The organism is Devosia sp. 919, from assembly GCF_013185965.1.
In the GTDB taxonomy this organism is placed as follows: Bacteria; Pseudomonadota; Alphaproteobacteria; order Rhizobiales; family Devosiaceae; genus Devosia.
Genome location: NZ_JABAOL010000001.1, coordinates 2245308 through 2360650, shown reverse-complemented (window position 1 = coordinate 2360650; position 115343 = coordinate 2245308). Strand labels below are relative to the sequence as shown.

102 protein-coding genes (2 of these 102 cut by a window edge) are annotated in these 115343 nt (G+C 62.6%); 49 read left to right on the top strand and 53 right to left on the bottom strand.

From position 1 onward, the window contains the following. The 13 genes from aspS to HRQ64_RS11495 all read left to right on the top strand — a co-directional run. Nucleotides 1-77, top strand: partial view of an aspartate--tRNA ligase gene (aspS, locus tag HRQ64_RS11555; protein WP_172123383.1) — the end only. Its footprint begins 1702 nt before the window's first position; 77 of the gene's 1779 nt are visible here — the last part of the coding sequence; its start codon lies beyond the left edge, outside the window; it ends in the stop codon at nt 75-77. 136 nt (nt 78-213) lie between these two features. Beyond that, a complete protein-coding gene (locus tag HRQ64_RS11550; protein ID WP_172123382.1) occupies nt 214-1788 on the top strand; it encodes an EAL domain-containing protein in 1575 nt (524 codons plus the stop codon). 109 nt (nt 1789-1897) lie between these two features. Beyond that, nucleotides 1898-4192, top strand: coding sequence for an NADP-dependent malic enzyme (locus HRQ64_RS11545; protein WP_210258543.1), 2295 nt, complete (start codon nt 1898-1900; stop codon nt 4190-4192). Nucleotides 4193-4355: 163 nt separating this feature from the next. Next, nucleotides 4356-4754: a septum formation initiator family protein gene (locus tag HRQ64_RS11540; RefSeq protein ID WP_172123381.1), complete on the top strand. Its 399-nt coding sequence runs from the start codon at nt 4356-4358 to the stop codon at nt 4752-4754. Nucleotides 4755-4892: 138 nt separating this feature from the next. Then, on the top strand, nt 4893-5888 hold the full coding sequence (pdhA, locus tag HRQ64_RS11535; RefSeq protein ID WP_248305332.1) for a pyruvate dehydrogenase (acetyl-transferring) E1 component subunit alpha: 996 nt from the start codon (nt 4893-4895) through the stop codon (nt 5886-5888). A gap of 7 nt (nt 5889-5895) precedes the next feature. After that, nucleotides 5896-6249, top strand: a complete 354-nt coding sequence (locus HRQ64_RS11530) for a hypothetical protein (protein ID WP_172123380.1) — start codon at nt 5896-5898, stop codon at nt 6247-6249. Next, entirely contained in the window at nt 6250-7647 is a 1398-nt protein-coding gene (locus HRQ64_RS11525) for a pyruvate dehydrogenase complex E1 component subunit beta (protein ID WP_127753149.1), read from the top strand. An 11-nt stretch (nt 7648-7658) separates the two neighbouring features. Beyond that, entirely contained in the window at nt 7659-9050 is a 1392-nt protein-coding gene (locus tag HRQ64_RS11520; RefSeq protein ID WP_172123379.1) for a pyruvate dehydrogenase complex dihydrolipoamide acetyltransferase, read from the top strand. Between the two features lie 5 nt (nt 9051-9055). Next, nucleotides 9056-9706 carry an SGNH/GDSL hydrolase family protein gene (locus HRQ64_RS11515; protein ID WP_172124990.1) on the top strand — a complete coding sequence of 217 codons (651 nt, stop codon included), beginning with the start codon at nt 9056-9058 and terminating at the stop codon, nt 9704-9706. 30 nt (nt 9707-9736) lie between these two features. Next, nucleotides 9737-11176: a dihydrolipoyl dehydrogenase gene (lpdA, locus tag HRQ64_RS11510; RefSeq protein WP_172123378.1), complete on the top strand. Its 1440-nt coding sequence runs from the start codon at nt 9737-9739 to the stop codon at nt 11174-11176. A gap of 48 nt (nt 11177-11224) precedes the next feature. Beyond that, nucleotides 11225-12271: a Gfo/Idh/MocA family oxidoreductase gene (locus HRQ64_RS11505; RefSeq protein WP_172123377.1), complete on the top strand. Its 1047-nt coding sequence runs from the start codon at nt 11225-11227 to the stop codon at nt 12269-12271. Nucleotides 12272-12360: 89 nt separating this feature from the next. After that, nucleotides 12361-13314: a lipoyl synthase gene (gene lipA / locus HRQ64_RS11500; protein WP_172123376.1), complete on the top strand. Its 954-nt coding sequence runs from the start codon at nt 12361-12363 to the stop codon at nt 13312-13314. Next, on the top strand, nt 13314-13754 hold the full coding sequence (locus HRQ64_RS11495; protein ID WP_172123375.1) for an SRPBCC family protein: 441 nt from the start codon (nt 13314-13316) through the stop codon (nt 13752-13754). The genes lipA and HRQ64_RS11495 overlap by 1 nt, the downstream gene beginning before the upstream one ends. Here the strand turns inward: HRQ64_RS11495 and HRQ64_RS11490 are convergent. Together HRQ64_RS11490 and HRQ64_RS11485 are read right to left on the bottom strand one after the other, a co-directional pair. Next, nucleotides 13742-14245 (bottom strand): CinA family protein, encoded by a 504-nt coding sequence (locus HRQ64_RS11490; protein ID WP_172123374.1) that lies wholly within the window; start codon nt 14243-14245, stop codon nt 13742-13744. The genes HRQ64_RS11495 and HRQ64_RS11490 overlap by 13 nt on opposite strands. Further along, nucleotides 14245-15438, bottom strand: a complete 1194-nt coding sequence (locus tag HRQ64_RS11485) for a bifunctional 2-C-methyl-D-erythritol 4-phosphate cytidylyltransferase/2-C-methyl-D-erythritol 2,4-cyclodiphosphate synthase (protein WP_172123373.1) — start codon at nt 15436-15438, stop codon at nt 14245-14247. The genes HRQ64_RS11490 and HRQ64_RS11485 overlap by 1 nt, the downstream gene beginning before the upstream one ends. A gap of 174 nt (nt 15439-15612) precedes the next feature. Between HRQ64_RS11485 and dusB the strand changes: the two genes are divergently transcribed. From dusB to hflX, 7 genes are all read left to right on the top strand, one after another. Then, complete coding sequence (gene dusB, locus HRQ64_RS11480; RefSeq protein ID WP_349236697.1) at nt 15613-16617, top strand: tRNA dihydrouridine synthase DusB; 1005 nt, start codon at nt 15613-15615, stop codon at nt 16615-16617. Next, nucleotides 16614-17735: an ATP-binding protein gene (locus HRQ64_RS11475; protein WP_127753140.1), complete on the top strand. Its 1122-nt coding sequence runs from the start codon at nt 16614-16616 to the stop codon at nt 17733-17735. The genes dusB and HRQ64_RS11475 overlap by 4 nt, the downstream gene beginning before the upstream one ends. Next, nucleotides 17732-19180, top strand: coding sequence for a nitrogen regulation protein NR(I) (gene ntrC, locus HRQ64_RS11470; protein WP_127753139.1), 1449 nt, complete (start codon nt 17732-17734; stop codon nt 19178-19180). The genes HRQ64_RS11475 and ntrC overlap by 4 nt, the downstream gene beginning before the upstream one ends. A gap of 155 nt (nt 19181-19335) precedes the next feature. Further along, on the top strand, nt 19336-21669 hold the full coding sequence (locus HRQ64_RS11465) for a PAS domain-containing sensor histidine kinase (protein ID WP_127753138.1): 2334 nt from the start codon (nt 19336-19338) through the stop codon (nt 21667-21669). Next, nucleotides 21669-23048, top strand: a complete 1380-nt coding sequence (locus HRQ64_RS11460; RefSeq protein ID WP_127753137.1) for a sigma-54 dependent transcriptional regulator — start codon at nt 21669-21671, stop codon at nt 23046-23048. The genes HRQ64_RS11465 and HRQ64_RS11460 overlap by 1 nt, the downstream gene beginning before the upstream one ends. A 181-nt stretch (nt 23049-23229) precedes the next feature. After that, complete coding sequence (gene hfq, locus HRQ64_RS11455; protein ID WP_046138466.1) at nt 23230-23481, top strand: RNA chaperone Hfq; 252 nt, start codon at nt 23230-23232, stop codon at nt 23479-23481. A 3-nt stretch (nt 23482-23484) separates the two neighbouring features. Then, entirely contained in the window at nt 23485-24864 is a 1380-nt protein-coding gene (gene hflX, locus HRQ64_RS11450; RefSeq protein WP_172123371.1) for a GTPase HflX, read from the top strand. On the opposite strand, the gene mazG is transcribed toward hflX, so the two are convergent. The 13 genes from mazG to HRQ64_RS11385 all read right to left on the bottom strand — a co-directional run bounded on the left by mazG (nt 24861) and on the right by HRQ64_RS11385 (nt 36830). Continuing rightward, nucleotides 24861-25670 (bottom strand): nucleoside triphosphate pyrophosphohydrolase, encoded by an 810-nt coding sequence (gene mazG, locus HRQ64_RS11445; RefSeq protein WP_172123370.1) that lies wholly within the window; start codon nt 25668-25670, stop codon nt 24861-24863. The two genes, hflX and mazG, sit on opposite strands and share 4 nt — an antisense overlap. A gap of 237 nt (nt 25671-25907) precedes the next feature. Then, a complete protein-coding gene (locus tag HRQ64_RS11440; RefSeq protein WP_127753134.1) occupies nt 25908-26804 on the bottom strand; it encodes an rRNA adenine N-6-methyltransferase family protein in 897 nt (298 codons plus the stop codon). A 268-nt stretch (nt 26805-27072) separates the two neighbouring features. Then, complete coding sequence (locus HRQ64_RS11435; RefSeq protein ID WP_172123369.1) at nt 27073-27900, bottom strand: MipA/OmpV family protein; 828 nt, start codon at nt 27898-27900, stop codon at nt 27073-27075. A gap of 138 nt (nt 27901-28038) precedes the next feature. Then, nucleotides 28039-29439 carry an amidase gene (locus HRQ64_RS11430; RefSeq protein WP_172123368.1) on the bottom strand — a complete coding sequence of 467 codons (1401 nt, stop codon included), beginning with the start codon at nt 29437-29439 and terminating at the stop codon, nt 28039-28041. Further along, nucleotides 29439-30014, bottom strand: coding sequence for a nucleoside 2-deoxyribosyltransferase (locus HRQ64_RS11425; protein WP_172123367.1), 576 nt, complete (start codon nt 30012-30014; stop codon nt 29439-29441). The genes HRQ64_RS11430 and HRQ64_RS11425 overlap by 1 nt, the downstream gene beginning before the upstream one ends. 9 nt (nt 30015-30023) lie before the next feature. After that, nucleotides 30024-30605, bottom strand: a complete 582-nt coding sequence (locus HRQ64_RS11420) for an AAA family ATPase (protein ID WP_172123366.1) — start codon at nt 30603-30605, stop codon at nt 30024-30026. Between the two features lie 11 nt (nt 30606-30616). Continuing rightward, nucleotides 30617-30919 (bottom strand): cupin domain-containing protein, encoded by a 303-nt coding sequence (locus tag HRQ64_RS11415; protein WP_127753129.1) that lies wholly within the window; start codon nt 30917-30919, stop codon nt 30617-30619. Between the two features lie 5 nt (nt 30920-30924). Continuing rightward, on the bottom strand, nt 30925-31698 hold the full coding sequence (locus tag HRQ64_RS11410) for an ABC transporter permease subunit (RefSeq protein ID WP_172123365.1): 774 nt from the start codon (nt 31696-31698) through the stop codon (nt 30925-30927). Continuing rightward, nucleotides 31695-32453, bottom strand: a complete 759-nt coding sequence (locus HRQ64_RS11405; RefSeq protein WP_172123364.1) for an ABC transporter permease subunit — start codon at nt 32451-32453, stop codon at nt 31695-31697. Before HRQ64_RS11405 ends, HRQ64_RS11410 begins: the two co-directional genes overlap by 4 nt. Further along, nucleotides 32453-33244: an ABC transporter ATP-binding protein gene (locus tag HRQ64_RS11400; protein ID WP_172123363.1), complete on the bottom strand. Its 792-nt coding sequence runs from the start codon at nt 33242-33244 to the stop codon at nt 32453-32455. The genes HRQ64_RS11405 and HRQ64_RS11400 overlap by 1 nt, the downstream gene beginning before the upstream one ends. Next, nucleotides 33244-34653, bottom strand: a complete 1410-nt coding sequence (locus HRQ64_RS11395) for an amidohydrolase family protein (RefSeq protein WP_172123362.1) — start codon at nt 34651-34653, stop codon at nt 33244-33246. The genes HRQ64_RS11400 and HRQ64_RS11395 overlap by 1 nt, the downstream gene beginning before the upstream one ends. Nucleotides 34654-34679: 26 nt before the next feature. Next, entirely contained in the window at nt 34680-35699 is a 1020-nt protein-coding gene (locus tag HRQ64_RS11390; protein WP_172123361.1) for an ABC transporter substrate-binding protein, read from the bottom strand. Nucleotides 35700-35795: 96 nt separating this feature from the next. After that, nucleotides 35796-36830: an ABC transporter substrate-binding protein gene (locus tag HRQ64_RS11385; protein WP_172123360.1), complete on the bottom strand. Its 1035-nt coding sequence runs from the start codon at nt 36828-36830 to the stop codon at nt 35796-35798. Nucleotides 36831-36963: 133 nt separating this feature from the next. On the opposite strand from HRQ64_RS11385, the gene HRQ64_RS11380 reads away from it, so the two are divergent. Then, nucleotides 36964-37869 (top strand): MurR/RpiR family transcriptional regulator, encoded by a 906-nt coding sequence (locus HRQ64_RS11380; protein ID WP_248306966.1) that lies wholly within the window; start codon nt 36964-36966, stop codon nt 37867-37869. On the opposite strand, the gene HRQ64_RS11375 is transcribed toward HRQ64_RS11380, so the two are convergent. Then, entirely contained in the window at nt 37866-38822 is a 957-nt protein-coding gene (locus tag HRQ64_RS11375; protein ID WP_172123358.1) for a nucleoside hydrolase, read from the bottom strand. The two genes, HRQ64_RS11380 and HRQ64_RS11375, sit on opposite strands and share 4 nt — an antisense overlap. A 267-nt stretch (nt 38823-39089) precedes the next feature. Here HRQ64_RS11375 and HRQ64_RS11370 point away from each other — a divergent pair, with 267 nt between their 5' ends. The 5 genes from HRQ64_RS11370 to HRQ64_RS11350 all read left to right on the top strand — a co-directional run bounded on the left by HRQ64_RS11370 (nt 39090) and on the right by HRQ64_RS11350 (nt 44564). Next, nucleotides 39090-41075: a N,N-dimethylformamidase beta subunit family domain-containing protein gene (locus HRQ64_RS11370; protein WP_172123357.1), complete on the top strand. Its 1986-nt coding sequence runs from the start codon at nt 39090-39092 to the stop codon at nt 41073-41075. Nucleotides 41076-41135: 60 nt separating this feature from the next. After that, complete coding sequence (locus tag HRQ64_RS11365) at nt 41136-42101, top strand: ABC transporter substrate-binding protein (protein ID WP_172123356.1); 966 nt, start codon at nt 41136-41138, stop codon at nt 42099-42101. Between the two features lie 54 nt (nt 42102-42155). After that, nucleotides 42156-43013, top strand: coding sequence for an ABC transporter permease (locus HRQ64_RS11360; protein ID WP_172123355.1), 858 nt, complete (start codon nt 42156-42158; stop codon nt 43011-43013). Then, nucleotides 43010-43810, top strand: coding sequence for an ABC transporter ATP-binding protein (locus tag HRQ64_RS11355; protein WP_172123354.1), 801 nt, complete (start codon nt 43010-43012; stop codon nt 43808-43810). Before HRQ64_RS11360 ends, HRQ64_RS11355 begins: the two co-directional genes overlap by 4 nt. 76 nt (nt 43811-43886) lie before the next feature. Next, nucleotides 43887-44564 (top strand): HAD-IA family hydrolase, encoded by a 678-nt coding sequence (locus tag HRQ64_RS11350; RefSeq protein ID WP_172123353.1) that lies wholly within the window; start codon nt 43887-43889, stop codon nt 44562-44564. Here the strand turns inward: HRQ64_RS11350 and HRQ64_RS11345 are convergent. From HRQ64_RS11345 to HRQ64_RS11325, 5 genes are all read right to left on the bottom strand, one after another. Next, on the bottom strand, nt 44561-45610 hold the full coding sequence (locus tag HRQ64_RS11345) for an L-idonate 5-dehydrogenase (RefSeq protein WP_172123352.1): 1050 nt from the start codon (nt 45608-45610) through the stop codon (nt 44561-44563). The two genes, HRQ64_RS11350 and HRQ64_RS11345, sit on opposite strands and share 4 nt — an antisense overlap. Continuing rightward, nucleotides 45607-47013, bottom strand: coding sequence for a TRAP transporter large permease (locus HRQ64_RS11340; protein ID WP_127753114.1), 1407 nt, complete (start codon nt 47011-47013; stop codon nt 45607-45609). The genes HRQ64_RS11345 and HRQ64_RS11340 overlap by 4 nt, the downstream gene beginning before the upstream one ends. A 3-nt stretch (nt 47014-47016) precedes the next feature. Then, on the bottom strand, nt 47017-47589 hold the full coding sequence (locus tag HRQ64_RS11335) for a TRAP transporter small permease (RefSeq protein ID WP_127753113.1): 573 nt from the start codon (nt 47587-47589) through the stop codon (nt 47017-47019). A gap of 75 nt (nt 47590-47664) precedes the next feature. Beyond that, nucleotides 47665-48639, bottom strand: coding sequence for a sialic acid TRAP transporter substrate-binding protein SiaP (locus tag HRQ64_RS11330; RefSeq protein WP_127753112.1), 975 nt, complete (start codon nt 48637-48639; stop codon nt 47665-47667). A 675-nt stretch (nt 48640-49314) separates the two neighbouring features. Continuing rightward, nucleotides 49315-51408, bottom strand: coding sequence for a TonB-dependent siderophore receptor (locus HRQ64_RS11325; protein WP_248307036.1), 2094 nt, complete (start codon nt 51406-51408; stop codon nt 49315-49317). A 289-nt stretch (nt 51409-51697) separates the two neighbouring features. On the opposite strand from HRQ64_RS11325, the gene HRQ64_RS11320 reads away from it, so the two are divergent. From HRQ64_RS11320 to HRQ64_RS11300, 5 genes are read left to right on the top strand one after another with little or no spacing between them, the layout of a single operon-like run. Beyond that, nucleotides 51698-52693: an iron-siderophore ABC transporter substrate-binding protein gene (locus HRQ64_RS11320; protein WP_172124988.1), complete on the top strand. Its 996-nt coding sequence runs from the start codon at nt 51698-51700 to the stop codon at nt 52691-52693. Further along, nucleotides 52690-53733: an iron ABC transporter permease gene (locus tag HRQ64_RS11315; protein WP_172123350.1), complete on the top strand. Its 1044-nt coding sequence runs from the start codon at nt 52690-52692 to the stop codon at nt 53731-53733. The genes HRQ64_RS11320 and HRQ64_RS11315 overlap by 4 nt, the downstream gene beginning before the upstream one ends. A gap of 50 nt (nt 53734-53783) precedes the next feature. Beyond that, complete coding sequence (locus HRQ64_RS11310; RefSeq protein ID WP_172124986.1) at nt 53784-54770, top strand: iron ABC transporter permease; 987 nt, start codon at nt 53784-53786, stop codon at nt 54768-54770. Beyond that, complete coding sequence (locus tag HRQ64_RS11305; RefSeq protein ID WP_172123349.1) at nt 54767-55615, top strand: ABC transporter ATP-binding protein; 849 nt, start codon at nt 54767-54769, stop codon at nt 55613-55615. The genes HRQ64_RS11310 and HRQ64_RS11305 overlap by 4 nt, the downstream gene beginning before the upstream one ends. Beyond that, the gene (locus HRQ64_RS11300; RefSeq protein WP_172123348.1) at nt 55612-56694 is read left to right on the top strand and encodes a siderophore-interacting protein; all 1083 of its coding nucleotides are present in this window, start codon (nt 55612-55614) and stop codon (nt 56692-56694) included. Before HRQ64_RS11305 ends, HRQ64_RS11300 begins: the two co-directional genes overlap by 4 nt. On the opposite strand, the gene HRQ64_RS11295 is transcribed toward HRQ64_RS11300, so the two are convergent. From HRQ64_RS11295 to HRQ64_RS11265, 7 genes are read right to left on the bottom strand one after another with little or no spacing between them, the layout of a single operon-like run. Beyond that, on the bottom strand, nt 56684-57520 hold the full coding sequence (locus tag HRQ64_RS11295; protein WP_172123347.1) for an MBL fold metallo-hydrolase: 837 nt from the start codon (nt 57518-57520) through the stop codon (nt 56684-56686). The two genes, HRQ64_RS11300 and HRQ64_RS11295, sit on opposite strands and share 11 nt — an antisense overlap. 3 nt (nt 57521-57523) lie before the next feature. Next, nucleotides 57524-58303 (bottom strand): TatD family hydrolase, encoded by a 780-nt coding sequence (locus HRQ64_RS11290; RefSeq protein ID WP_172123346.1) that lies wholly within the window; start codon nt 58301-58303, stop codon nt 57524-57526. A gap of 1 nt (nt 58304) precedes the next feature. Continuing rightward, a complete protein-coding gene (metG, locus tag HRQ64_RS11285) occupies nt 58305-59852 on the bottom strand; it encodes a methionine--tRNA ligase (RefSeq protein ID WP_172123345.1) in 1548 nt (515 codons plus the stop codon). Further along, entirely contained in the window at nt 59849-60877 is a 1029-nt protein-coding gene (locus tag HRQ64_RS11280) for an AAA family ATPase (protein ID WP_172123344.1), read from the bottom strand. The genes metG and HRQ64_RS11280 overlap by 4 nt, the downstream gene beginning before the upstream one ends. Beyond that, entirely contained in the window at nt 60874-61560 is a 687-nt protein-coding gene (gene tmk, locus HRQ64_RS11275) for a dTMP kinase (RefSeq protein WP_172123343.1), read from the bottom strand. The genes HRQ64_RS11280 and tmk overlap by 4 nt, the downstream gene beginning before the upstream one ends. A gap of 21 nt (nt 61561-61581) precedes the next feature. Next, entirely contained in the window at nt 61582-62742 is a 1161-nt protein-coding gene (locus tag HRQ64_RS11270) for a D-alanyl-D-alanine carboxypeptidase family protein (RefSeq protein WP_172123342.1), read from the bottom strand. Nucleotides 62743-62789: 47 nt separating this feature from the next. Then, complete coding sequence (locus HRQ64_RS11265) at nt 62790-63827, bottom strand: septal ring lytic transglycosylase RlpA family protein (protein WP_172123341.1); 1038 nt, start codon at nt 63825-63827, stop codon at nt 62790-62792. Nucleotides 63828-64061: 234 nt separating this feature from the next. On the opposite strand from HRQ64_RS11265, the gene metH reads away from it, so the two are divergent. Together metH and HRQ64_RS11255 are read left to right on the top strand one after the other, a co-directional pair. Further along, complete coding sequence (gene metH / locus HRQ64_RS11260) at nt 64062-67832, top strand: methionine synthase (RefSeq protein ID WP_172123340.1); 3771 nt, start codon at nt 64062-64064, stop codon at nt 67830-67832. 89 nt (nt 67833-67921) lie between these two features. Then, nucleotides 67922-68269, top strand: coding sequence for a hypothetical protein (locus HRQ64_RS11255; protein WP_172123339.1), 348 nt, complete (start codon nt 67922-67924; stop codon nt 68267-68269). A gap of 77 nt (nt 68270-68346) precedes the next feature. Here the strand turns inward: HRQ64_RS11255 and HRQ64_RS11250 are convergent, their stop codons facing one another. Together HRQ64_RS11250 and folD are read right to left on the bottom strand one after the other, a co-directional pair. Next, nucleotides 68347-68889 carry a DUF1643 domain-containing protein gene (locus tag HRQ64_RS11250; RefSeq protein WP_172123338.1) on the bottom strand — a complete coding sequence of 181 codons (543 nt, stop codon included), beginning with the start codon at nt 68887-68889 and terminating at the stop codon, nt 68347-68349. Continuing rightward, complete coding sequence (gene folD / locus HRQ64_RS11245) at nt 68886-69788, bottom strand: bifunctional methylenetetrahydrofolate dehydrogenase/methenyltetrahydrofolate cyclohydrolase FolD (protein WP_172123337.1); 903 nt, start codon at nt 69786-69788, stop codon at nt 68886-68888. Before folD ends, HRQ64_RS11250 begins: the two co-directional genes overlap by 4 nt. 379 nt (nt 69789-70167) lie before the next feature. Here folD and HRQ64_RS11240 point away from each other — a divergent pair, with 379 nt between their 5' ends. Continuing rightward, nucleotides 70168-71643 (top strand): AMP nucleosidase, encoded by a 1476-nt coding sequence (locus HRQ64_RS11240; RefSeq protein WP_172123336.1) that lies wholly within the window; start codon nt 70168-70170, stop codon nt 71641-71643. Nucleotides 71644-71956: 313 nt separating this feature from the next. On the opposite strand, the gene HRQ64_RS11235 is transcribed toward HRQ64_RS11240, so the two are convergent. The 3 genes from HRQ64_RS11235 to HRQ64_RS11225 all read right to left on the bottom strand — a co-directional run bounded on the left by HRQ64_RS11235 (nt 71957) and on the right by HRQ64_RS11225 (nt 75298). Then, the gene (locus HRQ64_RS11235; RefSeq protein WP_172123335.1) at nt 71957-72748 is read right to left on the bottom strand and encodes an SDR family NAD(P)-dependent oxidoreductase; all 792 of its coding nucleotides are present in this window, start codon (nt 72746-72748) and stop codon (nt 71957-71959) included. A gap of 107 nt (nt 72749-72855) precedes the next feature. Next, nucleotides 72856-74133, bottom strand: a complete 1278-nt coding sequence (eno, locus tag HRQ64_RS11230) for a phosphopyruvate hydratase (RefSeq protein WP_127753093.1) — start codon at nt 74131-74133, stop codon at nt 72856-72858. 103 nt (nt 74134-74236) lie between these two features. After that, the gene (locus HRQ64_RS11225) at nt 74237-75298 is read right to left on the bottom strand and encodes a Gfo/Idh/MocA family oxidoreductase (protein WP_172123334.1); all 1062 of its coding nucleotides are present in this window, start codon (nt 75296-75298) and stop codon (nt 74237-74239) included. A 201-nt stretch (nt 75299-75499) separates the two neighbouring features. On the opposite strand from HRQ64_RS11225, the gene HRQ64_RS11220 reads away from it, so the two are divergent. Next, nucleotides 75500-76504 (top strand): serine hydrolase, encoded by a 1005-nt coding sequence (locus HRQ64_RS11220; protein WP_172123333.1) that lies wholly within the window; start codon nt 75500-75502, stop codon nt 76502-76504. Here the strand turns inward: HRQ64_RS11220 and HRQ64_RS11215 are convergent. The 4 genes from HRQ64_RS11215 to tpiA all read right to left on the bottom strand — a co-directional run bounded on the left by HRQ64_RS11215 (nt 76501) and on the right by tpiA (nt 79797). Continuing rightward, a complete protein-coding gene (locus tag HRQ64_RS11215) occupies nt 76501-76677 on the bottom strand; it encodes a DUF4169 family protein (RefSeq protein ID WP_127753090.1) in 177 nt (58 codons plus the stop codon). The genes HRQ64_RS11220 and HRQ64_RS11215 overlap by 4 nt on opposite strands. Nucleotides 76678-76688: 11 nt before the next feature. After that, the gene (locus HRQ64_RS11210) at nt 76689-78317 is read right to left on the bottom strand and encodes a CTP synthase (protein WP_172123332.1); all 1629 of its coding nucleotides are present in this window, start codon (nt 78315-78317) and stop codon (nt 76689-76691) included. Between the two features lie 107 nt (nt 78318-78424). Further along, the gene (secG, locus tag HRQ64_RS11205; RefSeq protein WP_172123331.1) at nt 78425-78940 is read right to left on the bottom strand and encodes a preprotein translocase subunit SecG; all 516 of its coding nucleotides are present in this window, start codon (nt 78938-78940) and stop codon (nt 78425-78427) included. 101 nt (nt 78941-79041) lie between these two features. Beyond that, a complete protein-coding gene (gene tpiA / locus HRQ64_RS11200) occupies nt 79042-79797 on the bottom strand; it encodes a triose-phosphate isomerase (protein WP_349236696.1) in 756 nt (251 codons plus the stop codon). Nucleotides 79798-79921: 124 nt separating this feature from the next. Between tpiA and HRQ64_RS11195 the strand changes: the two genes are divergently transcribed. The 9 genes from HRQ64_RS11195 (at nt 79922) to HRQ64_RS11155 (ending at nt 88771) form a co-directional block, all read left to right on the top strand. Then, nucleotides 79922-81796 (top strand): peptidylprolyl isomerase, encoded by a 1875-nt coding sequence (locus HRQ64_RS11195; RefSeq protein ID WP_172123330.1) that lies wholly within the window; start codon nt 79922-79924, stop codon nt 81794-81796. Nucleotides 81797-81817: 21 nt separating this feature from the next. Further along, entirely contained in the window at nt 81818-83326 is a 1509-nt protein-coding gene (trpE, locus tag HRQ64_RS11190) for an anthranilate synthase component I (RefSeq protein WP_349236695.1), read from the top strand. A gap of 110 nt (nt 83327-83436) precedes the next feature. Next, a complete protein-coding gene (locus HRQ64_RS11185; RefSeq protein WP_127753084.1) occupies nt 83437-84033 on the top strand; it encodes an aminodeoxychorismate/anthranilate synthase component II in 597 nt (198 codons plus the stop codon). Next, nucleotides 84030-85052 carry an anthranilate phosphoribosyltransferase gene (gene trpD / locus HRQ64_RS11180; protein ID WP_172124980.1) on the top strand — a complete coding sequence of 341 codons (1023 nt, stop codon included), beginning with the start codon at nt 84030-84032 and terminating at the stop codon, nt 85050-85052. The genes HRQ64_RS11185 and trpD overlap by 4 nt, the downstream gene beginning before the upstream one ends. After that, entirely contained in the window at nt 85049-85864 is an 816-nt protein-coding gene (trpC, locus tag HRQ64_RS11175) for an indole-3-glycerol phosphate synthase TrpC (RefSeq protein WP_172123329.1), read from the top strand. Before trpD ends, trpC begins: the two co-directional genes overlap by 4 nt. Next, nucleotides 85861-86343: a cyclic pyranopterin monophosphate synthase MoaC gene (gene moaC / locus HRQ64_RS11170; protein ID WP_172123328.1), complete on the top strand. Its 483-nt coding sequence runs from the start codon at nt 85861-85863 to the stop codon at nt 86341-86343. Before trpC ends, moaC begins: the two co-directional genes overlap by 4 nt. Then, nucleotides 86340-87542: a gephyrin-like molybdotransferase Glp gene (glp, locus tag HRQ64_RS11165; RefSeq protein ID WP_172123327.1), complete on the top strand. Its 1203-nt coding sequence runs from the start codon at nt 86340-86342 to the stop codon at nt 87540-87542. Before moaC ends, glp begins: the two co-directional genes overlap by 4 nt. Before the next feature lie 108 nt (nt 87543-87650). Next, nucleotides 87651-88364 (top strand): transcriptional repressor LexA, encoded by a 714-nt coding sequence (gene lexA, locus HRQ64_RS11160; RefSeq protein ID WP_127753079.1) that lies wholly within the window; start codon nt 87651-87653, stop codon nt 88362-88364. Between the two features lie 41 nt (nt 88365-88405). Next, nucleotides 88406-88771: an NUDIX domain-containing protein gene (locus HRQ64_RS11155; protein WP_210258541.1), complete on the top strand. Its 366-nt coding sequence runs from the start codon at nt 88406-88408 to the stop codon at nt 88769-88771. A gap of 685 nt (nt 88772-89456) precedes the next feature. On the opposite strand, the gene HRQ64_RS11150 is transcribed toward HRQ64_RS11155, so the two are convergent. Beyond that, nucleotides 89457-91286: an IlvD/Edd family dehydratase gene (locus tag HRQ64_RS11150; RefSeq protein ID WP_172123325.1), complete on the bottom strand. Its 1830-nt coding sequence runs from the start codon at nt 91284-91286 to the stop codon at nt 89457-89459. A gap of 214 nt (nt 91287-91500) precedes the next feature. Here HRQ64_RS11150 and HRQ64_RS11145 point away from each other — a divergent pair, with 214 nt between their 5' ends. The 3 genes from HRQ64_RS11145 to HRQ64_RS11135 are packed head-to-tail and all read left to right on the top strand — an operon-like array spanning nt 91501 to nt 93916. Further along, complete coding sequence (locus tag HRQ64_RS11145; protein ID WP_172123324.1) at nt 91501-92421, top strand: 2-dehydro-3-deoxygalactonokinase; 921 nt, start codon at nt 91501-91503, stop codon at nt 92419-92421. Between the two features lie 11 nt (nt 92422-92432). Continuing rightward, nucleotides 92433-93044 carry a 2-dehydro-3-deoxy-6-phosphogalactonate aldolase gene (locus tag HRQ64_RS11140; protein WP_172123323.1) on the top strand — a complete coding sequence of 204 codons (612 nt, stop codon included), beginning with the start codon at nt 92433-92435 and terminating at the stop codon, nt 93042-93044. Further along, nucleotides 93041-93916: an SMP-30/gluconolactonase/LRE family protein gene (locus HRQ64_RS11135; protein WP_210258540.1), complete on the top strand. Its 876-nt coding sequence runs from the start codon at nt 93041-93043 to the stop codon at nt 93914-93916. Before HRQ64_RS11140 ends, HRQ64_RS11135 begins: the two co-directional genes overlap by 4 nt. An 8-nt stretch (nt 93917-93924) precedes the next feature. Here the strand turns inward: HRQ64_RS11135 and HRQ64_RS11130 are convergent, their stop codons facing one another. Next, nucleotides 93925-96072: a ComEC/Rec2 family competence protein gene (locus HRQ64_RS11130; RefSeq protein ID WP_172123322.1), complete on the bottom strand. Its 2148-nt coding sequence runs from the start codon at nt 96070-96072 to the stop codon at nt 93925-93927. A 79-nt stretch (nt 96073-96151) separates the two neighbouring features. Here HRQ64_RS11130 and gltX point away from each other — a divergent pair, with 79 nt between their 5' ends. Both gltX and gltA read left to right on the top strand, forming a co-directional pair. Further along, entirely contained in the window at nt 96152-97570 is a 1419-nt protein-coding gene (gltX, locus tag HRQ64_RS11125) for a glutamate--tRNA ligase (protein WP_172123321.1), read from the top strand. Nucleotides 97571-97714: 144 nt separating this feature from the next. Then, nucleotides 97715-99004, top strand: a complete 1290-nt coding sequence (gltA, locus tag HRQ64_RS11120; protein ID WP_127753071.1) for a citrate synthase — start codon at nt 97715-97717, stop codon at nt 99002-99004. Here the strand turns inward: gltA and HRQ64_RS11115 are convergent. The 14 genes from HRQ64_RS11115 to dnaE all read right to left on the bottom strand — a co-directional run. Beyond that, nucleotides 99001-100131 (bottom strand): lipid-A-disaccharide synthase, encoded by a 1131-nt coding sequence (locus HRQ64_RS11115; RefSeq protein ID WP_172123320.1) that lies wholly within the window; start codon nt 100129-100131, stop codon nt 99001-99003. The genes gltA and HRQ64_RS11115 overlap by 4 nt on opposite strands. Further along, a complete protein-coding gene (locus tag HRQ64_RS20485; RefSeq protein WP_172123319.1) occupies nt 100124-100924 on the bottom strand; it encodes an LpxI family protein in 801 nt (266 codons plus the stop codon). Before HRQ64_RS20485 ends, HRQ64_RS11115 begins: the two co-directional genes overlap by 8 nt. Before the next feature lie 50 nt (nt 100925-100974). After that, on the bottom strand, nt 100975-101784 hold the full coding sequence (lpxA, locus tag HRQ64_RS11105; protein WP_172123318.1) for an acyl-ACP--UDP-N-acetylglucosamine O-acyltransferase: 810 nt from the start codon (nt 101782-101784) through the stop codon (nt 100975-100977). After that, entirely contained in the window at nt 101781-102257 is a 477-nt protein-coding gene (gene fabZ / locus HRQ64_RS11100; protein WP_172123317.1) for a 3-hydroxyacyl-ACP dehydratase FabZ, read from the bottom strand. The genes lpxA and fabZ overlap by 4 nt, the downstream gene beginning before the upstream one ends. Further along, nucleotides 102250-103287, bottom strand: coding sequence for a UDP-3-O-(3-hydroxymyristoyl)glucosamine N-acyltransferase (gene lpxD, locus HRQ64_RS11095; protein WP_172123316.1), 1038 nt, complete (start codon nt 103285-103287; stop codon nt 102250-102252). Before lpxD ends, fabZ begins: the two co-directional genes overlap by 8 nt. 74 nt (nt 103288-103361) lie before the next feature. After that, the gene (gene bamA / locus HRQ64_RS11090) at nt 103362-105470 is read right to left on the bottom strand and encodes an outer membrane protein assembly factor BamA (RefSeq protein WP_172123315.1); all 2109 of its coding nucleotides are present in this window, start codon (nt 105468-105470) and stop codon (nt 103362-103364) included. 181 nt (nt 105471-105651) lie between these two features. Further along, nucleotides 105652-106788: an RIP metalloprotease RseP gene (rseP, locus tag HRQ64_RS11085; RefSeq protein WP_127753064.1), complete on the bottom strand. Its 1137-nt coding sequence runs from the start codon at nt 106786-106788 to the stop codon at nt 105652-105654. Between the two features lie 36 nt (nt 106789-106824). Then, entirely contained in the window at nt 106825-107685 is an 861-nt protein-coding gene (locus HRQ64_RS11080; protein WP_172123314.1) for a phosphatidate cytidylyltransferase, read from the bottom strand. Further along, the gene (locus tag HRQ64_RS11075) at nt 107682-108443 is read right to left on the bottom strand and encodes an isoprenyl transferase (protein ID WP_127753062.1); all 762 of its coding nucleotides are present in this window, start codon (nt 108441-108443) and stop codon (nt 107682-107684) included. Before HRQ64_RS11075 ends, HRQ64_RS11080 begins: the two co-directional genes overlap by 4 nt. 29 nt (nt 108444-108472) lie before the next feature. Beyond that, a complete protein-coding gene (frr, locus tag HRQ64_RS11070) occupies nt 108473-109030 on the bottom strand; it encodes a ribosome recycling factor (protein WP_127753061.1) in 558 nt (185 codons plus the stop codon). A gap of 18 nt (nt 109031-109048) precedes the next feature. Then, on the bottom strand, nt 109049-109765 hold the full coding sequence (gene pyrH, locus HRQ64_RS11065) for a UMP kinase (RefSeq protein WP_127753060.1): 717 nt from the start codon (nt 109763-109765) through the stop codon (nt 109049-109051). 160 nt (nt 109766-109925) lie between these two features. Beyond that, on the bottom strand, nt 109926-110870 hold the full coding sequence (tsf, locus tag HRQ64_RS11060; protein ID WP_127753059.1) for a translation elongation factor Ts: 945 nt from the start codon (nt 110868-110870) through the stop codon (nt 109926-109928). A 71-nt stretch (nt 110871-110941) separates the two neighbouring features. Continuing rightward, the gene (gene rpsB / locus HRQ64_RS11055; RefSeq protein WP_127753058.1) at nt 110942-111712 is read right to left on the bottom strand and encodes a 30S ribosomal protein S2; all 771 of its coding nucleotides are present in this window, start codon (nt 111710-111712) and stop codon (nt 110942-110944) included. 208 nt (nt 111713-111920) lie between these two features. Beyond that, nucleotides 111921-115343: the 3' portion of a DNA polymerase III subunit alpha gene (dnaE, locus tag HRQ64_RS11050; RefSeq protein WP_172123313.1), read on the bottom strand. It continues 33 nt past the right edge of the window; 3423 of the gene's 3456 nt are visible here — the last part of the coding sequence; its start codon lies off the right edge, out of view — the gene reads right to left on this strand; the stop codon is at nt 111921-111923.

Genomic DNA, 115343 nt, shown 5'->3' with positions numbered 1-115343 from the left:
TGATGAGCGCGCCAAGCCCAGCTTCGGCCAAGCAGCTGCGCGAGCTCGGCATCCGTATCAACGTGCAGGAAAAATAAAGACATTCCCCCGGGCAGTCGCAAGACTGCCCGGCTATCGGCGCTGGACTTAAGTAGCCATTAAGCGCGGCTTGATATTCAAGGCTCTCCAGTTTGGGCCGGGCGCGCCTTGAGAACGAAATACCCCCATATACTCATGTTGCTTGGTGCGATGCTGGCCTTTGTGCCCATCGCAGCGGTGGACCATCTGCTGGATGCCTATGTCCGGGTGAAAGAGACCGACATAGCGGGCCGTTCCGTTGCGGCGGTGACCCGCTCCATCGAGACCGGGGTAGCCGACGCACTCGCTAGTCTCGATCGCATTTCTGCGGAAAACCGCTCGACCTGCACCCCGACTTTCCTGGCCAGCATCGAGCGCGCCATTGAAGCAAGCTTCAGCCTTAAGCAGGTGCTGGTCGAGAACAGCGACGCGGTTCAGTACTGCGCGGCCTTCGGTCGAACCGTCCGCTATTCGCCCTTGTCCGCAGCGCTACCGACAGGCGAGGAGGGCGAAGCCATACGCGTGGTGAGCATGGGCGATATTGCCCTGCCAGCCCTCCAGATCAGCCGTTCTTCCGGGCCCGAGCGCATCGTCTCGGTCTTTGTGCCGTTGATCGGAGCCACGACTGAAGGGCTCGAACGGGCCATTCCTGCCGGCGGCATGATCCGGGTCCTGCTGGCTGATGGTAACCCCGTTGCGACCATCGGTGATCCCAAGCCGTTCGAGGGGCGCGCATCCGCTGACCAGTTCATCTTCAGCCAGGGGTTTGCCGGCCAATTGCCGATCAAGGTTGAGTCGGCGGTGCCGTTCGCGACGGTGCGGGCGGGTTATGCCGATCTGGATGTCAGCTTCACCGTCATTGCCTGCCTGATGAGCGCGGCCTTCTTGATCCTCGCCATCCACTCGGTGCGGCATTCGCGCGTATCGGGCTTCGAGCTTGAGCGGGCAATCGCGCGAGGCGAAATGCGGCCATGTTACCAGCCGGTGATCAATTTGCGGACCGGCGAGCTGGTCGGCTGCGAGGTGCTGTGCCGCTGGCAAAAGCGCAGCGGAGAGATCGTTTCCCCTGGCGCCTTCATCGATTATGCCGAATCATCGGGCTTGGCCATTCCCATGACCTTGTCGCTGATGCAGCAGGTCAAATACGACCTCGGGGAGCTTTGCACCCTCATGCCCGAGCTCAAGATCTCCATCAATCTGTTTGAAGGACATTTCCGCGACGGCTCCATCGTTGAAGATGTCCAAGCGATTTTTGGGGGATCAGCCGTCGATTTCCGGCAATTGGTGTTCGAAATCACTGAGCGCAAACCACTGGGCAATTCCCAGCAGGCCCATAGCGTTATTGCCGGGCTGCATGCCCTTGGCGCTCGCCTGGCCATGGACGACGCCGGCACCGGACACTCCAATCTGGCTTATCTGCAGACGCTGGGTGTCGACGTCATCAAGATCGACCGCGTCTTCATCGACATGATCAAACCCGGAACCACCAATGTGCCCGTGCTGGACGGCTTGATCGCCATGGCTCGCGACCTTGAGTGCGAGATTGTGGCCGAGGGCGTCGAGACGGAGGCCCAGGCACTCTACCTTCGTGCCCACGGCGTGCTGCAGGCGCAGGGTTTCATCTTTTCGCCAGCCCTGCGCGCCGAAGCATTCAAGGAACTCGCCCTTGCCCTGCACCAGGCGACCATCTCGCGAAGCCGGACTCCCGGCCTCGTTGCCGACGCCGCATAGGGGGCTTAAGCGCAATCGGGGTCATTCGCCCTTTTCAACTGCGCTGAATGGTGGCACGAACGCGCCAGCCGGCCCCGATGGCCGGGAATCCACCTCGGAGGAGACGGGATTGTCGACGGACATCAACGAGCAGCGTCGCGCTTTGCGCGAAGCGGCACTTCACTTCCACGAATATCCCAAGCCGGGCAAGCTTGAGATTCAGCCCACCAAGCCCCTGGGCAACCAACGCGATCTGGCACTCGCTTATTCTCCTGGCGTTGCGGCGCCTTGCGAGGAAATCGCGCAGAACCCCGACGCGGTCTCGCGCTATACCTCCCGGCAGAACCTCGTGGCGGTGATTTCCAACGGCACAGCAGTGCTGGGCCTGGGCAATATCGGCGCACTCGCTTCCAAGCCGGTGATGGAAGGCAAGGCGGTCCTGTTCAAAAAGTTCGCCGGCATCGACGTCTTCGACCTCGAGATCGACGAGATCAATCCGGGCAAGTTCATCGAGGCCGTGGCGCCGCTGTGGCCGACCTTTGGCGGCATCAACCTCGAAGATATCCGCGCACCCGATTGCTTTGAGATCGAGGAGGCGCTCCGCGAGCGCATGCCGATACCGGTGTTCCACGACGACCAGCACGGCACTGCCATCATTGTGGGTGCTGCGGTGCTCAACGGCCTTGAACTGGCTGGCAAGCGCATCGAGGACGTCAAGATTTGCACGTCGGGGGCAGGGGCCGCGGCCATTGCCTGCCTCAATGTGCTGGTGGCGCTCGGCGCCAAGCACGAGAACATCTGGGTTGCGGACAAGGACGGCCTCGTCACCCACAAGCGCAACGACGTTAACGACAAGTGGCGCGGTCAATTCCGGCGCGTCAGCGACGCCACAAGCCTGGCTGAAGTCATCGACGGCGCCGACGTGTTCCTGGGGCTCTCCGCCGCTGGGGCGCTTCGGCCAGAGATGCTCGAGAAGATGGCGCCCAAGCCCTTGATTCTGGCGCTGGCGAATCCCAATCCCGAGATCATGCCCGAGGTGGCAAAAGCTACGCGTCCCGATGCCATGGTCTGCACCGGCCGGTCGGACTACCCCAACCAAGTCAACAACGTGCTGTGCTTCCCGTTCATCTTCCGCGGCGCGCTGGACGTGGGCGCAACAACCATCAACGAGGAAATGAAGCTTGCGGCGGTGCGTGCCATTGCCAAGCTCGCCCATGAGCCGGGGCTCGAAGTATCGCCTTCGGGTGCGCCGGCCGTGTATGGTCCCGAGCACATCATCCCCAACCCATTCGATCAGCGCCTGATCCTGCGCATTGCCCCGGCTGTCGCGCGCGCCGCAATGGATTCGGGCGTGGCCAAGCGGCCTATCGAAGACTTTGGAGCCTATCGCGACAGCCTAAATCGCTTTGTGTTCCGCTCCGGCCTCGTAATGAAGCCGATCATTGATCGGGCGCAGGGCCAGAACAAACGCATTGCTTTTGCCGACGGCGAGGACGAACGCGTTTTGCGGGCTACCCAGGTGCTGCTGGAAGACCGGATCGCGCGCCCCATCCTGATCGGGCGCCCGGCCGTCATCGAAGCACGCATCGAGCGCTTCGGCCTCAATCTTCGTCCCGGCGACGACTTCGAGGTGATCAACCCCGAAGACGATCCGCGCTATCGCGACTATGTCTCACTCTTCCATTCGCTGGTGGGCCGCGATGGCGTGACGCCGGACACCGCCCGTCAGGTGGTGCGCACCAACACCACGGTGATCGGGGCACTGGCAGTCCAGCGGGGCGAGGCGGACGCACTGATCTGCGGTTTGCAGGGTCGGTTCATCAAGCATGTCCGCGATATCCGTTCGGTAATTGGCCTGCAGGACGGGGTGAGCGATGTTTCGGCTCTCTCCATGCTGATCATGCCACGCGGCGCATTCTTCCTGGCTGACACCTATGTCAACATGGATCCGACACCTGACGAGATCGTGGGGATTGCTCTCCAGGCCCGCAATCACCTCAAGCGCTTCAATATCGAAGCGCGTGTCGCCCTGCTCAGCTATTCCAATTTCGGCTCACGGGACGGCGACAGCGCCTTCAAAATGCGGGCGGCTTACCAGAAGCTCAAGGCGGTCGCGCCTGAGATGATCGTTGAAGGCGAAATGCAGGGCGATCTGGCGCTCAATGAGGAGCTGCGCGAGCGCTATATCCCCGACACGATCCTGCATGGGGAAGCCAACCTCTTGATCTTCCCCAATCTCGACGCCGCCAATCTGTCGATGACGCTGCTCAAGGAAATGAACAACGCGCTTTCCGTTGGACCCATCCTGATGGGGCCCAAGGCACCGGCCCATATTCTGGCGCCTTCGACCACCAGCCGCGGTATCGTGAACATGGCCGCGATCGCGGCCACCGAGGCGATTGGGATGACGGAAACGGATCAGTAGTCCGCCATGAAACAAGTCAGCGGCCGAGATTGTTGGCTGACGCTTAGCGAGGGGGCGAGTGCTCCCTCGCTAACCAATCGCACCTTGGAATTGCACCGGCATCGCAACCTGTCATTAAGCCCTGCTGGCGCATGATCGCGCCGTTCAACAGCAGCTGGCCCTCATGCCGACTCGTCTCAAGCGACCCCCATTCTGGCGCCCACTTGGCCTAACCGCAGCTTTGCTCGCGTTCCAGGGCTATCTGGGCTTTTCTGCCATTGGCGGGCAGTTCGGCATCGAAAGCCGCGCGCAGATCTTGGCCGACATCGACGTCCTGAAGAACACATCCTCCGCTTTGCAGGCTGAAATCGACGCCTATAAGCACCGCGCGACCCTCATGGACACGCGCCGCCTCGACCCAGACCTGGTGACCGAGCGCGCTCGTGCAATGCTGAACATGGCGAACGAAGCGGATATCATCGTGATGGTCGATCCGCGCACAGGTAAACCACTATCTGGTTCATTTGACGAAATAACCGCGGATAGGTTAAACGGAATTTTAAACGCAGAAACAACCCTATAGTCTGTGCTGAGGGCGACCCGGCGGGCTTGCCGTAGCGTGGCGGCTTGCGTTAACTTGCGGTTCTGTGGCCAACTTGGCCAAGCGTGTTTTTCCCCTCATAGCGGAGCGCTTGATATGGCGCGTAAGGGTGTAGCCGGCATGGCAACGACGCAATCCAATGTTCCCCAGTTCAGCGCAGAACAGGAGCTCGAGGCCTTCCGCGAGATGCTGTTGATCCGGCGTTTCGAGGAAAAGGCCGGCCAGATGTATGGCATGGGCCTGATCGGCGGCTTCTGCCACCTTTATATCGGCCAGGAGGCGGTCGTCACTGGCGTAACCATGGCCAGCGAAAAGGGCAAGGACGCGCAGATCACCGGCTATCGTGATCACGGCCACATGCTGGTCATGGGGCTGGACCCCAAGGGTGTCATGGCCGAGCTCACCGGGCGCCGCGGCGGCTTGTCAAAGGGCAAGGGCGGCTCGATGCACATGTTCTCCAACGAGCACCGCTTTTACGGTGGCAACGGGATCGTGGGCGCCCAGGTGTCGCTGGGGGCTGGCCTGGCATTTGCTGCCAAGTACCGGGGCGATAATTCGGTGAGCCTTGCCTATTTCGGCGACGGCGCCGCCAATCAGGGTCAGGTTTATGAGAGCTTCAATATGGCCAAGCTCTGGAACCTGCCGGTGGTGTTCATCATCGAGAACAACAAATACGCAATGGGCACCTCACTCGAACGGGCTGCCGCCACCACGAACCTTTCCAAGCGCGGCCTGAGCTTCGACATCCCCGGCGAGCAGGTGGATGGCATGGATGTGCGGCTGGTTTACGATGCAGCCAAGCGCGCCATCGAGCATGCCCGCTCGGGGAAGGGGCCCTACATCCTCGAAATGCTGACCTACCGCTATCGCGGCCACTCGATGTCGGATCCCGCGAAGTACCGCAGCAAGGACGAGGTCACCAAGTATCGCCAGGAGCGTGATCCCATCGAGCAGGTCCGTGCTCGCCTGCTGGAAGGCGGCTTGGCAACGGAAGAAACGCTCAAGACACTGGAAAGCGAAATTCGCGCCATCGTCAGCGAGGCCGCCGATTTTGCGACCAATGATCCCGAGCCGGATGCCGCCGAGCTCTGGACCGACGTCACCGTTTCGGCCTGAGGCTCGAATGAGCATCCTTCTGGGCGTTGTTGCCTTGTTTGCGCTGCTGACACTGATCGTTGCAGTGGTGCAGGCAATGGCAATGGTGCGGCTCGCCGCCCAGCCCGGGCTGGCGTCACTGTTCCCCTTCGGATGGTGGAAGTTCAGTGCGCTGGAAGTGCGTGGCGGGGCCCGAGCCCTGCCGCATCTGCGGGTGTATAAGCGTGCCGTGATTGCCTTTTTGGTCTTTGTTGTTCTGGGCTTGATGCTGAGTAGTTGGGCGGCGAACACACGCGCTGTCCCCACCGGAATAGCTGCCCTGTCTTTTTCCCTTGCCAGCCTGCCGGCCATTGGGCCCGCTGCGCTTTCGCTGGAGAGCTAAATGCCTCAAATTCTCATGCCTGCACTTTCTCCGACCATGGAAGAAGGCAAGCTTTCCAAGTGGCTCGTCAAGGTCGGCGACAAAGTCTCGCCCGGCGACGTTCTGGCCGAAATCGAGACCGACAAGGCGACCATGGAAGTGGAAGCTGTTGATAGCGGCACCGTTCAGTCGCTGATGATCGAGGAAGGCACTGAAGGCGTTAAGGTCAACACGCCCATTGCCCTGGTGCTGGGCGAAGACGAAGAACTTGGCGAAGCCAAGGAAAACGCTGCCCAGGCTTCATCGTCCGATCCTCAGGGCCAGTCACCCGTTGCCGAGACCACCTCGGTTCCGGCTGAAGCCAAAGCACCAGGCGCTGCCGAAGCACCCAAGTTTGCCGCTCAGAGCGATCCCGACCTGCCTGAAGGCGTTGAGATGGTTGAGATGACGGTCCGCCAGGCACTCAACGAGGCCATGGCCGAGGAGCTGCGCCGCGACAAGGACGTCTTCATCATTGGCGAGGAAGTCGCCCAGTACCAGGGTGCCTACAAAATCACCCAGAACCTGCTCGAAGAGTTCGGTCCCGAGCGCGTCGTTGACACGCCGATCACCGAGCACGGGTTTGCTGGGCTGGCAGTCGGCGCCGCTTTCGCCGGCCTCAAGCCGATTGTCGAGTTCATGACCTTCAACTTCGCCATGCAGGCGATTGACCAGATCATCAACTCCGCCGCCAAGCAGCTTTATATGTCGGGCGGCCAGGTTAATGCGCCCATGGTGTTCCGCGGCCCCAATGGTCCGGCAGCGCGCGTGGGCGCCCAGCACAGCCAGGACTTTTCGGCATGGTACAGCCATGTTCCGGGCCTGACCGTCGTGGCGCCCTATAGTGCCGCCGATGCCAAAGGTCTGCTCAAGTCCGCGATCCGCTCGCCCAATCCCGTGATCTTCCTCGAGAACGAGATTCTCTACGGCTCGAGCGGCCTTGTGCCTAAGATGGACGATTTCCTGCTGCCCATCGGCAAGGCCCGCATCGCCCGCAAGGGTGCTGATGTGACCATCGTGTCCTTCTCCATGGGCATGCGCTACGCCACGCAGGCAACTGAGAAGCTGGTCGCCGCTGGCGTTGATGTGGAACTGATCGACCTGCGTACGCTGCGCCCGATGGATAGCGATACAGTTATTGAATCGGTCAAGAAGACCGGTCGCCTCGTGACTGTGGAAGAAGGCTGGCCGCAGGGCGGCATTGGTGCCGAGTTGTCGGCGCGGGTGATGGAACAGGCATTCGACTACCTTGATGCGCCGGTGGTGCGCGTGACGGGCAAGGACGTGCCGATGCCTTATGCCGCCAACCTTGAGAAGCTGGCGCTGCCCAATGTCGATGAAGTGATCGCGGCTGTTAATGCCGTGACCTACCGCTCCTAAGGAGAGTTCCGATGCCGATCGATATCACCATGCCGGCGCTCTCTCCCACGATGGAAGAGGGCAAGCTTGCCAAATGGCACGTCAAGGAAGGCGACACCGTTTCCTCCGGTGACGTGATCGCCGAAATCGAGACCGACAAGGCCACCATGGAAGTGGAGGCCGTGGACGAGGGCAAGATCGGCAAGATCCTTGTGGCCGAAGGCACCGACGGCGTGAAGGTCAATGCCGTTATCGCCGTGCTGCTGCAGGAAGGCGAAAGCGCCGATGCTACATCCGCTCCCGCTCCTGCTGCACCGCCGAAAGCGGAAGCACCACCTGCCGCCGAGGGGCCGGCCAAGGGCGATGCCGGCACGCTGATGTATGACAAGGGCACCTCGACGACTTCGACGGCACCGGTGGACGCTCAGCCGCAGGCGCCGGCGCCAGCAACAGCGGCACCCTCGGCCAACAACGGCAATGGTAAGGTGTTCGCGTCGCCGCTTGCCCGGCGCCTGGCGCGTGAAAGCGGCATTGATCTGGCGACCGTTGCGGGCTCCGGCCCCAAGGGCCGCGTGATCAAGGCCGATATCGAAGCGCTTCGCTCCGGCAAAACTCAGCCCAAGACGGCTCCGGCCGCCGCTGCAGCACCGGCATCGACCGCTGGCGCCGCCGCTCCCGCGGGCCTCAGCAAGAGCCAGGTCATGGCCATGTACGAGGAAGGCAGCTACGAGATCGTGCCGAACGACGGCATGCGCAAGGTGGTGGCCCAGCGCCTCACCGAGTCCAAGCAGACCATTCCGCACTTCTACCTGACGCTTGATTGCCGGATCGACGCGCTGATGGAAGCGCGCGAGCAGATCAATGCCGGTGCGCCAAAATCAAAGGACGGCAAGCCCGAGTTCAAGCTTTCTGTCAATGACTTCGTGATGAAGGCTTGGGCCTTGGCCCTGCAGCGCGTGCCAGCGGCAAACGCCACCTGGGCGGGCGACTCCATTCTCTATCACAAGCGCTCCGACGTTGCGGTCGCCGTGGCGGTGCCCGGCGGGCTGTTCACGCCAGTCGTTAAGTCAGCCGACACCAAGTCGCTCCGTCAGATCTCCGAGGAGGTCAAGGATCTCGCGACGCGAGCCCGCAACAAGAAGCTGGCCCCGCATGAGTATCAGGGCGGCGCCACTTCGGTGTCCAATATGGGCATGTACGGCATCAAGCACTTCGCGGCGGTGATCAACCCGCCCCATGGCACGATCCTGGCGGTTGGTGCCGGCGAAGAGCGCGTTTATGCCGAAAAGGGTCAGGTCAAGACCGGCCAGTTCATGACGGTAACGCTCTCCTGCGATCACCGGGCCGTCGACGGTGCCTTGGGCGCAGAACTCCTGGGCGTGTTCAAGGGCCTGATCGAAACTCCCGTGATGATGTTGGCGTGAGCGCGATGAAAACCATCCTGGCTTATGGCGATAGCCTGACCTATGGTGCCAACCCGCTCACGGGCGGCCCGCGCCATGCCTTTGAGCACCGCTGGCCCAGCGTCCTTGAGGCTGGCCTAGGCGGTCAAGTGCGGGTGATCGCCGAAGGCCTCGGTGGTCGCACCACGGCCTTTGACGACTGGACCGCTGACTCCGATCGCAATGGCGCCCGCATCCTGCCGACGCTGCTCGCGAGCCATGCTCCGCTTGATCTCGTGATCATCATGCTTGGCACCAATGATCTGAAGCCGGCAGTGTGCGGCAGCGCGCTGACCGCATCCTTTGGCATGCGTCGCCTGGTGCAGCTCACGCGTGGTCACTTCGCCATGCTCAATGAGCCGGTGCCTCAAATCCTTCTGGTGGCGCCCCCGCTCGCCTGCGCTACCGACAATGCCGACATGATCCGCAGCTTTGGCGGCATCGAGCATGCGGTGCGGGAATCCGGCGAGTTCGCGGCCGATTACCAGCGCCGCGCGCAGGAATTGAGCACTGGCTTTTTCGACGCCAGCACCGTCGCCACGCCTGATCCGCTGGACGGAATTCATTTGGACGCGGCCAATACCCGCGCAATCGGCGAGGGCCTTGTGCCTGTCGTCGCATCCATGCTGGCTCTTTGAGCCGCTTCTATCGACCATTCGGAGGCCAAAATGGCTGACCAATACGACTTACTCGTGATCGGCGCCGGCCCTGGTGGCTATGTGGCCGCCATTCGCGGGGCACAGCTGGGCATGAAAGTTGCCGTTGTAGAGCGCGAGCACATGGCCGGCATCTGTTCCAACTGGGGCTGCATCCCCACCAAGGCTCTGCTGCGTACGGCCGAGGTATACGGCCATATGGAGCATGCCAGCAATTACGGGCTCAAGGCCAATGACTACGGCTTTGACATGGATGCCATCGTCAAGCGTTCGCGCGCCATTGCCGCGCAGATGAACAATGGCGTGCAGTTTCTGATGAAGAAGAACAAGGTCGACATCATCTGGGGCGAAGCCGTCCTCACCAAACCGGGTGAAATCCGGGTTGCGCCGACCAAGAAGGCGATCGTGCAGCCGCAGGGCCCGGTGCCCAAGAATGCGCTGGGCGAGGGGACCTACAAGGCCAAGAACATCATCATCGCTACCGGTGCCCGTCCTCGCGTGCTGCCCGGCATCGAGCCAGATGGGGAACGCATCTGGACCTATTTTGAAGCCATGAAACCGGCGAGCATGCCCAAGTCGCTGGTGGTGATGGGCTCGGGCGCGATTGGCGTCGAGTTCGCATCCTTCTACCGCTCCATGGGGGCGGAAGTGACGATTATCGAGCTGCTGCCGCAGATCTTGCCGGTGGAGGATGCCGAGATATCGGGCCTTGCGCGCAAGCGTCTGGAAAAACGCGGCATCAAGATCCTGACCGAAGCCAAGGTGGCCAAGGTTGACAAGACAGCGGACGGCATTGTTGCTCATGTTGAGCTCAAGGGCGGCGAAAAGCAGGAGATCCGTGGCGAAAAGCTGATCTCGGCCATCGGTGTGCAGTGTAATATCGAGAATATCGGGCTTGAGACCGTTGGTGTGAAAACCGAGCGCGGCGCCATCGTGATCGATGGCTTCGGCAAGACCAATGTGGACGGTATCTGGGCCATTGGCGACGTCGCGGGTCCCCCGATGCTGGCGCACAAGGCCGAGCATGAAGCGGTGATCACGGTCGAAAAAATCGCGGGCATGCACGCCCATCCGCTCGAAAAGCTCAAGGTCCCCGGTTGCACCTATTGCGAGCCGCAGGTGGCAAGTGTCGGGCTCACCGAAGCGAAGGCCAAGGAAAGCGGGCGCGAGATCAAGGTCGGGCGGTTCCCGTTCGTGGGTAATGGCAAGGCCATTGCACTGGGTGAACCGGATGGCCTGGTCAAAACCATCTTCGACGCCAAGACCGGCGAGTTGCTCGGTGCCCACATGATCGGGGCTGAGGTGACCGAATTGATCCAGGGCTTTGTGATCGCCATGAACCTCGAAACTACCGAGGAAGAGCTGATCCACACCATCTTCCCACACCCTACGCTGAGCGAGACGATGAAGGAAAGCGTTCTGGATGCCTATGGGCGGGCGTTGAACGTCTAGGCGCGCCGGCAATGAGCGCACTGCGGACAAACACAGGGAACAAGCCAGATGGTCAAAGCCATTCAGGTCGGCCTCGGGTTCTGGGGCTTCGACTGGACCAAGGAAGTTATTCCCCAGGTCCGCACGGTCGAGATGGTGGCCTATGTAGATGCCAATCCTGAGGCGATTGCGCGCGTCCAGGCTGAACTGGGTGTCCCCCAGAACAAGTGCTTTCTCAGCCTCGAAGAGGCGGCGCGAAGCGTAGAGGCCGATCTGGTGATCGCCACCTTGCGCACCGAAGCGCATTATCCCGTCGTCAAGCAGGCTCTTGAGCTCGATTTCAACGTCATCGTCGAAAAGCCCTTTGCCTCAACTATCGCGCAGGCCAAGGAGTTGGTGGCGCTCGCCAAAGCGCGCAACCGTATCTTGATGGTCAGCCAGAACTACCGCTTCCAGCCAGCTCCGATCGCCGCCGCGGAAATGATCGGCGCGCAAAAGTTCGGGCCGATCAATCTGGTTTCCATTGATTTCCGCCGCCACGCGCCGTCCCAGGGCTACCGCTATTGGGACATGCCCGATCCGCTGCTCGCTGATATGTCGATCCACCATTTTGACCTGATGCGCATGGTGCTCAACGACAATCCCAAGCGCGTGTCCTGCCGCACCTGGAACCCGGCGGGCAGCCCCTTTGGGCATCACCCGACAGGCGTTGCGACAATAGAGTTCGAGAAGGGCGTGATTGTCTCTTATCGGGGCTCCTGGATGAGCAATGGTCCGGCCACGCCCTGGGCCGGGGAATGGACCATCGACTGCTCGGAAGGCGAAATCTGGTGGACCTCGCGGGATCACTTCATGGGCAAGGCGGGTCCGGATCGGCTGCAAACCCGCGAGCGTGATGCTCAGCCCAAGCAGGTTGAACTGGCGCCGGTGGAATACCCCGACCGCAGGGGAACCCTAGCTGCGGTCGCCAAGGTGATCGAGACCGGGTCGGTCCCGGCTCGCTTCAGTTCGGGCGAGGACAACCTTTATTCCCTCGCCCTGGTACAGGCGACGATCCTTTCGGCATTTCGCGATGGCGAGTGGGTCGAGATCGCCGAGGTGATGGATCGGGTTTGAACTTCTCGGTCATGCAACGAGAGGCTGGGTTGAACCGGCCCCGTAAGGGAGCGATATAGCAGGCACATCGTGCCAGTCAGGACCTCATCTTGGTTACGCTCATCGACAATTCGCTGCTTAAGCCCCGCCACCCGGAAAAGGAGCATCGGCCCGACAATGCCGTGCTGCGCAAGCCGGACTGGATTCGTGTGCGCGCGCCGGGCTCGCCGGTCTACAAGGAAACCCAGCAGATCGTGCGCGAGAATAATCTCGTCACGGTGTGCGAGGAAGCGGGCTGCCCCAATATCGGCGAGTGCTGGAGCAAGAAGCACGCGACCATGATGATCATGGGCGAGATCTGCACCCGCGCCTGCGCCTTTTGCAATGTGCGCACGGGCCTGCCGGGGCCGCTTGATCCCAATGAGCCGGAGAATGTCGCCAAGGCCGTGCAGAAGCTCGGGCTCGAACACGTCGTGATCACTTCGGTGGATCGCGATGACCTGGCTGACGGCGGTGCCCGGCACTTCGCCGAAGTTATCCTGGCGATCCGCGCCAGCAACCCAGGCACTACGATCGAGATTTTGACCCCTGATTTCCTGCGCAAGGATGGCGCATTGGAGATCGTCGTTGCGGCCAAACCCGATGTGTTCAACCACAATTTGGAAACGGTGCCGTCCAAATATCTGAAGGTGCGGCCAGGCGCCCGTTACTTCCACTCCATCCGCCTGCTGCAAAAGGTCAAGGAACTCGATCCCACCATGTTCACCAAGTCGGGGATCATGGTTGGGCTGGGCGAAGAGCGCAACGAAGTGCTCCAGCTGATGGACGATCTGCGCTCAGCCGATGTGGATTTCCTCACCATTGGCCAGTATCTGCAGCCCACTAAGAAGCACTATCCGCTGCAGCGGTTCGTGACGCCCGAGGAGTTCAAGTCTTACGCCACCGTGGCGACGGCTAAGGGCTTCTCCCTCGTGTCCTCTAGCCCGCTGACGCGCTCGTCCCACCATGCGGGCGAGGATTTCGCACGCCTTCGCACTGCACGGCTCCAGAAGCTTGGTTATTGATGAAACGTACTTTTGAGCGGCATGTGCCGCATCTGCCCCAACGCATGTTCGAAATCGTCGCCGATCTGGAAGACTATCCGCGTTTCGTGCCCAACTGCCGTAACATGGTGGTGCAGCCCGACCCGGCCGCGCCCGAGAGTACCCGGCTCGCCCGCATGACCCTGTCCTTTGGTCCCATCACGCAGGCCTATACGAGCCGAGTGAAGCTGGATTCTGAAGCACTGGTAATCGATGCCAAGGCGGTGGACGGTCCCTTTAGTTATCTCGACAGTCGCTGGCGCTTCGAGCCGGAAGGGGAGGGGACACGCGTGCGCTTCGAGATCGACTTCAAGATCTCCAATCCCTTCATTGCCGCCGTGGCCGAGCCCGCCTTTGCCGCCAAGCAGGAAGAGATCATGCGCGCCTTTGGCGAGGAAGCGGACCGGCGCTACGGGCTTTGAACATCCCCTAGCACCTGAAGCGCCAAATCGAGCGCTGCATCGACGCTGGCGCGGCGGATACCGTCGCGACCCAAATCGCCGAAGCGGTGCTCGATCACGACGGTCGCGAGTTCTGACGACATCGCTACATAAACCAGGCCCACCGGTTTTTTCTCGCTGCCTCCGTCCGGACCGGCAATACCAGTGACTGACAGGGCGTAGTCAGCCCGCGCCGTGTTGCGCGCGCCGTCCGCCATGGCGCGCGCAACCTGGTTGGACACGGCGCCATAATCCCGGATCAAGCGGGGCTGCACCTGGATCATGCGCGACTTGGCCGCGTTCGCGTAGGTGATATAGCCGCCGTAAAAGGCCGATGATGAGCCGGGAACATCGGTAATGGCCGCCCCGATCATCCCCCCGGTACAGCTTTCGGCGGTGACGATTGTCTTGCCAGCAGCAGCCAACAGCGCGATGACGCGCTCCGCCCGACCAGGCTCTGGTTTGAGGGTCATCAATCGAGCCTCGGCAGTTCAATGCTGGCGCTGGCCATGGCGACCATTCCTTCCTCCCGCCCGATAAAACCGAGCCGCTCGTTCGTCGTCGCCTTGATCGCGATTCTCGTAGTCGCAATTCCAAGCGCCTCGCCGATCACAGCTTGCATGGCGGGCACATGTTCGGCAATCCGCGGCCGCTCGCAAACTATCGTGACGTCGACATTAACGATCCGGCCCCCCGCTTTGTTCACGAGGTCACCGGCGTGCCGCAGGAACACGACGGAACCCACGCCTTTCCATCGGTCGTCGCTGGGCGGAAAATGAATGCCGATATCCCCTTCGCCTATGGCACCCAGCAGAGCGTCGGTGAGGGCATGCAGCGCCACGTCCGCGTCAGAGTGACCCTTGAGCTTGGCGGTGTGTGGAATACGCACGCCGCCCAGCCAGACAGCGTCGCCCGGCTCGAAGGGGTGCACGTCAAAGCCGGTGCCAACACGGGTTTCTGTGATCATCTCAGCTCCTGCCAGCAGGCGCTCGGCTAGCTGGAAATCATTTGGGTGGGTAATCTTGAGATTGCGATGCGTGCCCGGCACCAGCCCTACCCGTAGGCCGGCCCATTCGGCGATCTCGGCATCGTCGGTGAAGGTGCGCCGCACCGTCGAAGCGCGCATATGCGCCGAGAACAACTGGGGAAAGCGGAAACCCTGTGGGGTCTGCGCCGCAAACAAGGTCGAGCGATCCTCGGTCGCCGTGACCAGGGCGCCATCCGGCGAGCGCTTGATGGTGTCGGTTACTCCTACGGCGGGCAGGGCGCCTTCCAGTTCGGCAAGCGCATCGATCACCCCGGCGACCACGTCACCTTTCACCAGCGGGCGAGCAGCGTCCTGGATCAAGACGTAGTCCGGCCGCAGCTTGGCGAGGCTTTTTAGCCCCTCCAGCACCGAAGCCTGCCGGGTAGCGCCGCCAGACACCGGGGGCAATAGATTCTCATGCTGCAATTCTAGAGCCGCAAAGCGATCGGCATGCTCGGCATGGATAACCGGCAGCACATATTGAACTTCGGGCAGCCCCAGAAATGCCTTGAGGGTGCGCGACAGCACCGCCTCGCCCGCTAGCATGCGATACTGTTTGGGCTCGGAAACGCCGCCTGCAGCGGCCCTCTCGCCGCGCCCCGCAGCAACAACGATGACGGCAATGGATCGAGAACGCATAAGCAGGGAACCTGAAACAACAAACCGTCACATCGCGCTGGTCTAACCGCGCTGCAGCCATGCGGCAAGTGCAGGCAGGCCTCTCCCTCAGCGCAGCGTTTGACTGTTGCGTGCTCGGTGGAATTGATTATTGTGCAGGCAAATCCCACGAAGTGAATAAATCCGGGGCAGTTGGTGAGTAAGTTTGCCTGCGCGTTGAGCATCGGAAAGCATCAGCTTCCGAACAATGCCTTGCTGGCCCCAATGGCGGGCATAACCGACCGCCCGTTCCGCTCCCTGGCCGAGCGCTTCGGTGCCGGCATGGTAGTGTCGGAGATGATCGCCAGCGCCGCGCTCACCACCGGACACCAGGACATGGTGCGCAAGCTCGGCAAGCCCGCCGGCTCCCTGCCGCATATGGTACAGTTGGCCGGCTGCGAAGCAGAGTGGATGGCCGCTGGGGCGCGCGCGGCCTATGAGGCTGGCGCTGATATCATCGACATCAATTTCGGCTGTCCCGCCAAGCGGGTGACCAACGGGTATTCCGGTTCAGCCCTGATGCGGGTGCCCGATCAGGCCATTGCCCTGGTGGATGCTGTTGTGACCGCCACTCCGCTTCCTGTCACGGTGAAAATGCGTTTGGGCTGGGACGACGACACGCTCAACGCGCCCGAAATCGCCCGACGGGCGGTCGAGGCGGGAGCGCAGATGATCACGGTGCATGGGCGCACTCGCCAGCAATTCTACAAGGGCCAGGCCCGCTGGGACCGCGTGCGCGCCGTGGTTGAGGCTGTCTCAGTGCCCGTTGTGGTCAATGGCGACATCATCGATCTCGCCACGGCGCGCGAGGCGCTGGCCCTGTCGGGCGCTGCAGCGGTGATGCTGGGCCGGGGGGCCCAAGGCCGCCCCTGGGCGGTGGGTCAAATCGGCGCCGAGCTTGCTGGCGAAGCGCCCGCTCCGGCACCGATCGGCACTGCGCTGGCCGAACTCGTCGCCGAGCATTACGAAGCGATCCTGCTTGAATATGGCACCGCTGTTGGCCTTCGCGCCGCCCGCAAGCACCTCGACTGGTATGCGGAAGCGGCGGATCTTTCCTTCGACAAAGCCACTCGCACCGCGCTGCTTAACTGTGAGTCGCCGCCTGAGGTGCTCAGCATGATCTCTCGCCTTTATGCCGCCGACTGGAGGGTTGCCGCTTGAACGCGACGCTTGATGAGTTCCCGTCCACCGCCGTGCTGCAGGCGTTGCCACAGCCCATCATCGTCTGCGCGGAAGACCGCCAGATCACCTTCGTCAATTACGCCGCCGAGGCGTTTTTCGGCGCTTCGCTCAGCGTTCTCAGCCGCCAAAAGCTTGATGATCTCATTGCCTTCGGCTCGCCCATTATCGGGCTCGTTGATACCGTTGCTACCCGGCGGGCACCGATGACGGAATATCGCGTGCGGGTGGGTTCATCGCGCTTCGGTGACGAGCGCATTGCCGACGTGTTTGCCAGCCCGATTTCCGACACCGATGGCCGCATCGCGATCCTCATCCAGGAGCGCACCATGGCCGACAAGATCGACCGGCAGATGGTTTCGCGCGGTGCCGCCCGTTCGGTCACCGGCCTGGCCTCCATGCTCGCCCATGAGATCAAGAACCCGCTTTCAGGGATCCGAGGTGCCGCGCAGCTTCTGGAACAATCCGTTGCCAGCGAGGAAATTCCGCTCGCCCGACTCATCCGTGAGGAAACCGACCGCATCGTCAACCTGATCGACCGCGTCGAGGTCTTTGGCGACGAGCGGCCGATGGAACGAGACGCTATCAACATTCACGTCATCCTTGATCGGGTGAAGCTGCTCGCGCGCAATGGTGTTGCCCGCGGCATTGCCTTTTCTGAGGAATACGATCCGTCCCTGCCTCCAGTGCTCGGCAATCGCGACCAGCTGATCCAGGTGTTCATCAACCTGGTCAAGAATGCCTCCGAGGCACTGGAGCGCACGCAAAAACCCGAGATAAGGCTCACAACGGCGTTTCGCCCCGGCATTCGCATCAGCGTCACCGGCGTTTCCGAACGTATCTCGCTGCCACTCGAGATCGTGATCGAAGACAATGGCCCGGGAGTCCCTCCCGATATTCTGCCGTTCCTGTTTGATCCATTCGTGACCACCAAGACCAATGGCTCGGGCCTTGGCCTTGCCCTTGTTGCCAAGATCGTCGGTGATCATGGTGGTGTCATCGATTGCGAGAGCCGCCCCGGCCGCACGCGCTTCCGCATTCTCCTTCCGGTCGCCAGTGGCGTTTCTCAAGCGCCATCCGAAGAGGTTTCGGCTCCATGAGTCACGTTGTTCTGCTTGCCGATGATGATGCCGCCATTCGCATGGTGCTCAACCAGGCCTTGACCCGTGCGGGCTACGAGGTTCGTCCCACGGGCAATATATCCACCATGTGGAACTGGGTCAGCCGCGGGGAAGGGGACATCCTCATCACTGATGTGGCCATGCCCGACGGCAATGCCTTTGAGGTCATGCCCAAGATCAAGAAGATCCGGCCGGACCTGCCCATGATCGTGATGTCGGCCCAGAACACCTTCATGACGGCAATTCGCGCCTCCGAGGTTGGTGCCTACGAATACCTACCCAAGCCGTTCGACATCACCGAAGTCCTGTCGGTTGTCGCACGCGGACTGGCCGATGCCAAAAAGCCCACACCCGCCGAACGCAAGGCGGAAGATCCAGGCGAAACCATGCCGCTGGTGGGCCGCTCCACCGCGATGCAGGACATCTATCGCGCTCTTGCCCGGCTGATGCAGACTGACCTTACCGTCATGATCAACGGCGAAAGCGGCACCGGCAAGGAACTGGTGGCGCGCGCGCTCCACGACTTCGGCAAGCGCCGCAATGGCCCGTTTGTAGCCATCAACATGGCCGCCATTCCCCGCGACCTGATTGAGGCCGAATTGTTCGGCCATGAAAAAGGGGCGTTCACCGGTGCCAATGCGCGCTCTTCTGGCCGCTTCGAGCAGGCCGAAGGGGGCACGCTCTTTCTCGATGAAATCGGCGACATGCCGATGGACGCGCAAACCCGGCTTCTGCGCGTGCTGCAGGAGGGAGAGTACACGATGGTCGGTGGTCGCAGCGCCATCAAGACCAATGTGCGCATCGTCGCCGCCACTCACCGCGACCTCAGCCAGATGATCCGGCAAGGACTGTTCCGCGAGGATTTGTTTTATCGCCTCAATGTCGTGCCGCTTCGGCTGCCGCCGCTGCGCGAGCGGGTGGAGGATGTCGGTGACCTCGCAGCCCACTTCCTGCGCTCGGCCCAACGGGAAGGCGAGCCGCCCAAGACCATCACGCCCGAAGCCATTCGGCTCATGCAGAACTATGCCTGGCCCGGCAATGTGCGCGAGCTGGAAAACCTCGTTCGCCGGCTTTCTGCCCTTTATGTCGACGAGAACATTTCCGCCGAGATCGTCCAGAACGAACTGAACATCATTGATCGCTCCCCCTCGTCAGCCCCCAGCGGTCCTGTCGACGTCTCCATGGCGGTGGAAACCCATGTGGGGCAACTGCTGCGCGAGTACGAGCCCAATCTGCCCCCGGCCGGGCTCTATCAGCGGGTGATCGACAAGGTGGAAGCCCCGCTAATCGCCATGGCGCTCAACGCCTGCGGTGGCAATCAGATCAAGGCCGCGGACCTGCTGGGCCTGAACCGCAACACGCTACGCAAGAAGATCCGCACTCACAGCATCGAAATTGTAAAACACAGCCGACGCAACGGCTGATCCGGGTCGATTAGAGACCAAAACCGCTCCACGCAGCGGAAGCACGGCCGCGCCGCGGCCGCGGGTGTCACATTTCGGCAACAATTATCTTGAAGGAAGGAGCGAATTGGGTCAGGCTCCGCCTCCCCACGGCAGCAACGGGCCCGGACCACGATTTGACCGAAGCGACAAGCAGGATCATCCGATACAAGGCGGGGCGGCCAGCGAAGGCTGCAGCAAAGTCGCGCTCGCTGTTTGCCGCCGCTGGCAATGGACCGCTCCGCGTTCTGGGCTTTGTGGTCGTAGTGGCATCGGTGCTGATGTCCTCGCTGTCCTTCCTGATTCTGTCTGGCATCACGCGGATCGAGCCATCCCCGGAGGTGTGGACCGCAATCTGGATCGTCACTGGCATCCTCGTACTGCTGGTGATCGCGCTGGTGGTGACCGAGGCGACCTTGCTGGTGCAGGCGCGCCTGCGCCGTCAGGCAGGCGCCGGCATGCAGATCCAGATGGTCGGCATGTTCGCCTTTGTGGCGGCGGTTCCCGCAGTGATCGTTGCCGTCGTGGCTTCGCTGGCGCTCAACCAGGGGCTCGACCAGTGGTTCTCCGAGCGAACCCGAGCCATGGTAGAAAGCTCGCGCCTCGTCGCCCGCTCCTACATGCTCGAGCATGCCCAGGTGCTGCGCGACGACATCATCTGGGTGGCGGCTGAACTTGAGCAGGCCCATGGCACCTTCGAGGAGGACGAAGACCGCTTCCGACGCATCCTGACTGCCTTGGCCATTACCCGCTCGCTCCCTTTCACCTCGCTGATCACCGGCGACGGTGAAACGCTGATGCGTGCCCAGATTGCCGTCCAAGGCGCTTATCCCAAGCTACCCGAGGGAATCACCCAAGGCGTGGGGGAGGGGGCTCCGACTTCAATTGCCCCGGGCAAGACCAATCTGGTCGGCTCCATCGTCAAGCTGCGCGGCTATGACGACACTTTCCTGTTCGTCGCCCGGCCGGTTGACGCCGAGGTGCTCGAATATATGCGCCTCACCGACGAGAACATCACCGAGTACCGGGAATACGCCTCCAACCGGCTGGTGCTGCAGATCACCTTTACCATCATGTATATCGGTCTCGCGGTGGTGCTGCTCCTCGCCGCCCTCTGGACCGGCATTGCGCTCGCCAACCGGTTCGTCGACCCAATCCGTAACCTGATGATCGCCTCCTCCCGCGTCAGCCGCGGCGAGTTGGACGTTCAGGTGCCCGTGCAGGAGGGCAGGGGCGATCTGCGTGATCTCTCCACTGGCTTTAACCGCATGACCCAGCAGTTGCGCTCTCAGCGCGAAGCGCTGCTGACGGCCAACGAGATGAACGAGAAGCGTCGGCAGTTCACCGAAGCGGTGGTGGAGGGCGTCTCCGCCGGCATCATTGGCCTCGACTCATTTGGCGCGGTAACTCTCGTGAATGCCCGCGCCTGCGAGATGCTCGACACCGATGAAATCAGCCTGATGGGCAAGCGCATCGAGGATGTGATGAGCCAACTCGCACCCATCCTGGAGCGAGCCCGTTCGGCGCGTCGCGGCCAGGTTCGCGATCAGATCCAGCTCGGCAACGAAACGGACCGGCGCACCTATCAGGTCCAGCTCACCCGCGAAGGCTCCATCGCCGAATCCAAGGGCTATGTTCTGACCTTTGACGATATCACCGATCTCGAATCGGCTCAGCGCACCAGCGCCTGGGCCGACGTGGCGCGACGCGTGGCCCATGAGATCAAGAACCCCCTGACCCCCATCCAGCTTTCCGCCGAGCGCCTGCGCCGTCGCTATGGCGCCAAGCTCGAAGATGATCGCGATGTGTTCGACAAGTGCATCAACACCATCGTGCGGCAGGTTGGCGATATCGGTCGGATGGTCGACGAGTTCTCGGCGTTCGCGCGCATGCCAGAAGCGGCGCCCGAACCGGCCGATCTGTCAGATACCGTGCGCCAAGCCGTGTTCCTGGAAAGCGTCCGCTTGCCGGATCTCAACATCATCACGCATCTGCCCGAAAAGGCCATCATTGCCTTCTTTGACAGCCGCCTGATCTCCCAAACGCTGACCAACCTCATCAAGAACGCGGTGGAAGCTTTCGAGTCGGTGCCGACTGGTCCTGATTGGGAGCCCACCATCACGGTCGCGGCGCAACTTGAAGGCAATTTCGCCCGGGTCACCGTTTCTGACAACGGCAAGGGCTGGCCTAAGGACAACCGGCAGCGGCTGCTCGAGCCTTATATGACAACGCGCGAAAAGGGCACGGGGCTGGGCCTCGCCATCGTCGCCAAGATTGTCGAACAGCATGGCGGTATCGTCGAGCTGGTCGACGCCGAACCAGATCCCAGCGGCCGGGTAGGGGCTTGCGTGACCTTCACGCTGCCCCTCCGCTCGCCCCACAGCTTTTCGGATAACGCCGGTTCCTCGCGGCAGGAACAATGGCCATCCCAACAGGAGGAACCGCTCATGCAAGCGGCTGTTCACACCTAATGGCACTCGACATTCTGATCATCGACGACGAAGACGACATCCGCGAACTCATTGCGGGCATCCTTGAGGACGAAGGCTTTGAAGCTCGCCAGGCTCATGACGCCGATAGCGGTCTCAACGAGATCGCCCGCCGGCGGCCCAGCCTCGTTTTCCTCGACATCTGGATGCAGGGCTCGCGGCTCGACGGCTTGCAATTGCTCGATGTCTTCCAGTCCCAGCACCCCGAAATGCCGGTGGTAATGATTTCGGGCCACGGCAATGTTGAAACCGCCGTTTCCGCCATCCGCCGCGGCGCCTATGACTATATCGAAAAGCCGTTCAAGATTGACCGGCTGCTCCATATCACCCAGCGAGCGATGGAAGCGACGCGCCTGCGCAACGAGGTTGCCGAGCTCAAGGAGCGATCGGCCACCAAGAGCGAAATGGTGGGCAGCTCCCCCGCGCTCCAGCAGGTCCGCGGCCTGATCGAGAAATCCGCGCCCACCAATTCGCGCATCTTCATTTCCGGCCCTTCAGGCGTTGGCAAGGGGCTCGTCGCGCGCCTGCTGCATCAACGCAGCCCTCGCGCCGATTCGCCGTTTGTCGAGATCAACGCCTCCCTCTACGCCCCGGAAGAAGTGCCGGTGGTGCTGTTTGGGCGCGAAACCCGCGACAAGTCCGGCGTGCTCAAGGTTGAAGTCGGAGCGCTGGAAAAAGCTCATGGCGGCACACTTTACCTTTCCGAGGTTACTACGCTGCCGCAAGCCACCCAGGCAGCCTTGCTCCGTACGCTGGTCGAGAACCGCTTTAATCGTGTCGGCGGAACCCAGGCGGTGCCGATCGATGTTCGAATCATCGCCTCGAGTTCGCAGAACGTTGCCGCGCAGATCGAGTCGGGAGAATTCCGCAGCGACCTGTTCCATCGCCTTTCCATCGTGCCCTTGCCGATCACGCCCCTTAAGGAGCGGCGCGAAGACGTGCCGCCGCTGGTCAACGTGTTCATTGAGCAGGTCTGCCGCATGCACAATCTTCAGCGCCTGGCCGTCGGCGACGACGCCATGGCGGTGCTCCAGGCACAGGAATGGCCCGGTAATGCCCGCCAGTTGCGCAACTCGATCGAACGGCTCCTGATTCTGATGAAGGACCAGCAGCCCGAAGACGGCACAATCAGCGCAGCCATGCTGCCGTCTGATATCGGCGAGGTGCTGCCAACCGTAGGGGACACCGACTCGTCGGCCCATCTGATGAGCCTGCCGCTGCGCGACGCGCGCGAAGTGTTCGAGCGGCAGTATCTGCTGGCGCAAATCGAGCGTTTCGGCGGGAACATCTCCAAGACTGCGGAGTTCGTCGGTATGGAGCGCAGTGCTTTGCATCGCAAGATCAAGTCGCTGGGACTCTAAGACCGAGGAAAACGTAGCCGAGCCATGCAGCCGCCGCGGGTAGGCAGCAAAAAGCAGGCGTGCCATAGTGCCGGAACAAACGACGACCCCATAAACCGGAACAACGCGGTGCTTCCGGGGACCATACAGACGCTCAATCAGAGGCGTCGCGCAACAAGACTGCCGCATAAAAGAGGCCTGAATGCCCAGTGAAAAGCAGCAGAATCTGCAAGATTCCTTTCTCAATCACGTGCGCAAGCAGAAGGTACCGGTCACCATATTCCTGGTGAACGGCGTCAAACTCCAGGGAGTAATCACCTGGTTTGACAATTTCTGCCTGCTGCTGCGGCGCGATGCGCAGTCGCAGCTCGTTTACAAGCACGCGATATCGACGATTATGCCCGGAGCCCCAATCCAGCTTTTCGATCCGGAGCAGAACCAAGACAGCGACTAATCCATGACCGATCACGACGAGCTAGACGACGACCTGCCAGGCGGACCCCAAGCTTTTATCGACCGGCGCGAGGTACCCACGCGCGCCGGCCTGATTTGCCCCGATGTGCGCGGCAGTTCCTCCGCCCATACCATCGAATCGCGCAAGTCCGAGTTCGAGGGGCTCGCTGGAGCCATTCGGCTCGACATCGTATTCTCCGAGGTGCTCAAGGTTCGCGAGATCAAGCCGGCCACTTTTCTTGGCGGCGGCCACGTGGAAACCCTGGCGCAGCGCGTCAAGAACGAGGATATCGACTTGTTGCTGGTGGATGCGGCGCTGACGCCGATCCAGCAGCGCAATCTCGAAAAAGAAACCGGCGCTAAGGTGCTCGACCGCACCGCGCTGATCCTGGAGATTTTCGGCGAGCGCGCGGCAACCCGCGAAGGCGTGCTGCAGGTGGAACTGGCCCACCTCAACTACCAGAAGAGCCGTCTGGTGCGCTCCTGGACCCACCTTGAGCGGCAGCGCGGCAGCGGCGGCCTGGGCTTCATGGGCGGCCCGGGCGAAACCCAGATCGAAAGCGATCGGCGGCAGCTGACCGATCGGATTGTGCTGCTCGAGGATAGGCTGGAAAAGGTCAAGAAGACGCGCGCTCAGCAGCGGCGGCAGCGCGACGACACCCCGTTCCCCATTGTGGCGCTGGTGGGTTATACCAATGCCGGTAAGTCGAGCCTGTTCAATGCTCTGACCGGGGCAGGGGTGTTCGCCGAGAATCTCCTCTTTGCTACCCTAGACACCACCGTGCGCAAGCTGCAGCTGCCGCATGGGCGCGAGGTGATGATCAGCGACACTGTGGGCTTCGTTGCCGATCTACCCACCGACCTCGTTGCTGCTTTCCGCGCCACGCTTGAAGAAGTGGTGGATGCAGACGTTATTCTCCACGTCCGCGACATCGCCAATAATGACCATCTGGCGCAGGCGCTCGATGTGCTCAAGGTCCTGGGTGACTTGGGCGTTTCACCGGAAACCACGCCCGTCATCGAAGTGTGGAACAAGATCGATCTGCTGGCACCCGTCGCTGACGGCGATGATCCGCTGCTCGCCTCGGTCAGCCCGGCCGGCAAGGTCGCGGCAGTGGTACAGGTTTCCGCCAAAACCGGGCAGGGACTCGACGAGCTAAAGCTCGCGGTCGAGACCGCGCTCGCCGACAAGAGCCGCACCTATCATGTGCATGTGCCCCACAGCGCCGGCAGCGATATCGGCTGGCTGCATGCCCATTCCGAGATCATCTCGCGCGACGAACCCAATGAGCAGGGCTCGGGCTATGTGGTGCGCGTCGAACCGCGCCAGAAAGCGGCCTTCCTCGAGCGCTTCAATGGCCGGATCGAAAGCGTCGAAGCCTAGGCTTTGTCCGCGGCACGGATCTCGTTCCAATAGCTGTCAAGGCGCTCAAGCCCAGCGTCCTTGACAGCAACGCCGTCCTCGCGGCACCGCGCCTCCACATAGTGAAAGCGCCGGCTAAACTTGCTGTTGGCGTCCCGCAGCGCCGCTTCTGGATCAACGCCGGCTTGACGGGCCAGATTGGCGGCGGCGAACAGCAGGTCGCCGATTTCCTCCTGCACCGCGGCTTGATCCTGCATTTCACGCGCGCTGTCGACTTCAGCCAGCTCTTCCAGCAGCTTCTCCTTGACCGCTGCATAGTGGGGCCAGTCAAAGCCAACCTGAGCCGCACGCTTGGTCAGCTTCTCGGCCCGGGCAAGCGCTGGCAGCGTCGAGGGGACATCATCGAGCACTGAAGGCGTCTGCTCGCCCTTGCGAGCCGCCTTGGCGGCGCGTTCGTCGACCTTGATGGCTTCCCAGCGGCTTTGGGCCGCTTCCGCATCATTGGCATCGAGATCCCCAAACACATGCGGATGCCGGCGGATCAGCTTGCTGGTGATGGCATAGATCACATCGCCAATATCGAAGTGCCCAGCTTCCTTGGCCAGCTGCGCCTGGTAGATCGGCTGCAGCAGCAGATCACCCAGTTCTTCGCGCAGATCAGCGAAGTCCTCGCGCTCAACGGCGTCGGCGACCTCATAGGCTTCCTCGATCGTGTAGTGCCGGATGGTGGCAAAGGTCTGCTCCAGATCCCACGGGCAACCCGTCACCGGATCACGCAGCGCCGCCATGATCTCGATTAGCCGTGAAATTTCGCGCGAGGGTTGCATGGAGGAACCTTGATTGGAATCAGCGCCGACAGCTTAGCAATGCCTAGGGCTTGCCAGTAGCCCAGCACGGCAACAGCCAATTAGAGCGGGTGAGGCGGGTTCGCCAAGCCGTCAGCAGCCACGGTTTTCTGCACATCCGCAGTTCGCATAAGATATATTATGGAACTGCGATGTGTCTGAAGCGCAGCAAGATGCATGCGTTATAGACGGCCAGCAGTGTCGGCTGGCAGACGCCCGTCATCTCGCACTGCCTTCTGGCCCTAAGCCCTGCGCAACGCCTCCATAACAAAGCGCCCACCCAGCCCCAACGTGCCAGCACCTGGCCGGGTCCACTTCCTGGTGCCAGGCCAGGCTTCGTACGAGCTCCACGCCACCGTCCTTGAATGCCTGGACGAGACCGGGGTCTGGCGTGCCGGCCGCGCCTTCCGCGAAGATAAAGCTGACCGGGCTGATAATGCTTGCAGGATGCAACCCGCTTGCCTTTTCGACCCGTAGCGCCACACCTTGAGCAAACCTGGCGCCATTTGGCTTGGCCGGGCTTGCGACCCCGAGCGGGAATACCAGGCGTCCGCCCATCTTGAGGCGGTCGATCCATGGCTCGGCAGGCCGCTCCACCGCGAAGTTGACATAAACGCCTTCAACGTCCTCCCGAGGCCAATCGCCCCCATCACCGGTGATGACCTCGACATTGGGCCGATCAGCGAGGTGGCTGTGCGCTTGCTGGGCGAGGTTGTGATCAAATTCCACGGCAACAACGCGGCCCGTTGCTCCCACCAGTTCAGCAAGGATCGCGCTGTAATAGCCTGTTCCAGCACCGATATGGGCGACGGTGTCGCCAAGCTTGGGAGCCAAGGCGTCGAGCATGCTGGCATGCAAAGACGGGCTACCGTTATTGATGCCTCGCTCTTCGTCGAGGGCAATCAGCACATCCTGATACACATAGACCGGGTCGTTGGCTGGCAGGCGAACAAAGCCCTGAGCCCGTTTGACGATATACCAGGGGTCGCTCCCCAGAAAGCGCTCTCGTGGCACAGCGGCAAAAGCCGCTTCGAGCCTCTCGTTGCGGGCGCCCAGAAGCGCTGTTACTTGCCGGGCGTAGCCACGCCGAACGATCTCCAGGTCAGTGGTGCTCAAAATCAGCCCCGCTCCGTTCCGCCTCCGTCTTTCCGAGACTAGAGCGACCGCGGGCAGATGACCAGAACGTACGCCGCAACATGTCTTATGTTGGCACGCCTTACTCCGCTGGTCGGAGCCCAATCAGGCTTTCCTGACGTGGGCTTGATCGGGCGGTAGCGAGCACCCTGCCCTTATGGCGGCACGCGCCCGGACAGGCAGGTCTGATGGACCTAGTGCCTGCTGCGCAGGTGCGAGGGCGACGGATTCCCCAATCTTGGTCTGGCACCTAATAGTTGAACGAAAATCGTCTGGACAGGCCAACGCCAACAACGAACTGGTTTTCGGTACCCAGTTGCACGACTGGAGAGTCGGCAGCATCGGCCACCAGCCTGCTATATTCGGCACTCGCATTGAAAAAAGTATCCGGGATAAATTCGTACCGCGCGGCCAACTTGACGCCAACCGCCGTTACACCCGCTCCAGGATCATACGCGTCCAAACGCCCGCCACTCGCTATGGCCTCCGGCGCCGTCACGCCAAAATAGGTGTCCACATAGTCCTCGCCCGCCATGCTCGCGTATACGCCGCCCACAACCTCAAGCTGCGGTGTCAGGCGAGCCGTCGCGTCCAGTCCCACTTCCCCGACGAGCCCTTCCGCACCGCCAAAGGCGTAGCGTGCCTGCCCATATAGCTCCGTACTGAGCACGTCGCTGAAAATGAACTCGTAGCCAACTCGGCCGCCGACCTCGTAGGTCGTATCGACGTCGTCCAGTCCCAGGAGCTGCTCGTGGTCTGAACTGATCCGTTCCCCTTGCACCGCAAAGGATGGGCCGAACCGCAAACCGCCGGCGGACTTTTCTCCGCCGATATCGATAAGCCCGGGGATATTGAGACGCTCAACGCGAATGATTGGGTTGACCGTCATGCCGTACTCGGTCGAGCCCGGATAGATTGGGGCAGTGCCGACACCAAGGCCCAACTCGAAGATCAGGTCAGGTTTGCTCGTTTCAATCGCCACGAGCTCGGTTGCGGCCGCACCGAAGGAATCGAAGTCGGCCCCCTGGGCGACTGTTGGCGAAAGAACAAGGGCGCTCAGCAATGCCTTGCGCTTCAAGCGGCTTGTGAAGTCGTGTCGCACTTGTTCCACCTTGTCTAGGATCCTGCCTTCATCGCACCGGCGAATCAATGCCTTGCTTGAAGCTCGAGCACAATACTGCTCCTATCTTGCATCAACCTTTCACAAACGCGGTTTTTACCGACATTGCGCGGCGGCCAGCAGTCCTGCGATGGAGATCGTGGTGCGATCTTCCAAATAAGGCCCGATGATCTGGATGCCGGTGGGCCGGCCGTCGCGCATGCGCCCTATCGGCATCACCGTGGCCGGCAGCGCCGCGCCATTTCCCAAGGCGGTCCAGGCCACGCTGTCGCCCCGCTCCATGGCAACGCCATCCACCAACACGCTCGGTGCCGCGGCTTCCGCTTCCCCCAGCGCCGCCACCGACATGGGCGGGCAGATCAGCGCATCCCAATCGCGAAACACCTCCTGCCAGGCCCAGCGCAGCTTCACCCGCGCTTCATTGGCCTCGATCCATTCGGCATGGCTCGCCACCATGCCGCCGATGCGCCACGCCGCCATACTTCCAGGATCAAGCCCCAGGAGTTCTTCGCGTGCCGCTGCCAGCTGTTCCGCCGTCTGCCCCAGCGCCACCGCGCCCCCAAGCAGCCGCAGATAAATCCGCGTCGCCTCCTCGACATCGGGCATCACGCCCTCGGCGCGCCGCACCTTCGCCCCTGCCCGCCCGAGCAGTTCCGCCGCCAGCGCCACCCCTGCCCGCACTTCGGGATCGGTGGGTACCATCGGATGCTCCTCCAGCACCAGGACCCGCAACTCGCTTAGTTTCTCCACCCTTGGCGGCGGCAGCGTCAGCGTATATCCCACTGCCTCATCGGCATCGGGCCCCGCCATGACCGTGAGCCCCAACTCAAGATCCCGCGCGCTCCGCGCCAGTGGCCCCGGACAGGACAGGTCGAACCGCGCCTTGCGCCCAGCCAGCGCATGCCCGCGCAAGGGGATCAGCCCCATGCTCGCCACATGGCCCCAGATGCCGCAAAACTGCGCCGGCCCGCGGATGGAGCCCCCCAGGTCCGAGCCGATATCAAGCGGCACATAGCCTGCCGCCACCGCCGCGGCCGCCCCCGAAGACGAACCGCCCGGCGACAACCCGGCCCCCACCGGATTGCCCGTCCGGCCATAAACCGGGTTCTCGGCATTCCAGCCATCTAGCCCCTCGGACACATTGGTTTTCCCGAGGATCACCGCGCCGGCGGCGCGCAGCCGGGCCACCGCTACCGCGTCCTCGCGCGCCACCGCGCCGCGAAAAGCCTCCAACCCCCAGCTTGTGGGCAAGCCTTCCACATCAAAGCTTTCCTTGATGGTGATCGGGACGCCCAGCAGCGGCAGTTGCTCCCCCGCCGCCAAGCGCCGGTCCGCCTCGCCGGCCGCCGCGCGGGCCCGCTCGAAATCGCGCACCACCACCGCATTGAGCACGCCATCGCCAGCCTCGATGGCGGCAATGCTCTGCTCCACCAACTCCACCGCCGATATCCGACCTGTGGCCAGCTCCGCGCTCAGCGCCGTGGCATCAGGCGCCATCAGCTAGCCGTCGCGAAAAAGCGCTTGGCGGCCGCCAGGCACGCCTCAAACACGCTGAGATCGCCAAAGGGCAGCACCGTGCCTGCCGGCGGCCGCGCCACCAGCCCGCCGCGCAGATGCATGCCCCCATCCAGCATCAGATTGTCGGACATGGCGTGGTCTTCCACCATTTGCCCGTCCGGCCCTCGCGTCACCCCCTTGGCATCGGGTGCCACCTTGCCGCCGTAAAAATCCTCGGCGGCTCGCTGCCCATAAAACCGGCTGTCATTGGTGTAGCCAAAAGCGGGCTTGCCTTGCGCGCACATGAAGCCGATTTCATAGGCCGTGCCCACATCGGCGCTGATGCCCCGGAACGGGGTCATGTTGGCGATCATGAAGTCGCTGTCGCTCATCACCGCTTCATTGCCCCGGGCGATGAACACCCCAATCTCGAACTTGTCGCTGGGCCAGTCCCGCTCTTCGTTCCAGACCTGGGGCACAAAGCCATAGCTGCGGGTCAGCTCGCGTTTGGCCGCAGTGATTGCTGCCCCGTCCGGAAAAAACACCTCGGGGCCGGCTAGGTAAACCGTTTTCATGTCGCGCCCTCAGGACAACTCGCCCGCCGCAATGGCTGCCATGATGCGGTCGCGATAAGAGGTGTCGCCGGTTTCGATCCGGTTCTCGACGCGCGACGCTTCAGTCATGAAATGCTCGTAGCCGCGGCCCATTTCCCAGCCGCGCTTGGTATGCATGTCGATGGCGAAGTCGGGCACTTTGGGCGCCTTGTTGCGCACAACGTTTTCCAACCGCGCGAAATTGACCATGTCGTCGGTGGTGCGGTCCTTGGGGCTTTCGGCGATCAGCCGGATGGCATGGGCAGCAAACAGAAACCTGTCGCCGATCGGACGCGGATAGCGCTGATGAGTGCGATAAAGCGTATCCACCAGCACCGGCAGGTTCAGATTGCCCGCCCCCACATCCTCCACTGCGATCACGCACAAGCGCGACCACAGCATCTCCTCCATCTCGGGGCTGGTCACATACATCTCATAGGCCAGCAGGAGCGCGGTCTCGGCCATGCCGCGCCGGAGGCATTTCTGCAGGCCCGAGATCACCTCATCGGCAGGGATGCCGTGCTGGGTCTTGACGTTCTGCCAGGGATCAGGAGGCAAGGTGACTTTGGACATCGGCAAACAACCTATTTCAGTTCGATTTCAACAAATTCGACGGGGCTGTCGGAAAGGTTGACCACGTTGTGCTCGGCCCCCAGCACTCGCCCATAGCTTTCCCCCACCTGGTAGGCGACCTCGCGCCGGCTGCCATCGAGTTCAACGATGGTCAGCGTTCCAGCCAGTGTGGGCACAACAACATAGTCATGGCCATGCTTGTGCCAGCCGGTCTCCGATCCCGGCGCAAAGTGGTAGCGGGTGGCCCTGACCCGCTCATTGTCCACCTGCACCGTGGCGATGGCGGGGATGAGATGTTCGAGATCTTCGTTCATTGCGCTCACTTCCATCTGTTGTTGACGCGCCGCTCTGCCCCAAGGGCCGCGGTAAAGCACAGCACCGAAATCACGGTGGCCACGACACTGGTGCCAAAGGCCCGCTCCGTCTGGAAGTCACTGGCCGCCGAGCGGAACAGGTAGCCAAGCCCGCTCGAGCCCATCAGGAATTCGGCCACCATGGCCGACAGCACTGCGGGCGGCGCGGCCAGGCGCAGCGCGATCATCCAGTTGGGCACGGCCGAAGGCAGCACCAGGTGGAAAAACCGCGTCAGACGCGAGGCCCCGAGGACCTTGAACAGATCATCGCTCCCGGGCGGCAGTGCCTTGAGCCCGGCCGAGGTGAACACAAAGGCCGGGAAAAACGAGATGATCACCACAATGGCGAGCACGGTTTTGAGGTCATAGCCGAGGAGGCGCGCCAGCACCGGGATCAGCGCCACTACGGGCACCGAAGAAAAGATCAGCCCCAATGGCACGAGGATCCCGTTCAGCAGCCGCGAGGTCCAGGCCAGCACCGCAACAATCGTGCCCAGGAGCATGCCCAGCACCAGCCCCAGGGCGGCAAGTATCAAGGTTTGCCCGCCATTGGTGATGTACACCATCGGATTGGTGACCAGATCCGTCAGCACATTGATGGGCTGGGGCATGACAATGGCGTTGACGCCCGAGATCGACACCCAGGCCTGCCAAGCCAACAACACCGCCAGGACGCCCCAGTAGCGCGACACGGCAGTACGCAGGGTAGAGCCAAAGCTTCGTTTTGCCGATGTGCTCATGCGTATCGCCCATAAACAAAGCGCTCGAGCAGGCTCATCGCTCCAAAAGCCAGAAGCGAAGCCGCCGAGGCAATAAATACCGCGCTCCACAGCAGCGGGATCTGGAAGTTCTGCATCGCGCTGACCATGAGCAGCCCCAGCCCGCGCGAGGAGCCAAACCATTCGCCGAGGATCGCGCCGATGAAAGCGGCAGGAATGGCAAATTTCAGCCCACTCACCAGAGCCGGCAGTGCGGCCGGCAAATCGAGGCGCAAGAGGCGCGTCAATGGCGACGAGCCCAGCACTTGGAAGAGGTCCCGGTGCGTCACCGTGGAATTGGCCAGTCCCGATGTGGTCGCGACATAAAGCACAAAGAACACATTGAGCGTTGCGATCGCCATCCCGGTCAGTTCCCGGTCGAGCAGCACGATAAACAAGGGCGCCAGCGCAATAGCGGGAATGGCGTGGATCACCCCGGCGAGCCGGTCGAGACCGGGCCGCAACACCGGCACCACATGCACCAGCCCCGCGGTCACAACGCCGATCAGCGTCCCTAGCGCATAGCCCGCCGCCACCATGGAAAAACTCGCCCCCATCGCACGCAAGAACAGCGCCTGACGCGAGGGATCGAACATGAACACCAGTACCGTACTCAGCGGCGGCCAGGTCAACCCAGCCAGCCGGTTGACCCCGATCACCTCCCACAATCCCAAGAACAGCAGGATGCCGATGGCCCCCAACACCCCCGCCTGCGCCTTGTCGCTCGCGATGCGCATCAATGCAGCCCCTCGGGTTCCAGCGCCAACGTCAACTCGTCGGCCATGTGGTGGAACTCGGCCGTGCGCTGCACATCGGGGCTGCGCGGCCGCGCGAATGGCACTTGGATGGATTTGATCACCCGCCCCGGCCGCCCACTCATCACGATCACGCGGTCGGCGAGAAACAGCGCTTCCTCAACCGAATGGGTGACGAGGAGGGTCGTGATCTTGGCTTCGCTCCAGATCCGCTGCAGTTCCACATTCATGTGCCGGCGCGTCACCGCGTCGAGCGCCCCGAATGGCTCGTCAAGCAGCAGCACATCGGGCCTGAGCACCAGCGCCCGGGCAATGGAAACGCGCTGCCGCATGCCGCCGGACAACTGCTTGGGCCGCGCCTTCTCGAACCCCGTCAGCCCCACTAACGCCAGCAGTTCGGCCACGCGCGCCTCATCCACCTGCCGCCCCGCCACTTTGAACGGCAGGGCGATATTGTCGTGAATGGTGAGCCAGGGCAAAAGCGCATGATCCTGGAATGCCACGCCTAAGCGGTGCGCGCGCGACAGCTCCAGCGGATCGCGCCCTTCAACCGTCACCCGCCCATGAGTGGCATTGTCCAGCGCCGCCACCAGCCGCAACACCGTGCTCTTGCCGCAGCCCGAAGGGCCAAGGAGCGCGACGAACTCGCCCTTGCCGATCTTGAGATCGACCTCCTCGATGGCGACCAGTTCCTTGCCGTCGTCGAGCTTGAAACTCTTGCGCACGCGGTCGACATTGATCGACCAGTCCTGTGACACCATTGGGCTGCTCATCACGCCACCAGCCGCTCGAACCGTTCCGAAATCACTGGCAGGCGCTCCTTGAGCTTGGCGCGGATCGCTTCCTGGTCGATCCCCAGCATGGCGCGGTCCTGCATCACCACCTTGCCATCCACAACAACCGTTTCCACGTCCCGGCCGACCAGGATCGAAGCCGCAACAAACAGCGGGTCATAGATCGGCGCATGATCCATATGCGAGGTGTCGCAAAGCAGGAGGTCGGCCTTTTTGCCCACTTCGAGGCTCCCCACCTCATCGAAGATCCCCAGCGCCCGCGCCCCGCCATGCGTCGCGATCCGCAGCAGTTCTTCGGAGGAAATCGGCTCGCGCTGGTGGAACACGGCTGAATTGACCGCCTGCTGACCCACGCGCGCCACATGCGCCACCTGGAACAGATCGAGCGTCCCCGCCGAACCCGGGCCGTCCGTGCCCAGCCCGATGGCGATGCCGCGCTTCCACATTTCGATCAGCCGGGGATGGCCGATGGAATAATTGTTGAAGCCGCAATGACAGGCTGAGAGCTGGTACTTCTCGTAGAGATCCACTTCCTTGGGCGAGAGCAGCACCGAATGGGCGCAATGCAGATTGTGGTCCAGCACCTGCATGGTCTCGAGCCACTCGGTCGGCCGCAGTCCGAACTTTTCGAGCGTATAGTCGATCTCGTAGCTGCCCTCGCACAGATGCGTATGGATCTTCACCGCCAGCTCGCGCGAGGCCTGCGAGATATCGCGGATCAGCTCGGGAGAGCACACGATCACCTGCCGTAGCGAGAGCCACGCCTTGACCCGCTCATTGCTCTGCCAGCGCTCTACCAGCGCCACATTGCGCTCGAGCGCCTGGTCATGCGTCATCAGCATATTGGCTGGCACTTCCGCGCCAATATTCTCGCTCTGATTGACCGTCGACAGCGACACAAACCCCCGGATGCCTACATCCATGGCTGCCCGTCCCATCTCGTCGGGGTGCGGTCCGCCGGCTTCCGCGAAACAGGTCGTGCCGACCTGGATCATGTTGGTGTAGGCGACGAGCCCCGACAAATACACATCCTCGGGCTCGAGGCAGCTCTCGAACGGGATCAGGTAGTTCTTCCACACCGGCAGCTTGAGTGGGCGCTTCCTGGCAATCGCCTGCAGCTTTCCTCGCAGCAATTGCTGTCCGGTATGGAAATGCGCATCGATCAGCCCGGGCATAGCGATCCGCCCCCGTGCATCGATGGTGGTGCGCCCCCGATAGGCTCGCCCCCCTCCCCCTTCACCCAAAAAGACGATCCGCCCCCCATCCACTGCGATCGTGCCATCGCTGATCACCCGATTTTCGGCATCGAGGGTCACGATCTCGGCGCCGGTCACCACCACATCCACCAGCTGCGGCTCGCCCGTGGTGGTAAAGTTGTCTGGGGTCATGGGGTGATCTCCTTGGAATAAACAGGTCAGAGCGAAGCCAGCGCTTCCTGGGCGAGGCTGGTGTCGACGATATCGTCAATGGGGGGGAGTTCGGTGCGCCCGGTTGCGCGTGCCGCGTCATACATCGGGCCCGCCATCTTGGCCTTGTCGAGCCCATAGATGGGGTAGGCCGGATCTCCGCCCGGTCGCATGAAGGGAAGCTGCAGCTCGTTCTGTCGGGTCTGCTGAGCCAATTCGAGCCCGAAATCGGCGCCGTATTTCTGCACCGCCAGCTTGGGCGCCAGCGTCAGATCCGCCTCATTGACCTGGAACGCCTGCATCAATGCAGCGAGATAGGCCACGATCGCCGGCCGGTTGACCTCGAGAAATGCCCGCGACACAAAGCCCAGCCCCGCATAGGAGGGAAAGCCCAGTTGATCAAAGGAGCGGAAAAAGAAGTCCTTTTCTGGCACCATGCCCATGTTTTCGAGCGTAATGGTCTGGTTCACCGCAAAGGCGGTGTAACCCTCGCCATCCCCTGCCACCAGGGGCTCGGGCGAAAACCCGGCCGGCACCATGGTCCAGCTCTCCGGGTCGAGCCCCGCCAAGCCCAGCGTCGCCTGGATGGCGGTTTCTTCCGCGGGGCCCTGCGCCAGGATCCGCGAACCCACAATGTCTTGGGCCGTTAAAATCGGCTTGGCCGCCAGCGAAATGATCCCCAACGGCGAAGTCTGCTGGCGCGCGGTGATCAGCACGAAATCATTGCCGCGCCCAACGGCATCCAGAAATGGCAGCCAGCTGGTGTAACCGATCTCGGCATTGCCCGCCGCAATCAGGGTCAACGGATCGGGGGCATTGGGGCCGCCTGGGCTCACCGACACATCCAGCCCCGCCCCGCTGAACAACCCATTTTCCAGCGCAATCCAGTGGTCGCCATATTCCACATTGGCGATCCAGCCGAGTTGCACGCGCAACGGCGTGCTCGCCTGCGCCATGGCAAAGCGCGGCAACAAGGCCGAGGCCAACAGACCCCCGGCAGCGGATGCAAGCAATTGGCGTCTCAGCATATCGGCACACTCCAAAGGGCTGCGCATGGGCGCGTTGAACCAGCCACCCCGCCACGGCGCGGGATGGAACCACAGGATAGGGAGGCTCTCTAAAACTCAGAGCGTCGCGTGCGCTTCCTCGAGCACGCTTAGGTCCACAAGCTCGGCAAGGGGCGGCACTTTGCGGCCCGCCGCCACTGCTGCATCCGTCATCGCCCCCTCGATCACGGCGGGGTCGAACCAGAACAGCTTGCCCTCGCCTTCCGGCTTGATCAGCGGAATCTGCAGCTCCATCTGGCGCTGCTGCTGGGCGAGGTCGAGCCCCAGATCGGCGCCATATTTGTCCACTACGATCTGTGGCGCATATTGGGGATTGGCAAAGGCATAATCCCAGCCGCGGATCAGCGCCCTGATATAGCCCACCATCGCCGGCCGGTTTTCGGCGAGGAACGATTTCTTGGTCACCATCAGCGCCTGCTTGACCTGGTAGCCAAGGTCATCCATCAGCGTCACGAAAAAGTCGGTGCCCTGCACCAGGCCCAGATTTTCCAGCGTGATCGGCTGATTGGTCGCAAAGGCGAAATACACATCGCCATCGCCCGACAGAAGCGGCTCGGGCGAGAACCCGGTCGGCATGATCTCGTAGTCGAGCGGCAGTCCGGCATTGCCCAGAATGGCGTCGATGATCAGCTTGTCCGTGGGGTTCTGCGCGAGGATCCGCGCCCCCACCAGATCCTTGGCCTCGCGCACGGGCTTGGCTGCCAGCGATATCAGTGCCGCGGGGCTCTTTTGCCACATGGCGCCCAGCACCACGAAGTCATTGCCCTTTTCGATAGCATCGAGCACCGGCAGCCAGTTGGCATTGCTGATCTGGGCGCTGTCAGCTGCGAGCGATACGAGCACATCGGGGGCATTGGGGCCGCCAGCCAGGAAGTCCGCCTCGATCCCTTCCTCGGCGAAATAGCCCTGCTCAAGTGCCGTCCAGAAGCCGGCATATTCCACATTGGAGATCCAGCCGAAGGCTTGGGTGATTGCGGTCTTACCCGCTTCCTGCGCCCAGGCCCCTCGCGGCAGCAGGCTCAATCCCAGACCGGCACTCCCCGCCAGCAACACCTGCCGCCGGCTCGGTTGAAAATAGCGCGAAAACCCCATCGGCACGGCTCCTTGCTGCTGTCCACACATGCGAAGCTTGGCGTTTACGGCCGCAAAAGCGCTGGCTGTAATCCGTTGTTACAGCTACGCTAGCATATGTAATTTTGATTACAATAGCATTCGGAGGCAAAAATTGAACCTGCCTAAAACTTCATCATTTGGCTATTTGCCTGCCGATTCCGAAGTCGCCCAGCGCATCGCCAGGGCTTATCCGGATTTGTCGCCGGCCTTGCGTTCCTTCGCCGATTTCGTGCTCTCCGAGCCGATGCAGGTGGCGCAGATGAGCATCAACGATACCGTCACCGCCTCTGGCGTTTCCGTCGCTACCGCCAATCGCTTTGCCCGTTCCTTGGGCTTTGAAGGCTATGCGCAGTTTCGCGCCGAGGTGGTGCAAGGCTTTGAATCGGTGTTTGCCCCGGTGGAGCGCCTGCGCACCAAGCTCTCGGAAAAGTCGAGTCTGCGCGATGTAATCGCCGCCTCCATCGAGCAGGACATCGACAATCTCACCCAGACAATCCGCAATCTCGATACCGCCAGCGCCGAGCAGGCCGTGGAGATGATCCTGGGAGCCGAGAACATTTTCATCCTCGCCTTCGACAATGCCGCCGCCCTCGGCAATGTCTTTGCCCATCGCCTGGAACTGGCCGACCGGCCGGTGCGCATGATCGATAATGGCGGGGGCACGCTTTCGGCGGCCCGTAATCTTTCACGTTTCACCAAAAAGGACCTCGTGGTCTCGATCGCCTTCCCGCGCTATATGCGCGACACCGTGGAAATCACCCGCACCGTGCAGCGCCGCGGCATCCCCATTCTCGCCATCACCGATCAGCAGACTTCGCCCCTGGCGAGCCTTGGCACGCTGACGCTTTATGTGCGCGCCACCCGCTCCTTCAGCTCCACTTCCGATACGGCGATCCTGGCCCTGCTCGAAGCCTTGGCCGCCGGGGTCGCCTCCCGCTCCCCCGGCGCGACGCAAGCCGCCGAAAAATTCGCCGACTTCGCCTATCCCTGGCTCATCGCCCCCGAACGCAGCCGCTAGGCGCCCGCCACCATCGTTTCCACGAACAGCCCCTCGAAGCGCTCGCTGTCCACCGCCACGGCCACTCCGGCATTGGGCATCGTCGTGCCGGTTCGGCGGCGATCGGGAATAACTTGGCCGCGTGTCAGCTCCCCGACGCATTCCACATCGATCTGCATCGGCTCGATGGTCACCACCGATGGGTCCTGCGCCACCGCCACTGCCAGCGGGTCATGCAGCGCGCAATAAGTTATGTCCGGATACTGCGCCTGATAAGCTGCGAGATAGAACCGAGCTGCCTGCATGGTGATCCCGGCCGCCTTGCCGCCGCGCGCGGCGATTTCGTCCATCATCGGTGCCGTCAGCTTGGTTTTCATGGTCACATCCATGCCCACCAGCGTAATCGGCGCGCCCGATTGCAACACGATCCGCGCTGCTTCCGGATCATTGAAAAAATTGGCGTCGGCCACCGGCGAGGCGATGCCGGGCACGCCCGGATGCCAGATCGTGCCACCCATCAGCACCAGACCTTTGAGCTTTTCGGCAATGTCAGGCGCCTTCATCAAGGCCTGCGCCACATTGGTCATCGGCCCAACCGGCACCAGCGTCAACTCGCCCGGATTGGCCCGCACCAGCTCAATGATCAGGTCTGGCCCCCAGATCGGCCGCGCTTGGCTTGCGGGCAGCGGCAGTTCCACTTCGCCCAACCCATTGGAGCCATGGATGCGGCTGCCGCGCTTGTGAAACGGCCGCGTCAGCGCCCGCGAACACCCCGCCGCGACCGGAATATCCGTCCGTCCCGCCGCTTCCAGCAGCTGCAGCGTGTTGCGCGTGGCGGAAGCCACATCGATATTGCCGTAGGTTGTGGTCAGCGCTTCCAGCTGAATGCCGGGATGATTGAGCGCAAACACCACGGCCATGGCATCGTCGATGCCGGTATCAACGTCGAGGATCATGCGGCAGGTCGAGGTCACTTGCGGGTCCTTGAGGAGGCTGGAGGGAGGCACCAAGCCTAGCGCTGAAAATATTCTTAGCAAGTCCTCTTTGTGCTGAAATTATCCATACACCGCCCCCGCCCTGTTGGATGGCTGTCTCATCGGCTCCGCCCTGCCGCGAGCCTGCTGGGCCCAAGCTTGTTTCCGGCTTCACCAAGCTTCCTGGGTCAGACGGATGGCAAGACAGGACTTTGCGTCGCGTCTTGGGTGCTCTAGAAGCCAAGCTCTTCTGCGAGACTTCAACCGATGCGGCGCACTATTGATCACGCGGCCATGGCCGTGACCGGCTATGTCGAACCCTGGACCGGCGATGCCGCTCGGGAGCGCCTGGTTTCCTGTTCCAGCCGCAGCCCGGTCGAAGCGGTCCGTATCCGTGCTCTTGATCGCGACGATCTGCCGGAGCTGGACTGGCCGGTCAAGCGTCTGCAGGAGGTCAAGCATTGCAGCTTCTCGCAAGGCTCCTGGCTGAGCATCGAGGCGCCGGCCGCAGTCACCGCGCTCTCGTTCGAGCTCCTGCTCACCCGGAATTCCGGTCGGCGCGTGCTGCTCGATACCGGCAGCTTCGCGCTCCTCGTCGAGGACAATGACCGGCTGATCTACCAGGCTGCAGGCGCCGAAACCCTGATCGGCACCCTGCCCACCAACCAATGGCTGAAGGTCGAGCTCGCGGCTGGCACCCTCGCGATCACTGCCCTACATCGCTTCAGCCCTTTCACGCTGTCCTGCGAGCTTGCAGCTCAGACACCTCAAAGGCTGGTCTTCTGCTCGGATGCAGGCGAAGCACTCCCGACCCTCAACTGTCGCCTCGGCAACATCGCCGTCACCACCGAGAGGGGCCGGGCCAACTGGACGTTTCCGACGCTATTCACCACGGAGCCACTTCCCGCGGGCGACCTGCAGTTGACGCTGCATAACAACCCAACCTTTTGCGTCCGCTCCGCCCGTTGGGACGGCTCGAGCCTTGATCCGCGGCTGACACCCAGCCATTACGACGCCATCCATTTTCACGACACGGACATGGCTGGCCTTGAGTGGTCCGCAAACTTCGCCATCGACATTCCCGCCGATGCACGATCGGGCGTCTACGCGGTTGAACTGGTGGCTGCAGGCGGCGAGATCGAGCGGCTGCCGTTCTTTGTTTCTGCTCAACAGGCCCAATCTCGGCTGCTCTTTGTGGCACCCACCGCCGCCTATCTCGCCTATGCCGATGAATTCCTGCCGCCGCATCTCTACGAATGGATCGGCACCGATCGTGGTCATGCGTTCGCCCGCGCCAACAATCTACGTTCACTCTACGACTATCACTCGGACGCGAGTGGTGTTTCCCTTGCATCCACCCGGCGGCCAAAGGCCACCCTGCGCGACGATTACCTTTACCCGCTTTGCGGCGCGCCCCATCTGCTGCCCGTCGATCTGCATTTCCTGCGCTTTGCCGCCCGCAACGGCATCGCCCTCGACCTCACCACCGATCATGATCTGCATCGGGAAGGCGCTGACCTGCTGGCGCGCTACAAGGGCGTTGTCACCGGCAGCCACCCCGAATATCTCTCGGTCGCCATGGAAGAAGCCTACCGCACCTATGTCGCCGGTGGCGGGCGCCTGGCCTATATGGGGGGCAATGGCTTTGCCGCCGCAGTCGCCTTCAAGGACGATTTGATGGAGCTGCGCCGTGGCCCCACCCAGCCGGGCCGCACCTGGGACGGCCCGCTCGCCGAGATGCCGCTCGCCCTCACCAACGAGCCAGGCGGCTATTTGCGCGACCGGGGCCGGGGCGAGTTCAGCCTGACCGGCGTCGGCATTGCCTTGATGGGGTTCAGCAAGGCCCTGCCCTTCACCCGCGCGCCGGCCAGCCATGACGAGGGGTTCGCCTGGCTGTTCGATGGCGTGATCGGAGAGAACTTTGGCGATACCGGCATGGTTCTCGGCGGAGCCGCTGGCTACGAGGTCGACAACACCAACCGGCTCCTCGGCACCCCGGACGGGATCGTGGTTCTCGCCACCGCTTCGGGCTTTCCCGAGAACTATGTCGACGATCCCGGCCGATGGTATGAAGGTGGCTCGCCGGAGCGGGAAGCTCGTCGCCTCGCCGAGATGACCTATCTGCTCCATCCATCAGGCGGGGCCGTCTTTTCCGCTAGTTCCGTATGTTTCCTTGGCGCCCTGCCCGGCCCCGATGATCAAAACGATGTGGGCAGAATCACCACGAACCTGCTCTTGCACTTTGCAAGCTGATCTAATCCGTTCATGTATGCGGCCGATTGCTCACCGGCGTGCCACCAAAGGAAATTGCCCATGAAAATTGCATCGATTGCCTTCGCGAGCCTGGCGCTGACGGCGCTCGCCCTTCCTGCTCATGCTGAGGCCATCAAGATCGGCGTGCAGCCCTGGCTTGGCTATGGCCCGCTCTGGATTGCCGATCAAAAGGGCTTTTTCGAAGAGAACGGCGTCGAAGTTGACCTTATCAACTTCACCTGGGACCAGGACATGGCGGCAGCGCTTGCCAGCGGCAATATCCAGGTCATCTCGGCTGCCACCAACACCGTGATCCTCAACATCAACAACGGCGTGGACCTCAAGGGCTTCATGATCATGGACGGCTCGACGACGGCTGACGCCGTGTTGGCCGGCAACAACATCGCGTCGATCGCCGAGCTCAAGGGCAAGAAGGTCGCCTATGAGATCGGCTCCACCAGCGATCTGCTGATCAACTACGCGCTTAACTCCAACGGCCTTACCATTGCCGATGTGGAAGCTGTCCCGTTGGCGGCCGCTGATGCGGGCCTGGCGCTGATCGCTGGCCGCGTCGACATTGCCGTCACCTATGAGCCCTATATCTCCGCTGCCCTGGCGCAGGGTCCGGACTTCAAGGTGCTCTATACGGCTGGCGAAAAGCCGGGCTTGATCAGTGACGTCCTGGCCGCCGAAGCAAGCTTCATTGCCGAAAACCAGGACGCCCTGGTCGGCATCATCAAGGCCTGGGACCAGGCGGTGACCTTCATGCGCGACAACCCGGAAGAAGGCGGCAAGATCATTGCCGACGCCGTCGGCAGCCCCATCGAGGAATTCAACACCGCCTTTGCCGGCGTGCACCTCTATGACCTCGCTGAAAATGCCGCAGCCCTTGGCGGCGAGTTCCAGGCCACCGTCGAAGAGATCGGCGGTATCATGCAGCAGGCCAATCCGAACGACGTCAAGACCGTGCCGACCGGGGAAGACTTCCTCGACCTTGCGGCGGTCAACGCGGCCGCCAGCCGCTAATCCCTGGCCGGCGCTCCTAGGCGCCGGCTTTCACTCCGGATCACAAGAACCAGCATGCCCAAGAGTTCGAGCATCGCCCAAGCCGCCGCTGCCGGCCGGACCGATCGCCGCAAGAGCCGCAGCCGCGCCGGCCTGTTGCGGCTGCGCCAGTCCATTCCAGACGGCGTTTTCAACGTCGCGGGCTTTGTGGTTCCGGTTGCGCTGGTGTTGGTGTGGTGGGCGGTCACGGCGCTGGGCCTCGTCAAACCCCTCTTTCTTCCCAGCCCCTACGCCATCCTCGAAGAAGCCTGGCGGCAGATCAGCACGGGCATTCTCCTTCAGGATGCCAGTGTCAGCGTCTACCGCATCCTTGTGGGCTGGCTGAGTGCGGCGCTGCTGGCCATTCCGATTGGCATCCTCATGGGCAATTTTCGCCTGTTCGAAGGCGCCCTTGAGCCGCTGATCTCGACCATTCGCTACATGCCCGTCGTGGCGCTGATCCCGCTGACCATCCTGTGGGCCGGCATCGGGGACGAGCAGAAGATCCTGATCCTTTTCCTCGGGACCTTTTTCCAGATGGCCCTGATGGTGATGGACAATGTCAAGACCATCGACATCAACCTCATTCGTGCCGGCCAGACCCTCGGCTTTTCCAATACCGAGATCCTGTGGCGCATCATCCTTCCCGCCGCCCTGCCCGCCATCTGGGACACGTGCCGCATCACCATTGGCTGGACCTGGACCTATCTCGTGGTTGCAGAATTGGTTGCCGCCCAAACCGGCCTTGGCCGCCGCATCATGGACGCCCAGCGCTATCTTGCCACCGACACCATCATCTTCGGCACGCTGTTTATCGGCCTGCTCGGCTTGCTGACGGACTACGCCTTCAAACGCACGGGCCGCTCCCTATTCCGCTGGACGGGTAATCGATGAGCGCCGTATCCACTCCCAAGATCGTCGTTGATGCGGTCGGCAAGATTTTTGGCGAGGGCGATGACGAGTTCCTGGCCATCGACCGCATCGATCTGACCGTCGCGCCCAACGAATTCGTTTCCATCGTCGGCACCTCGGGCTGTGGCAAGTCTACGCTCCTCAACATGGTTGGCGGCCTGACCAAGCCGACCTTTGGCGATGTCCTTATCGATGGCAAATCGGTGACCGGCCCCGGCCGGGACCGTGGCTTCGTGTTCCAGGGCTATAGCCTCTTCGAGTGGATGACCGTTGAGGGCAACATCCTCTTTGCGCTCGAAAAGAGCCGCATGGGCAAGGCCGAAAAAGCTGAACTGGTGCGCCAGTTCATCGCCGAAGTGGGGCTCGCCGGCTTCGAGCAGGCCTATCCGCGCCAGCTCTCGGGCGGCATGCGCCAGCGTGTCGCCATTGCGCGCGCCCTCGTTTACAAGCCGTCCCTGCTGCTGATGGACGAGCCGTTCGGAGCCCTCGATGCCCAGACCCGCGGCATGATGCAGGAGTTGCTGCTCAAGGTATGGGAAGACCACAAGGTCACCGTGCTGTTCGTCACCCATGACGTGGAGGAAGCCATCTTCCTGGCTGACCGGGTGGTTGTTCTGGCGTCGCGGCCCGGCCGGCTCAAGCGGGAACTCAAGGTCGATCTGGAGCGCCCCCGCCGCTACGACATCGTCACCAGCCCCGAATTCTCAGCCCTCAAGCGGGACGTCCTCGCCGACATCCGCGAGGAAACGCTTAAAGTCATGTCCATGGAGCATCGCTAGGCATCCCACAGCAGGCTCACGGCCGACAGCTCGCGCCGCCGACGATTAACCCCCGCGCTGGAACCGCAAGATCAAAATGACCCTTAAACCTCGCTCCGGACTGCTTTTCGACATCGACGGCACCTTGGTTGAAAGCGATCCGCTGCACCTCAAGGCCTTCAACCAGGCCTTTGCTCCTTATGGGCATCAGTTCGATAGAGAGCGTTTCGGGCGTGAATTGCAGGGCATGGCCAACGAAGCCATCGGCGCGCGGTTTTTCCCCGGCGAGACGCCCGCAGTCCAATGGGACATCATGATGCGCAAGGAAGCGCTGTTCCGTGACCTGGCTGCCGCGGGCGTCGAGTCCGTGCACGGCCTGTTTGCCTTGCTCGACTGGGCCGATGCGCAAGGCCTGCCCGCCATCGCGGTGACCAACGCCCCCCGTCCCAACGCCGAATTGCTGCTCGACAGCATCGGGGTGCGCAAGCGCTTCAAGGACGTCGTCATTGGCGATGAACTCGCTCATGGCAAGCCGCACCCCCTGCCCTATCTCGAATGCCTGCGCATCCTTGGCGCCGATCCGGCCAACTGCGTGGCCTTCGAGGATTCGCGCACCGGCATCATGTCGGCCACCGCCGCCGGCATCACCACGATTGGCATTGCCACCGGGCTTGAACCTGAGCAACTCGTTGCCGCGGGAGCGAGTATGGCTGCTAGGGATTTCGCCGACGAGAAGCTGCTCGCCCTGATGGCTGCGAAGGTTCTCTCCGCCTAGTCCCCCGTGAGCATGACCTTGACGCTGCGCGAGCGGTCGGCGGCAAGTTGAAACGCATCATTTGCCGCGGCCAGGGATCGTTCCGCCGTCACCAACTTGAGCACGTCGATCTCCCCGGCGGAAATCAGCTCCACGGCCTGGTTGAACTCGGTGCCGAAGCGGAAAGTGCCCTTGAGGTCGATTTCCTTGCTCATCACCGCATTGGCCGGCACCGGGATCGTGCCGCCCGGCAGATTGCCGATCTGAACCACTGTGCCACCGCGCCGAACACTGGCAATGGCGGCAGCTAGGCCTGCCGCAGTGCCGGAAACCTCAAAGGCAATGTCGAACGGACTTTCGGCCGCCAGCGCGGTCAACTCCGCCTCTCCACGGGACAGGTCGATGGTGCGGTCCGCTCCAAGTCGGTCGGCAAAAGCCAGCGGCGCCTGGGCGATGTCAGCCACCGTCAGCTGGCCGCAGCCCTTGAGGCGCGCCGCGAGCATCACCAGCAGGCCGATAGGGCCGGCGCCGAAGATGATCGCGTTCTTGCCCCCGATTTCCCCGGCTCGCGCCACGGCGTGCAAACTGACTGCGAGCGGCTCGGCCAGTGCTGCTGCCTGGAAGGAAACGTCTCCCCCAACCCGCACGCATTGCGCCGGCATTGCGTCAAAGATGCTGGCAAAGCCGCCCTGCATGTGGGGAGTCTTTGACGCCGAGCCCATGAAGTAGATGTTTTCGCATAGATTGGCCCGCCCCTCCTCGCAGCGGGCGCAATGGCCACACCAGCGGGAAGGATTAACCGCTACGCGGTCGCCGACGCTGAGCCCAGGCGCCGCCCCATTGATCTCGACGACCTCACCCGCCACTTCGTGGCCAAGGATCAGCGGCGCATTGACCACGAAATCGCCAGTGCGCGCGTGGCGGAAATAATGCAGGTCTGAGCCGCAGATCCCGCCGGCACCAAAGCGCACCCGGACCATGCCGGGCGCCAGTGCCCCGAGCGGGTGCTCGATGACGCGAAGATCTTCGGGACCGAACAGTGTCGCCGCAATGGGCTCATTGGTCATCGGATCAGTCCCATTTGCGTCGGCAGCCAAAGGCTGATCGCGGGGATAAAGGTGATCAGGATCAAGGCCACCAAGAGGGGAACCAGCCAGGGCAGGATCGCCATGGTCGTGCGCTCCACCGAAAGTTTGGCGATGCGCGAGAGCACGAATAACACCATGCCGAGCGGCGGATGCAGCAGCCCGATCATCAGGTTCAGCGTCATGATCAGGCCGAAATGCACCGGGTCGATGCCATACAGCAGCGTGATCGGCAGCAGGATTGGCACGAGGATGGTGATCGCCGCGATCGTGTCGAGAAAACACCCGATCACCAGCATCAGGATGTTGACCAGGATCAGGAACACCCATTTGTTGTCGGTCAAAGAGGTGATGAAGCTCGAGAACACCTGTGCTGCCTGGCTGACGGTCAAAAGCCAGGCAAAGATCGACGCTGCCGTTACGATAAACAGCACCGATGCCGTGGTCTCGATGGTGTCAAAGCTCGCCTTGGCCAGGCTTGCCAGCGTCATCGTCCGGTAGCGCACCAGCCCCAAAAACAGCGACCAGACCACCGCCGCCATGGCGGCCTCGGTAGGCGTGAACCAGCCCATGGTCATGCCCCCGATCAGGATAACCGGGGTCATCAGCGCCATCACGGCCGAAAAATCGAAATACCAGTCGCAGACAATGAGGACCAGCAGCGCCAGCCCTACGGCCAGGTTAAGGGATAGCCCCGCCCAGGTCAGCAGGTAAACGAACAAGGGAAAGGCGGCGACCACCAATATTTCGACCGAGGCCGCACCCAGCTTGCGCCACTGGAACGGCGTGTCGGAGCCCCAGCCCCGGCGATACGCAAAGATGGCGACCGTGACCATCATCAGCAGGGTCATGACGACGCCGGGCAGAATACCGGCCATGAACAGCGCCCCGATCGAAACATTGGCCATCATGCCGTAGATCACGAAGGGGAGTGACGGCGGAAAGATCGGGCCCAGCGTCGCCGAGGCCGCAGTCACCCCCACCGCCGCCTCGACCGGATAACCGTGCTCGCGCATGGCCTTGATTTCGATGGTGCCAATGCCCGCCGCGTCAGCGAGGGCCGCTCCAGACATACCTGAGAAGATCACGGAGCCGATGATGTTCACCTGCGCGAGGCCACCCTTCATCCAGCCCACCAGGGCCAGGGCAAAGGTGTAAATGCGCCCGGTGACGCCGGCTATGTTCATGAGATTGCCGGCGAAAATGAAGAACGGGACGGCGAGCAGCGGGAAACTCTCGACGCCCGCAATCATGCGCTGGGCGGCGATGATGTCGGGCGCCACCCCATAAACCAGCAGGTAAAGCAGCGAGGAGCCCGCCATCGATACGGCGACGGGCACGCCAATAAGCATCAGGGCGAGAAAGGCGCCGATCAGGAGCAGCATGGTTTATTCCCCCAGCCCGTCAAAGGCGGTTGGTCGCTCCAGCACTGAATAACCCCGCCGAATATTGCCGACGAACACCTGGACGGCGCGCACCGTCATCAAGGCAAAACCCGCCAGAACGGCGTAGAACACCACATTGCGCGGCAGGTCGATGGTCACCATGCGCTCGTCATGGACGATGCCGACATAGCGCCAGAACAGCCAGGTCATGTAGGCAAAAAAAGCGATGGTGATCAGGTTGACCGCAAGCGCCAGCCAGCGCCCAACCCCCGCAGGCAGATAGTGATAAATCACATCCACATGGATATGCCGGGTCATTCGGGTGCACATCACTGCGCCCAGAAACACCACCACAACCAGGCAGTTGATCGCGATCTCTTCGGTCCAGGCAAAACTGTTGTTCATCACATAGCGGGTGAAGAACTGCAGGAAAACGCAAAGGGACATGCCCCAGAACACGGCGAGGGTGATCCAATCTTCCCAGGCATATTGTTTGAGATCGATCGGCGCAGTGTCTTCCTGGAAAGCGCTGGAGAGTTCTTCGGCGGAAATCTGGGTGTGGGTTTCTTGGCTCATTCGCCGCAGCTCCGAAAGCAAGGGGGCGGAAAAGCAGGCCGCGGTTTGTGCTGCCGGGCCTGCCTTGTTCGCGAACTACTGGATGGCGCGGATCGCCTCCCAATCGGCCTGGCGATAGCCGAACTCCTCGAAAGTCACTTTCTGCATGACATTGGCTTCGAAATCGGCGCGATCCACCTCGGTGACCGTCAGGCCACGCTCGGTAAAGGTTTGCACAAGCTCGGCTTCGCGCTCGACGACGATGTTGGTGGCCCGCTCTGCGGCTTCCTGCATGACCTCGGTGAAGATCGCCTTGTCTTCGTCGGAGAGCTGCGCCCAGCGCGACTGCGACACGATCGTATTGAGATGGTCAACGATGTGCCCGGTCAGGATGATGTGCTTTTGCACTTCGTAGAACTTCTTGGCGTCGATGGTGGTCAGGGGATTTTCCTGCGCTTCCACCGTCCCCTGCTGCAGGGCCAGATAGACTTCGGCAAAGGCAATGGGTGCCGTGTTGGCGCCGCAAGCACGGGGCATGGCCAGATAAGCGGGCACATCGGGAACCCGGATCTTGAGCCCCTGCATGTCCGCGCATTTCTCTATCGGCCGATTGGATGTGGTGTGCCGCGTGCCGTAATAGGTGGTGGCCGCGATGTGGTGACCTGACGCCTCTTCGTAACCGGCCGTCAGTTCCTTGTACTTATCGCTTTGCGTATAGGCGAGCAGATGGTTGGCATCGCGGAAGATGAAGGGGAAGTAGGTCACCCCGATGGGCGAAAACTCCCGGGCGGCAAAGCTCGAGCCGGAAATGATGATATCGACCGTTCCAAGGGTAAGCCCCTGATTGATGTCGGTTTCCTTGCCCAGCTGCGAGGCCGGAAACACATCGATGGTGTAGCGGCCATCGGTGCGTTTCTCGATCTCTTCCGCCGCCCACACCGATTCCGTGTGAAAAGGTTCGGAGGTTTCGTAGACATGGGCCCATTTCAGCGCAGTTTGGGCCGAAGCTGACGCGATTGGCAGCGCGACTGCAGCAATGGTGCCCAGTAGAACGGCGTATTTTTTCAACACAGTGAACCTCCCTTTTGTTTTTGCTCTGACTTCTTGCGCCAAGTCTCCTCCCGGCGCGTGACTAGCCCCTGCCCCTTCGCTGAGGTAATTTCCGCAAAGCTCTCAGAGCATCGGGTTTCCAATAGCAGCGGAGACCTTTGCATCGGTCTTGCGGGTCTGGAATCATGGGCGGGATTGGGTTGCACGAACGCCGCACTTCAGCTTCAGGCGTAAGCAGCGCCCCGCAAACGGTGGCGCGCCACATGTCCAGCCAACCATAGCGATACCGCAACCGGTCGCTCGCCAGGAAGTCCCTGGCGTCTATCCGTCGGCGTGGCTGGTCTGCGATCTGCCGATAAAGCCGGCGTGGTTCGACGGCCTGACTTGGCATCGCCGCTATATCCTCCTCGCCATGACCGCCTGCCTCCCAGGAAGCGGTCTGACCTTTACCGGAAGGCTGTCGCGTTCGCCCTGCAGTGTCAAGGAGGTATTCTGCTGCGGGCAAAAGTTGTGTGTGGACAACACTATAGCAATTTTGGCCGCAGCCGAGATTGCTGAACTTGCTATCTCCTGCCAGCCGAACAATTTCGAGCCGCTTCGAGCGGTTATCGTCTGGTGGGGCTCCCGCTAAGGTCAACGCATCAAGAAACGGGCCGTGCCCACCCGCTCAGAAAGCGGGTGGGCGTGAGTTAAAGCTTACCAGGTTTGCTTGAGGGTCGCGCTGATGGTGCGGCCGGGATTGTAGAAAGTGGCGCCAAAGCCGCCGACATATTTCTGGGCGGCATGCTTTTCATCGAAGATGTTGCTGACATTGAGCTGCAGCGTGGTGTTTTCCTCAATTTCATAGTTCAGGGCAGCATCGAAGATTATGGCCGCATCGGCCTTGGTCGTGTTGGCGTCGTCGATGTAATAGGCTCCGGTATAGCGCGCGCCGGCGCCAAGAGTGATCTCACCCAGGCTGCCGATGCTGGGGATGGTGTAGTCCACCCAAAGCGAAGCGAGGTGGTTGGGCACGCGGGAAAGCTCGTTGCCGGCATTGCCCGTGGCGCCATCCTCCACGATCTCCGACATCATGTAGCTATAGGCGGCGGTGACCGTCAGATTTTCCATCAGCTCGGCCTTGGCTTCAAGGTCGATGCCATTGACGCGCACTTCGCCCAGGGTTTCCTGGGTCGGCGGGGTTCCCGGTATGGTGACGGTGATGTTGTCCTTGGACAGGCTGAAGAGCGAAGCGGTAAACAGCGCCGGATAAGCCTCGGGCTGGTATTTGACGCCCACTTCCCATTGCTGGCCGCGCTCGGGCGCAAGGGTGGTGACGGGCGTGCCATAAGGCGCTGCCGGAACCGCCGACTCGGCATAGCTGACAAAGCCCGACACTTCCGGGGTGAACTTGTAGACCAGGCCGGCGCGCTTGGTGAACTCGCTGAAGTCACCGCCAAAGGTGGTGCCGCTGAGATTGTCGGTTTGCTCCAGATCGAGCCAATCATTGCGGACGCCGACTGTGGCGATCAGGCTATCGGAGAAGGTCAATTCCTGCTGCAGATAGATCGCGTTGCCCTTGGTGTTGTAGGCCGCATCGGCATAGATCGGCAGCACTTTGGGCGCCCCGGTATAAACCGGGTCCGTCCAATCAATGCCGGGAGCAGCGCCGTAAAAGCCCTTGCTCGTGGAGTTATCGTCGTTGTGCTCGACGCCGACCAGTGTGCGGGAATCGACATCGCCGAGGCTAGCCTCGTATTGCAGGCGCCCATCTATGATGAAGTGTTCGCGGCTGCCTTCGCTGGCCACGAAGTCGCGGGCCGCCACGGTGCCGGTGGTTGGGCCCGAGATATAGGCGTAGCCATAGTCACTGGCTGAGTTGGAATAGCGCGCGTTGGAGCTGAAAGTGAGGCCCGACCCGAAATCGTGGTCGAACATCAGGCTCACGGTGTCACGGTCAAGCGTGGCGTAGTTGAAGTCGGGTTCGCCAAAAAACACGTCGCGGTCAAAGTCGGTGCCCACCGGATGGCCGCCGCTATTGGGCGAATTCCGCTTGCGGAGGTGGTCGTAGACAACGGTCAACTTGGTGGCGTCGCTTGGGCGCCAGGTGACGCCGCCCATTGCAAAGGCCTCGTCGTCATTGGAATACTCATATTCGTCCCCGGCCAGGCGCAGCTTGCCGGTGAGACGGTAGGAGAGCGTCTCATCGGGGGTGATATTGTCGCCGAAATCAGCGCCGATCTCGCCCCGGCCGAACGAACCTCCGGTCACAAAGACCTCGCCGAACTTCTCGCTTCTGGGGGTCTTGCTGACATAGTTCACCGAGCCGCCGGGGTCGCCGAGGCCGAATGCGGTGGAGTTGGCGCCCTTGACCACTTCCACCCGCTCAAAGGCATAAGGCTCCTCGCGCACGCCCAGGAACGGCCGGCCGATTCCAAGGCCATCCCGATAGGCATAAGCATCGAGCCCGCGGATCTTGAAGTAATCGAAGCGGCCATCCGAACCATAGAAGTCGGTGACCACGCCGGGTGTATATTGCAGGATCTCTTCGGCCGTTTCGGCGTCGCGGCGCTCGATTTCCTTGGCCGTGATCACCGAAACCGTGGCGGGGGTGTCGAGGATCGGGGTCGCAAGTTTTGAGCCGCTGGTGGTGGTACGCGCAACGATCGAGGCGCGGTCATCGTCGCTATTCTGGGCCTGGCCCTCGATGGTAATGGCAGGCAGGACCAGGGTTGAGCCGGCGCCAGCGGTGTCCTGCGCAAAAACGAGGCTGGGCACCATGCCCGCCAGGGCCGTGCAGCCCAGCAGCATGGGGATCCCCAAATGCCCCCGCTTGCGCTTGCTCGTTTCGCCGTATCCCTCAATGCCCATAGTCGTACCCAATTCAATCCGGATGATACTGGTTCAACAGCGATCCGGCCAGTTTCGGTGGCTCGCTGGTAAGCTGACTGCTATGCTCCGGTTTTAGCAAAGCCGACCAATGCGTGGCAATTCACCGGCAATTTCAAAATCTTGCTGGTGGTGTGATTTCGCCGGTTGACGCCGCACCGTCAAACCTGACATGGACAGTCCGCTTTGTACCTGAAGGACTTTGCCGATGCTGCGGCTGCCTCGTTTTGCTGCGATCCTCATTATGGCGTGGAGCGCTACCGGCGCTGCCGGCGGCGTGATGGCGCAGGAAAGCGCCAGCTTTCCCCTCACCATCGAGCATGCCCTGGGCACCACGGTGATTCCCGCCAAGCCAGTGCGGGTTGCGACGGTCGCTTGGGCCAATCACGAGGTGCCGCTGGCGCTTGGCATTGTGCCCGTGGGCTTTGCCCGTGCCGATTTTGGCGATGACAATGCTGATGGCGTGCTGCCCTGGGTGGCCGACAAGCTCGAGGAACTCGGCGCGCAAACGCCGGTGCTATTCGATGAGGGCGACGGGATCGACTTCGAGGCTGTGGCCGCAACCGATCCCGACGTGATCCTGGCCGCCTATTCCGGGCTCAGCCAGCAGGACTATGACATGCTGAGCCAAATCGCTCCCGTGGTCGCCTATCCCGATGCGCCATGGTCGACCGAGTGGCGCGAGATGATCCGCCTTAACAGCCAGGCGCTCGGCCTGGGCGCCGAAGGCGAAGCGCTGGTCACCGGCATCGAGGCCGAGATCGCCGAGGCAGCCGCCGCTCACCCCGACCTGCGCGGCAAGCGGGCCATGTTCGTGACCCATCTCAATGCCTTTGACCTCAGCACCATCAATTTCTACACGGCCAACGACACGCGGGTGAAATTCTTCGCGGATTTGGGGCTGCAATCCCCCCAAAGCGTCACCAACGCCTCCCTTCCCGGGAAGTACTCGGGCTCGGTGAGTGCTGAGCAGATCGACATGTTCAACGACGTCGATATCCTCGTCACCTATGGCGATCAGCAGCTGGTGGATGCCGTTAAAGCCAATCCCTTGATCTCCAAGATGCCGGCGGCTGCGCGGGGTGCACTCGTGGTGTTGGGCTCCGATCCCACGGGAACCGCGGCCAATCCCACCCCGCTTTCGATCTCCTTTATTCTCGACGACTACCTGGCGCTGCTGTCAGATGCTGCGGAAAAGCTGCAATGACAGTGTCCGGCGCGTCAACGACCGCTCCCCGCAAGCTGTTTGGCCCATCGGGTGGGCAACGCAGCCTGTGGCTGCCCGCCGGTGTTGTACTCGTGGCGCTGCTTTGCGTGCTTTCGATCACCGTGGGCTCGCGCGAGGTTTCCTGGGCGGACATCACTGCAGCCCTGCTCGGGCATGAAGACACGATCGGCCAGGCCTCGGTCACGCTGCGCATCCCCCGAACCGTGCTCGGCTTGCTGAGCGGGGCCGCCCTTGGCCTTGCCGGTACCGTGATGCAGGGCATCACCCGCAATCCCCTGGCCGATCCAGGTATTCTGGGAGTCAATACCGGGGCTGCGCTGGCGGTGGTGCTTGGCATTGCCTGGTTCAACATCAGCTCGACCCAGGCCTTTGTTTGGGCGGCAATCGGCGGCGCGGGTGGCACCGCCCTCTTGGTCTACACCATCGGCTCGCTGGGCCGCGGTGGTGCGACCCCGCTCAAGCTGGTGCTGGCTGGTGCCGCGACCTCGATTGCCTTTTCCTCGCTGGTGACAGCCGTGGTGCTGCCGCGCAACGACATCGCCGGCGGCATCCGCTCCTGGCAGATCGGCGGGGTCGGCGGCGCTGACTTCGAGCGCATCCTCGTTGTGCTCCCCTTCCTCGCTGTCGGGCTCATTGTCAGCCTGCTTTGTGCCAAAAAGCTCAACGCGCTGGCTCTGGGCGATGACCTGGCTGCAGGCCTGGGAGAGCACGTTGCCTTGATCCGGGCGGTGGGGGCGTTCGGGGCCATCCTGCTCTGCGGCGCCACCACGGCGGCGTGCGGTCCGATCGGCTTTGTCGGCCTTGTCGTGCCGCATTTGTGCCGCCTGCTGTTTGGCTCCGATTATCGCTGGCTGCTGCCGCTTTCGGCCATTGGCGGCGCAGGCCTGCTGGTCCTGGCCGATATTGTCGGGCGCATTGTCGCCCGTCCGGCCGAGCTCGATGTCGGCATCATCACGGCCCTGGTCGGCGCACCCTTTTTCATCTGGGTGGTTCGCCGCCAACGTATCCGGGAGCTGTGACCGTGCTCGCCGCCGCTCCGTTCAGCTTCACCGCCAGCCGTCGCAACCGCATGGCCCGCCACGCGACCGTCACGGCCGGGTTGCTTGCGCTCCTCGGGGCTCTTTTCGTGCTGACCCTCACATTGGGCCAATCCTTCACGCCGCCGGCCGATGTGCTGCGCGTGCTGCTCGGCGAGGATGTGGCCGGCGCCAGCTTTGCCGTCGGGCAGTTGCGCCTGCCGCGCGGCGTGCTGGCAATCTTGTCCGGCCTGAGCTTTGGCATGGCGGGCGCGGCCTTTCAGATCATGCTGCGCAATCCCCTGGCCAGCCCCGACATCATCGGCATCAGTTCGGGCGCGAGTGCTGCCGCCGTGTTCGCCATTGTCGTGCTCTCGCTCAAGGGAACCGTCGTATCCCTTTTTGCCGTTGGCGCGGGCCTTTCGGTCGCGCTCCTCGTTTACGGGCTGTCCTTTCGCAACGGGGTCGCGGGCACCCGGCTGATCCTCGTGGGCATCGGCGTTTCCGCCATGCTGGAAAGCATGGTTGCCTATCTCCTCACCCAGGCCCCGGACTGGAATTTGCAGGAGGCCCTGCGTTGGCTGTCCGGCAGCCTCAACGGCGTCCAGCTGGTTCAGGCCGTTCCGGTGCTAGGAGCCCTCGCCTTGTTTGGTGGCGTTCTGCTCCTCCTCACCCGCGAGCTTGATCTACTTCGATTGGGCGACGACACGGCCTCGGCCCTTGGCGTACGCGTTTCGCAAACGCGGGTGTTGGTGATCGTTTCGGCCGTGGGCCTGATCGCGACTGCCACCGCAGTCACCGGCCCAATCGCCTTCGTGGCCTTCCTGTCCGGACCTATTGCGGCCCGGATCGTGGGCCCGCGCCAGTCGCTGCTCGTTCCGGCGGCGCTGGTGGGGGCATTGCTGGTGCTGGGTGCTGATTATGCCGGGCAGTTCCTGCTGCCCGCCCGCTATCCTGTGGGTGTGGTCACCGGCGCGTTGGGCGCGCCTTACCTGATTTACCTCATCGTGCGGACCAACCGCACCGGAGGGTCGTTGTGACGCGCCATTCCCTCACGGTCGACAAGCTTCGCGCTCGCTATGGCGAGACGGAAATCCTCCATGGCCTCGATCTGCAGGTGCCGATGGGGCGGATCACGGTGATCGTGGGCGCCAATGCCTGTGGCAAGTCCACCCTGCTGCGCGCCATGTCGCGCCTCCTCATCCCCTATAGCGGGCAAGTGGTGCTGGACGGCAAGGCGATCCACCAGACCCCACCGCGCCAGCTGGCCCGGACACTGGGCTTGCTGCCGCAGTCGCCCATTGCGCCTGAAGGCATAGCCGTGGCCGATCTGGTGAGCCGCGGTCGGCATCCGCACCAGGGGCTGTTCGCGCGCTGGACCCGGCAGGACGACGAAGCGGTCGAGAACGCCCTCCTTGCCACCCGGACCACTGAATTGGCGGAGCGCCCGATCGAGGAATTGTCGGGCGGACAGCGCCAGCGCGTCTGGATTGCCATGGCGCTGGCGCAGCAAACCGACATTTTGCTGCTCGATGAGCCAACCACCTTTCTCGACATCAGTCACCAGATCGAAGTGCTTGACCTCCTGACCGACCTCAACCGCTCGCGCGGCACCACCATTGTCATGGTGCTGCACGACATCAACCTGGCCGCTCGCTATGCTGACTGCCTTGTGGCGATGGCCGGCGGGCAAGTGCAGGTGATCGGCCATCCCGATCAGGTGGTGACACCAGCCACCATCCAGCAGGTGTTCGGCATCGCGAGCCAGGTCATCACCGACCCAGTTACGGGGCGCCCCATCATGCTGCCCATCGGCCGGCACGGCACGCTCGCTCCCCCAACCCATTCCAACCCCCACCACCGCTTCAAGGAGACCTCCCCATGATCGCTTTGCAGGAATACAAGCTTTCAGGCGTGGCGCTTCCGAGCGATCCGATCTGGATGCTGGAGGAAATCTGCGAGCATTTCGTCGAGCACGCCGAAGTGCAGCGTTTGGATAATTTCGCGCTGTTGCGCAATGAAGCCGGCCTGGCCAGCATCCGGGCCGATGCCGGCAAACTGTTGATCGAGCTGACCGCGCCCACGCCCCTGGCGCTGGAGATGAGCCGCACCGATCTGGCGGAGCACCTGTTCTATTTCGCCGGCAAGGAGCCATTCGCGCTGGAATGGTCCGAGCCAGCCCAGCCCCTGACCCTACCGAACCTGCACCATGTCACGGTGGCGGGCGCCGAGGACATCACCCCCCGCATGCGGCGCGTGAAATTCAGCTGCGCCGATGTTAGCCCATTCGTTGGCGGAGAAATGCATGTGCAACTCCTGGTGCCGCCGCAGAACCGCCCGCCGGTTTGGCCCAGCTATCGCCGCGATGGCCGGGTGAACTGGCCTGAGGGTGATGATGCGCTGCTTGTTCGCGCCTATACGATCAGGGCGGTCGACACCGAGCGCGGCGAACTCTGGATCGATTTCCTGCAGCACCCCGCACCAGGAGTCGAAACGCCGGGCGCGGACTTCGCGCGCGATGCAGTGCCCGGTATGAAAGTGGCTCTCTTGGGCCCATCCAGCGGCAAGCTGCCGGAGGGCGATTCGATCTTCCTTGCCGGGGACGAAGCGGCTTTGCCGGCCATTGCGCGCATCGCGGAGGAAGCGTCGGCGGGGACGCGCCTGCAAGCTTTGATCGAGGTTTGGGACGAGAGCGAAGAGCAAGAACTCCGTTCCGCCGCCGCGCTCGATATCCGCTGGCTGCACCGCAAGACCTATCCCGATGCAAGCCAGGGCACCTTCGCTGGCGAAATCAAGCAAGCCCTCGGCGCGGTTGATAGCCAGACCTATGTGTGGGTGGCCTGCGAGAAGCAGGATGTCCGCGCCGTGCGCTCATTCCTCAAGAGCCGCGGCCATGATCGCAAGGCCATGTATGTCGCGTGGTATTGGGAGCGCGAGGCGCCCGCAGGCTCAGTCAGCGATTGAGCACTTCGCCGCTCAGCATGTCGATCTGCATGCCATCGAAAGCTGGCGTGACATTGTCGGGTGTGCCCGCTTCGGTGGCGCGGTAGTCCAGGTCGATATGCAGATTGGTCAGTACCGCCTGGCTTGGCGCGAAGCGCTCGATCAGTTCGAGCGTTTCGGGCAGGCTCAAATGGCTGGGATGCGGCGCCGGACGCAGCGCGTCGATCACCCAGGACGTCAGCCCTGACACCGCCGCAAAGGACTGGCCTGGAATGCCCGAAAGATCGCAGGAATAAGCGAAGTCAGCGACGCGGAAGCCGAGCGAGCGGATATTGCCGTGGTCCTGCTCGAAGCCGGTAATGTCGATGCTCCCACCCGGACCGTCAATGGTCAGCCCTTCCCCGGGCTCGATCTCATGGGCGTTGAGAATTGGCGGATAATCGCCACCCTTGGGCGTGGCAAAGCAATAGCCGAAGGCCTCGCGCAACCGCTGCCCGCATTCAGGCGTGAAGAACACATCCACCCGGCGGCGGTTCTGCAGCGCCAGCACGCGCAGATCATCGATGCCGTGTGTGTGGTCGGCATGCTCGTGGGTATAGAACACGGCGTCCAGCCGCCCAACTTGCGCATCGAGCAGTTGTTCGCGCAGATCGGCGCCGGTGTCGATGAGAATGCGCGTCGGCTCCGTGCTGCCCTCGCTCCGGCCTTCGATCAGCAGCGAGCAGCGGCGGCGCCGGTTGCGCGGCTCGCTGGGGTCGCAATCGCCCCAATTATTGCCCACGCGCGGCACGCCGCCCGAGGAGCCGCAGCCCAGGATCGTCGCAACGAGCTTGGTCGCGGCTGCCATCGCTCAAACCAGCCCGGTCTTGCTGAACAGCCGCGCAAAATTCGCGGTGGTCTGCGCGCCAAGGGTTTCCAGATCGATGCCGCGCACCTCGGCGAGCTTTTCGGCGGTGTGGCGCACAAAGGCCGGCTCATTGGATTGGCCGCGATGGGGAATGGGCGCGAGATAGGGCGCGTCGGTTTCCACGAGATAACGATCGGCCGGCACAAAGCTCGCGACTTCCCGGATCTCCTCGGCATTCTTGAAGGTGATGATCCCCGAGAACGAGATATAGCCACCCAGCGCCAGGGCCCGTCGCGCCAGCTCCGGTCCCGCCGTGAAGCAGTGCAGAACAAACGGGAAGGCCCCGTGCCCGGCCTCTTCTTCAAGGATGGCAGCCATGTCTTCGTCCGCTTGGCGGCTGTGGATAACCAGTGGAAGACCGGTGATCCGGGCAGCTGCGATGTGGCGGCGCAAACCTGTGGCCTGCGCATCGCGGGGCGCATTGTCGTAGAAGTAATCCAGCCCCGCCTCGCCAATGGCAACGCAGCGCGGATGGGCACTTAGCCGCACGAGTTCATCTGCCGTGATATGCAGTTCCTCATGGGCGTTATGCGGATGGGTGCCGACCGAGCACCAGACGTTCTCGTATCGTTCCGCGAGGTCCGTATAGGTCGAAAAGTTTTCCACACGTGTGGAAATCGTCACCACTCCGGTGACCCCGGCGGCCTTGGCCCGGCTCATCACGCCGTCCAGATCGGCGGACAGCGCCTCGAAATCGAGATGGCAGTGGCTATCGATCAGCATCTTACTCTGCCGGCTTGTCCAGACGCGCGAAAACGCCCTGCGGCACGGGCAGTTCCGTGCCAGGAGCGAGGCGGTCTCGCACCAGCGCCAAGGGCAGCAGCCGGTCGGTTTCGGGCACCGCCAGCTGGTCGAGCAGCTTGGCGGCCGAGCCCGGCACAAAGGCCAGCATCGGGATGGCCAGGCGCCGCACGGTGTCGGCAGTGCGATACAGCACGGTGCCCATGCGCTCGGGATCGGTTTTCTTGAGGGCCCAAGGCTCCTGGGCCGCGAAGTAATTGTTCGCCGAGCTCAGCGCGGCCATGATCGCCCCGGTGGCTTCGTGCACCAACTGCTCGTCCATCGCCTTCTGCGCGGTTTGGATGGCCTCGCCGACTTCGCGCTCCAGCGCCTCGTCGGCCGCCGTAGCGTGGCCAACAGCGGGCACCTTGCCGTCGCAGTTCTTGTTGATCATCGACAGCGAACGCTGCGCCAGATTGCCCAAATTATTCGCCAGGTCGGCATTGACCCGGTTCACCAGCTTTTCATTGCTGTAGTCACCGTCATGGCCAAACGAGACTTCACGCAAAAAGAAATAGCGCAGGGCGTCAGCGCCGAAGGTCTCGACTAGATGGAACGGGTCGATGACATTGCCGAGCGACTTGCTCATCTTCTGCCCGTCGACCGTCAGGAAGCCGTGCGCAAAGACGCGATGCTGCACCGGCAGGCCGGCGCTCATCAGGAAGGCCGGCCAGTACACCGTATGGAAGCGAATGATGTCCTTGCCGATCACATGCAAATCAGCCGGCCAGAATTTCTTGAAGAGCTCATTCTGCTCATCGGGAAAACCGAGGCCCGTGATGTAGTTGGTCAGCGCGTCGACCCAGACATACATTACGTGGCCCGGCGCATCGGGGACCGGAATGCCCCAGTCGAAGGTCGTGCGCGAGATCGACAGATCCTGCAGCCCGCCTTTGACGAACGAGATGATTTCATTGCGTCGCTCCTTGGGCGCGATGAAATCGGGATTGGCCTCGTAGAGGTCGAGAAGTTTTTGCTGATAGGCCGAGAGGCGGAAGAAGTAGGTGGGCTCTTCCACCCAGTTCACCTCGGCGCCCGTGGGCGCAAAGCGCTTGCCGTCCTTTTCGGTGAGTTCGTCCTCATCGAAATAGGCCTCATCGCGCACCGAATACCAGCCCTTATAGGTGGACTGGAAAATGTCGCCATTGCTGCTGTCGGCCATGCGCTTCCAGATGGCCTGGCTCGCTTCATGGTGGCGCGGCTCGGTGGTGCGGATGAAATCGTCGTTGGAAAGCTCGAGCGCTTCGGCCAGGCGCCGGAATTCGCCCGAATTGCGGTCGGCCAACTCGCGCACCGGGATGCCCTGCGCCTGGGCGGTCTGCACCATCTTGATGCCATGCTCGTCGGTGCCGGTGAGGAAATACACCTCGCGCCCTTCGAGGCGCTTCCAGCGGGCGATGGCGTCGGTCGCGATCATCTCATAGGCGTGGCCGATATGGGGCGCGCCGTTGGGATAGGAGATGGCGGTGGTGATGTAAAAGCTGTTGCTCATGAGTACTCGGTCGGGGCGGCAGCGGTCCGGTCGAGGTGCCGCCGAATGGCATCGAAGATAACGACCAGGGTCTGCTTGGTATCCAGATTGATGCTCTCGGCTTCCTCGAGCAATGCGTGCGCCTTGTCCCATAGCTCGTTTGCCGAGGCAAGCCGCAAGCGGTTGGATGGCTCAATCGCCGCCCGCCGCGCTTCGTCGGCCATCCAGTTGTCTAGCATTTCCTTGGCAAAGGACATCTCCGCCCCCTGCGGGTCGGCGCCCAGTGCATCGGCAAGGGTCAGGTGCACGCTGGCGGGCTGGCGCGTTGGCGCCTGCAGCCACGCGCTGAGGGCACCAAGCGCCGAGTCTTCGCCCAGCGCCAGGGTTTCAAAGGCCCGGCGTGGCCGCCCGCCGGCAAGCGCTACGGCGCGTTCCAGCTCGGCGACGGAAAGATCGGGTTTTTCCCCTGCCACCACAGCCCGCAGCTCGGCGTCGACGAGCGGGCGCAGCCCCAGCACATGGCAGCGCGACTTGATGGTGGGCAACAACCGCCCCGGCCGATGCGAGATCAGCAGGAACGTCGTATCTGGTGGTGGCTCTTCGAGGGTCTTGAGCAAGGCATTGGCGGCGGAAGGGTTGGCGTCATCGATCGGGTCGATGATGGCAACCCGATGCCCCGATCGCCCGCGCGTGCGGTGCATGCTGTCGCGCAGGTCACGCACATCTTCGACCCGGATCACGGTGTAAAAGCCCTTGGCGTCCTTGGGACGCCGCCGCAGCACGAAGAGATTGGGATGCGACATGGCCGCAACCTGCTCGGCAACACGATGGGCATCCTCGTCGCCCGTCGCCGCAAGGATGGCACTCGCCAGTTCAAAGGCCAGCGTAGCCTTGCCGATGCCCTGCGGGCCGTGCAGCAGAATGCCACCGGGCAGCCGCCCCGCCGCCAGACGCTCCAAGATGGTGGCGCGGGCATTATCGTGCCCCCGGGCGCGCTGGCGCCGCTCGGGCGCGGGCAGATCGGCAAGCGCGTCAGGATCGCTCACGCCTGGGTGCCTTCGAGCAGTTCGGGAAAGCGCGCCTGCACCGCGTCCCAGATTTCCGCTTCCAGCGCGTCTTCGTCCTGGTCGGCGGACAGCACGACGCAACGGTCGGGATTGGCCGCAGCAATGGCGAGAAATCCCTCGCGCAGCCGCCGGTGCCAGTTGAGCTCTTCCTTTTCGAACCGATCGCCCGTTTGCGCCAGCCCATCCTCGAGGTCGCGTTGCGCAACGCGCCGAAACGCCAGTTCGGGGTCCATGTCGAGCACGATGGTGAGGTCCGGCGTGTGGCCGTCCAGCGCCAGAACTTCGAGCGCCTCGATCAGCTTGTCGTCAACGCCTCCGGTCAGCCCCTGATAAGCGCGAGTGCTGTCATGGAAACGGTCCGAGATCACCCAGGTCCCCTGGCTCAAATTTGGCGCGATCAATTGCGTCACGTGATCGTGGCGGGCCGCCGCAAACAGGATGGCTTCGGCTCCCGGCCCCCAGCTTTCCGAACGTCCCTGCAGGATAAAGGAGCGAATGGCCTCGGCCCGCGGCGTACCACCCGGCTCGCGGGTGCGCACGGCCTGGATCGAGAAATTGTTGAGATTGGCGAGCAGACGCTTGACCTGGGTCGACTTGCCGACCCCCTCGCCCCCTTCGAAGGTCAGGAAGCGGGCGGGGCGAGGAATGGGAGCCTGAAGCATGAGATGGGGCCTATGTTCTGCCTACATCCAGCCCAGGGCAAGCTGCTTCAAAGCATCGGTTGCCTTGCGCACCAAATCGCCTTCTTCCACCGTTTCGGCGGCATAAAGGGGCGCAGCCTGCACCAGCTGGTTGTCACAGAACACGCGCAACTCGGCGATCTGGTCGCCCGCCTGCACCGGCGGCATCAGTGGGCTGGTATAGACAACTTCGCCCTTGAGGCATTTGCGCGAGCCGCGCGGCAGGTAAAGCGACACCTCGCCGTCGCCCACAAGGCCAACGCTGCCGCTGCTGCCGCCATAAACATTGGCATAGGCGACAACCTTGCCCGCGGGATAAGCGGCAATGCGCTCGAACGCCCGCGTGCCCCAGGTGATGAGCTTGCGCCCCTCTTCGGTGCGCTGCGCCATCGAGGTCAATCCATGCACGACCCCGATCAGGCGGCGGCCGCCGTCGTCCGTAGAGATCACCGAGCCATAACCGGACGCTTCCGTGTGGCCCGTCTTGAGGCCGTCCACGCCGATGCCCATTTCCACCAGCGAGTTGCGGTTGGGCTGGCGGATGCCGTTCCACTCCATCTCGGGTTCCGAGAAGTAGTGGTAGTATTCAGGATATTCGCGGATCAAATAGCGGGCCAGGTTCGCGAGATCGCGCGCCGTCACATGCATCTCGGGATCAGGCAGTCCCGTGGAATTGGTGAAGTGCGAACCGCGCAACCCGATATCCTGGGCCAGCTCGTTCATCATCGCGGCAAAGCTGCCTTCCGAACCGGCAATACCCTCGGCCAGCACAATTGCCGCGTCGTTACCCGACTGGATGATCACCGAGCGGACGAGATCCTCGACCTTGATCTTGCTGTTGAGGTCGGCAAACATCGTCGAACCACCCGAGGACGCGCCGCCGGTGCGCCAGGCATGCTCGGATACAAAGAACTCGTCGGTCAGGCTGACCCGCCCGGCACGCACTTCATTGAATACCACGGCCACGGTCATGAGCTTGGCCATGCTGGCCGGCTCCATGGGCACATCGCCATCCTTTTGGAAGATGACGGTTCCCGATTCCTCATCCATCAGGACGGCGAACTTGGCTTTAGTGTCGAAATTGGCTTGCGCAAAGGCAGGAACTGACAGCGCCAGCAGCGCTGCCAGACAGACAAGAAAGCGGTTCACGATCGACAATCCCATGGCTTGAGTCTCCGGAAAGGAGCCGGGCACAAAGTGCCCTTCGCCGATTAATAGAGGACTATGTCGTTGAGGCCAAGTTCTCGCGCAAGTTCGAGTACATCAGTGCGTGATACACCGGGCTTGAGTTTGGTGAGCACCAGCTGGGTTGCCGCGCGGCCATTGACGCTCACCGGCTTCTCGTCCACTGCGCCGAGTACGGCGAAGCGCTGCGCCAGCGCAATGGCGTTATCGCTGTCACTGAATACGCCCAGTGCCAGCTTGATATCTCGGGCGTCGGCATCCACCGCCTCGACCCAGTCCTTGAGCTGGGGCGCGCGGGTTGCCATCGCCGTGGCCGCAGCGTGAGCCGTGTCGATATTGAGGTCCTGCGCTTCGGGCGTAGTGTCGGCATAGGCAAACAGGCCGCCGACCATGTCGAACAGGCTGTTATTGCCACTATCGGCAAAGCGCGTATTGCCGCTGTTGATCGGCGGGCCCGAATAGCTGGCGAGCAGCATGCGGGTATCGTCCCCTTCCAGCGGGGCCGGCGCGACATATTCGACGCTCACCTGCGCATGGCCATTATTCACATAGCCCAGCAGCTCGGCGGCACGATGGGACAGATCCATCACCCGGCCGGGCATATAAGGGCCACGATCATTGACCCGCACCACAACCGAGCGACCATTGGCCTGGTTGGTCACGCGCACATAGGAGGGCAGCGGCAGGGTTGGGTGCGCGCCGGTGATGGCATTGGCTGAAAAGATTTCACCATTGGCGGTGCGGCGGCCGTGGAAGTCAGAACCATACCAGGACGCCTCACCGGCAGCCCGGTAGTTCGGATCGTGCTGGGGTACGTAGACCTTGCCCCGAACCTTATAGGGCTTGCCAAGCTGATACCGCCCGCCACCCTTGGGTGGGTTGGGATGATTGGTGACGCGCGGCGAAGCGCTGACGCCGAATTCTTTGGAGGTAAATGCATCGCGCTTGACGGTGGCGCCTAGCCCGCCACCGCCGCATGCGGCGATCACGGGTGCAATGAGGGCCGCGAGGGCAAGGGCGCGAACGGCGGACTGCCTGGAGGTCTTCACTTTATACAAACTCATGTAACCACGCTGCTGAGCACAGACTGAAGCCCGGTGCTGGCCTGCTTGGCGCCTATGGAACGGGAATCTGGTTGAAGTGAAGTTAAGGCGAACGAAATGTGAGCGACAAAGCTCGCCTTTGTCCGCAATTAGCGGCAATAGGCGCGACGCAGCCCACCCTTGCGGCGCAGGTCATATAAAGATATCTTTATGTCTCGCGCGATCCGACGAACCGAAGTTTAAGATAGGACGGCTATGACTCAGCCCGTTGCCCAGCCAGATCAGCCCGCCCTGCCCGATTGGACCGAGGTTCGCCAGGCCATCACTGCGGCAGCGCGTGAGCGCATCCTGATTCTGGATGGTGCCATGGGCACCATGATCCAGCGGCTCAAGCTGTCCGAAGAGAACTTCCGGGGCGAGCGCTTCCGCGATTGGACCTTGCCGCTCCAGGGCAACAACGACCTGCTGGTGCTGACCGAGCCGCAGCAGATCGAGGATATCCACTACGCCTACTTCATGGCCGGCGCCGACATCGCCGAAACCAACACCTTCTCGGCGACCTCCGTGGCGCAGGCCGATTACGGCACGGAGTCTGCCGTCTACGACATCAACTATCAGGGCGTCGTCGTCGCTCGTCGCGCCGCGCTGCGCGCCGAGGCCGCTGATGGCCGCCGCCGCTTTGTTGCGGGGGCGCTTGGGCCCACCAACAAGACCTCGTCCATGTCCACGGACGTCAACAGCCCCGGTCACCGTGCCATCACCTTTGATGAGCTGGTGGTCGCCTATGGCGAAGCCATTCGCGGGCTCGTGGATGCGGGCGCGGATCTGCTCCTGTTTGAAACCATCACCGATACGCTCAACACCAAGGCCGGCATCTTTGCCGCGCAGCGCTTGTTCGAAGAACGCGGCATCGATGTGCCGGTAATGATTTCAGGCACCATCACCGATCTCAGCGGCCGCACGCTGTCGGGGCAAACGCCTTCGGCGTTCTGGTACTCGGTGCGCCACGCCAATCCCATCACCATCGGGCTCAACTGCGCTCTGGGCGCCAACGCCATGCGCGCCCATCTGGGCGAATTGAGCGATGTCGCCGACACGCTGATCTGCGCTTATCCCAATGCCGGCTTGCCCAATGCCTTCGGGCAATATGACGAGTCGCCCGAATTCATGGCCGAGCAGATCGCCGGTTTCGCCGAGTCCGGTTACCTCAACATCGTGGGCGGCTGCTGTGGCTCGACGCCCGACCATATCCGCGCCATTGCCGATGCTGTGTCCCGCTTTCAGCCCCGGGCAATCCCGACCCAGGAGCCCCTCCTGCGCCTTGCCGGCCTTGAGCCCTTTACGCTGACGGAGGACATTCCCTTCGTCAATGTGGGCGAGCGTACCAATGTCACCGGCTCGGCTCGCTTCCGGAAGCTGATCACCGCCGGCGACTACACGGCCGCTCTGGAAGTGGCACGCGACCAGGTCGCCAATGGCGCCCAGATCATCGACATCAACATGGATGAGGGCCTGATCGACTCCAAGCGGGTGATGATCGAGTTCCTCAACCTGCTCGCCGCCGAGCCCGATATCGCCAAAGTGCCGCTGATGATCGACTCTTCCAAATGGGAAGTGATCGAGGCGGGCCTCAAATGCGTGCAGGGCAAGGCGCTGGTCAATTCCATCTCGATGAAGGAAGGGGTCGAATCCTTCCTGCACCAGGCCCGTCTGGTCCGGGCCTATGGCGCTGCCGTGGTGGTCATGGCCTTTGACGAGCAGGGCCAGGCCGATACGCTGGAGCGCAAGGTCGAAATCTGTACGCGCGCCTACAAGCTCCTCACTGAGGAAGTCGGCTTTCCGCCCGAAGACATCGTCTTTGATCCGAATGTCTTCGCCGTGGCTACCGGCATCGAGGAGCACAATGGCTATGGCGTGGCGTTCCTTGAGGCCACCAAGCAGATCACCGACACCCTGCCCCATGTCCATATCTCGGGCGGCATCTCCAATCTCAGCTTCTCGTTCCGCGGCAATGAACCGGTGCGCGAGGCCATGCATGCGGTGTTCCTCTACTATGCCATCCAGAACGGCATGGACATGGGCATCGTCAATGCCGGCCAGCTCGCCGTTTACGAGTCCATCGACCCCGAGCTGCGCGATGCCTGCGAGGACGTGATTCTCAACCGCCGCCCCGATGCGACCGACCGCCTGCTGTCCCTCGCCGAACGATATCGCGGCACCGCTGGCAAGGAAGCCACGGCCAAGGACTTGAGCTGGCGCGACAAGCCCGTCGAGGAGCGCATCGCCCATGCGCTGGTCAACGGCATCACCGAATATATCGACGCCGATACCGATGAAGCCCGCCGCAATGCGGAACGCCCCCTCCATGTCATCGAAGGCCCGTTGATGGCCGGCATGAGCATTGTTGGCGACCTGTTTGGCTCGGGCAAGATGTTCCTGCCCCAGGTGGTCAAATCCGCCCGGGTGATGAAGCAGGCCGTGGCGCTGCTGCTGCCCTATATGGAGGCCGAAAAGAACGCCGACGGCAACGCCACCGGCCGCAAAAGCGCCGGCAAGGTGTTGATGGCCACCGTCAAGGGCGATGTCCACGATATCGGCAAGAACATCGTCGGGGTCGTGCTCTCCTGCAACAATTACGAGATCATCGATCTGGGCGTTATGGTGCCCACCACCAAGATCCTGCAGACCGCTCGCGACGAGAAGGTCGATATCATCGGCCTATCCGGCCTCATCACCCCGTCGCTCGACGAGATGGTGCATGTCGCCGCCGAAATGGAACGCGAGGGCTTTGACATTCCCTTGCTGATCGGGGGCGCCACCACCAGCCGCGTTCACACGGCCGTCAAAATCCATCCGCGCTACGAACGCGGCCAGGCCGTCCATGTCAACGATGCCAGCCGCGCCGTTGGTGTCGTCGGCAATCTGCTGTCGGCGGACAACAAGGTGTCGTTCATCGCCGATATCCGCGCCGAATACGCCAAGGCCGCCGCCGCCCATGAACGTGCGGAATCGGAGAAGCAGCGCTTGTCGCTGGAAAAAGCCCGGGCCAACCGTTTCGCGCCGGATTGGTCGAGCTACACCCCGCCGGTTCCCGCCTTCCTTGGCACCCGCATCTTTGCCGATTGGGACCTGGCCGAGCTCGCCCGATATATTGATTGGACCCCGTTCTTCCAGACCTGGGAACTCAAGGGCCGCTATCCCGCGATCCTCCAGGATGAGCGCCAAGGGGAAGCGGCGCGCCAGCTTTGGGATGATGCCCAAAAAATGCTGGCCCAGATCATCGATGAAAAGTGGTTCAAGCCCAAGGCCGTGGTCGGCTTCTGGCCCGCAGCTTCCGTCGGCGACGATATCCGCTTGTGGAGCGACGAGAACCGCAGCGAGGAACTCGCCACGCTTTTCACCCTGCGCCAGCAGCTGACCAAGCGCGACGGCAAGCCCAACATGGCGCTCGCCGATTTCGTAGCGCCGGTCGACAGCGGCAAGCCCGATTACATCGGCGCCTTCGTGGTCACGGCCGGGCTCGAGGAAGTGTCGATCGCCCAGCGCTTCGAGCAGCAGAACGATGATTACTCGGCCATTCTGGTCAAGGCGCTGGCCGACCGCTTCGCCGAAGCCATGGCCGAAGCCATGCATGAACGGGTGCGAAAGGAGTTCTGGGGCTATGGCGCGAACGAAACCTACGCCCCCGAAGAGCTGATCGCCGAGCCCTATCGCGGCATCCGCCCGGCCCCTGGTTATCCCGCCCAGCCCGACCATACGGAAAAAACCACGCTGTTCCGCCTGCTCGATGCGGAAAACGCGGCCGGCGTCACCCTCACCGAAAGCTATGCCATGTGGCCGGGCTCATCGGTTTCGGGCGTGTATTTCAGCCATCCCGACGCCTACTATTTCGGCGTAGCCAAGGTGGAACGCGACCAGGTGCTGGATTACTCCAGGCGCAAGAATATGAGCGTGGCGGAAGTGGAGCGCTGGCTCGGCCCGATCCTCAACTACATCCCCGGCCCGGCCATCGTGGCCGCCGAGTGATGCTGAACCCGCGTGCCCCAGCTGGGGCACGCCTCCTTTATTCCGTCCCACCTTCGGCCAGCCGGCCGGGGCCAGCGGCGAGGTCAGCGATGCCCCATAATCGCATTCCGGTGACACTGGTGAGCGCCCCTCGCTTTCTTGCGGCCCTCGACCCGGAAACCGCCCTGCTCCGTCTCCCCGCCAATACCGGGCACGGTCACGCCGATGGTGAGCAGTGCCCCGCCTGCGCCGCCCAGCTCGACATTCGTGCCCAGCTCTTCAATTTGCTGGAAGAAGCCCGCCAGGGCCTGCGCCCGCCCTTTTCCAAGGTCGTCGTGGATGCCAGTGCCGTCCAGGATCAGGCCCGGCTGGTGGCCGCGCTCCAGGGCAAGCTCCCGGCCCAGGCCCTGCGCGACCACGCCGTAGCCCGCGCCTTCTACCTCGCCAGCGAGGCCTGACGCTGAGGCGACTGAAAGCCGGGAGGGCACATCCATGCTATCGGCAGCCGCAGCGACTTCCGGCAGCCGCAAAAACGCTAAAAGAACCGCACCAGTGGCGTATCGAGTCGCAAATACAGCGGATGCTTGGGCGAGCCATCGGCGTTGACCCCAAAGCACCACAACTCCACGCCGTCGGCGCGGAGCGCCTCCACCAGTTCCCGCCCGGCCGGTGCCAGTGCCTTGTTGAGCTTGCCGTGGCAAAGCACCACCCGGTCAGCCCCGGCCGCTGCAGCGCGCAGCGAGGGCAAATTGGCCGGCGAGGACACCACAACGCCCGGCACCAGCAGCGCCTTGGGGTCGGTGGCGCGATAATCGCCCACATTGCCCTTGGCCATGGCCGTGTAGCCCTCGCGGCGGGCGAAAGTCCATTCGCGCGCGCAGGTGGGATCGTTGACAGTGGCATCGGCCGTCGAAGGGTTCATGCCGATGAACATGATGTACTGTTCGGGGAAGCTGTCGCCCAGCCAGCGCCGCATCAGTTGGCGATGTTCATGGTCGCTGAACTGCGCATCCCCGCGTACGCCCGGCGGCAAGGCCAGGCGTACCCGACCGCCCGGATCATGGTCGTCTCCAATCATGCGGTCAGATCGCTGGGGGGCACCAGCCCATTGATCAGCGACGCTGTTGTCACCGTATTGGCCAGCAGGCACGCAATGGTCATTGGCCCGACCCCTCCCGGCACTGGCGTGATGGCGCCTGCAACCTCCGCTGCCGAAGCGAAGTCCACATCGCCCAGCAGCCGTGATTTGCCGGGGCCGCGCTCGGGTGCATCAACCCGGTTGATACCGACATCGATCACGGTCGCGCCGGGCTTGATCCAATCGCCCTTGATCATCTCGGGACGTCCCACGGCGGCAATCACGATATCGGCTTGGCCAACAACACGCGGCAGGTCGCGGGTGCGCGAATGGGCCATGGTGACCGTGCAGTTTTCCCGCAGCAGCAGTTGCGCCATCGGCTTGCCCACCAGATTGGAGCGGCCAACCACCACGGCATGCAGGCCCGAAAGGTCCCCCAGCGTGTCGCGCAGCAGCATGAGGCAGCCCAGCGGCGTGCAGGAAACCGGTCCGGGCAGGCCGATCACGAGCTTGCCGACGCTTTCGGGCGTGAAGCAGTCCACGTCCTTGGCGGGTGAAATGGTTTCGATCACCTTCTTGGCGTCGATCTGGCCAGGCAGTGGCAGTTGCACCAGGATGCCGTGGATGGCCGGATCGGCGTTGAGCCGCTCGACCAGCGCCAGCACCTCGGCTTCATCAGTGGTTTCCGGCAGTTCGTATTTTTCGGAGTGCATGCCCACTTCAACCGTCTGCCGCGCCTTTTGGGCGACATAGACCTGGCTGCCCGGATCACTGCCGACGATGATCACGGCCAATCCGGGCGTGATGCCGTGCTCGGCCTTGAGGCGCGCGACATGAGCGGCAATGCGCCCGCGCAGACCTTCGGCAAAGCCTTTTCCGTCGATTATCCTGGCAGTCATTGGGCACTCTCCTTGACCAAAGCCGATGGGGTTCCCTTAAGCCAAGGATAGCGCCGCCGTCCACTGCGGCACGCCTAAAAAGGCGAGGGCCGCAACAGCGTCAGCCATTGCAGCCCTCGGGGGACCAGCCCCACCGCACTGTTGAGGGCTTGGGGACAAGCAGCGGAACATGGTCCCGATTCACCAGCTGCATGGGTCGCTTGCCTTGCCAGTGAACAGGGACCAAGATGAAGGGCAATTGCGGCGCAAAATCAGCAGCACACGGCCTTGTGAAACCAAGCCGCGTCACCGATGTTTTGTTGGCGTCGCAAGGCTGCCACGACTTGATGGTAGCTGTGCCTCAGCCCGCTCCCCACCGCGCCGGTCAACGAGAAAAACAATGACGACGATCAGCCCGCCTCACATCGCCACCAGGTCCTTCACCGATCCACAGGAAGCCTGGGAGTTTCTGGCCGAGATCTACCACCGCAACACCAGCTTCATCCGCGAGCATCTGGATGGGCTAGCGCATGGGGTGATCCCGGGCGGAAGGGTGCGGGCCTGCTATCCGCAGGTCGAGGTGCGCTCAACCAGCTTCGGGCGCGGGCGCTCCACCCTGCCCTATGGCTATCTGCATACGCCCGGCCTTTACCGCACCACCGTGACCGCGCCGGACCTGTTCCGCACCTATTTCCAGGAACAGTTCTCCGTCATCCTCAACAATCACGGCGGCACTATCGATATCGGGGAATCCGATACCCCGATCCCGCTGCATTTCGCCATGCCGCCCAATTCACGAGTGGATGGTGAAGCGCTCAACGCGCTCGATATTCCGCTGCGTGATGTGTTCGACGCGCCCGATCTGGCCAATGCCGATGACGAAATCGCCAATGGCACCTTCATCCCGCCCAAGGGCGGACCCTACCCCCTCGCCGCGTTTACCGCGCCGCGTGTCGACTATTCGCTGTTCCGCCTCAGCCACTACACCGGCACCGATGCACAGCATTTCCAGAACTTCGTGATTTTCACCAATTACCAGTTCTACATTGATGAGTTTTGCAGGGTCGCCAAGGAGTATATGTCCTCCGGGCATGCCCAATATGATAGCTTCATCGAGCCGGGCAATTTCATCACCAACAATGTCCGGCTGGGTGGGGAAGTCTCAGGCACCCCGGTCGCCCGCGCCCCCCAAATGCCGGCTTATCACCTGACCACCGGCAGCAGCCGGGGCATCACCATGGTCAATATCGGCGTTGGCCCCTCCAACGCCAAAACCATCACCGACCATATCGCGGTGCTGCGCCCCCATGCCTGGATCATGCTCGGGCACTGCGCCGGCCTGCGCAACTCCCAGGAACTGGGCGACTATGTGCTCGCCCATGCCTATGTGCGCGAGGACCACGTCCTTGACGCCGATCTGCCGCTCTCAGTCCCCATTCCGGCCCTTGCCGAAGTGCAGGTGGCGCTCGAACAGGCAGTTGAGGAAATCACGCAGCTCGAGGGCCTCGAAACCAAGCGCATCATGCGCACCGGCACCGTCGCCACCTTTGATAACCGCAATTGGGAATTGCGCGACCAGGCCGAGATCACCCAGCGCCTCAGCCAGTCGCGCGCGGTGGCGCTCGACATGGAATCGGCCACCATCGCTGCCAACGGCTTTCGCTTCCGCGTCCCCTATGGCACGCTGCTTTGCGTGTCCGACAAGCCACTCCATGGCGAGCTGAAACTGCCTGGCATGGCTTCGGACTTCTACCGCACCCAGGTCAACCGCCACCTGCTGATCGGCCTGCGCGCCATGGAAATCCTGCGCGACCAGCCCGCCGAGCGCCTCCACTCCCGCAAACTGCGCAGCTTCGTGGAAACGGCGTTTCAGTAGAAGGACTCTTGCGCCACCAGTGAACACCAGATGCGGGCTTGCGCCTCTCTCCCCCTTGAGGGGAGGGACCGAGGGAGGGGGTCCCCGTGGAACCCACCTGCCCCCCAAAAGCCCGATTGTCACCCCGGCCCTGAGCCGGGGCCCACCTCAGGATGACCCCCGGCTCAACACCGGGGTGACACCTGTGGTAGGACGAGATTCACATTGAACCACCACAACTCGCCCCATCGCCTCCCTCCCCCTTGAGGGGAGGGATCGAGGGTGGGGGTGCAGGCGGTTCCGCAATCGCATAGCGCGGAAGACGCCCGAAACCCTACTGCTTGCCCGTGCCCGGCTCGGCCATCTGCCGGTGCCGTTCGGCCAGCGCACCCTGGGGCAGCACATTGCTCATCAGCGCCTGCATCTTGTTGGCAAAGCCCGACACTTCATGCCCGTCGCCGCGCATCATCGCGTCATAGCCAGCCTTGGCCACCATTGCCGGATCGTCCTTCTTGTCGGTGGCGACCTTGGTGTCCAGCATGTCGGCCACTTCAAAGAAGTTGGTGTCGGTCGGCCCCGGCATCAGGAGGGTGATCGTGACATCGGTGTCCTTGAGTTCGTTGCGCAGCGCATAGGCAAACGAATCCACATAGGCCTTAGTCGCGTTGTACACCGCCTGGAAGCTGCCGGGCAGCAAACCCCCGATCGAGCCGGTGATCAGCACTTTCCCCGCATTGCGGTCGCGCATGTCGCGCACGAACTTGTGCAGCAGATAGGTCGTGCCGATGACATTGACGTCGATCACCTGCTGGATGTCGGCGAAGTCCTGGTCAAGGAATGCCTTGCCGAGCCCCCGGCCGGCATTGGCCATCAGCACATCAACCGGTCGCCCGAGCGCGGCCACAGCGGCATAGAGCTCATCGACCCCTTCATAGGTCGAAAGGTCCGCCTGCACCCCCTCGACGCTGCCACCGAACTGGCGCAGCGTTTCGGCGGCGTCGTCGATGTCGGATCCGTCTGCGGCGATCACAAGATTATAGCCCTGCTCGGCGCAGTGCTTGGCGAGTTCGAAACCGATGCCAGAAGAGGCGCCGGTGACGACGGCGAGTTTGTCAAATTCGGCCATGTTGAACTCCGGTGTTGTTTCGGGGATCAACGATGGCCGAACTCGGCTGTTCCGCATTCTTAACGTTGCGTCAGGACCCGTTCAGGATCCGTTCATCATTGTGGCGATTAGCGGCCCTTGACCACCGAGAAGCCGGCATATTTGGCCGAAGTGCCCAGCTGCTCTTCGATGCGGATCAGCTGATTGTACTTGGCCAGACGGTCCGAGCGCGACAGCGATCCCGTCTTGATCTGCCCGCAATTGAGCGCCACGGCAAGATCCGCAATAGTCGAATCCTCGGTCTCGCCCGAGCGGTGCGACATCACCGAAGTATAACCCGCGCGATGAGCAGTATCGACCGCGTTGAGCGTCTCGGACAGCGAGCCGATCTGGTTGACCTTGACCAGGATGGAATTGGCCACACCCATCTTGATGCCCGAAACCAGGCGCTCAGTATTGGTGACGAACAGATCATCGCCCACCAGCTGCACCTTCTTGCCGATGGCTTCGGTCAGCGCCTTCCAGCCATCCCAGTCATCCTCGGCCATGCCGTCTTCGATGGAAATGATCGGATAGCGATTGGCCAGATCCTCAAGGAAACGGACATTCTCCTCCGAAGACAAAGTGCGACCTTCGCCTTCCATCGCATATTGACCGTTCTTGAAATACTCGGTGGCAGCGCAATCGAGGCCAAGGAATACATCCTCACCGGGCTTGTAACCCGCCTTTTCGATGGACTTCATAATAAAGCCCAGCGCTTCATCTGCCGATTTGAGGTTCGGCGCGAACCCGCCCTCGTCGCCAACCGCCGTGTTGTGACCCTCGGCCGACAGACCCTTCTTGAGGGTATGGAAGATCTCCGCCCCGATGCGAACGGCATCGGACAGGCTCTCGGCACCCACCGGCAGGATCATGAATTCCTGCATATCGATAGGATTGTCAGCATGTTGGCCGCCATTGATGATGTTCATCATCGGCACTGGCAGCACATGCGCGTTCGGCCCACCAATATAGCGGTAGAACGGAAGCTCGCTCGACTCCGCCGCCGCCTTGGCGACTGCCAGCGACACACCCAGAATGGCATTGGCGCCGAGTCGGCCCTTGTTGTGGGTACCATCCAGCTCGATCATCGCCTGATCAACCGCGATCTGGTCGAGCGCATCCATGCCCTGGATCTCGTCAAAGATCGCGGTGTTGACGTTCTCCACCGCCTGCGTCACGCCCTTGCCCAAGTAGAGCTGCCCGCCGTCGCGCAGCTCGACTGCCTCATGAGCGCCCGTCGAAGCGCCCGAGGGTACCGCTGCACGGCCAAAGGAGCCGTCATCAAGCACCACATCGACCTCTACCGTGGGATTGCCACGGCTATCATAGATCTGGCGGCCGGTTACGTGGATGATCGAAGACATGGAAAGCCCTTCCCTCGGCGGTTTTACTTGCTGGCCCTGTTCCTAGACGTCGGGTGTGACAAGGAAAAGGGCTCAGCGCAAAAAAAGCCGCTAGGCGGTGGCGCTAGGCCGACTTAGCCGGCCCCGCCACATGTTCGGTGCGGTCGCGCTCGGTGGTCGCTGCCATATCCAACACCTTCTGCAGATTGGCCGCGTGGCGGAAGGATGGCTCCTGGTTGGCACCATCGCGCACCGCTTCGGCGAACCGCCTATAGTTGGTGGGTACCGGGTCAACCTCGATCTCGCGCCAGGTGGCGGTTTCGGCGTCGTCACCCAAGCAAGCCATCAGCTTGGGATGGTGATTGAGGTCGGAGATATCGAGCCCACCCTTGTCGCCATAGATGCGCAGCCGCAGATCATTGAGGTGGCCGGTAGCCCAGCGCGTGGCGTGGATCACGCCCATGGCGCCGTCCTGCATTTCAGCCGTCATGACAAAGGTGTCGTTGGCATCGAGCACATATTCGCCGATCTGGTTGTCCTTGGCCTTGCCAAACGTTTGCAGGCGGAAAAACACGTCAGCGAAATCGCTGCCGACGACAAAGCTCGCAAAATCAAGGATGTGGATCCCGATGTCGCCAAGAACGCCGTTGGAGCCGTGCCTGCTTGACAGGCGCCACAGCCAGGTCGGCGAAGTCCGCCAGTCGCCCCAAGCTTTGGACACGAGCCAACTCTGTAGATAGCTCGCTTCAAAGTGCTTGACCTGGCCGATGGCACCGGCCGCCACCATCCGCTGCGCCGCTTGGATCTGGGGTACGTTGCGATAGGTAAGATTGACCATGTTGACGAGGCCCAGCCGCTCGGCTGTCTCCGTCATCTCAAGGGCCTTGGCATAGTTGGTGGACAGCGGCTTTTCGCAGAACACATGCTTGCCCGCGTTCAGCGCCGCCATGGTCGTCGGGTAGTGCACGCTGTCGGGCGTGATATTGGAGATTGCGTCGAACTCGCCCCATTCAAGCGCCGCGTCGAGCGAAGCAAAGCCCCGCGGAATATCGTGCGTTTCCCTGAATGCCTGCAGCCGGTTCGGGTCGGTATCGACCGCGCCTACCAGATCTACCCCCTCGACCTCGCGAAAGCCTTTGACGTGGAGCCTGGCCATGCCGCCGGTTCCGAGAAGCAATAGACGCATGGAAACACCTTTGTTGTGCGCAGATTGTTGCCTTGCCCCAACCCTTCGGCGCCCCGAAGGGTTGCGATCAAACGCAAGCTCAAGGGACGACAACAGCCCGCGCCGGTCAACTGGGTGGAATGACCTTCTCTGCGGCATTTTACGTTTTTGTACCGGGCTCACCGCCCTTGATTTGCCGCGCTTTGGATGAAGGCTCCACCCATGATCCGAACCATGCTTTTTGCGGCCTTTGCCGCCTTCAGTTTTCCCGCGGCGGCGCAGGAATATCTTGCCCAGATACTCACCACGGCCGAGCAGCTGGAACCGCTCGAAACCGTGATCGTCGCCCAGCATGGCGAGGTTCTTGCCGAGCGTGGCTATCGTGGCCACAGCGTGACGGATCCGACCAACATCAAGTCGGCGTCAAAGACGATCCTCGCGACGCTGGTCGGCATTGCCATTGAGCGTGGCGTGCTGGAGGGCGTTGATCAGCCCATCGCCACCATCCTCGATGAAGAGCTGCCCGACGATCCAGATCCTCGCCTCGAGCGGGTCACGATCGGCAATCTGCTGTCCATGCAGGCGGGGCTGCAACCCACATCGGGGCCGAACTACGGTCGCTGGATCGCGAGCCGCAACTGGGTGCGCGCAGCGCTTGATCAACCTTTTGCCGACGAGCCCGGCGGCCGCATGCTCTACTCCACCGGCTCGAGCCATCTTCTATCAGCGGCGCTAACCGAGGCCACGGGAGAAACGACACTCGCGCTGGCCCGCGACTGGCTCGGCGGGATCGAGGGTTTCTCGATCGCCGGGTGGGAACGTGACCCGCAAGGCATCTATCTCGGCGGCAATGAGATGGCGATGAGCCCGCGCTCCTTGCTGGCCTTTGGCGAAATGTTCCGCTCTGGGGGGCTGGCCGCCAATGGCGAGCGCGTACTACCACAGAGCTGGATCGATCAGTCCTGGACCCGGCGCACCACGTCTCGGTTCAATGCGGATGGCTATGGCTATGGCTGGTTCCTCACCAGCATCGGCGGCGAGGAGGTGCGCTATGCCTGGGGCTATGGCGGGCAGATGCTTTATCTGGTGCCGGCGCTGGACCTCACCGTGGTCATGACCTCGGATGCGAGCCTGCCTGCCGCGAGCACCGGGCACCGGGATGATCTCAAAGCGCTGCTAGCCCAGATTATCGCCGCCGTACGCCCGGCTTCGCCAGGCACGCCCTAGTCCTCGAGCTTGTGACCTTCGAGGCGCCGGGCGGCGAGTTCCGCTTCGGCCTTGCTCTGGTTCTTTTCGGCCTTGGTGCGGCCGAAAAGAATTCGGTTCTGCTCAGCCTTGACGGCCTCATCCTCGCGCGCCTTGCGTTTGCGGGCGGTACGAAGATTGACGATCTCGGCCATCCGCTAGGCTCCTAAACCAGCCGGCTTTGATCGATGGCTGCCGCGATGAAGCTGGCGAACAGCGGGTGAGGCTCGAAGGGCTTGCTCTTGAGCTCGGGGTGGAACTGCACGCCGATAAACCAGGGGTGATCGGTGCGCTCCACGATTTCTGGCAGCTTGCCATCGGGCGATACGCCCGAGAACAAGAGGCCGTTCTTTTCCAGCAGCTTGCGGTAGTCCATGTTCACTTCATAACGGTGACGGTGCCGCTCGGAAATGTGCGTGGTGCCATAGATATCGGCAACGCGGCTGCCGCGGGTCAGCTGCGCGGGATAGGCACCCAGCCGCATCGTGCCGCCCAAGTCGGTGTCGCTGCCGCGCACTTCCTTGTTATTCTCGCGCGTCCATTCGGTCATCATCCCAACGATCGGCTCCTTGGTCGGGCCGAATTCGGTCGAGGACGCATTCTTGATGCCGGCGGTGTTGCGCGCCGCCTCGACGCAGGCCATCTGCATGCCAAAGCAGATGCCGAAATAGGGCACATCCTTGACCCGGGCAAAGCGGGCCGCCTCGATCTTGCCGGCCGAGCCGCGCTCACCAAAGCCACCCGGCACCAAGATGCCGTGGACATGCTCAAGATAGGGCGCCGGATCGTCGCGCTCGAACACTTCCGAATCGATCCACTGCAGGTTGACCTTGACCCGGTTGGCGATGCCGCCATGGTTGAGGGCTTCGGACAGCGACTTATAGGCGTCCTTGAGGCCAGTATATTTGCCCACAATGGCGATGTTGACCTCGCCTTCAGGATTGTGGAGGCGCTTGGAAACCTCTTCCCAGGCTTTGAGGTCCGGCGCGGGCGCATCGGCGATGCCGAAGGCAGCGAGCACTTCGCGGTCCAGACCCTCGTGATGATAGGCCAGCGGCACATCATAGATCGAGCCAACGTCCAAGCCCTGGATCACCGCCGATTCGCGAACATTGCAGAACAGCGCGAGCTTGCGCTTGTCGCTATCCGGAATCGGCCGGTCGCAGCGCACCAGGAGCACATCGGGCATGATGCCGATGGAGCGCAGTTCGGCCACCGAGTGCTGGGTCGGTTTGGTTTTGAGCTCTCCCGCCGAGGGGATATAGGGCATCAAGGTCAGGTGCAGATAGCAGGTATCGCCCCGTGGCAGGTCGTTGCCGAGCTGGCGGATCGCCTCGAAGAATGGCAGCCCCTCGATATCGCCCACGGTGCCGCCGATCTCGACGAGGACGAAGTCGAAGTCCTCATTGCCATCGAGGACGAATTCCTTGATGGCGTCGGTAACATGGGGGATGACCTGGACGGTGGCGCCCAGGTAATCGCCGCGCCGCTCCTTGGCCAGAATGTCCGAATAAATCCGGCCGGTGGTGATGTTGTCGCGCTTGTTGGCCGAACGGCCAGTGAAGCGCTCATAGTGCCCCAGATCGAGGTCGGTTTCCGCCCCGTCATCGGTCACGAACACTTCGCCATGCTGGGTGGGCGACATCGTGCCCGGGTCCACATTGAGGTAAGGGTCGAGCTTGCGCAGCCGCACCTTGTAGCCACGCGCCTGCAGCACAGCGCCCAAAGCCGCTGATGCCAGACCTTTACCCAAAGAGGAGACCACGCCTCCGGTGATGAATACGTACCGAGCCATGGGCGTTCACCTTACTCAAACAGCGATTCGAATCAAAGAGCGCCTTTGCGCTCTCCACAAAAGAAGAAGGGGATGTTGCCATCCCCTTTTCGGTTCTGCCTTGCGGCTTAGTTGGCGGGCGGCGCCGCGGGTGCTGTTGCCGGTGCCTCGGGCACTGGCAGGTCAGTCGCGGGGGCCGCCGGGGCCGAATTGTTCTGGGGCGCTGCCGGAGCGGGCGCGGTGGGCTCGGTCACCGGATCGGAGCCAGCCGGCGCAACCGGATCGGCTGCAGGTGCTGCGGGCACGGGCAGGTCGGATGGGGTCGAGCTTTGCAGGGAATTGAGCGCATCCAGCACGCTGGTGGGCGCGGTGCCCTCCGGAGTCTGCGCCGCACGCTCGAGAATGCCCGAGCTGCCGCGATCCACTTCGTTGAGAATGGTCAGGCCAATGGCGGTGGCGAAAAACAGTGCGGCGAGAATCGCCGTGGTGCGGGTCAGCAGATTGGCCGAGCCGCGGGCCGTCATGAAGCCGCCGCCACTGCCCCCGCCGATTCCGAGCGCGCCCCCCTCGGAGCGCTGCAGCAGGATCACCGCAATAAGCGCCAGCACGATCAGGAGGTAAGCAACAATGAGGACGTTCGCCATCGATCTCAGTTTCGGTCAAGCAAAAGATGGGGCGTTCTACACGCCCCCTCGCGCAAATGCCAGACGCTTGCGCCGCTTTTCAGCGCAGCATCCGGATCGGCTCATACCGCCGAGATAATGGTGTAGAAGTCCTTTGCCAAGAGGCTCGCGCCACCGACCAGCCCTCCATTCACATTCTCGATGGCCAAAATCTCGCGCGCATTCTGCGGCTTCATCGATCCACCATAGAGAATCCGGACGGTCTGGCCGTCTTCACCGAACCTCTCCACCAGCAGTTGGCGAATGCGGTTGTGCATGGCAGCGATCTCTTCATTGCGCGGTGTGCGGCCCGTCCCGATGGCCCAGACCGGCTCATAGGCGATAACCACGCCGTGCTCTGCGCCAGCATCGGGCACCGAGGCGGCCAGCTGCGCTGCAACCACACTTTCGGCCTCGCCGCTGTCGCGCTGGGCTTCGGTCTCGCCGACACAGATGATGGGCTTGAGGCCCGCCGCGATCGCCGCCTCGGCCTTGGCGCGAACCAGGTCGTCGCTTTCCCCGTGATCGGCCCGCCGCTCGGAATGCCCAACAATCACATATTGCGCGCCGGCATCGGCGAGCATCGCGGCCGACAAATCCCCCGTATGCGCGCCCGACGCGGCCTGGTGGCAATCCTGCCCGCCGGCCATGATGCCGCTGGTCGCGCCCCGGTTGGCAACGGCGTGAAGAATGGTCGCAGGCGGGCAAATCACCACCATGGCACGGGGGGCATCGCCCGAGGTCATCAGACTGGCCAGCTCTCCCAACTGGTCGATCGCGGAGCGAAGCCCGTTCATTTTCCAGTTGCCGGCGATCAGGGGGGTGATGGTGCGGGTCACTCTTGTATACTCCTGCCTCTTGCACCGGAGCGGGCTTTGCCCTAACCCCGGCAGTCACTAACTCTAGTAGTACCCCGCCTTGCCAGCGGTAAAGCCCTGTATCTCGTGTAGCGGAACGCCCCACATGCTCGATAGTTTGCGTTTGTTTGCAAAATCCTGGATGGGCAAGATCCTGGGGGCCTTCCTCCTGGTGGGGCTTGCGGGCTTTGGCATCAACAATGTCATCACCGACCTGGGCGGCAGCACCGTTGCTCGCGTTGGCGATGAAGAGATCAGCTCGCGCGACTTCCTGCGAGCTTATCGCGGCCAGCTTAACCAGATCGCCCAGCAGATCGGCTCCATGCCCACACTCGAACAAGCCGAGAGCTTCGGCGTTCCGAGCCTGGTGCTGCAGTCCCTTGCGCAAGAGGCGGCCCTTGATGGTCTTGCCCACCGCATGGGGCTTGGTGTTTCCGAGCAGAAGCTGAGCGAATTCTTGCGGGAAGACCCCAATTTCAGCGGCACGCTGGGCACCTTCGATCCCGCGGTCTTCCAGCAGGTGCTGCAGCAAAATGGCATGTCGGAGTCCGAGTATTTCGAGGACCAGGCCGATTCTGCGCGCCGCCAGCAGCTGGCGCTGTCGCTATTCGGCGACACCAGCCTGCCCCCGACCGCCGCCCAGATGCTCAACCGCTACATTGCCGATCAGCGCACCGTCGATTTCTTCGTGATCAGCGACACCAATGTTCCAATGCCCCCGGTGCCAACCGAGGAAGAATTGGCCGCCTATCTCGCCGAACACCAGGCCGAGTACCGCACCGTTGAAACGCGCCAGGTGCAGCTCCTTGCGCTGTCGCCTGCCTCGCTCGCCGCAACCAAGACGATTTCAGACGAGGCGGTTGCCGCTGAATATGAGCGCACCAAGGATAGCCTGACCACGATCGAGCGCCGCAACATTCAGCAGGCCGTTCTGGCTTCGCCCGAACAAGCCGCGCTGTTTGAAGCGGGTGCCGCCTCGGGCCGCCCCTTTGCCGATGTGGTGGCGGAAGCCGGCCTCACCGTCACCGATCTTGGCACTCGAGGGCAGGCCGAAATCACTGACGCCACGCTGGCCGAAGCCGCCTTTAGCCTGCCGGCCGGCGGTTACCGAGTGATCAGTGGCGTGGCGGGCCCGCGTGTCGTGCATGTGCAGACCATCGAAGCGGGCGGTCAGACCAGCCTGGAAGAAGCACGTGAACAGATTCGCGAGAATCTCGCCCTGGCCGAAGCACGCAAGGAAATCGCCGAAGTGCTCGACCAGGTCGAGGAACTGCGCGCCGCCTTCCGGCCGCTCAGCGAAATCGCCGAGCGCTTTGGTCTTGAGCTCTATGAGGTAGGCGTTACCCAAAGCGGGGCAGAACTCGCCGTTATCGCGAGCTTGCCCGAAAGCGAGCGTCCGCGCGTGGTCCAGTCGATCTTTGCCGCCCAGGAAGGCAATCTCACGCCGGCCATCTCGCTGGGCGCCAACAACAATATATGGTTCGACCTGGAAGCCATCGAGCCAGCGCGCGACCAGACCCTTGATGAAGTGCGCGATGCGGTCGTCGCCGCGATCACCGCCGAGCGGATCAACGCGGCGATCGCCACCGAAGCCCAGGCTGCGGTTGATCGCCTCAAGGCCGGCGAGCCCCTGGCCGATGTTGCCGCTTCGCTCTCCGTGTTCCCGCAGTTGAGCCCGCCCTTTAACCGCGGTGGCGCCGAGGGCACGTCCGTGGATGGCCTCGTTGCGGCGGCCGCCTTTGACGGCGGCCCCGATCATCATGGCATGGCCATCAATCAGGCTGGTGAGACCGTGGTGTTCCAGGTGGTTGAAGCAGTTCCTGCCGAAGGCCCGCTCAATCCGCAAACCAGCGCCAGCCTCGAGAACGAAGTGCGCGTCGGCTTGTTCGGTGATTTCGTCTCCGCCGTGCGAGATGAAGCGGGGCTGCGGGTCAATGAGCAGGCGCTCCAGCAGGCGCTGACCCTCTCCACGGCGCAGTAAGCTCTTTCGGGAAACACGATAGTGGCCAGCGACTTCACCCAGCAGTTTGCAGATCGCTATGACGGGGGTGAGTCCCAGATCGTCTGGCGCCGCATCGTGGCCGATCTCGAAACGCCGATCGGCACCTATCTCAAGCTGGCGCAGGATCGCCGCAATACGTTCCTGCTGGAATCGGTGCAGGATGGTTCGACCCGGGGTCGTTATTCCATCATCGGCCTGCTGCCCGATGTGATCCTCAAGGTTGAACAAGGCACCGCCTCGATCAACCGGCAGGCCCAGCTTGACGCCACAGCCTTCGAGCCCCTGCCCGACCAGCCGCTCGACGCCCTGCGGCACCTCGTGGCCGACTCCCAGATCTCGGTGCCCGAAGGCCTGCCACCCCAGTCGGCCGGCATCTATGGCTTTCTGGGCTATGAGATGGTCCGCTATATGGAAGTGCTGCCCGACAGCAACCCGGACGAACTGCAACTGCCCGAAGCCATGCTGATGCGCCCTTCTCTGTTGGCCGTGTTCGACACGGTCAAGGACGAGCTCTATCTCACCGCGCCCGTTTACGTCCGCCAGGGGGTGACGGCCCGCCAGGCGCATGAAGCCGCGACGGCCCGTATCGATGACGCCATCGCCCGCCTGGGGCGCGCCCTGCCAACGACCCCGGCCGTACCCGACCTGCAGCACATCGCCGTCCAGAGCAACACCACGCGCGACGAGTATTTCGCCATGGTCGCCCGGGCGCAGGACTACATCGCCGCGGGCGACATCTTCCAGGTCGTGCTCAGCCAGCGCTTCGAGGCCGAGTTCACCCTGCCCCCGACCGCCTTGTATCGGGCGCTGCGTCGCACCAATCCCAGCCCCTATATGTATTTCCTCGATTTCGGGGATTTCGCCGTGGCGGGCTCGAGCCCCGAGATCCTGGTGCGCGTCCGCGAAGGCGAGGTCACCATCCGGCCCATCGCCGGCACCCGCAAGCGCGGTTCGACCCCCACCCGCGACCAGGAACTGGCGGCCGAACTACTGGCCGACCCCAAGGAGCGCTCCGAGCATCTGATGCTGCTCGACCTCGGGCGCAACGATGTGGGCCGTGTCGCCAAGACCGGGACTGTGCGCGTCACCGACAAGTTCTTTCTGGAATACTACAGCCACGTCATGCACATCGTCTCCAATGTGGTTGGCGTGCTCGATCCGCAATACGACTTTGTCGATGCGCTCGCCGCCGGCTTTCCGGCCGGGACGGTCTCAGGTGCCCCAAAGGTGCGCGCCATGGAGATCATCGACGAGCTCGAAAAGTCGCGCCGCGGCATCTATGGCGGCTGCGTCGGCTATTTCGGAGCCGATGGCACCATGGACACCTGCATTGTCTTGCGCACCGCCGTGCACAAGGACGGCAAGCTTTATGTGCAGTCCGGCGCCGGCATTGTGGCCGATAGCCAGCCCGCGCTCGAGCAGATGGAATGCGAAAACAAGGCACGCGCCCTTTTCAGCGCTGCCGAGGAAGCGCTACGCTATGCCGGCGAGGCGAGGATCGGGCAATGAGCGGCAGCAAGACCAGCGTGGACCTCACGATGAGGTCGAACAATTATCGATGGCGGGGCTGGTTCTGATCTCTGAACCCTCATTCCCTATAGCTGCGCTGGAGCAGACCCATGACCCGCACGCTCGTTATCGATAACTACGACAGCTTCACCTACAACCTCGTCCACTATCTGGGCGAACTTGGCGCCGAACTCACCGTGGTGCGCAACGACAAGATCACCCCCGACGAGATCGAAACCATGGCCCCCCAGGCTATCGTCCTGTCTCCCGGGCCCTGCACCCCCAACGAAGCCGGCGTGTGCCTGGCGGTAATCGACCGCTTCAAGGCGCAGATCCCCATCCTGGGCGTATGCCTTGGTCATCAGGCCATCGGGCAGGCCATGGGCGGCGACGTCGTGCGTGCGCCCGAACTGGTGCATGGCAAGACCAGCGCCATCAACCACACCGGCGAAGGCCTCTTCCGCGGTCTCAACTCGCGCTTTGAAGCCACGCGCTACCACTCGCTGGTGGTTGAACCGACCACCCTGCCCGCTACCCTCAAGGTCACCGCCACCACCGATGATGGTCTGATCATGGGCATGCAGCACGAAAGCCTGCCGGTACACGGCGTGCAGTTTCACCCGGAAAGCATCGCCTCCGAGAACGGGCACGCGCTGTTGCAGAACTTCCTCAACCTCGCTCGCGACTTCAACGGAAAGACCGCCTGATGGACATCAAGCAGGCACTGGCCAAGATTGCTGATCGCCGCAATCTCACTGGCGAGGAAATGCGCTCGGTGATGCGCACCATCATGGCCGGCGAAGCCACGCCCTCTCAACTCGGCGCTTTCCTCATGGGCATGCGCCTCAAGGGCGAGTCGGTGGGTGAGATCGCCGCCGCCGTGTCGATCCTGCGCGAGCAGATGGTGACGGTCGACGCCCCCGAACACGCCATCGACATTGTCGGCACCGGCGGTGATGGTGTTGGCACGCTCAACATCTCGACAGCCAGCGCCATCGTTGTTGCCGCCGCCGGCGTTCCCGTCGCCAAGCACGGCAACCGCGCATTGTCTTCCAAATCGGGCTCCTCCCAGGCCCTTGAAGCCCTTGGGGTCAAGCTCGACCTCACCCCCGCCGAAATTTCGCGCTGCATCAACGAGGCCGGGATCGGCTTCATGTTCGCGCCGGCCCATCATCCAGCCATGCGCCATGTCGGCCCTTCGCGCGCCGAAATGGGCGTGCGCACCATGTTCAACCTGCTCGGGCCCCAATCCAATCCTGCCGGGGTGCGCCGCTATATGCTCGGCGTTTATTCCCCCGAATGGGTGGAGCCGGTCGCTGCAGCGCTCCTTGCCAACCGCGCCATCAAGGCCTGGGTGGTCCATGGCAGCGACGGGCTCGATGAGATCACCGTCACCGGGCCCTCCTATGTCGCCGAGATCGCGAACGGCAATCTGCGCAGCTTCGAGATTACCCCCGAAGACGCCGGCCTGTCGCGCCATGATCCCAATGACCTCCTGGGTGGCGAGCCCGAATATAATGCCCTCGCCATCCACGCGCTCTTTGACGGCGCGCCCGGCGCCTATCGCGACATCGTTCTCCTCAATGCCGCCGCCTCGCTGATCGTGGCCGATGTGGTGAGTGACCTGCGCAGCGGCGCCGCCATGGCCGCCGAAATGATCGACAGCGGCAAGGCCCGGGAAACCCTCGAGCGCCTTGTCGCCATCTCCAATGGAACACCCCCATGAGCGATATTCTCAAGCAGATCGAAGCCTATAAGCGCGAGGAAATCGCCGCGGCCAAGGCCCTGCGCCCTTGGGACGAAGTGGTTGCTGCCGCCCATGACCAGCCCCCGCCACGCGGCTTTCTCGCCGCCATCAAGGCCAAGCGCGCCCGCGGCGAATACGCCTTGATCGCCGAGGTCAAGAAAGCCAGCCCCTCCAAGGGCCTGATCAGGCCCGATTTCAACCCGGCAGAGATCGCCCGCGCCTATGAAGGGGCCGGCGCGACGTGCCTTTCGGTCCTCACCGATCAGCCCTCGTTCCAGGGCTCGCCGGCGTTCTTGCGCGAGGCGCGCGACGCCACCGCCTTGCCGGTCCTGCGCAAGGATTTCCTCTTCGAAACCTACCAGGTCGCCGAAGCGCGCGCTTGGGGCGCCGATTGCATCCTCATTATCCTCGCCGCTGTCGGTGACGACGTCGCGCGCTACCTGCTCGATTCCGCCCGCGAATGGGGCATGGATGCCCTGGTCGAGGTGCATGACCAGCTCGAGCTCGACCGGGCGCTGGCGCTCGATGCCGAGTTCATTGGCATCAACAACCGCAATCTGCGCACCTTCGAAACCCGGCTCGATACCTCGGTCAACCTCGCGGGCGGCGTTCCAGCCGGCAAGGTGCTGGTCAGCGAAAGCGGCATCAACGGCCATGAACACCTGCAGCATCTCGACCGCACAGCCGGCATCGGCACCTTCCTTGTCGGCGAATCGCTGATGCGCCAGGCCGATGTGGTCGCCGCCACCCGCGCCCTCCTGCAGGGTGTGCGCCAGGCCGCCCATCCATGAGCGAGCCGCAGCTGACCCATCTCAACGAGCGCGGGGAGGCCCGGATCGTTGATATCGGCGACAAGGCAGTCACCCGCCGCCGCGCCCTCGCCCAGGCGGTGATCAGCGGTCGGCCCGAAACCATTGCCGCCATCATGGGTGGCGCCCTCAAGAAGGGCGACGCCCTGGCCGTCGCGCGCGTCGCGGGCATCATGGCAGCCAAAAAGACCGCCGAGCTCATCCCTCTTTGCCACCCCATCCCGCTCACCAAGGTCAGCGTCGAGCTGGAGGCGCGCGAGCCCGGCGCCATCACCATTCTTGCGACTGCCGAAACCACCGGCCAGACCGGGGTGGAAATGGAAGCCCTCGTGGCGGCTTCCACCGCCGCCCTTACGCTTTACGACATGGCCAAGGGCATCGACCGCGAGATGGTTATCTCCGCGATCTGTCTGCTCGAAAAATCGGGCGGCAAGTCCGGCGATTTCCAGCGCGCGCCATGAGCCTGCTCCCGGTTGAAGACGCCCTCGCGGCCATTTTCGCCCGCGTGCCCCCCGCCCGCACCGAGTCGGTGCCGCTGGAAGCTGCCGCCGGCCGGGTGTTGACCGAGCCCCTGCTCGCCCGTCATGACCAGCCGCCTTTCCCCGCCAGCGCCATGGATGGCTATGCCGTGCGCGCCGCCGATATCGTGCCAGGCGCGAGCCTTGAAGTCGTGGGCACCGCACAGGCCGGCGCCGGCTTTGGCGCGGATATCGCCCCGGGCACCTGCGTGCGCATCTTCACCGGCGCGCCCGTGCCCCCCGGCGCGGATGCCGTGATCATGCAGGAGGAAGCGACCCGCACCGGCGATCGCGTCAGCTTTGCCGCCCAGCCTCCCGTGGGGCGCAGCATTCGCCCGCTTGGCCACGACTTCCGGCAGGGACAGGAGCTGATTCCGAGAGGCTCTCGCCTCACCCCCATGCAACTGGCCGTCGCAGCCGCCGCCAATTGCCCGACGCTGCCCGTTGCCGTGCAGCCGCGCATCGCGCTCCTTGCCACCGGGGACGAACTGGTGCTGCCCGGCACCGCTCTCGGACCGGGCCAGATCGTTGCCTCCAACAGCTTCGGCTTGCGGCCGCTCCTTGCGCCTTACGCCGCAGAGATCCGCGACTACGGGATCGCTCCCGACAACCGGGCGGCGCTTGCCGAGCGCCTTGCCGGCATCTTTGCCGAAGCGCCCGACTTCGTCATCACCACGGGCGGCGCGAGTGTTGGCGACCATGATATCGTGCAGGAAATCCTGCTGAGTCTCGGCGTGCAGCTTGATTTCTGGCGCATCAATATGCGCCCGGGCAAGCCACTGATGTTCGGCACTCTGGGCAAAACCCTGGTGTTTGGCCTGCCTGGCAATCCGGTTTCGGCCATGGTGACCGCCGCCGTCTTCATCAAGCCGGCGCTGCGGCGCTGGCTCGGCGTCGCCGAACCCGCCCCCTGGCACCTGCCGCTCCTTGCGCCCACGCCGCCCAATACCGCCCGGCGCCACTTCATGCGTGCCCAAAGCGTGCATTCAAGCCGAGGTGCGGGCGTGCTCCCCATCAGCGAAACCGATAGCGGTCATACCTCCTCGCTGGCCCGCGCCGATATGCTGCTGGTGCAGCCTGAATACGATCCCGGCCAGCCGGCTGGCGCTCTCGTTCCAGCCATTCCGCTGGACGGGTTCTAGGCAGAGCCAAAGAATTTTCGCCTCCACCCATGAGCGTTATTGCAGAACATAACTGGAACACCTATGCTCGTTCAGTCTTTGTTCCGATTCTGCGATTGAAGGGCTCCGATGCTGACGCGAAAGCAACATGAACTGCTGATGTTCATCCATGAGCGGATGAAGGAAAGCGGCATTCCCCCTTCGTTTGACGAAATGAAGGACGCGTTGGATCTGGCCTCCAAGTCGGGCATTCACCGCCTGATCACGGCGCTTGAGGAGCGCGGCTTCATCCGCCGCCTCCCCAATCGCGCGCGGGCGCTGGAAGTGCTCAAACTCCCCGATTCGATGAACCCCGCGCTCGGCGGCCGCAAGGCCCGCTTCGAGCCCAGCGTCATCGAAGGCAATCTGGGCCGTGTTGCCGCTCCGCCGCCGCGCTCGGGCTGGAGCGATGATTATGTGCGCCCCGTGGCCGTGCCGGTCATGGGTCGGATCGCCGCCGGTACGCCCATCGAGGCCATCCAGAGCCACTCCCACACCATCTCGGTGCCACCCGAAATGCTTGGCCCGGGCGAGCACTATGCGCTGGAAGTGCGCGGCGATTCGATGATCGATGCGGGCATTTTCGATGGCGACACCGTGCTGATCCGTCGCCAGGATGTTGCCGGGACCGGCGAGATCATCGTTGCCCTGGTGGATGACGAGGAAGCCACCCTCAAGCGGCTGCGTCGCAAGGGCAACACCATCGCGCTTGAAGCGGCCAATCCCGCCTACGAAACCCGCATCTTCCCGCCCGACCGCGTCAAGGTTCAGGGCCGCCTGGTGGGCCTGCTGCGTAAATATTGACGCCCAGGGTCGAAAAACTCTGTCCTGTCCTGCTGCGAGTGGTGGCGCAAGAACGCCAGTGCTTGGCGTTCAGGCATCCTTTGGCTGGCTTTCAGCTGGTGAAAGGAACACGGGAAGGCCCCGAGCCGATTGAAATCGGTGCCCTGCGTGAACTCGCAGAGGAGTCTGGCCTGCAGGCAGAAGTTTCGCGCACCCTGCCTTCCAGTAGTGCCATTGCAGATAAACAGCTTTGGCACTTTGTTGTGGTGATCGCCTTGGCTCCCCTGGCCGAACACTGGCGCCACTTCACCCATGATGATGGCGGTCATTGGTTCGAGTTCTTCTGGTGGCCACTCGAGCGCCAACCGGGCCCCGAATGGCACCCCATGTTCCAGCGGGCCCTCGCCCACATCGCTCGCCACGCCTAAAGCCGGAATCGGCCAAGAAACAATCTCTTCGACGGAACTCGATTGCCGCCCTAGGGTCCTCATCAGCCGCACCAGACCAGCGCCTGTGTGCCCCCTCCTTCACCCTCCCCCTTGAGGGGAGGACCGGGGTGGGGGTTTAGTCCCCTCCTCCGCGAGTGACGTTAGACCCAGCTGGCCACCTCCAGCGCGCAATCCGCTCAAGCCCCATACCCCCCGACAATAACTTATCCCCGCCCGCGCCGATCACCCGCATAGTCTCCTCATCCGCGCACCCAAGCGAGATCATGACGAGTGGTTGGTGCGCGGAGGCTGGGGGATCGTGGGTCGCCGCGATCCGGCCGGTGTCCGCAAGAGCCGTGGACCTCTATCGTCCGGTGGTCTTGGGTGAAGAATCGCGATGGCAGCTGCACTGGCCATCGGAACCCTGATGTGGCGCAGGCAGCGGTGCCCGCCAGGGTTTAGTTCGACATCCGCGGAATCTGGCATGCGCCGCAGGAGGGCGCGGGCGTCGGCACCCAGTCGCTGTTGGCGGGGCGGAGCTTCCGTTTTGCGCAACGTTTTTTGAGGCAATGCCTCGCCAACGCCGCTCCCAACCGGAGGCCTCGCGCCGACCGGAGTTTCGCCGTGCCTTGGAAACAGAAATCCCCGCCGAAGCGGGGATTTCGAAGTCGTTGGGCCTTATGCCCTAGTGGTTGTCGCGCGGCACGCCATAGGTCTGGGCAATGCGCTGGTAAGCCACTGCTGGCTTGAGTACGGCGCCATTGCCGAGCTGGTCGACCAGCCCGCGCTGGATCTCCTGCCAGGGCGTCTGGTGCGCGGGGTACTTGTAGCCGCCCGCTTCCGCCAGTTCCTGCCGGCGCGTCGCGATCTCGGCGTCCGAAATCAGGATATCGGCGGTGCCATTGTTGAGGTCGATCCGCACCCGGTCACCCGTGCGCAGGATGGCAAGGTTGCCGCCCGCTGCCGCTTCGGGCGAGGCGTTGAGGATCGAGGGCGAGCCCGACGTGCCGGATTGGCGCCCGTCGCCAATACAGGCCAGCGCGTGGATACCCTTCTTGATGAGGTAGGCAGGGGGCCGCATATTGACGACTTCGGCCGCCCCCGGGTAGCCGATCGGGCCCGCGCCGCGCATGAACAGCAGCGTGTGCTCGTCGATATCGAGCGAGGGATCATCGATCCGGTGATGATAGTCCTCCGGACCATCGAACACCACGGCCTTGCCCTCGAACATGCCGGGATGCTCGGGATTGGCAAGGTAGCGCTCGCGGAACTCGGGCGAGATCACGCTGGTCTTCATGATCGCGTTATCGAAGAGATTGCCGCGCAGCACCAGGAACCCGGCTTCTTCCTTGAGCGGCTGCTCGAAGGGGCGGATCACCTTCTCGTCCTGGATGGGGGTGTTGCGGCAGTTCTCGCCGATGGTCTTGCCGTTGACGGTGGGTGCATTCTCACGGATCAGCCCCTGCTTCATCAGCTCGTTGACCACCGCCGGCACGCCGCCCGCATGGTAGTAATCCTCGCCGAGATATTCGCCGGCCGGCTGCAGGTTCACCAGCAGCGGCACCTTGTGCCCATAGGTCTGGAAGTCCTGCAGGTCGAGCTCGACACCGATATGCTTGGCGATCGCCTGGATGTGGATCGGGGCGTTGGTCGACCCGCCAATCGCGGAATTGACCACGATGGTGTTGATGAAATTGTCCTTGGTCATGATGTCGGAGGGCTTGAGGTCCTCATGCACCATGTCGACGATGCGCTTGCCCGTGCGATAGGCCATTTCCTGGCGATCGCGATAAGGCGCGGGAATTGCCGCCGAACCCGGCAGCTGCATGCCCAGCGACTCAGCCAGCGAGTTCATCGTGGTTGCCGTGCCCATCGTGTTGCAGAAGCCGGTGGACGGCGCCGAAGACGCCACCAGCTCGATGAACTGCGCATAATCGATCTCGCCGGCCGCCATCATCTGGCGCGCCTTCCACACAATGGTGCCCGAGCCGGTGCGCTCGCCCTTGTGCCAGCCATTGAGCATCGGCCCGACCGAGAGCGCAATCGCCGGGATGTTGACCGTGGCCGCACCCATCAGCATGGCCGGGGTGGTCTTGTCGCAGCCAATGGTCAGCACCACGCCATCGAGCGGATAGCCATAAAGCACTTCCACGAGCCCAAGATAGGCCAGGTTCCGGTCGAGGCCGGCGGTGGGGCGCTTGCCGGTTTCCTGGATCGGATGCACGGGAAATTCGATGGCAATGCCACCGGCTTCCCGGATGCCTTCGCGCACGCGCTCGGCCAGCACGATATGGTGGCGGTTGCAGGGGCTGAGGTCCGAGCCAGTCTGGGCGATGCCGATGATGGGCTTGTTGCCCTGCAATTCCTCGCGCGATACGCCGAAATTCATGTAGCGCTCAAGATAAAGCGCGGTCATGTCCGGGTTCTCGGGATTGTCGAACCAGGCGCGCGAGCGCAGCTTCTTGGGCGCGCTGCCCTGCCCATTGGGGGAAGAGAAGCTGTTGTCTGCCGTCATTACCTTATTCCTCAATAGTTCCGCCGAGGCGAATACAGGCTGCTGTTTGCTACAGTTCTAGCATGTTAGTTGCAGGAGTGAACGCCAATCCTGTTGGATTTCGTCGCCCCTTGCGCTCGCAGGGCAACCGGGCGGCGTCGAATCGGCTAGGCGCAGGCCAGCGCAGCGACTAGGTTTGCCCGAAAGTGCGGGGCGGACTGCAAGAGGGGCAAGCATGAGTGAATTTGTTGATTGGGTCGGGGTTGATTGGGGCACCTCCAACCTGCGGGCTTGGGGCCTGAGTGCCGATGGCACGGTGATCGTTTCGCGCAAATCCGACCAAGGCATGGGCAAGCTGACGCGCGACCAGTATCCGGGCGTCCTCGAAACCTTGCTCGATGGTCTAGTCGGCAGCAACGGTGGCGCGCTCGACGTATTGATCTGCGGCATGGCCGGCGCGCGCCAGGGCTGGTTCGAAGCGCCTTATTTGGAAGCACCAACCGATTTGCGCGGCCTGCTTGACGGCGCAGTGCGCCCGCCCATGCCCAACAATCACCTGGCCCCGGCAATTCTGCCCGGTGTGTGCCAGAAGGCCGGCGGCGACAATGTGATGCGCGGCGAGGAAACCCAGCTACTGGGCCTCGCGACCCTGCGCCCCAATGCCCATGGCGTGGTATGCATGCCCGGCACCCATTCCAAATGGGTCAGCATGAATGGCACCCGCATTGAGCATTTCTCCACCGCAATGACGGGCGAGCTCTTCGATCTGCTGCGCCATCATTCGGTGCTGCGCTATTCGCTGACTGAAGACAGCAATGGGCCCGAGCGCGCCGAAGGCTTTGCCGCGGGTGCAGAGGTCGGCCTCGAGCGGCCCGAACAGCTCACCAGCGAGCTCTTTGCGGTCCGCGCCAGTTCGCTCCTGTCCGGCCGTCAGCCCGGTTGGTGCACCGGCTATCTTTCGGGCCTCCTGATCGGCACCGAAATTGGCAGCCGCCGTGCGCTGATCGGCGAACAAACCGTTCCCTTGATCGGCGCCCCCGCGCTCTGCGCCCTTTATGCCGAGGTGCTCGGCATGATCGGGGCACAAGGCGAAGCCGTGGATGGAACCGAAGTGGTGCTCGCCGGCCTTAAAGCTGCACGTGCCTTTATCGTCTGATTGGAGACCCCATGACCCACCGCCACCTGATCGCGATTCTGCGCGGCATTACCCCGCCCGAAACGCTTGATGTGTGCCACGCCCTTGTTGCGGCCGGCATTACCATGATCGAAGTGCCGCTCAATTCCCCCGATGCCCTGGCCAGCATTGCGCTGGCGGCCGAGGCGCTCGGGGATGACGTGATGGTGGGCGCGGGCACCGTTCTGAACAAAAAGCAGGTTTGGGCCGTCGCCGATGCCGGCGGCACCTTTATTGTATCCCCGGATACCAACCGGTCGGTTATAGAAGAAACGGTGCGCATTCAGCTGGGCTCCTATCCCGGCGTGTTCACTCCCAGTGATGCGTTCAAGGCGATCAAGGCGGGCGCCACCGGGCTCAAGTTTTTCCCCGCTGAAGTTCTGGGCCCGCGCGGCATCAAGGCGATGAAGGCGGTCTTGCCGCCCGAGCTGCCGCTTTACGCGGTGGGCGGCGCCAAGCCGGACAACTTCGGCGAATATTTCGCCGCCGGTTGCAGCGGTTTTGGCCTGGGCACCTTTTTATACAAGCCCGGCAGCACCCCCGCCGAAGTCGGCCAGCGCGCCGCCGAGGCGGTATTGGCTTATGATGGAAGGACTACAGCGTGACGCAAACGGCGAGCCTGCTGATCGACAGCAAATGCGCATTGGGCGAGGGCCCATTCTGGCACCCGGACCGCCAGCAGCTGTTTTTCCTTGATATCAATAATCAAAAGCTCTTCGCCACCTCAGCTCGGGGCAATGTCGAAGTGAGCTGGAGCTTTGACGAGAACGTCGCCGCGGCTGGCATCATCGATGCCGACAATCTGGCACTGGTCACCGAAACCGGGCTCAAGCGCTTCAATCTACAGACGGATGAGCAAAGCCTCATTATCCCGCTCGAAGCAGACGATCCGCTGACGCGCGGCAATGACAGTCGGGTGCATCCCTCGGGCGCCTTCTGGATTGGCACCATGCGCAAGGAGGAAGAAGCGCCGGGCGGCAAGCTCTATCATTACCGCGCCGGTCAACTGAGCGTGCTGCGGTCCAACGCCTCGATCCCCAACGCCACCTGCTTCACGGCCGATGGGCGCACCGCTTACTGGACCGATACCCCCACCAAAAAGATTCTCAGGGTACAGACCGATCCGGCCACCGGCATGCCGGTCGGGGAATGGTCGCTCTTCGCCGATGTCTCGGACGGCCGCGGCTTCCCCGACGGCGCGGTGGTTGATAGCGAAGGCTATCTGTGGAATGCGAAATGGGGCGGCGGCTGCGTCGTGCGGCATGCGCCGGATGGCTCGATCGACCGGATCATCGAAGTGCCGGTCTCGCAGGTCACCTGTCCTGCCTTCGGCGGCCCCGATCTCAAGACCCTCTTCATCACCACCGCCGCCAAGAATCTAAGCGCTGAACAGCTGGCTGCCGAAAAGGTGGCCGGCGGGGTCTTCTCGATCCAGGTGGATGTGCCCGGCATCCCGGAGGCGCGCATCGTCCTCTAGCCTGCCCCTTATTGTGACCTCACGCGCCAGGGGCGCGTGAGGTTGGGCACGGCAGTCCGCACGACAAAGCGCTGCTCTCCATCCTGCCATTTGAACCAGTGCACGCCGCCCCTTGCGAGATCGTCGCGGTCAATCACCTGGGCCTGCGCCCGGCAGGCAATCGGCGCCCGCAACCGCGTCACCACCAGATCGTGGCGGGCGCAATCTTCGGCGAAGGCGCCGACATCACGCACCACCGCCACCCAAAATTGCTCCGTCGCGACCACGCAACCGAGGCTGTCGCAGCGAGCCGCGTCGATGACGGGCGCAATTTCTTCCTGGTAATGTTGACCCCAGACGTCAACGGCAAAGCTGCCTGCCCGGCCGGTAAGCAGCCCCAGCCCGGTCTCGCTGCGCACCGCGACGGCTTGGGTCGTATCGGCAACCAGCACATCGGGGCGCTGATCGAGACCAAACAGCAAGATTAATGGGATCGCCGCCACCGGAGCAAGGAAGCGCCACCGGCTGGGAAAGAACGCAAACCAGGCGAGCGCCGCTAGCCCCAGCAGCAAGGCGGTTGAGGTCAGCAGCGGATTGCCGGTGAGCCCCTCGCTCCAACCCGCCACGAGGACCGCGCCGTGCACCATCCGATCGATGCCCCAGCCCATCACCGCAACAAACGGTGCTTCCAGCCCGAGCGGCATCAGCAATACCGAGAGGACGCCAAAGGGCATGATGACGAGGCTGACCACTGGCAACACCAGCACATTGCCGATCACCCCCAGGGGTGCGGTCTGCTGGAAATGATAGGCAGAGAACAGCAAGGTGGCGGTGCCGGCGATGAAGCTGGTCAGGGCGGCGGTCCCCACCGAGACGATGAGACGGGCAATACCCGCCCGGTGCACCGAGGGGGTTCTTCGGGGCAACTCATAAATGCCGATCAGCGCCACCACGGCTGCAAAGGACAGCTGGAAACTGGCCCGAAACACACTGGCGGGATCGAGCAGGATCACCACCAGCGCCGCAATGGCAACATTGCGCATGGTCAACGCCCGCCGCCCCGCCAGCACCGCGCCAAAGATCAGGGCCAGCATGATAGTCGAGCGGAGTGCCGGCACATTGGCCAGCCCGCCCGCCAGCAGCAAATAGCTGAAAGCCGCAGCAATTCCGGCCACCGCCGCGAGCTTCTTGACCGGCCAGCGCACGGCCAAACCGGGAAGGCTCGCCAGCAACAGCCGCACCAACCAGAACACGCCGCCCGCGACGATCGACAGGTGCAGCCCGGAAATCGAATAGATATGCGCAAGGCCCGAAGCTGCCATCACGTCACGCGTTTCGTCGGTAATGGCGCTCTGATCCCCCACCACCATAGCGCGGGCAATGGCGGCCGAGGCGCCTTCCATCTGTTCGTCCAGCCGGGCGCCGATCGCACGTCGCAGATCCTCGACCGAACGGCCCAGATTGAAGTCCGTCGCCTCAGCGACACGCGTAATCGCACCAGTTGCATTGCCATAGGCGCCGATCCCCGCAAAATAGGCGTGAAACTGCCCGTCAAATGCGCCGGGCAGCACTGGCCCCGGCACTGGCGCCAACCGCAACTGCCCCCGAACGGTGTCACCCGGTTGCAGCGGCGGCTCGGCCGGGATCAGCAATCGCGCCTTGTTGATCGGCGCCGATGGCGCTTCTCCCAACGGCCGCAAGGCTGAAACCACGACGCGGCGATCCTCTTGCGTCGCCGAAAGGATCTCGTCGATGACTGCCTCGTATTGCCCGTAAAGCGGGAACGGCAGCATGCCTGTTCCCCACAGCGCGCCATGAACCGGGAGAAGGCAAAAACCGCCCCAGAAGGCCGCAAACAACACCGCCAGCCGCAAGGCCGCCAGATTGCGCAGCGCCAGGCACGCCCCTAGGCAAACGGCCGCGCCGACCGCCCCGAGTGCCGAGCCCGCCGGTTCAAACGGCAGGCCCGCATAGCTGACCAGCCCGGCAATGGCAGCAAAAGGCAGGAGCACAAACACCCGTCGACCCGCCAGGGCCGCCTCCAGGGCGCGGACAAATAACAGACGTTTGGTTGCTACGACGGCGGGCAATAGCTTGGGCGAGGGAAGGATCGGGCCAGCCTGCACCGGCACCGGCGCAAGCTCCCGCGTCTGCTCCAGCGCCCCCGTGCCCTGCACCGCGGCGTCCCCTCTACTTGCGCTCGTGCTACCCTATGCTACACACGCTACCAAACCTCGTCCAACCGTTCCGGTATTCATGTCTAAAGTCGTTACCCGCTTCGCGCCTTCCCCCACGGGCTTCCTCCATATTGGCGGTGCGCGCACGGCGCTGTTCAACTGGGCCTATGCCCGCAAGCACGGCGGCACCATGCTGCTGCGCATCGAGGACACCGACCGCGAACGCTCCACCCAGGCCGCCGTCGAGGCGATCAAGGATGGGCTGTCCTGGCTTGGGCTGCACTGGGATGGCGAAGCCATTTCCCAGTTCGAGCGCGCTGGCCGCCACGCCGAGATCGCTCATGAGCTGATCGCCAAGGGTCATGCCTATAAGTGCTATTGCTCCCCCGCCGAACTTGACCAGATGCGCGAGGAAGCCCGCGCTGCCGGCAAGCCGCCGCGCTATAACGGCTATTGGCGCGACCGGGACCCGAGCGAAGCCCCTGAAGGCATTGCCCCCGTGGTGCGCATCAAGGCGCCGCTCTCGGGCGACATCGTGGTCAATGACCATGTGCAGGGCAAGGTCGTGTTCAAGACCGAGAACCTCGATGACTTCATCATCCTGCGCTCGGATGGCACGCCGACCTATATGCATGCCGTGGTGGTGGACGATCACGACATGGGCGTCACCCACATCATCCGTGGCGACGATCACCTCACCAATGCCGCCCGCCAGATCATCATCTACAATGCGATGGGCTGGACCGTGCCGGAGATGGCCCACATCCCGCTGATCCACGGCCCGGATGGGGCCAAGCTCAGCAAGCGCCATGGCGCCCTCGGCGTCGACGCCTATCGGCAGCTGGGCTACCTACCCGAAGCTTTGCGCAACTATCTCGCTCGCCTCGGCTGGAGCCATGAGGACGACGAGATCTTCTCGACCGAGCAGATGATCGAGTGGTTCAGCCTTGAAGGGCTCAACAAGGGCGCCGCGCGCTTTGACTTCGTCAAACTCGAAAACATCAACGGCCACTATATTCGCGAGGCCGCGCCCGACTATCTTTATGATGTCATGATCGCCACGGCCAAGGAAGTTGGTCGCACCGTCGACCTTGAGGGCCTCACCGCTAACAAGGACACGGTGCTCGCCGCACTGCCCGAACTGCAGCCGCGCGCCAAGACGGTCCTTGAGCTGATCGACCTGGCGCAGTTCATCTATGCCACCCGCCCGCTCGCCATCGACGCTGCAGCTTCGGCGCTGCTCACCCCCGACTCACGTGCGGTGCTGGCCGATATGGCGAGCACGCTCGAAGGTCTTGATGACTGGTCGGTGCCGGCCATCGACGCCGCCATGCGTGCTCTGGCTGAAACAAAGGGGCTCAAGCTCGGCAAGCTCGCGCAGCCCTTGCGCGCAGCGCTCACCGGCCGCACAGTTTCCCCGGGAATCTTCGAGGTGATGGTGCTGATCGGGCGCGAAGAAACCATGGCGCGGCTGGGCGACCAGGCTGCTCAAAGATAACAAACCAATCGGGTAAGTACTGCTTACCCTTAGTTGCGGCGACCGGGGCGAACTGCTACCCCACACTACAACTGAACAGGCAATAGCCGGCCCCCTCTGCGGTGTTTTCTGCACTCCAGGCCGCGGGCCATCGAGGAGAGTTAAATGACCGATCCAGTCGCCAAGCTCACTATCGGGGACCAGACTTTCGAGTTCCCGGTACTGTCAGGAACCGTCGGCCCCGATGTGATCGATATCCGGTCGCTGTATTCCAAGACGGGCATGTTCACCTACGATCCCGGCTTCACCTCCACGGCCGCCTGTGACAGCGCCATCACCTATATCGATGGCGACAAGGGCCAGTTGCTCTATCGCGGCTACCCGATCGACCAGCTTGCCGAAGGCAGCAACTATCTCGAGGTCTGCTACCTCCTGCTCTACGGCGAACTGCCGAGCAAGACCGAACTCAAGGACTTCGAAACGCTGGTGACCCGCCACACCATGGTGCATGAGCAGATGCACTATTTCTATCGCGGCTTCCGCCGCGATGCCCACCCGATGGCGATCATGACCGGCGTCGTTGGCGCCATGGCGGCGTTCTATCACGACTCGACCGACATCAATGATCCGCAGCAGCGCGAGATCGCCTCGATCCGCATGATTGCCAAGATGCCGACCATCGCGGCCATGGCCTACAAGTATTCGGTCGGCCAGCCCTTCGTTTATCCGCGCAACGATCTCGATTACGCGTCCAACTTCCTGCATATGTGCTTCTCCGTGCCGGCCGAGGAATACAAGGTCGATCCCGAGATCGCCCGCGCCATGGACCTGATCTTCACGCTCCATGCCGACCACGAGCAGAACGCCTCGACCTCGACCGTGCGCCTGTCGGGTTCGTCAGACGCCAATCCATTCGCCTGTATCGCTGCCGGCGTTGCTTGCCTTTGGGGCCCCGCTCACGGCGGCGCCAATGAAGCGGCGCTCAACATGCTGCGCGAAATCGGCACCGTCGACCGCATCCCGGAATATATCGCGCGCGCCAAGGACAAGAGCGATCCGTTCCGCCTGATGGGCTTTGGCCATCGCGTCTACAAGAACTTCGATCCGCGCGCCACCGTGATGCAGGAAACTGCCAAGCGCGTGCTCGCCATCCTCGGAGTCGAGAATAACCCGACCTTGCAGGTCGCCCAGGAGCTGGAGCGCATTGCGCTCGAGGACCCCTATTTCGTTGATCGCAAGCTCTACCCCAATGTCGACTTCTACTCGGGCGTAATCCTCGACGCGATCGGCTTCCCCACCTCCATGTTCACCGTGCTCTTTGCCGTGGCTCGCACCGTCGGCTGGATTGCGCAGTGGAAGGAAATGATCGGCGATCCGCAGAAAAAGATCGGCCGTCCACGCCAGCTCTATGATGGCGCCCCTATGCGGGACTATGTCTCGATCGAAGGCCGCTAACCGGCGCTGAGATGAGCCAGGATCCGGTCAGCTGGATCCTGGCGCGCTATGCCGGGGACGCCCTGGGTCATCAGCTTGCGAAGCTCGCCGAAAGCCACTTGCTGGGCCTGGCGGGCTTCTTTGCTGTCGAGCAGCGCTGTGGCGTGATTTACCAGCATTTGGGGTGATGGTTCGGTCATCACCAGCTCGTCGAGCACCGCACGCCCAAGGATGATATTGGGCAGCGAGATCATTGGTCGGCCCAGCTTGCCGAACACCCGCGACTGATGCTTGTCCATCACATAGGTAACGACCATGGGCACGTTCGAGAGCGCCAGCTCCAGCGTCGCCGTACCCGCCACCGACAGCGCCAGCACCGAGCGGCCATAAAGCTCCACCCGCTCCGCCCGGTCGCTCGTCACCGTTACCGGCACCGGCCAGTCGGCGACTTCATCAACGAGGCGCGGCTTGAGCGTAGCCAGCGTAGGAATTGTTATCCCCGTCACCGCCGGATGCTGCGATAATTGCTCCACTGCCGTTTTGAACAAGGGCAAGTGCCGGCGCAGTTCACCCTCGCGGCTACCGGGCAGCAGGATAAGTTCGCCGCGCTCCGCAGGAGCGCTAACCGGCCGACCTTCGGCCAGTGCGGGGTGCCCCACATAAGCGGTAGGTGGGCCACCGAGCCGCGCCATCACTTCGGGCTCGAAGGGCAGAACCGCCAGCACTTCATCGAACAAGGGCTTGAGCTTGGCGGCGCGATGCGGCGCGCGGGCCCAGACCGAGGGGGCAACATAAAGGATCAGCGGTTTGCCATACCCCATTGCGCGCAGCCGCCGCGCCACAAGAGCCGAAAAGTCCTGCGCGTCCACCAGAACAGTCACATCAGGCGCCGCAGCCCGAATGGCCCGCGCTGTCTGCTCCACCCGCCACAGCAGCAGCGGCAGCCGCTTGAGCACATCGGTAATGCCCATCACCGCCAGATCGCTCATCGGGAACAGCGAGCGCAACCCAAGCGCCGTCAGTTCGTCGCCCCCGACGCCACTGAGGTCGAGCGGCCCGCGAGCCTGCAGCCGCCGCACCAGATCGGCGGCAATGCGGTCTCCTGAAGGCTCGCCGGCCAGCATGAAGAGCTTGAGCGGCTTACGCATCGGCCAGCTTGATGCCGATAACGCTGACCCCGTGGCGCGCCGCCGCCTCGACAAGCGCCGCCCGCTGCAGGACAAGACTGCGGCCCGCTTCCACGGCAATCACCGAGATGCCCGCCGCTGCACAATTGGTCACCGTATCGGGCCCGATTGCCGGCAGATCGGCAAAGGCCGGCTGCTGCGGCTTCATCGCCTTGGCCAGCACCATGGGCGTGCTGCCGTCCCCCGCCAGCCCAGTGCGCCGCAGTTCGCCAATTCGAGCGATAAGCGCATCGGTGCCGCCGATATCCTCTACCGCAATAACCCGACGCCCCGAGGCCACGGCCGCTTGCCCGATATCGAGGCCGCCGATCGCGCGTGCGACGCCCAGCGTGTAACTTGCGGCCAGAACGGCCTCATCTGCAATCCCTGGCCCGGCAATACTGCCTTCCGGGGCCAACAGGTCGGGGGCCAGTTCATGCACACCGATCAAATCGGCACCTGTCATCTTCTTGAGTACGGATCCAATCGCCGCCAGTTCGGCGTCGCCGACCGGCCCCGCCTCACCACTTGGCGAGGGCGCACCATTGCCATTGGCAAAGCGGATCAGGCCTTCCCGTGCCTTGTCGGGCAAGTGAAGCCCGCCGGCAAAGGCGATATGGGTCGTACGAAATACCTTGAGCGACCAGATGATGCCAAGGGGATTGTCGAGCTTGGCCTCGACCATCTTGATCTTGGCCAGATCCGGCCGCGGCGTCAGCGCCAGCAGCTGCACCTTGTATCCGACCTCAAGTGCGGCCTGCACGACATGGGGCACCAGATCTCCGGAACCCGCAAAGATCGACAATCGCCGAGCCGAACGCCACATCACTCGGCCGAGTGGCCGTTCCGCGGCATCAGGATCGGCCGATCCGAGGCTGCGCCGATAAAGGTCACGACGTCCTGCACCAGCTTGTCGTCCTTGAACAACTCGGCGGCGTCCTCGACGCGCTCGCGCAACGTACCCTCGTTGGAAAAGATCATGCGGTAAGCCGCGCGCAAGCGGTGGATCGCCTCCCGATCGAACTTGCGGCGCTTCAGGCCCACGAGGTTGAGCCCCGCCAGCGAAGCGCGGTTGCCGACCGCCATGCCATAGGGGATCACATCACCATCGATCATCGACTGGGCGCCGATAAAGGCATGGTTGCCGATGCGGGTGAACTGATGCACCACGCAGATGCCACCAAAGATCACATTGTCTCCGACATGGCAGTGCCCGGCGATACCGACATAGTTGGCCATGATGACATTGTTGCCGATGATGCAGTCATGCGCGACATGGGCATTGGCCATGATCAGGCAGTCATTGCCGATCTGTGTCAGCATGCCGCCATTCTCGGTGCCCGGGTTCAGCGTCACGGCCTCGCGGATGGTGCAGCGCTCGCCGATGACGAGGCGCGATGCCTCGCCGTGATATTTCAGATCCTGGGGCACGTGCCCCACGGAAGCGAAGGGGAAAATGCGCGTGGCCGCACCGATCTCGGTATGGCCGTCTACGGACACATGGGAAATCAGCTCGACACCGTCGTGCAGCACCGCGTGTTCGCCCACGATGCAGTAGGGACCGATCTTGACCCCCTGCCCCAGTTGCGCGCCGGGTGCGACGATGGCGGTGGGATGCACAAAGGCTTGAGTCACGAAGTGGCCTCGACAATCATTGCAGTAATCTCGGCTTCGGCGATGACCGTGCCATCGACAATCGCCCGCGCCTCGTAGCGGCCGACATTGCGGCGGCGCTGGATCTTGGCGATGTGAAACTCGATCTTGTCGCCTGGAATCGCCGGCTTGCGGAACTTGGCCTTGTCCACGCCCAGCATCAGCACGATGTTCTTCCGGCCCGTGCCGGAGTCATGCTTGATCACGATGGCGCCGGCGGTCTGCGCCATGCCTTCGATGATGAGCACGCCCGGGAAAATCGGGTTCTCAGGAAAATGACCCTGGAAGATGGGCTCGTTGAAGGTGACGTTCTTGATGCCGACAGCCGTTTCGTCGCCGTCGATGTCGATGATCCGGTCGATCATCAGCATGGGGTAGCGATGCGGCAGGCTCTTGAGGATTTCAGCCAAGCTCATGGCCCCGAGCTCGGTTGCAGTAGTCACGTCCTCAGTCATGCCGTCTGTCCCCCTTGGTCAATTTACGCATGGTGGCGATCTCGCGCCAAAAGTCTCGAATGTCCTGCGCCGGTGCCCCGGCGAGCTTGGAGCCTGCGGGCCAGTCCTTGGTGACCGCAGCGCGGCCATGTACGACCGAGCCGGCGCCAATGGTCAAGTGACCCGAAGTGCCTACCCCGCCGCCCATCAGCACGCCATCCTCGACAATGGTCGAGCCGGACAGGCCCGACATTGCCGCGATCAAGCAGTTGCGGCCGATCCGGCAGTTATGGCCAATCTGCACCAAATTATCGATCTTGGTGCCCTCGCCTAGGCAGGTGTCGCCCAGCGCGCCACGGTCGACGGTGGAATTGGCGCCGACCTCGACGCGATCCTGGATCAGCACGCGCCCGAGTTGTGGCAATTTGCGGTTCGTCTGGCCGAAGTCAAGCCAGCCAAAACCTTCGGTGCCGATGCGTACGCCCGAATGCAGCACCACCTCATTGCCGATATGGGCGCAATCAATAGTGCAGTTGGCCGCGATGGCACAATTGCGCCCGATCGTCACCCCGGCCCCGATAACGGTGTTGGCACCAATCGTCGTGCCCCGCCCGATCTCGACCCCGTAGCCGATTACGACATTGGAGCCAATCGACACCTCGAGCTCGAACACCGGCGCCCCCAGATCGGCCCGTTCCGCGGCCATCACGCCCCGTGTGCTTGCGGGATAGAGGTAATCCAGGAAATCGGCAAAGAGGTGGTGCGGCTTGGGGGCCGTTATCGCTATGAGCCCCTCCGGTACGGCGTCACGCAGTTCGGCCGAAACAATGACCGCCCCGGCGCTAGTGCCGCGTAGCTGCTCCAGATACGAGCTGTGCGCCGCCAGTGCAACATCCCCGGGGCCGGCGAGCTCCAGCTCGCTTGCACCGGTTACGATATGACCGGCGGCGTCTTCGGATAGACCGGCAAGCAGGTCGGTTCGGCCAAGGCTGGACAGAATGGTGCCGATGGAGGCGGGACCGGAAAAACGGTGAAAGCGGGTGTCGACCATTGTGTCACTTAAAAAAGCAAAGAGCCGCGGCGCTACCGCCCCGCGGCTCTTAGAACTGTTTCACGCCCGGGCGACTAGAGCAAGGTCGACAGGGTCAGCTGGAACACCTGGGTGCGATCGGCTTCCGACTTGCTGAGCACGTGGGAGAAATCGCCACGCAGCGGACCAAACGGCGAGTCCCAGATGAGCGACGCACCGATGGAGGTCCGTAGCGGCTCGTTCTCGCTGCCAGGGTCCACAGGGTTGCCCTGCGCATCGGGAATACCATCCACCCATGCAGCGTCAGCCCAGACGGCGCCGCTCACACCATAGCTCTCCGGCAGAACCGGGATCGGGAACTGAACTTCGGCAGAAAGACCGGCATACATGGTCGCACCGAGATATTCGCCGCTTTCCAGGCGCGGCCCAAGGCCACGACCCTCGAACCCACGGATCAGCTGCGAACCGGGCATGAACGCCTCAAGCGGGCTGACTTCGCCATCGCCCAGAGCGTGGACGATACCGGCCTGGCCCTTGACGCTGGCCACGATCCCGCTGTCATCGAGCAGCGGCACAAAGTAGCGCCCACGAGCCTCGGTCTTCACCAGGTTGTAGTCCCAGCCGATATATTGCTGGGTGAAGGTCGCATAAAGGCCCTCGGTCGGCTTCTTGACGCTATCAACACCGTTCCAGGTGAGGGTGTAGCCGATAAAGGCCTTGTAGAATTCCTCACCATCATCGAACAGCGCCGAGTTGTCGGGATCTTCGTCCACGACGACCTTCTGTTCGATACCGGTAAACACTGTACCCGAGAGGTTGCCAAGGATCGGGGCGCCGAAACGCACCTGGCCGCCGGTAGAGGTAAAGCCGTAGAAGTTCCGATCGGTCTCATCGACGATGCGGTGATAGGCATCAACGCCCGCCGACACCTGCAGACCCATGAAACGGGGCTCGGTGAAGGAGAAGTCGAAGGTCTTGCCCGATTCCGAGGCACCAACAGCGGCACGCAGATACTGGCCACGACCAAGGAAGTTACGCTCGGTCAGCGAGACCTCGCCCAGGATACCTTCGGTGGTGGAGTAACCGGCCGTGGCACCGTACTCACCCGTGGAGCTCTCGGTCACAGCGATATTGACGATGACCTTGTCGGCGGAAGAGCCGGGCTGGGTCGTCACTTCAACAGTTGAGAAGTAACCCAGATCCTGGATTTCCTTGCGACCGCGAACCAGCAGTGCACGGTTGAAGGGGTCGCCTTCAGCGAACTCCAACTCGCGACGGATCACGAAATCACGCGTCTTCTCGTTGCCCGTGATGTTGACGCGCTCGACATAGACGCGGGCACCCTCATCAACCAGGTAGGTAACGTTGAACCGGCCATTGGTGACGTCACGATCCATACGGGCGCGAACATCAGCAAAGGAATAGCCCTGCGCCGTGGCTTCATATGCCATGTCTTCGATGGTGCGCTGCAGGTCCGTAATGGAGTAGCGACCACCTTCGTTCGTACGCACAGTGCTGGTCAAAGCCTGCGTATTGAGCCCCTCGATGCTGGTCTCGATGCCAACATTGGCGAACTCGTAGCGCTGACCTTCATTGACGGTAAAGTTGATGAAGTAGGCATTGCGGGCAGCATCATACTCGCCGACCGAGGTAACCTGCGCATCGGGATAACCGCGATTGGCGTAGTACAGGCGGATCAACTCACGGTCGACGGCAATCCGGCGATCATCGTAGGAGTCATCCTTGAGCAACCAGCTCAGGAAGCCCGTTTCCTTGGTCGTGATGGCGCCCTTGAGGTTGCCCGTGCTAAATGCATTGTTGCCAGTGAAGTTGATGGCGGCGATGCCAGCACGCTCCCCTTCATTGATCACGAAGGTAACCCGCACCCGGCCATCGGCGATGGTTTCAGTCCGCGCTGTCACACCGACCGACATGAAGCCGTCGGCGTCATAAGCCTGACGGATGCTTTCAATGTCGGAAGCAAGACGCTGCTGGGTGAAAACACCGGAGGCGGACACATCCACCATGGCCAGCAACTGAGCGTCCGAGAAGCGGCGATTGCCTTCGAACAACACCGAGCCGACCAGTTGCTCCTGAGCCTGCGCCGCGACTGCGCCGATAAGCGGAACACCAGACCCGATAACAGGAGCTGCAGCACTCAGGATTGCGAGCGCCACGCCGCGCATAAGCTTCGATTGAGTCATATTAATTTGCCTTCTGCGACCGGCTCGGGGACTCGCCATGCACAGCAATCCCCCCAGCCCACTCCATTGAACCGTTTTACCGGTTATTTAACCAAGGACAAGGCTAAAGCCGCGACGCGGTTAGCAAATGCTTGGATGCCTTGTATTCGTGCAACACCTTGAGAACCAAGGTTAAGAAGCATTAACCCAGCGTCCGCAAATAGGCGAAGAGCGTATCGTTAAACAGCGTGAAGACCATTAACGCCACCACCAGTGCGAAGCCGAATCGGAAGCCTATTTCCTGAACTTTAATGCTTAGTGGTCGTCCCCGCACTGCCTCAACGAGGTAATATAACAGGTGTCCACCATCGAGCATGGGGATCGGCAGCAGGTTGAAGACGCCGATGTTTAGCGACAGTAGCGCCATAAGGTTGATCAAAGGGATGATGCCGAGTGTGGCCACCTCCCCCGAAACCTTGGCGACCTTTACGGGTCCGCCGAGTTGCTCGACATCGCCCCGCCCGACAAAGAAGTCCCCCAGAAACGCGCCCGTGCGCTGGATGATGAAGCGGATTTCCTCAAAGGTCATCCCGATCGCTTCCACCGGACCGGGCCGGTAAAGCGTCACCTCGGTTTGCTCGACATCACGGCTGACGCCGATGCGGCCGATGCGCTGGTTGTTGCCGAAGCGGTCCTGCACATCCACGGCCTCGGGAACGAGGACAAGGCTTTGCGGCGCGCCGTTGCGTTCGATCTCGAGGGTCACCTGACGTTCGGGGCTGGTGGCGACGAAGCGTTGGAAATCCTCGAAACCGCGCACGGCATAGCCATCAACACCGGTGATCACATCGCCAGCCTGCAGTCCTGCCGACTCGGCGACCGACCCGGCAATCACCTCGGTGATCACCGGCGGAATGGTATAGCGTCCATAGCCCAGCAGAAGGGCATAAAGGATCAGGAAGGTCAGCAATATATTGGCGACCGGCCCCGCAGCGACCACGGCAATGCGTTGCCAAACATTCTTGTTCTGAAACAAATGAGGCGCCAGCGCCGGGTCAACCTGTGCGAGGGCCTCCGGATCCGGAACGCTCGCAACGTTCATGTCGCCGGTGAACTTCACATAGCCGCCCAACGGAATGGCCGAGATCCGCCAGCGTGTCCCCGCCCGGTCGTTCCAGCCGATCAGCTCCGGGCCAAAGCCGATGGAAAACGCATCCACGGCCACACCATTCCAGCGCGCGACCAGGTAGTGGCCCATCTCATGAACGAACACGATCACGGTCAGAACGACCAAAAATGGAATCACATAGGACAAAGGCCAGGCGACAAAATCGAGCATTGAATACCTTGTTCCGGCGGCGGCGTCTGGTTCAACCTACCAGTAGAGGAGCCCTTCGGCTACCGCGCCCCAACCCGCATGCATTGCGCCAATCGCAACAACCAGCAGCACACTCAATGTCAGGCTGTCCAGGCGATCCATCAAGCCCCCGTGCCCGGGAATGATGTCGCCGCTGTCCTTTACTCGGAAGTGCCGCTTGACGGCGCTTTCGCACAGATCGCCCAATTGCCCAAGAACGCTGATTGCGGCTGATAGCAGCAGGCCGATCCACCATGGTGAGTCCGAGACCAAAATCCAGACCACGAGCCCGGCTGTTGTGCCGAGTGCCAGGCCGCCCAGAGCGCCGGACCAGGTCTTGGACGGCGAAATATCGGGCGCAAGCTTCTCGCCACCGATCTGGCGACCGGTGAAAAATGCGGCGGAATCGGTCATCCACACAACGGTGCCGAGGTAAAGGCCAGCCCAGACACCAGAGAAACTCGTCCCCCTGAGTGCCTGGGCGGCAATGATGACGGCGCCAAACAGCACCAGCCCTGCAACTCGCCACCACATGCCCTCACCTCGGGCCAGCAAGGCAAGCACGCAGGCAATGGCAATGATAGCAATCGAGGCCGAAATTCCAGCGAAGGGATAAACCAGACCGGACAACGCCACGGCCGCAATGAGCATCCAGCCGAAGGGCGTCAGCGGCGCCCGGGAAACCATGGTTTCCCATTCGCGATAGGCTCCGGCAAACACCAGGCTAACAACAAGGGCAAAGAAGGCGCCCCCGATGTAAAGGGCAGATGCCGTCAAGGCGATCAACACCACGGCAGACCCAATGCGGGGCCCCAGATCAGCCCAGACCCGACGGCGCGGCGGCGAAGGCTGTCCCAAAGGGGCGTCCGGCATAGTCATGGCCCAGCAGATCCGATCCCACCGAAACGCCGATCGCGCAGCGAGAAAGTTTGGAGAACTTTCAGGAAACTCTCTTCCCCAAAGTCGGGCCAGTATTCGTCCACAAAGACGAACTCCGAGTAGGCCGCCTGCCACAACAGGAAGTTGGAAATGCGCTGCTCGCCGCTGGTTCGGATGATCAAGTCAGGGTCCGGAATGCCGGCGGTGTAAAGTGCACCGGCAATGGTTTCCTCGGTAATGTCGTCCGGCGACAAGCGTCCCGCGGCGACTTCCCTGGCGATCCGGCGCGTCGCATTGGCGATCTCTGCCTTGCCGCCATAGTTGAACGCCACAATCAGGACGAGGCCAGTGTTGTCGCGCGTCTTGGCTTCGGCATCGTCAATCAGCCGAACCAGCGATGGCTCCAGCCCTGCCCGGTCGCCAATGATGCGTACCTGCACATTGTTGCGGATCAGGCGCTGCAAGTCAGAGGCAACGAAGCGCCGGAGCAGGTTGAAGATAAATGCGACTTCTTCCTTGGGGCGGGTCCAGTTCTCGGACGAAAAGCTGAACACCGTCAGGTGCGGCACGCCATAGTTGATGCATAGCTCAACCAGGTTGCGCAGCGACTTGACGCCTTCGATATGCCCCTCGGTGCGCAGCTTGCCACGCGCCTTGGCCCAACGGCCATTGCCATCCATGATGACGCCGAGATGCACAGGGATGCGCAGGCGCGTTCGAGGCGCGAGTTCGGCGGTGATAGCGGGTTCGCTGGACATCTACGCCCTCCCGGCGCAGTGCAAGACCGTCAGACCTGCATGATTTCCTGTTCTTTGGTCGCGACGACGGCATCGATCTCCGCCACGGCGGCATCGGTAGCCTTCTGCACCAGGTCGGATTGCGTGCGAGCATCGTCCTGGCTCATGTCACCGTCCTTTTCGGCCTTCTTGAGAATGTCCATGCCATCACGACGGATGTGACGCACGGCCACGCGGGCCTGTTCGGCATAATTGTGGGCAACCTTGGTCAGCTCGCGCCGACGCTCTTCATTGAGCTCTGGTAGCGGAACGCGGATCACCTGGCCTTCCCCGATGGGGTTCAGGCCCAGGCCGCTGTCCCGGATCGCCTTCTCGACGGCGTTAGCCATCGAGCGATCCCAGACCTGGACGCTCAGCATGCGGGGCTCGGGCACGGTCACGGTGGCAACCTGGTTCAGCGGCATCCGCGAGCCATAGGCTTCCACCGACACCGGCTCCAACAAACTGGCGCTAGCGCGACCCGTGCGCAATCCGGCAAGTTCCTCACGCAGGGACGTGATGGACTTCTGCATCCGGTTCTTGAGATCACTGAGGGAGTAAGTGGCCATGATGTGCGTCCTTATAGGCTATTTAGCTTTACCGACTCGTGTACTGCGAGCCGTGCCAGCTAGAACGCCGGACAGACCTTCCTGGTCGTCCAGCGCATAAACGATTATTGGCAATGCATTGTCACGCGCAAGCGCGAAGGCGGCGGTGTCCATGACTTTGAGGTTGCGGCTGATCACTTCGTCATAGCTCACGCTTTCATAGCGCGTGGCCAGGGGATTCTTCTTGGGGTCCTCGGAATAAACCCCATCAACCTTGGTACCCTTGAGCAGCACGTCGCAATCAAGCTCGATCGCCTTGAGCGCAGCAGCGGTGTCCGTGGTAAAGAACGGATTGCCGGTGCCACCGGCGCACACCACCACATAACCCTCATCCAAAGCAGCCTTGGCGGCGCGTGCGGTGAAGTTATCGGCGACCGATGGCATGGTGAGGGCCGAAAACACCTTTGACTTCACGCCCTGGCGGGAAATGGCATTGGAGAGCGCGAGGGAATTGATCACCGTGCCGAGCATGCCCATCAGGTCAGCGGTGACGCGATCCGTCCCATCGGCAGCCACGGCCATGCCACGGAAGATGTTACCGGCGCCAATGACAATGGCGATCTCCGTCCCGCCCTTGGCGGCATCGGCAATCTGGCTGGCCACGGAATGGAGAAATTCAGGCTCGATGCCGAAGGACTGATCGCCAGCTAACACTTCGCCCGAGACCTTGAGCAAAATGCGTTTGTAGCCGGTCATCGGCAATTCCTTCTGCAAAAAACAAGGGAGCCGAAGCAGCCTGCTACCCTATTGCACAGCTGTGAGCGGCGGGGAAGCGGGCGTGATGCGGATTTGAGCGTGTCGGCATACGCGAAAGAACGGAGGCAGGCCCCTACGGGGACCCGCCTTCGCCCGGTTATTACTGAGCAGGCTGCTCGTTCTTGATGCCAGCGGTAGCGGCAACTTCGGCAGCGAAGTCGGACTCGACCTTCTCGATACCTTCACCCAAAGCGTAGCGGATGAACTTGGTCAGCTTGATCGGCGCGCCGACAGCCTTTTCGGCGTTCTTGATCGCATCGCCAACCTTGGTTTCGCCGTCGATCACGAAGGTCTGCGCCAGCAGCGTGACTTCCTCGTAGTACTTGCGTACGCGGCCTTCGACCATCTTCTCGATGATCTCGGCTGGCTTGCCGCTTTCGCGGGCCTGCTCGGCGAAAATCGTGCGCTCGCGCGCCACGACATCCTGATCAAGGTCGTCGGGCGAGATCGAGAGCGGGTTGGTGGCGGCAATATGCATGGCGAGCTGCTTGCCCAGCGTTGCCAACGCAGCCTTGTCACCGGTGGACTCAAGGCCAACCAGAATGCCGATCTTGCCCATGCCGGGCTTAACGGCGGAGTGCACATAGCTTTCCACCACGCCATCGGAGACCGCCAGGGTTTCCGTGCGGCGCAGATTCATGTTCTCGCCGATCTTGGAGATCGCTTCGGTCAGTTCAGCCGAAACCGAATGACCCGAGCCGGGGAACGGCATTTCGCCAAGCTTGACCACGTCGCCGTCTGCATCGAGTGCGAGCTTGGCGATATTGCCAACGATGTTCTGGAACTGCTCGTTGCGTGCCACAAAGTCGGTCTCGGAATTGACTTCGACCACAGCGGCCTTGTTGCCGCTGGTGGCAACGCCGACGAGACCTTCAGCGGCGACCCGATCAGCCTTCTTGGCAGCCTTGGCGAGGCCGCGCGTGCGCAGCCAATCGATCGCAGCTTCCATGTCGCCATTGGTCTCGGCCAATGCCTTTTTACAGTCCATCATGCCCACGCCAGTCGCCTCGCGGAGCTGCTTGACCATGCCTGCAGTGATTTCCATAGGGTTCACCCTTTGGCGGCCTCACTGGGAGGCCGCGTTCTTTGGTTCAAGATGAAATCCAGCGCGCTGGATCAGTTGGCGGCGGCGGTCTCTTCAGGGAGATCTTCGGCCGGAGCCTGGTCGGCTGCGCCAAGATCCGCACCCAGAGCGCTTGAAGAGCGGCCGATGCCGTCGATCGCAGCCTTGGACACGAGCGACACATAAAGCTCCAGCGCACGGCTGGCGTCGTCATTGCCCGGAATCGGGAAATCTACGGTGTCGGGATCACTGTTGGTGTCGACAATAGCGATCACCGGGATGCCCAAGCGGCGAGCTTCCTTGATGGCGTTCGCTTCCTTGTTGGTGTCGATCACAAACAGCAGGCTGGGAACATTGCCCATGTCCTTGATGCCGCCAAGGTCACGCTCCAGGCGCTCCTTTTCGCGGCTCATCATCAGGCGCTCTTTCTTGGTGCGCAGCGCAAGCTCGTCTTCGCTCATCGCCTCAAGTTCGCGCAGACGCGAGATCGAGTTCGAAATGGTCTGCCAGTTGGTCAGGGTACCACCGAGCCAACGCGAGTTGACGTAGTACTGCGCCGACTGCTTGGCCGCATCGGCGACCAGGGGGGCAGCCTGACGCTTGGTGCCCACGAACAGAACACGGCCGCCGTCAGCAACGGTGTCGCTGATCAGCTGCAGGGCGCGGCTGAGAGCCGGAACAGTCTGGCTCAGGTCGAGAATGTGGATGTCGTTGCGAACACCAAAGATGAAGCGCTCCATCTTGGGGTTCCAGCGGTGCTTCTGGTGGCCGAAGTGGACGCCTGCTTCGAGCAATTGGCGCATGGAGAAATCGGGCAAAGCCATGATGGCTGCTCCTTGTTTACCGGTTGATGCCGCCACGAGATCTTGCGGCGGGTTGCCCCGCCACCGGATGGCCTTCCAGAGGAAAGCCGGCCTCGTGTGTGAAATCGCGCTGGCCGCAGCCAGACACATGGGCGGATATAGGGGAGGATAGCCGCAAAGGCAAGCACCAGTCTGTGCCGTGGTCCCCATGCGGCACCATGGCTCGGGCCTAATGCAGCCTTACATCCGCGACCCCCTCGAGCGCCTTGATGCCAATGGCGATCTCGGCGTTGAGGCGGTAGCCCCCTGGCAGTTCGATCTCGTATTCGCGCTCGCCCCCACCGCGGACGACGACAAAGTTGACCGACCCTTCCCCGCCCCGCTTGAGCTGGGCGCTGATTGGCCCGAGGCATCTCGCGTCGTCAGCAAAGACCGTGAGGCGCCGATCCACTTTTTCCGCCACCCCTTCGATCGCCTCGGCGGACAACAACCTGAGGCTTACGCCGTCGGCTCGCTCGTCGGCGCCGACCTGCAGGATCACGGACTTGCCGGGCTGCAGCACGCCGCCAAACTCGTTGATCTGTTCGGAAAAAGCGATGCACTCAAAGGTGCCGGTCTGGTCCGACAGGGTCAGGATCATCATCGGCGTGCCCTTGCGGGTTCGGCGATCCTGGCGGCTCGCGATAGTACCCGCGAGGCGCCCCGCCGACGCCCCATCCTTGACTGCACGCTCGAAATCGCTCCAGCGCTGCACACGAAGCTTTTCGAACAGGTCGGAATAGGCGTCCAGCGGGTGAGCCGAAAGGTGAAATCCGATCGCGGATAGTTCACGGTCGGCGCGCTCGGTGGAGTTCCATGCCGGGATCCCCGTGGGCAGGCGGAACGGTTCGGGTCCCGCGGAATCGAACATGTTCCACTGCCCTTCATTGCGCTCACTCGCCAGCGCCTGGGCGGTGCCGATGACAGCATCCATGGCGGCGAAGGCAACTTCGCGGCGCGGCACCAATTCGTCGAAGGCGCCGGCATTGACCAGCGTTTCCAGCGTGCGCTTGTTGAGCACCCGCGGGTCGACCCGCCGGGCAAAGTCGCCCAAGTCCTTGAAGGGCTGGTCGCCGCGAACTTCCACAATGTGCTCGGCCATGGCCCTGCCGACGCCCTTGACGGCGGACAGACCATAATGGATGCGATCGTCCTTCACCGCGAAGACCACTTCCGACTTGTTCACGCAAGGTGCCACGACTTCTATGCGCTTCTTGCCCGCCTCGCGGCGGAAGTCGGACAGCTTGTCGGTCTGCGCCATGTCGAGGGTCATGGAGGCGGCATAGAACTCGTGCGGATAATGCTCCTTGAGGTAAGCCGTCTGGTAGGACACCCAGGCGTAAGCGGCGGCGTGGCTCTTGTTGAAGCCGTAATTGGCGAACTTGGCCAACAGATCAAAGATCTGATCGGCGAGCGCTTCGCTGACGCCCTGCGGGCCCGAGCCTTCGCGGAAGCGGATGCGCTGGTTATCCATCTCCGCCTTGATCTTCTTGCCCATGGCCCGGCGCAGCATGTCTGCTTCGCCCAGCGAATAGCCCGACAAGAGCTGGGCGATCTGCATCACCTGCTCCTGGTAGACGATGATGCCATAGGTTTCGTCGAGCACTTCGCTCAGCTTGGGATGGGGATATTCCACCTCCTCGCGCCCATGCTTGCGGTCGATGAAGCTCGGGATGTTGTCCATCGGGCCCGGTCGATAAAGCGCGTTCATCGCGATCAGGTCTTCAATGCGGTCGGGCTTGAGGTCCATCAAGGCGCGGCGCATGCCGGGCGATTCAAACTGGAAGATGCCGTAGGTGTCGCCGCGGGAATAAAGCTTATAGGTCGCCTTGTCGTCGATCGGGATGGCGTCGATGTCGAGTTCGACCCCGCGCTTCTTGACCATGTCGACGGCATAACGGATCGTGGTCAGGGTCTTGAGACCCAGGAAGTCGAACTTCACCAAACCCGCCGGTTCAACCCATTTGAGGTTGTATTGCGTCACCGGCATCGCCGAGCGCGGATCGCGGTAAAGCGGCAGCAGTTCCTGCAGCGGCCGATCCCCGATTACGATGCCGGCGGCGTGGGTCGAGGCATGGCGGAACAGACCCTCGAGCGACTTGGCGATCTCGACGAGTTGGCCAACCGTCTCGTCGTCCTCAGCCATCTGCTTGAACTGCGGCACCTCATTCATGGTGCGCTCGATGGACCACGGGTCGGCCGGATTAGCTGGCACGAGCTTGCAGATGCGGTCCACCTGGCCATAGGGCATCTGCAGCACGCGACCGACATCGCGCAGCACGGCGCGGGCCTGGAGCGTACCGAAGGTAATGATCTGAGCGACCTGGCTGGCGCCATACTTGCGCTGCACGTAGTCGATGACCTCTTCGCGCCGATCCTGGCAGAAATCGATATCGAAGTCGGGCATAGAAACGCGTTCCGGATTGAGGAAGCGTTCAAACAGCAGATTGTAGCGAAGCGGATCGAGATCGGTGATGGTGGTGGCATAGGCAACCAAGGAACCGGCGCCCGAGCCGCGGCCTGGGCCGACGGGGATGTCGTGGGCTTTCGACCATTGGATGAAGTCGGCCACGATCAGGAAGTAGCCGGGGAACTTCATCTTCTCGATGATGCTGAGCTCGAAATCGAGCCGCTCGCGATATTCAGTTTCGCTCTTGCCAGGGGCAATGCCGGTAGTCGCAATGCGCTTGTCCAGCCCCTCAACGGCGATGCGGCGCAACTCCGCCGCTTCCGCTGCCACAACTTCGTCTTCGGTGGCGTGCGAACCGGCCGCAAATTTCGGCAGGATGGGCCCACGCGTGCGCGGCCGATAGGCGACCCGACGAGCGATCTCGACGGTGGAATCGAGTGCTTCGGGCAGATCGGCAAACAGCTCCGCCATTTCGGCGCGGGTCTTGAAATAATATTGGTCGTTGAGCTTGCGGCGCTCGGTTTGCGCCAGCACCGTGCCGCCGGCAATCGCCAGCAGCGCGTCATGGGCCTCATACTCCTTGGCCGATTTGAAGAAGGGCTCGTTGGTTGCAACCAGTGGTATGCCATGACGGTAGGCATAATCGATCAGTCGCGGCTCGACCGACGCCTCCACCGCCCTGCCATGGCGCTGCAGCTCGATATAGAACCGATCACCGAATAGGTTGGAAAGCCGATCTAGTCGAGCGAGCGCATTGTTGTCCTGGCCCATGGCGAAGGGCATGTCGATGGCACCTTCGGGCCCGCCTGATAGGCAGATCACCCCTTCGAGCCCTTCGCGGCTGAGCCAGTCGAGGCGCGCGCTGGCATTGCCCCCCTCCCCTTCCAGATAGGCACGTGACACCAGTCGCGACAGATTGGCATAGCCCGTTTCGCTGGTGGCCATCAGCACAACGCTGGATTTGCCGGCCCAAGCCACATGGCCGCGTTCGCTCACGCGCTCTTCGGCCGCTGCGAAATCGAATGGGAGCTCCACCCCGATCAGGGGCTGAATGCCCTTCTTGCTAGCCTTCTCGGAGAATTCCAGGGCACCGAACAGATTGCTGGTATCAGCAATCCCCAATGCGGGCTGGTGGTCCTCCTTGGCCAGCTTGAGAATGGTCTCAAGCTGCAGCGCGCCTTCCAGCAGCGAAAAGGCAGAATG

Bases quoted from the DNA above. Each gene is read 5' to 3' on its own strand.
- HRQ64_RS11550 (WP_172123382.1), top strand. From the start codon at position 214: ATGTTGCTTGGTGCGATGCTGGCCTTTGTGCCCATCGCAGCGGTGGAC.
- HRQ64_RS11540 (WP_172123381.1), top strand. From the start codon at position 4,356: ATGCCGACTCGTCTCAAGCGACCCCCATTCTGGCGCCCACTTGGCCTA.
- pdhA (WP_248305332.1), top strand. From the start codon at position 4,893: ATGGCAACGACGCAATCCAATGTTCCCCAGTTCAGCGCAGAACAGGAG.
- HRQ64_RS11530 (WP_172123380.1), top strand. From the start codon at position 5,896: ATGAGCATCCTTCTGGGCGTTGTTGCCTTGTTTGCGCTGCTGACACTG.
- HRQ64_RS11525 (WP_127753149.1), top strand. From the start codon at position 6,250: ATGCCTCAAATTCTCATGCCTGCACTTTCTCCGACCATGGAAGAAGGC.
- HRQ64_RS11520 (WP_172123379.1), top strand. From the start codon at position 7,659: ATGCCGATCGATATCACCATGCCGGCGCTCTCTCCCACGATGGAAGAG.
- HRQ64_RS11515 (WP_172124990.1), top strand. From the start codon at position 9,056: ATGAAAACCATCCTGGCTTATGGCGATAGCCTGACCTATGGTGCCAAC.
- lpdA (WP_172123378.1), top strand. From the start codon at position 9,737: ATGGCTGACCAATACGACTTACTCGTGATCGGCGCCGGCCCTGGTGGC.
- HRQ64_RS11505 (WP_172123377.1), top strand. From the start codon at position 11,225: ATGGTCAAAGCCATTCAGGTCGGCCTCGGGTTCTGGGGCTTCGACTGG.
- HRQ64_RS11495 (WP_172123375.1), top strand. From the start codon at position 13,314: ATGAAACGTACTTTTGAGCGGCATGTGCCGCATCTGCCCCAACGCATG.
- HRQ64_RS11490 (WP_172123374.1), bottom strand. From the start codon at position 14,245: ATGACCCTCAAACCAGAGCCTGGTCGGGCGGAGCGCGTCATCGCGCTG.
- HRQ64_RS11485 (WP_172123373.1), bottom strand. From the start codon at position 15,438: ATGCGTTCTCGATCCATTGCCGTCATCGTTGTTGCTGCGGGGCGCGGC.
- ntrC (WP_127753139.1), top strand. From the start codon at position 17,732: ATGAGTCACGTTGTTCTGCTTGCCGATGATGATGCCGCCATTCGCATG.
- HRQ64_RS11460 (WP_127753137.1), top strand. From the start codon at position 21,669: ATGGCACTCGACATTCTGATCATCGACGACGAAGACGACATCCGCGAA.
- hfq (WP_046138466.1), top strand. From the start codon at position 23,230: ATGCCCAGTGAAAAGCAGCAGAATCTGCAAGATTCCTTTCTCAATCAC.
- hflX (WP_172123371.1), top strand. From the start codon at position 23,485: ATGACCGATCACGACGAGCTAGACGACGACCTGCCAGGCGGACCCCAA.
- mazG (WP_172123370.1), bottom strand. From the start codon at position 25,670: ATGCAACCCTCGCGCGAAATTTCACGGCTAATCGAGATCATGGCGGCG.
- HRQ64_RS11430 (WP_172123368.1), bottom strand. From the start codon at position 29,439: ATGGCGCCTGATGCCACGGCGCTGAGCGCGGAGCTGGCCACAGGTCGG.
- HRQ64_RS11425 (WP_172123367.1), bottom strand. From the start codon at position 30,014: ATGAAAACGGTTTACCTAGCCGGCCCCGAGGTGTTTTTTCCGGACGGG.
- HRQ64_RS11420 (WP_172123366.1), bottom strand. From the start codon at position 30,605: ATGTCCAAAGTCACCTTGCCTCCTGATCCCTGGCAGAACGTCAAGACC.
- HRQ64_RS11415 (WP_127753129.1), bottom strand. From the start codon at position 30,919: ATGAACGAAGATCTCGAACATCTCATCCCCGCCATCGCCACGGTGCAG.
- HRQ64_RS11410 (WP_172123365.1), bottom strand. From the start codon at position 31,698: ATGAGCACATCGGCAAAACGAAGCTTTGGCTCTACCCTGCGTACTGCC.
- HRQ64_RS11405 (WP_172123364.1), bottom strand. From the start codon at position 32,453: ATGCGCATCGCGAGCGACAAGGCGCAGGCGGGGGTGTTGGGGGCCATC.
- HRQ64_RS11400 (WP_172123363.1), bottom strand. From the start codon at position 33,244: ATGAGCAGCCCAATGGTGTCACAGGACTGGTCGATCAATGTCGACCGC.
- HRQ64_RS11395 (WP_172123362.1), bottom strand. From the start codon at position 34,653: ATGACCCCAGACAACTTTACCACCACGGGCGAGCCGCAGCTGGTGGAT.
- HRQ64_RS11390 (WP_172123361.1), bottom strand. From the start codon at position 35,699: ATGCTGAGACGCCAATTGCTTGCATCCGCTGCCGGGGGTCTGTTGGCC.
- HRQ64_RS11385 (WP_172123360.1), bottom strand. From the start codon at position 36,830: ATGGGGTTTTCGCGCTATTTTCAACCGAGCCGGCGGCAGGTGTTGCTG.
- HRQ64_RS11370 (WP_172123357.1), top strand. From the start codon at position 39,090: ATGCGGCGCACTATTGATCACGCGGCCATGGCCGTGACCGGCTATGTC.
- HRQ64_RS11365 (WP_172123356.1), top strand. From the start codon at position 41,136: ATGAAAATTGCATCGATTGCCTTCGCGAGCCTGGCGCTGACGGCGCTC.
- HRQ64_RS11360 (WP_172123355.1), top strand. From the start codon at position 42,156: ATGCCCAAGAGTTCGAGCATCGCCCAAGCCGCCGCTGCCGGCCGGACC.
- HRQ64_RS11355 (WP_172123354.1), top strand. From the start codon at position 43,010: ATGAGCGCCGTATCCACTCCCAAGATCGTCGTTGATGCGGTCGGCAAG.
- HRQ64_RS11350 (WP_172123353.1), top strand. From the start codon at position 43,887: ATGACCCTTAAACCTCGCTCCGGACTGCTTTTCGACATCGACGGCACC.
- HRQ64_RS11345 (WP_172123352.1), bottom strand. From the start codon at position 45,610: ATGACCAATGAGCCCATTGCGGCGACACTGTTCGGTCCCGAAGATCTT.
- HRQ64_RS11340 (WP_127753114.1), bottom strand. From the start codon at position 47,013: ATGCTGCTCCTGATCGGCGCCTTTCTCGCCCTGATGCTTATTGGCGTG.
- HRQ64_RS11335 (WP_127753113.1), bottom strand. From the start codon at position 47,589: ATGAGCCAAGAAACCCACACCCAGATTTCCGCCGAAGAACTCTCCAGC.
- HRQ64_RS11325 (WP_248307036.1), bottom strand. From the start codon at position 51,408: ATGCTGCTGGGCTGCACGGCCCTGGCGGGCATGGTGCCCAGCCTCGTT.
- HRQ64_RS11315 (WP_172123350.1), top strand. From the start codon at position 52,690: ATGACAGTGTCCGGCGCGTCAACGACCGCTCCCCGCAAGCTGTTTGGC.
- HRQ64_RS11310 (WP_172124986.1), top strand. From the start codon at position 53,784: ATGGCCCGCCACGCGACCGTCACGGCCGGGTTGCTTGCGCTCCTCGGG.
- HRQ64_RS11300 (WP_172123348.1), top strand. From the start codon at position 55,612: ATGATCGCTTTGCAGGAATACAAGCTTTCAGGCGTGGCGCTTCCGAGC.
- HRQ64_RS11295 (WP_172123347.1), bottom strand. From the start codon at position 57,520: ATGGCAGCCGCGACCAAGCTCGTTGCGACGATCCTGGGCTGCGGCTCC.
- HRQ64_RS11290 (WP_172123346.1), bottom strand. From the start codon at position 58,303: ATGCTGATCGATAGCCACTGCCATCTCGATTTCGAGGCGCTGTCCGCC.
- metG (WP_172123345.1), bottom strand. From the start codon at position 59,852: ATGAGCAACAGCTTTTACATCACCACCGCCATCTCCTATCCCAACGGC.
- tmk (WP_172123343.1), bottom strand. From the start codon at position 61,560: ATGCTTCAGGCTCCCATTCCTCGCCCCGCCCGCTTCCTGACCTTCGAA.
- HRQ64_RS11270 (WP_172123342.1), bottom strand. From the start codon at position 62,742: ATGGGATTGTCGATCGTGAACCGCTTTCTTGTCTGTCTGGCAGCGCTG.
- HRQ64_RS11265 (WP_172123341.1), bottom strand. From the start codon at position 63,827: ATGAGTTTGTATAAAGTGAAGACCTCCAGGCAGTCCGCCGTTCGCGCC.
- metH (WP_172123340.1), top strand. From the start codon at position 64,062: ATGACTCAGCCCGTTGCCCAGCCAGATCAGCCCGCCCTGCCCGATTGG.
- HRQ64_RS11255 (WP_172123339.1), top strand. From the start codon at position 67,922: ATGCCCCATAATCGCATTCCGGTGACACTGGTGAGCGCCCCTCGCTTT.
- HRQ64_RS11250 (WP_172123338.1), bottom strand. From the start codon at position 68,889: ATGATTGGAGACGACCATGATCCGGGCGGTCGGGTACGCCTGGCCTTG.
- folD (WP_172123337.1), bottom strand. From the start codon at position 69,788: ATGACTGCCAGGATAATCGACGGAAAAGGCTTTGCCGAAGGTCTGCGC.
- HRQ64_RS11240 (WP_172123336.1), top strand. From the start codon at position 70,168: ATGACGACGATCAGCCCGCCTCACATCGCCACCAGGTCCTTCACCGAT.
- HRQ64_RS11235 (WP_172123335.1), bottom strand. From the start codon at position 72,748: ATGGCCGAATTTGACAAACTCGCCGTCGTCACCGGCGCCTCTTCTGGC.
- eno (WP_127753093.1), bottom strand. From the start codon at position 74,133: ATGTCTTCGATCATCCACGTAACCGGCCGCCAGATCTATGATAGCCGT.
- HRQ64_RS11225 (WP_172123334.1), bottom strand. From the start codon at position 75,298: ATGCGTCTATTGCTTCTCGGAACCGGCGGCATGGCCAGGCTCCACGTC.
- HRQ64_RS11220 (WP_172123333.1), top strand. From the start codon at position 75,500: ATGATCCGAACCATGCTTTTTGCGGCCTTTGCCGCCTTCAGTTTTCCC.
- HRQ64_RS11215 (WP_127753090.1), bottom strand. From the start codon at position 76,677: ATGGCCGAGATCGTCAATCTTCGTACCGCCCGCAAACGCAAGGCGCGC.
- HRQ64_RS11210 (WP_172123332.1), bottom strand. From the start codon at position 78,317: ATGGCTCGGTACGTATTCATCACCGGAGGCGTGGTCTCCTCTTTGGGT.
- secG (WP_172123331.1), bottom strand. From the start codon at position 78,940: ATGGCGAACGTCCTCATTGTTGCTTACCTCCTGATCGTGCTGGCGCTT.
- HRQ64_RS11195 (WP_172123330.1), top strand. From the start codon at position 79,922: ATGCTCGATAGTTTGCGTTTGTTTGCAAAATCCTGGATGGGCAAGATC.
- HRQ64_RS11185 (WP_127753084.1), top strand. From the start codon at position 83,437: ATGACCCGCACGCTCGTTATCGATAACTACGACAGCTTCACCTACAAC.
- trpC (WP_172123329.1), top strand. From the start codon at position 85,049: ATGAGCGATATTCTCAAGCAGATCGAAGCCTATAAGCGCGAGGAAATC.
- moaC (WP_172123328.1), top strand. From the start codon at position 85,861: ATGAGCGAGCCGCAGCTGACCCATCTCAACGAGCGCGGGGAGGCCCGG.
- glp (WP_172123327.1), top strand. From the start codon at position 86,340: ATGAGCCTGCTCCCGGTTGAAGACGCCCTCGCGGCCATTTTCGCCCGC.
- lexA (WP_127753079.1), top strand. From the start codon at position 87,651: ATGCTGACGCGAAAGCAACATGAACTGCTGATGTTCATCCATGAGCGG.
- HRQ64_RS11150 (WP_172123325.1), bottom strand. From the start codon at position 91,286: ATGACGGCAGACAACAGCTTCTCTTCCCCCAATGGGCAGGGCAGCGCG.
- HRQ64_RS11145 (WP_172123324.1), top strand. From the start codon at position 91,501: ATGAGTGAATTTGTTGATTGGGTCGGGGTTGATTGGGGCACCTCCAAC.
- HRQ64_RS11140 (WP_172123323.1), top strand. From the start codon at position 92,433: ATGACCCACCGCCACCTGATCGCGATTCTGCGCGGCATTACCCCGCCC.
- gltX (WP_172123321.1), top strand. From the start codon at position 96,152: ATGTCTAAAGTCGTTACCCGCTTCGCGCCTTCCCCCACGGGCTTCCTC.
- gltA (WP_127753071.1), top strand. From the start codon at position 97,715: ATGACCGATCCAGTCGCCAAGCTCACTATCGGGGACCAGACTTTCGAG.
- HRQ64_RS11115 (WP_172123320.1), bottom strand. From the start codon at position 100,131: ATGCGTAAGCCGCTCAAGCTCTTCATGCTGGCCGGCGAGCCTTCAGGA.
- fabZ (WP_172123317.1), bottom strand. From the start codon at position 102,257: ATGACTGAGGACGTGACTACTGCAACCGAGCTCGGGGCCATGAGCTTG.
- lpxD (WP_172123316.1), bottom strand. From the start codon at position 103,287: ATGGTCGACACCCGCTTTCACCGTTTTTCCGGTCCCGCCTCCATCGGC.
- bamA (WP_172123315.1), bottom strand. From the start codon at position 105,470: ATGACTCAATCGAAGCTTATGCGCGGCGTGGCGCTCGCAATCCTGAGT.
- rseP (WP_127753064.1), bottom strand. From the start codon at position 106,788: ATGCTCGATTTTGTCGCCTGGCCTTTGTCCTATGTGATTCCATTTTTG.
- HRQ64_RS11080 (WP_172123314.1), bottom strand. From the start codon at position 107,685: ATGACTATGCCGGACGCCCCTTTGGGACAGCCTTCGCCGCCGCGCCGT.
- HRQ64_RS11075 (WP_127753062.1), bottom strand. From the start codon at position 108,443: ATGTCCAGCGAACCCGCTATCACCGCCGAACTCGCGCCTCGAACGCGC.
- frr (WP_127753061.1), bottom strand. From the start codon at position 109,030: ATGGCCACTTACTCCCTCAGTGATCTCAAGAACCGGATGCAGAAGTCC.
- pyrH (WP_127753060.1), bottom strand. From the start codon at position 109,765: ATGACCGGCTACAAACGCATTTTGCTCAAGGTCTCGGGCGAAGTGTTA.
- tsf (WP_127753059.1), bottom strand. From the start codon at position 110,870: ATGGAAATCACTGCAGGCATGGTCAAGCAGCTCCGCGAGGCGACTGGC.
- rpsB (WP_127753058.1), bottom strand. From the start codon at position 111,712: ATGGCTTTGCCCGATTTCTCCATGCGCCAATTGCTCGAAGCAGGCGTC.